This is a genomic window from Sporosarcina highlanderae, from assembly GCF_030433715.1.
GTDB lineage: Bacteria > Bacillota > Bacilli > Bacillales_A > Planococcaceae > Sporosarcina > Sporosarcina highlanderae.
Map to the genome: position 1 here is coordinate 57,672 of NZ_JAROCC010000006.1, position 115,343 is coordinate 173,014.

121 protein-coding genes, 1 tRNA gene, 1 other RNA gene and 1 pseudogene (2 of these 124 cut by a window edge) are annotated in these 115,343 nt (G+C 39.6%); 31 read left to right on the forward strand and 93 right to left on the reverse strand.

The window, feature by feature from the left end:
• The 11 genes from P5G49_RS09060 to P5G49_RS09110 all read right to left on the reverse strand — a co-directional run.
• Positions 1-519, reverse strand: partial view of a spore germination protein gene (locus P5G49_RS09060; protein ID WP_301243227.1) — the 5' portion only. 912 nt of this gene lie to the left of the window's left edge; the window shows 519 of its 1,431 coding nt (coding positions 1-519); the start codon lies at positions 517-519; the stop codon falls past the left edge of the window.
• A gap of 98 nt (positions 520-617) precedes the next feature.
• Entirely contained in the window at positions 618-1,433 is an 816-nt protein-coding gene (locus tag P5G49_RS09065) for a CAP domain-containing protein (RefSeq protein WP_301243229.1), read from the reverse strand.
• A 196-nt stretch (positions 1,434-1,629) separates the two neighbouring features.
• Positions 1,630-2,523, reverse strand: coding sequence for a CobW family GTP-binding protein (locus P5G49_RS09070; protein ID WP_301243231.1), 894 nt, complete (start codon positions 2,521-2,523; stop codon positions 1,630-1,632).
• An 82-nt stretch (positions 2,524-2,605) separates the two neighbouring features.
• Positions 2,606-4,102: a lmo1851 family serine protease gene (locus tag P5G49_RS09075; protein WP_301243233.1), complete on the reverse strand. Its 1,497-nt coding sequence runs from the start codon at positions 4,100-4,102 to the stop codon at positions 2,606-2,608.
• Between the two features lie 81 nt (positions 4,103-4,183).
• Positions 4,184-4,885: a purine-nucleoside phosphorylase gene (gene deoD / locus P5G49_RS09080; RefSeq protein WP_301243236.1), complete on the reverse strand. Its 702-nt coding sequence runs from the start codon at positions 4,883-4,885 to the stop codon at positions 4,184-4,186.
• 73 nt (positions 4,886-4,958) lie between these two features.
• Positions 4,959-5,180, reverse strand: a complete 222-nt coding sequence (locus P5G49_RS09085; RefSeq protein WP_301243238.1) for a YozE family protein — start codon at positions 5,178-5,180, stop codon at positions 4,959-4,961.
• A 14-nt stretch (positions 5,181-5,194) separates the two neighbouring features.
• Positions 5,195-5,620: a peptide-methionine (R)-S-oxide reductase MsrB gene (gene msrB / locus P5G49_RS09090; RefSeq protein WP_301243240.1), complete on the reverse strand. Its 426-nt coding sequence runs from the start codon at positions 5,618-5,620 to the stop codon at positions 5,195-5,197.
• Positions 5,617-6,147, reverse strand: coding sequence for a peptide-methionine (S)-S-oxide reductase MsrA (gene msrA / locus P5G49_RS09095; RefSeq protein WP_301243242.1), 531 nt, complete (start codon positions 6,145-6,147; stop codon positions 5,617-5,619). Before msrA ends, msrB begins: the two co-directional genes overlap by 4 nt.
• Positions 6,148-6,159: 12 nt before the next feature.
• Complete coding sequence (locus P5G49_RS09100) at positions 6,160-6,732, reverse strand: YpmS family protein (protein WP_301243244.1); 573 nt, start codon at positions 6,730-6,732, stop codon at positions 6,160-6,162.
• A 12-nt stretch (positions 6,733-6,744) separates the two neighbouring features.
• Positions 6,745-7,557, reverse strand: a complete 813-nt coding sequence (locus P5G49_RS09105; protein WP_301243246.1) for a GDSL-type esterase/lipase family protein — start codon at positions 7,555-7,557, stop codon at positions 6,745-6,747.
• A 45-nt stretch (positions 7,558-7,602) separates the two neighbouring features.
• Positions 7,603-8,442: a DegV family protein gene (locus P5G49_RS09110; RefSeq protein WP_301243526.1), complete on the reverse strand. Its 840-nt coding sequence runs from the start codon at positions 8,440-8,442 to the stop codon at positions 7,603-7,605.
• An 87-nt stretch (positions 8,443-8,529) separates the two neighbouring features.
• On the opposite strand from P5G49_RS09110, the gene trhA reads away from it, so the two are divergent.
• The gene (gene trhA, locus P5G49_RS09115; RefSeq protein ID WP_301243248.1) at positions 8,530-9,165 is read left to right on the forward strand and encodes a PAQR family membrane homeostasis protein TrhA; all 636 of its coding nucleotides are present in this window, start codon (positions 8,530-8,532) and stop codon (positions 9,163-9,165) included.
• 16 nt (positions 9,166-9,181) lie between these two features.
• Here the strand turns inward: trhA and P5G49_RS09120 are convergent, their stop codons facing one another.
• The 7 genes from P5G49_RS09120 to P5G49_RS09150 all read right to left on the reverse strand — a co-directional run bounded on the left by P5G49_RS09120 (position 9,182) and on the right by P5G49_RS09150 (position 15,975).
• Positions 9,182-9,664 (reverse strand): dihydrofolate reductase, encoded by a 483-nt coding sequence (locus tag P5G49_RS09120; protein ID WP_301243250.1) that lies wholly within the window; start codon positions 9,662-9,664, stop codon positions 9,182-9,184.
• 25 nt (positions 9,665-9,689) lie between these two features.
• The gene (locus tag P5G49_RS09125) at positions 9,690-10,634 is read right to left on the reverse strand and encodes a thymidylate synthase (protein ID WP_301243252.1); all 945 of its coding nucleotides are present in this window, start codon (positions 10,632-10,634) and stop codon (positions 9,690-9,692) included.
• Between the two features lie 57 nt (positions 10,635-10,691).
• On the reverse strand, positions 10,692-11,294 hold the full coding sequence (locus P5G49_RS09130) for a YpjP family protein (RefSeq protein WP_301243254.1): 603 nt from the start codon (positions 11,292-11,294) through the stop codon (positions 10,692-10,694).
• A 281-nt stretch (positions 11,295-11,575) separates the two neighbouring features.
• Positions 11,576-12,355 carry a class I SAM-dependent methyltransferase gene (locus P5G49_RS09135; protein WP_301243256.1) on the reverse strand — a complete coding sequence of 260 codons (780 nt, stop codon included), beginning with the start codon at positions 12,353-12,355 and terminating at the stop codon, positions 11,576-11,578.
• Positions 12,352-12,789, reverse strand: a complete 438-nt coding sequence (locus tag P5G49_RS09140; RefSeq protein WP_301243258.1) for a BrxA/BrxB family bacilliredoxin — start codon at positions 12,787-12,789, stop codon at positions 12,352-12,354. The genes P5G49_RS09135 and P5G49_RS09140 overlap by 4 nt, the downstream gene beginning before the upstream one ends.
• Positions 12,790-12,812: 23 nt before the next feature.
• Entirely contained in the window at positions 12,813-13,943 is a 1,131-nt protein-coding gene (locus tag P5G49_RS09145) for a conserved virulence factor C family protein (protein WP_301243260.1), read from the reverse strand.
• A 145-nt stretch (positions 13,944-14,088) separates the two neighbouring features.
• Positions 14,089-15,975, reverse strand: a complete 1,887-nt coding sequence (locus tag P5G49_RS09150; RefSeq protein WP_301243262.1) for an ABC-F family ATP-binding cassette domain-containing protein — start codon at positions 15,973-15,975, stop codon at positions 14,089-14,091.
• 362 nt (positions 15,976-16,337) lie between these two features.
• Between P5G49_RS09150 and P5G49_RS09155 the strand changes: the two genes are divergently transcribed.
• Both P5G49_RS09155 and P5G49_RS09160 read left to right on the forward strand, forming a co-directional pair.
• Positions 16,338-17,831 carry a peptide MFS transporter gene (locus P5G49_RS09155; RefSeq protein WP_301243264.1) on the forward strand — a complete coding sequence of 498 codons (1,494 nt, stop codon included), beginning with the start codon at positions 16,338-16,340 and terminating at the stop codon, positions 17,829-17,831.
• 142 nt (positions 17,832-17,973) lie between these two features.
• Positions 17,974-18,990 carry a DUF1646 family protein gene (locus P5G49_RS09160; RefSeq protein ID WP_301243266.1) on the forward strand — a complete coding sequence of 339 codons (1,017 nt, stop codon included), beginning with the start codon at positions 17,974-17,976 and terminating at the stop codon, positions 18,988-18,990.
• A gap of 55 nt (positions 18,991-19,045) precedes the next feature.
• Here the strand turns inward: P5G49_RS09160 and P5G49_RS09165 are convergent, their stop codons facing one another.
• Both P5G49_RS09165 and P5G49_RS09170 read right to left on the reverse strand, forming a co-directional pair.
• Positions 19,046-20,020, reverse strand: coding sequence for a proline dehydrogenase family protein (locus P5G49_RS09165; RefSeq protein ID WP_301243268.1), 975 nt, complete (start codon positions 20,018-20,020; stop codon positions 19,046-19,048).
• Positions 20,021-20,161: 141 nt separating this feature from the next.
• A complete protein-coding gene (locus P5G49_RS09170; RefSeq protein ID WP_301243271.1) occupies positions 20,162-21,607 on the reverse strand; it encodes an amidase in 1,446 nt (481 codons plus the stop codon).
• Between the two features lie 449 nt (positions 21,608-22,056).
• On the opposite strand from P5G49_RS09170, the gene ilvA reads away from it, so the two are divergent.
• Positions 22,057-23,328 carry a threonine ammonia-lyase IlvA gene (gene ilvA, locus P5G49_RS09175; RefSeq protein ID WP_301243273.1) on the forward strand — a complete coding sequence of 424 codons (1,272 nt, stop codon included), beginning with the start codon at positions 22,057-22,059 and terminating at the stop codon, positions 23,326-23,328.
• Between the two features lie 60 nt (positions 23,329-23,388).
• On the opposite strand, the gene dacB is transcribed toward ilvA, so the two are convergent.
• Together dacB and P5G49_RS09185 are read right to left on the reverse strand one after the other, a co-directional pair.
• Positions 23,389-24,870 (reverse strand): D-alanyl-D-alanine carboxypeptidase/D-alanyl-D-alanine endopeptidase, encoded by a 1,482-nt coding sequence (gene dacB / locus P5G49_RS09180; protein WP_301243275.1) that lies wholly within the window; start codon positions 24,868-24,870, stop codon positions 23,389-23,391.
• 190 nt (positions 24,871-25,060) lie between these two features.
• The gene (locus P5G49_RS09185; RefSeq protein ID WP_301243277.1) at positions 25,061-26,485 is read right to left on the reverse strand and encodes an NAD-dependent succinate-semialdehyde dehydrogenase; all 1,425 of its coding nucleotides are present in this window, start codon (positions 26,483-26,485) and stop codon (positions 25,061-25,063) included.
• 165 nt (positions 26,486-26,650) lie between these two features.
• Between P5G49_RS09185 and selD the strand changes: the two genes are divergently transcribed.
• From selD to P5G49_RS09200, 3 genes are read left to right on the forward strand one after another with little or no spacing between them, the layout of a single operon-like run.
• Positions 26,651-27,700: a selenide, water dikinase SelD gene (selD, locus tag P5G49_RS09190; RefSeq protein WP_301243279.1), complete on the forward strand. Its 1,050-nt coding sequence runs from the start codon at positions 26,651-26,653 to the stop codon at positions 27,698-27,700.
• Between the two features lie 24 nt (positions 27,701-27,724).
• Entirely contained in the window at positions 27,725-28,774 is a 1,050-nt protein-coding gene (gene mnmH / locus P5G49_RS09195; protein WP_301243280.1) for a tRNA 2-selenouridine(34) synthase MnmH, read from the forward strand.
• 60 nt (positions 28,775-28,834) lie between these two features.
• Positions 28,835-28,987, forward strand: coding sequence for a hypothetical protein (locus tag P5G49_RS09200; protein ID WP_301243281.1), 153 nt, complete (start codon positions 28,835-28,837; stop codon positions 28,985-28,987).
• Between the two features lie 36 nt (positions 28,988-29,023).
• Here P5G49_RS09200 and P5G49_RS09205 read toward each other — a convergent pair whose 3' ends face one another.
• Together P5G49_RS09205 and P5G49_RS09210 are read right to left on the reverse strand one after the other, a co-directional pair.
• Positions 29,024-30,310 (reverse strand): purine/pyrimidine permease, encoded by a 1,287-nt coding sequence (locus P5G49_RS09205; protein WP_301243282.1) that lies wholly within the window; start codon positions 30,308-30,310, stop codon positions 29,024-29,026.
• 79 nt (positions 30,311-30,389) lie between these two features.
• Positions 30,390-31,100: a DUF421 domain-containing protein gene (locus P5G49_RS09210; RefSeq protein ID WP_301243283.1), complete on the reverse strand. Its 711-nt coding sequence runs from the start codon at positions 31,098-31,100 to the stop codon at positions 30,390-30,392.
• A 154-nt stretch (positions 31,101-31,254) separates the two neighbouring features.
• On the opposite strand from P5G49_RS09210, the gene P5G49_RS09215 reads away from it, so the two are divergent.
• Positions 31,255-31,737: a general stress protein gene (locus P5G49_RS09215; protein WP_301243285.1), complete on the forward strand. Its 483-nt coding sequence runs from the start codon at positions 31,255-31,257 to the stop codon at positions 31,735-31,737.
• A 73-nt stretch (positions 31,738-31,810) separates the two neighbouring features.
• Here P5G49_RS09215 and P5G49_RS09220 read toward each other — a convergent pair whose 3' ends face one another.
• The 7 genes from P5G49_RS09220 to P5G49_RS09250 form a co-directional block, all read right to left on the reverse strand.
• Complete coding sequence (locus tag P5G49_RS09220) at positions 31,811-32,029, reverse strand: LPXTG cell wall anchor domain-containing protein (RefSeq protein WP_301243286.1); 219 nt, start codon at positions 32,027-32,029, stop codon at positions 31,811-31,813.
• A 20-nt stretch (positions 32,030-32,049) separates the two neighbouring features.
• A complete protein-coding gene (locus tag P5G49_RS09225) occupies positions 32,050-32,676 on the reverse strand; it encodes a Type 1 glutamine amidotransferase-like domain-containing protein (protein ID WP_301243287.1) in 627 nt (208 codons plus the stop codon).
• A gap of 55 nt (positions 32,677-32,731) precedes the next feature.
• Complete coding sequence (locus P5G49_RS09230; RefSeq protein ID WP_301243289.1) at positions 32,732-33,070, reverse strand: hypothetical protein; 339 nt, start codon at positions 33,068-33,070, stop codon at positions 32,732-32,734.
• A 19-nt stretch (positions 33,071-33,089) separates the two neighbouring features.
• Entirely contained in the window at positions 33,090-33,629 is a 540-nt protein-coding gene (locus P5G49_RS09235; RefSeq protein WP_301243291.1) for a hypothetical protein, read from the reverse strand.
• Positions 33,630-33,711: 82 nt separating this feature from the next.
• Positions 33,712-34,152, reverse strand: coding sequence for a hypothetical protein (locus tag P5G49_RS09240; protein ID WP_301243293.1), 441 nt, complete (start codon positions 34,150-34,152; stop codon positions 33,712-33,714).
• A gap of 160 nt (positions 34,153-34,312) precedes the next feature.
• Positions 34,313-34,678: a hypothetical protein gene (locus tag P5G49_RS09245; protein WP_301243295.1), complete on the reverse strand. Its 366-nt coding sequence runs from the start codon at positions 34,676-34,678 to the stop codon at positions 34,313-34,315.
• A gap of 40 nt (positions 34,679-34,718) precedes the next feature.
• Positions 34,719-35,228: a YfiT family bacillithiol transferase gene (locus tag P5G49_RS09250; RefSeq protein WP_301243297.1), complete on the reverse strand. Its 510-nt coding sequence runs from the start codon at positions 35,226-35,228 to the stop codon at positions 34,719-34,721.
• A 137-nt stretch (positions 35,229-35,365) separates the two neighbouring features.
• On the opposite strand from P5G49_RS09250, the gene P5G49_RS09255 reads away from it, so the two are divergent.
• On the forward strand, positions 35,366-37,909 hold the full coding sequence (locus tag P5G49_RS09255) for an ABC transporter permease subunit (protein ID WP_301243299.1): 2,544 nt from the start codon (positions 35,366-35,368) through the stop codon (positions 37,907-37,909).
• A 103-nt stretch (positions 37,910-38,012) separates the two neighbouring features.
• Here the strand turns inward: P5G49_RS09255 and P5G49_RS09260 are convergent, their stop codons facing one another.
• From P5G49_RS09260 to P5G49_RS09290, 7 genes and pseudogenes are all read right to left on the reverse strand, one after another.
• Positions 38,013-38,360 carry a hypothetical protein gene (locus P5G49_RS09260; protein WP_301243301.1) on the reverse strand — a complete coding sequence of 116 codons (348 nt, stop codon included), beginning with the start codon at positions 38,358-38,360 and terminating at the stop codon, positions 38,013-38,015.
• A 94-nt stretch (positions 38,361-38,454) separates the two neighbouring features.
• Positions 38,455-39,378, reverse strand: coding sequence for a hypothetical protein (locus P5G49_RS09265; protein WP_301243303.1), 924 nt, complete (start codon positions 39,376-39,378; stop codon positions 38,455-38,457).
• 30 nt (positions 39,379-39,408) lie between these two features.
• Positions 39,409-40,266, reverse strand: coding sequence for a hypothetical protein (locus P5G49_RS09270; protein ID WP_301243305.1), 858 nt, complete (start codon positions 40,264-40,266; stop codon positions 39,409-39,411).
• 154 nt (positions 40,267-40,420) lie between these two features.
• Entirely contained in the window at positions 40,421-40,858 is a 438-nt protein-coding gene (locus P5G49_RS09275) for a hypothetical protein (protein ID WP_301243306.1), read from the reverse strand.
• A gap of 21 nt (positions 40,859-40,879) precedes the next feature.
• Positions 40,880-41,116 (reverse strand): hypothetical protein, encoded by a 237-nt coding sequence (locus P5G49_RS09280; protein ID WP_301243307.1) that lies wholly within the window; start codon positions 41,114-41,116, stop codon positions 40,880-40,882.
• 125 nt (positions 41,117-41,241) lie between these two features.
• Positions 41,242-41,583, reverse strand: a complete 342-nt coding sequence (locus P5G49_RS09285; RefSeq protein WP_301243528.1) for an NIPSNAP family protein — start codon at positions 41,581-41,583, stop codon at positions 41,242-41,244.
• Between the two features lie 23 nt (positions 41,584-41,606).
• Positions 41,607-41,864, reverse strand: a pseudogene (locus P5G49_RS09290) (DinB family protein); the annotation flags it as partial.
• 246 nt (positions 41,865-42,110) lie between these two features.
• On the opposite strand from P5G49_RS09290, the gene P5G49_RS09295 reads away from it, so the two are divergent.
• Positions 42,111-42,284 (forward strand): hypothetical protein, encoded by a 174-nt coding sequence (locus tag P5G49_RS09295; protein ID WP_301243309.1) that lies wholly within the window; start codon positions 42,111-42,113, stop codon positions 42,282-42,284.
• A 201-nt stretch (positions 42,285-42,485) separates the two neighbouring features.
• On the opposite strand, the gene P5G49_RS09300 is transcribed toward P5G49_RS09295, so the two are convergent.
• From P5G49_RS09300 to P5G49_RS09355, 12 genes are all read right to left on the reverse strand, one after another.
• Positions 42,486-43,259, reverse strand: a complete 774-nt coding sequence (locus P5G49_RS09300; protein ID WP_301243311.1) for an APH(3') family aminoglycoside O-phosphotransferase — start codon at positions 43,257-43,259, stop codon at positions 42,486-42,488.
• Between the two features lie 29 nt (positions 43,260-43,288).
• On the reverse strand, positions 43,289-43,666 hold the full coding sequence (locus tag P5G49_RS09305; RefSeq protein ID WP_301243312.1) for a nuclear transport factor 2 family protein: 378 nt from the start codon (positions 43,664-43,666) through the stop codon (positions 43,289-43,291).
• Positions 43,667-43,718: 52 nt separating this feature from the next.
• On the reverse strand, positions 43,719-44,432 hold the full coding sequence (locus P5G49_RS09310) for an HAD family hydrolase (RefSeq protein ID WP_301243313.1): 714 nt from the start codon (positions 44,430-44,432) through the stop codon (positions 43,719-43,721).
• Positions 44,433-44,534: 102 nt separating this feature from the next.
• On the reverse strand, positions 44,535-44,726 hold the full coding sequence (locus P5G49_RS09315) for a hypothetical protein (protein ID WP_301243314.1): 192 nt from the start codon (positions 44,724-44,726) through the stop codon (positions 44,535-44,537).
• Positions 44,727-44,769: 43 nt separating this feature from the next.
• Positions 44,770-45,294, reverse strand: coding sequence for a hypothetical protein (locus P5G49_RS09320; RefSeq protein WP_301243316.1), 525 nt, complete (start codon positions 45,292-45,294; stop codon positions 44,770-44,772).
• 69 nt (positions 45,295-45,363) lie between these two features.
• Complete coding sequence (locus P5G49_RS09325; RefSeq protein ID WP_301243317.1) at positions 45,364-46,029, reverse strand: tetratricopeptide repeat protein; 666 nt, start codon at positions 46,027-46,029, stop codon at positions 45,364-45,366.
• Positions 46,030-46,362: 333 nt separating this feature from the next.
• A complete protein-coding gene (locus tag P5G49_RS09330) occupies positions 46,363-46,668 on the reverse strand; it encodes a DUF3243 domain-containing protein (protein WP_301243318.1) in 306 nt (101 codons plus the stop codon).
• Between the two features lie 15 nt (positions 46,669-46,683).
• On the reverse strand, positions 46,684-47,712 hold the full coding sequence (gene splB, locus P5G49_RS09335; RefSeq protein ID WP_301243320.1) for a spore photoproduct lyase: 1,029 nt from the start codon (positions 47,710-47,712) through the stop codon (positions 46,684-46,686).
• A complete protein-coding gene (locus P5G49_RS09340) occupies positions 47,709-47,963 on the reverse strand; it encodes a transcriptional regulator SplA domain-containing protein (protein WP_301243322.1) in 255 nt (84 codons plus the stop codon). The genes splB and P5G49_RS09340 overlap by 4 nt, the downstream gene beginning before the upstream one ends.
• Positions 47,964-48,098: 135 nt before the next feature.
• On the reverse strand, positions 48,099-49,520 hold the full coding sequence (locus P5G49_RS09345; protein WP_301243324.1) for a VWA domain-containing protein: 1,422 nt from the start codon (positions 49,518-49,520) through the stop codon (positions 48,099-48,101).
• A gap of 17 nt (positions 49,521-49,537) precedes the next feature.
• Positions 49,538-50,719, reverse strand: a complete 1,182-nt coding sequence (locus P5G49_RS09350; protein ID WP_301243326.1) for an AAA family ATPase — start codon at positions 50,717-50,719, stop codon at positions 49,538-49,540.
• Positions 50,720-50,874: 155 nt separating this feature from the next.
• Positions 50,875-51,174, reverse strand: a complete 300-nt coding sequence (locus P5G49_RS09355; protein ID WP_301243328.1) for a hypothetical protein — start codon at positions 51,172-51,174, stop codon at positions 50,875-50,877.
• 210 nt (positions 51,175-51,384) lie between these two features.
• Here P5G49_RS09355 and P5G49_RS09360 point away from each other — a divergent pair, with 210 nt between their 5' ends.
• From P5G49_RS09360 to P5G49_RS09370, 3 genes are all read left to right on the forward strand, one after another.
• Complete coding sequence (locus tag P5G49_RS09360) at positions 51,385-52,167, forward strand: amino acid ABC transporter substrate-binding protein (protein WP_301243330.1); 783 nt, start codon at positions 51,385-51,387, stop codon at positions 52,165-52,167.
• A gap of 45 nt (positions 52,168-52,212) precedes the next feature.
• Positions 52,213-52,872 (forward strand): amino acid ABC transporter permease, encoded by a 660-nt coding sequence (locus tag P5G49_RS09365; protein WP_301243332.1) that lies wholly within the window; start codon positions 52,213-52,215, stop codon positions 52,870-52,872.
• 184 nt (positions 52,873-53,056) lie between these two features.
• Positions 53,057-53,803 carry an amino acid ABC transporter ATP-binding protein gene (locus P5G49_RS09370; RefSeq protein WP_301243333.1) on the forward strand — a complete coding sequence of 249 codons (747 nt, stop codon included), beginning with the start codon at positions 53,057-53,059 and terminating at the stop codon, positions 53,801-53,803.
• A gap of 61 nt (positions 53,804-53,864) precedes the next feature.
• Here the strand turns inward: P5G49_RS09370 and P5G49_RS09375 are convergent, their stop codons facing one another.
• The 4 genes from P5G49_RS09375 to P5G49_RS09390 are packed head-to-tail and all read right to left on the reverse strand — an operon-like array spanning position 53,865 to position 56,946.
• On the reverse strand, positions 53,865-54,431 hold the full coding sequence (locus P5G49_RS09375; RefSeq protein WP_301243335.1) for an NADPH-dependent FMN reductase: 567 nt from the start codon (positions 54,429-54,431) through the stop codon (positions 53,865-53,867).
• 18 nt (positions 54,432-54,449) lie between these two features.
• A complete protein-coding gene (locus tag P5G49_RS09380) occupies positions 54,450-55,505 on the reverse strand; it encodes an LLM class flavin-dependent oxidoreductase (RefSeq protein WP_301243337.1) in 1,056 nt (351 codons plus the stop codon).
• 2 nt (positions 55,506-55,507) lie between these two features.
• On the reverse strand, positions 55,508-56,452 hold the full coding sequence (locus P5G49_RS09385) for a ring-cleaving dioxygenase (protein ID WP_301243339.1): 945 nt from the start codon (positions 56,450-56,452) through the stop codon (positions 55,508-55,510).
• 53 nt (positions 56,453-56,505) lie between these two features.
• Positions 56,506-56,946, reverse strand: coding sequence for a MarR family winged helix-turn-helix transcriptional regulator (locus P5G49_RS09390; protein WP_301243341.1), 441 nt, complete (start codon positions 56,944-56,946; stop codon positions 56,506-56,508).
• Positions 56,947-57,156: 210 nt separating this feature from the next.
• On the opposite strand from P5G49_RS09390, the gene P5G49_RS09395 reads away from it, so the two are divergent.
• Complete coding sequence (locus tag P5G49_RS09395) at positions 57,157-57,708, forward strand: DUF420 domain-containing protein (protein WP_301243529.1); 552 nt, start codon at positions 57,157-57,159, stop codon at positions 57,706-57,708.
• A gap of 39 nt (positions 57,709-57,747) precedes the next feature.
• Here P5G49_RS09395 and P5G49_RS09400 read toward each other — a convergent pair whose 3' ends face one another.
• From P5G49_RS09400 to P5G49_RS09420, 5 genes are all read right to left on the reverse strand, one after another.
• On the reverse strand, positions 57,748-59,370 hold the full coding sequence (locus P5G49_RS09400) for a sensor domain-containing protein (RefSeq protein WP_301243343.1): 1,623 nt from the start codon (positions 59,368-59,370) through the stop codon (positions 57,748-57,750).
• Positions 59,371-59,450: 80 nt separating this feature from the next.
• Positions 59,451-61,274: a FapA family protein gene (locus tag P5G49_RS09405; RefSeq protein WP_301243345.1), complete on the reverse strand. Its 1,824-nt coding sequence runs from the start codon at positions 61,272-61,274 to the stop codon at positions 59,451-59,453.
• Between the two features lie 23 nt (positions 61,275-61,297).
• Positions 61,298-62,140, reverse strand: coding sequence for a putative bifunctional diguanylate cyclase/phosphodiesterase (locus P5G49_RS09410; protein WP_301243347.1), 843 nt, complete (start codon positions 62,138-62,140; stop codon positions 61,298-61,300).
• Between the two features lie 311 nt (positions 62,141-62,451).
• The gene (locus P5G49_RS09415; protein ID WP_301243349.1) at positions 62,452-64,536 is read right to left on the reverse strand and encodes a response regulator transcription factor; all 2,085 of its coding nucleotides are present in this window, start codon (positions 64,534-64,536) and stop codon (positions 62,452-62,454) included.
• 225 nt (positions 64,537-64,761) lie between these two features.
• A tRNA-Arg gene (locus P5G49_RS09420) sits at positions 64,762-64,834 on the reverse strand.
• A 134-nt stretch (positions 64,835-64,968) separates the two neighbouring features.
• On the opposite strand from P5G49_RS09420, the gene P5G49_RS09425 reads away from it, so the two are divergent.
• Positions 64,969-65,820 (forward strand): MBL fold metallo-hydrolase, encoded by an 852-nt coding sequence (locus P5G49_RS09425; RefSeq protein WP_435877202.1) that lies wholly within the window; start codon positions 64,969-64,971, stop codon positions 65,818-65,820.
• Positions 65,821-65,848: 28 nt separating this feature from the next.
• Positions 65,849-66,022, forward strand: coding sequence for a hypothetical protein (locus P5G49_RS09430; RefSeq protein WP_301243353.1), 174 nt, complete (start codon positions 65,849-65,851; stop codon positions 66,020-66,022).
• A 53-nt stretch (positions 66,023-66,075) separates the two neighbouring features.
• Here the strand turns inward: P5G49_RS09430 and P5G49_RS09435 are convergent, their stop codons facing one another.
• The 4 genes from P5G49_RS09435 to fdhF all read right to left on the reverse strand — a co-directional run bounded on the left by P5G49_RS09435 (position 66,076) and on the right by fdhF (position 71,045).
• Entirely contained in the window at positions 66,076-66,750 is a 675-nt protein-coding gene (locus tag P5G49_RS09435) for an MOSC domain-containing protein (RefSeq protein ID WP_301243354.1), read from the reverse strand.
• Positions 66,751-66,831: 81 nt separating this feature from the next.
• The gene (locus P5G49_RS09440; RefSeq protein WP_301243356.1) at positions 66,832-67,470 is read right to left on the reverse strand and encodes a Yip1 family protein; all 639 of its coding nucleotides are present in this window, start codon (positions 67,468-67,470) and stop codon (positions 66,832-66,834) included.
• 156 nt (positions 67,471-67,626) lie between these two features.
• Positions 67,627-68,109 (reverse strand): helical membrane plugin domain-containing protein, encoded by a 483-nt coding sequence (locus P5G49_RS09445; RefSeq protein WP_301243358.1) that lies wholly within the window; start codon positions 68,107-68,109, stop codon positions 67,627-67,629.
• 5 nt (positions 68,110-68,114) lie between these two features.
• Complete coding sequence (fdhF, locus tag P5G49_RS09450) at positions 68,115-71,045, reverse strand: formate dehydrogenase subunit alpha (RefSeq protein WP_435877203.1); 2,931 nt, start codon at positions 71,043-71,045, stop codon at positions 68,115-68,117.
• 195 nt (positions 71,046-71,240) lie between these two features.
• Between fdhF and fdhD the strand changes: the two genes are divergently transcribed.
• Positions 71,241-72,032, forward strand: coding sequence for a formate dehydrogenase accessory sulfurtransferase FdhD (gene fdhD / locus P5G49_RS09455; RefSeq protein ID WP_301243361.1), 792 nt, complete (start codon positions 71,241-71,243; stop codon positions 72,030-72,032).
• A 148-nt stretch (positions 72,033-72,180) separates the two neighbouring features.
• On the opposite strand, the gene P5G49_RS09460 is transcribed toward fdhD, so the two are convergent.
• From P5G49_RS09460 to P5G49_RS09480, 5 genes are all read right to left on the reverse strand, one after another.
• Complete coding sequence (locus tag P5G49_RS09460) at positions 72,181-73,113, reverse strand: ABC transporter ATP-binding protein (protein ID WP_301243363.1); 933 nt, start codon at positions 73,111-73,113, stop codon at positions 72,181-72,183.
• A complete protein-coding gene (locus P5G49_RS09465) occupies positions 73,113-74,174 on the reverse strand; it encodes an ABC transporter ATP-binding protein (RefSeq protein ID WP_301243365.1) in 1,062 nt (353 codons plus the stop codon). Before P5G49_RS09465 ends, P5G49_RS09460 begins: the two co-directional genes overlap by 1 nt.
• A gap of 16 nt (positions 74,175-74,190) precedes the next feature.
• Positions 74,191-75,210: an oligopeptide ABC transporter permease gene (gene opp3C, locus P5G49_RS09470; RefSeq protein ID WP_301243367.1), complete on the reverse strand. Its 1,020-nt coding sequence runs from the start codon at positions 75,208-75,210 to the stop codon at positions 74,191-74,193.
• The gene (opp3b, locus tag P5G49_RS09475; protein WP_301243369.1) at positions 75,210-76,142 is read right to left on the reverse strand and encodes an oligopeptide ABC transporter permease; all 933 of its coding nucleotides are present in this window, start codon (positions 76,140-76,142) and stop codon (positions 75,210-75,212) included. The genes opp3C (P5G49_RS09470) and opp3b (P5G49_RS09475) overlap by 1 nt, the downstream gene beginning before the upstream one ends.
• 177 nt (positions 76,143-76,319) lie before the next feature.
• Positions 76,320-78,035, reverse strand: a complete 1,716-nt coding sequence (locus P5G49_RS09480; protein WP_301243371.1) for a peptide ABC transporter substrate-binding protein — start codon at positions 78,033-78,035, stop codon at positions 76,320-76,322.
• Positions 78,036-78,290: 255 nt separating this feature from the next.
• Here P5G49_RS09480 and P5G49_RS09485 point away from each other — a divergent pair, with 255 nt between their 5' ends.
• Positions 78,291-78,635 (forward strand): DUF3899 domain-containing protein, encoded by a 345-nt coding sequence (locus tag P5G49_RS09485; RefSeq protein WP_301243373.1) that lies wholly within the window; start codon positions 78,291-78,293, stop codon positions 78,633-78,635.
• A 46-nt stretch (positions 78,636-78,681) separates the two neighbouring features.
• On the opposite strand, the gene P5G49_RS09490 is transcribed toward P5G49_RS09485, so the two are convergent.
• The 6 genes from P5G49_RS09490 to cax all read right to left on the reverse strand — a co-directional run bounded on the left by P5G49_RS09490 (position 78,682) and on the right by cax (position 85,830).
• The gene (locus P5G49_RS09490) at positions 78,682-79,614 is read right to left on the reverse strand and encodes an ABC transporter ATP-binding protein (RefSeq protein ID WP_301243375.1); all 933 of its coding nucleotides are present in this window, start codon (positions 79,612-79,614) and stop codon (positions 78,682-78,684) included.
• The gene (locus tag P5G49_RS09495) at positions 79,614-80,687 is read right to left on the reverse strand and encodes an ABC transporter ATP-binding protein (protein ID WP_301243377.1); all 1,074 of its coding nucleotides are present in this window, start codon (positions 80,685-80,687) and stop codon (positions 79,614-79,616) included. The genes P5G49_RS09490 and P5G49_RS09495 overlap by 1 nt, the downstream gene beginning before the upstream one ends.
• 16 nt (positions 80,688-80,703) lie before the next feature.
• A complete protein-coding gene (gene opp3C / locus P5G49_RS09500) occupies positions 80,704-81,723 on the reverse strand; it encodes an oligopeptide ABC transporter permease (protein ID WP_301243379.1) in 1,020 nt (339 codons plus the stop codon).
• A complete protein-coding gene (gene opp3b, locus P5G49_RS09505; protein ID WP_301243381.1) occupies positions 81,723-82,655 on the reverse strand; it encodes an oligopeptide ABC transporter permease in 933 nt (310 codons plus the stop codon). Before opp3b (P5G49_RS09505) ends, opp3C (P5G49_RS09500) begins: the two co-directional genes overlap by 1 nt.
• 106 nt (positions 82,656-82,761) lie before the next feature.
• Positions 82,762-84,465, reverse strand: coding sequence for a peptide ABC transporter substrate-binding protein (locus P5G49_RS09510; RefSeq protein ID WP_301243383.1), 1,704 nt, complete (start codon positions 84,463-84,465; stop codon positions 82,762-82,764).
• A gap of 309 nt (positions 84,466-84,774) precedes the next feature.
• A complete protein-coding gene (gene cax / locus P5G49_RS09515) occupies positions 84,775-85,830 on the reverse strand; it encodes a calcium/proton exchanger (RefSeq protein ID WP_301243385.1) in 1,056 nt (351 codons plus the stop codon).
• Between the two features lie 126 nt (positions 85,831-85,956).
• Here cax and ssrS point away from each other — a divergent pair.
• Positions 85,957-86,149, forward strand: a non-coding RNA gene (ssrS, locus tag P5G49_RS09520) — 6S RNA.
• A 123-nt stretch (positions 86,150-86,272) separates the two neighbouring features.
• On the opposite strand, the gene P5G49_RS09525 is transcribed toward ssrS, so the two are convergent.
• The gene (locus P5G49_RS09525; RefSeq protein WP_301243387.1) at positions 86,273-86,518 is read right to left on the reverse strand and encodes a hypothetical protein; all 246 of its coding nucleotides are present in this window, start codon (positions 86,516-86,518) and stop codon (positions 86,273-86,275) included.
• A 33-nt stretch (positions 86,519-86,551) separates the two neighbouring features.
• Positions 86,552-86,854, reverse strand: a complete 303-nt coding sequence (locus P5G49_RS09530) for a YunC family protein (protein WP_301243389.1) — start codon at positions 86,852-86,854, stop codon at positions 86,552-86,554.
• Between the two features lie 124 nt (positions 86,855-86,978).
• On the opposite strand from P5G49_RS09530, the gene P5G49_RS09535 reads away from it, so the two are divergent.
• The 3 genes from P5G49_RS09535 (at position 86,979) to P5G49_RS09545 (ending at position 88,624) form a co-directional block, all read left to right on the forward strand.
• A complete protein-coding gene (locus P5G49_RS09535) occupies positions 86,979-87,797 on the forward strand; it encodes a S1C family serine protease (RefSeq protein ID WP_301243391.1) in 819 nt (272 codons plus the stop codon).
• Between the two features lie 93 nt (positions 87,798-87,890).
• Complete coding sequence (locus P5G49_RS09540; protein WP_301243393.1) at positions 87,891-88,343, forward strand: hypothetical protein; 453 nt, start codon at positions 87,891-87,893, stop codon at positions 88,341-88,343.
• A complete protein-coding gene (locus P5G49_RS09545; protein ID WP_301243395.1) occupies positions 88,331-88,624 on the forward strand; it encodes a DUF2653 family protein in 294 nt (97 codons plus the stop codon). The genes P5G49_RS09540 and P5G49_RS09545 overlap by 13 nt, the downstream gene beginning before the upstream one ends.
• A gap of 37 nt (positions 88,625-88,661) precedes the next feature.
• Here P5G49_RS09545 and P5G49_RS09550 read toward each other — a convergent pair whose 3' ends face one another.
• Complete coding sequence (locus tag P5G49_RS09550) at positions 88,662-89,474, reverse strand: VanW family protein (RefSeq protein ID WP_301243397.1); 813 nt, start codon at positions 89,472-89,474, stop codon at positions 88,662-88,664.
• Between the two features lie 177 nt (positions 89,475-89,651).
• Here P5G49_RS09550 and P5G49_RS09555 point away from each other — a divergent pair, with 177 nt between their 5' ends.
• Both P5G49_RS09555 and P5G49_RS09560 read left to right on the forward strand, forming a co-directional pair.
• On the forward strand, positions 89,652-90,584 hold the full coding sequence (locus P5G49_RS09555) for a hypothetical protein (RefSeq protein WP_301243399.1): 933 nt from the start codon (positions 89,652-89,654) through the stop codon (positions 90,582-90,584).
• A gap of 239 nt (positions 90,585-90,823) precedes the next feature.
• On the forward strand, positions 90,824-91,798 hold the full coding sequence (locus P5G49_RS09560) for an LCP family protein (protein ID WP_301243401.1): 975 nt from the start codon (positions 90,824-90,826) through the stop codon (positions 91,796-91,798).
• Positions 91,799-91,841: 43 nt separating this feature from the next.
• On the opposite strand, the gene P5G49_RS09565 is transcribed toward P5G49_RS09560, so the two are convergent.
• Complete coding sequence (locus P5G49_RS09565; RefSeq protein WP_301243403.1) at positions 91,842-92,699, reverse strand: YitT family protein; 858 nt, start codon at positions 92,697-92,699, stop codon at positions 91,842-91,844.
• Between the two features lie 248 nt (positions 92,700-92,947).
• On the opposite strand from P5G49_RS09565, the gene P5G49_RS09570 reads away from it, so the two are divergent.
• Positions 92,948-94,162, forward strand: coding sequence for an MFS transporter (locus P5G49_RS09570; RefSeq protein WP_301243405.1), 1,215 nt, complete (start codon positions 92,948-92,950; stop codon positions 94,160-94,162).
• A 39-nt stretch (positions 94,163-94,201) separates the two neighbouring features.
• Here P5G49_RS09570 and P5G49_RS09575 read toward each other — a convergent pair whose 3' ends face one another.
• The 3 genes from P5G49_RS09575 to P5G49_RS09585 form a co-directional block, all read right to left on the reverse strand.
• Complete coding sequence (locus tag P5G49_RS09575; protein ID WP_301243407.1) at positions 94,202-95,851, reverse strand: FAD-binding dehydrogenase; 1,650 nt, start codon at positions 95,849-95,851, stop codon at positions 94,202-94,204.
• Between the two features lie 288 nt (positions 95,852-96,139).
• On the reverse strand, positions 96,140-98,476 hold the full coding sequence (gene helD, locus P5G49_RS09580; protein WP_301243409.1) for an RNA polymerase recycling motor HelD: 2,337 nt from the start codon (positions 98,474-98,476) through the stop codon (positions 96,140-96,142).
• A gap of 224 nt (positions 98,477-98,700) precedes the next feature.
• Positions 98,701-99,024: a hypothetical protein gene (locus P5G49_RS09585; RefSeq protein WP_301243411.1), complete on the reverse strand. Its 324-nt coding sequence runs from the start codon at positions 99,022-99,024 to the stop codon at positions 98,701-98,703.
• Between the two features lie 327 nt (positions 99,025-99,351).
• Between P5G49_RS09585 and P5G49_RS09590 the strand changes: the two genes are divergently transcribed.
• Both P5G49_RS09590 and P5G49_RS09595 read left to right on the forward strand, forming a co-directional pair.
• Positions 99,352-99,792, forward strand: coding sequence for an OsmC family protein (locus P5G49_RS09590; protein WP_301243413.1), 441 nt, complete (start codon positions 99,352-99,354; stop codon positions 99,790-99,792).
• Positions 99,793-99,857: 65 nt separating this feature from the next.
• Positions 99,858-100,220: a DUF2500 domain-containing protein gene (locus P5G49_RS09595; protein WP_301243415.1), complete on the forward strand. Its 363-nt coding sequence runs from the start codon at positions 99,858-99,860 to the stop codon at positions 100,218-100,220.
• A 43-nt stretch (positions 100,221-100,263) separates the two neighbouring features.
• Here P5G49_RS09595 and hprK read toward each other — a convergent pair whose 3' ends face one another.
• The 3 genes from hprK to P5G49_RS09610 form a co-directional block, all read right to left on the reverse strand.
• Positions 100,264-101,181: an HPr(Ser) kinase/phosphatase gene (hprK, locus tag P5G49_RS09600; RefSeq protein ID WP_301243417.1), complete on the reverse strand. Its 918-nt coding sequence runs from the start codon at positions 101,179-101,181 to the stop codon at positions 100,264-100,266.
• 138 nt (positions 101,182-101,319) lie between these two features.
• On the reverse strand, positions 101,320-102,075 hold the full coding sequence (locus P5G49_RS09605; RefSeq protein ID WP_301243419.1) for an SDR family NAD(P)-dependent oxidoreductase: 756 nt from the start codon (positions 102,073-102,075) through the stop codon (positions 101,320-101,322).
• On the reverse strand, positions 102,062-103,006 hold the full coding sequence (locus P5G49_RS09610) for an MBL fold metallo-hydrolase (RefSeq protein ID WP_301243421.1): 945 nt from the start codon (positions 103,004-103,006) through the stop codon (positions 102,062-102,064). Before P5G49_RS09610 ends, P5G49_RS09605 begins: the two co-directional genes overlap by 14 nt.
• A gap of 163 nt (positions 103,007-103,169) precedes the next feature.
• On the opposite strand from P5G49_RS09610, the gene P5G49_RS09615 reads away from it, so the two are divergent.
• The 3 genes from P5G49_RS09615 (at position 103,170) to namA (ending at position 106,573) form a co-directional block, all read left to right on the forward strand.
• Positions 103,170-104,312 (forward strand): SPFH domain-containing protein, encoded by a 1,143-nt coding sequence (locus tag P5G49_RS09615; protein WP_301243423.1) that lies wholly within the window; start codon positions 103,170-103,172, stop codon positions 104,310-104,312.
• 14 nt (positions 104,313-104,326) lie between these two features.
• The gene (locus P5G49_RS09620; protein ID WP_301243425.1) at positions 104,327-105,451 is read left to right on the forward strand and encodes a hypothetical protein; all 1,125 of its coding nucleotides are present in this window, start codon (positions 104,327-104,329) and stop codon (positions 105,449-105,451) included.
• A 102-nt stretch (positions 105,452-105,553) separates the two neighbouring features.
• The gene (namA, locus tag P5G49_RS09625) at positions 105,554-106,573 is read left to right on the forward strand and encodes an NADPH dehydrogenase NamA (RefSeq protein ID WP_301243427.1); all 1,020 of its coding nucleotides are present in this window, start codon (positions 105,554-105,556) and stop codon (positions 106,571-106,573) included.
• Positions 106,574-106,625: 52 nt separating this feature from the next.
• On the opposite strand, the gene rnz is transcribed toward namA, so the two are convergent.
• Genes rnz through mce form a run of 6 tightly spaced genes read right to left on the reverse strand, consistent with a single transcriptional unit; the run spans position 106,626 to position 112,407 of the window.
• Positions 106,626-107,564 carry a ribonuclease Z gene (rnz, locus tag P5G49_RS09630; RefSeq protein WP_301243429.1) on the reverse strand — a complete coding sequence of 313 codons (939 nt, stop codon included), beginning with the start codon at positions 107,562-107,564 and terminating at the stop codon, positions 106,626-106,628.
• 16 nt (positions 107,565-107,580) lie between these two features.
• Positions 107,581-108,762, reverse strand: a complete 1,182-nt coding sequence (locus tag P5G49_RS09635; protein ID WP_301243431.1) for a DNA polymerase IV — start codon at positions 108,760-108,762, stop codon at positions 107,581-107,583.
• 57 nt (positions 108,763-108,819) lie between these two features.
• A complete protein-coding gene (locus P5G49_RS09640; RefSeq protein WP_301243433.1) occupies positions 108,820-109,296 on the reverse strand; it encodes a chemotaxis protein CheW in 477 nt (158 codons plus the stop codon).
• A gap of 2 nt (positions 109,297-109,298) precedes the next feature.
• Positions 109,299-110,426, reverse strand: coding sequence for a M20/M25/M40 family metallo-hydrolase (locus P5G49_RS09645; protein WP_301243531.1), 1,128 nt, complete (start codon positions 110,424-110,426; stop codon positions 109,299-109,301).
• A gap of 27 nt (positions 110,427-110,453) precedes the next feature.
• Entirely contained in the window at positions 110,454-112,001 is a 1,548-nt protein-coding gene (locus tag P5G49_RS09650; RefSeq protein ID WP_301243435.1) for an acyl-CoA carboxylase subunit beta, read from the reverse strand.
• Positions 111,988-112,407 (reverse strand): methylmalonyl-CoA epimerase, encoded by a 420-nt coding sequence (gene mce, locus P5G49_RS09655; RefSeq protein ID WP_301243437.1) that lies wholly within the window; start codon positions 112,405-112,407, stop codon positions 111,988-111,990. The genes P5G49_RS09650 and mce overlap by 14 nt, the downstream gene beginning before the upstream one ends.
• A 115-nt stretch (positions 112,408-112,522) precedes the next feature.
• On the opposite strand from mce, the gene prli42 reads away from it, so the two are divergent.
• A complete protein-coding gene (gene prli42, locus P5G49_RS09660; RefSeq protein WP_301243439.1) occupies positions 112,523-112,618 on the forward strand; it encodes a stressosome-associated protein Prli42 in 96 nt (31 codons plus the stop codon).
• 999 nt (positions 112,619-113,617) lie between these two features.
• Here the strand turns inward: prli42 and P5G49_RS09665 are convergent.
• The 3 genes from P5G49_RS09665 to meaB all read right to left on the reverse strand — a co-directional run.
• On the reverse strand, positions 113,618-114,100 hold the full coding sequence (locus P5G49_RS09665) for a hypothetical protein (protein WP_301243441.1): 483 nt from the start codon (positions 114,098-114,100) through the stop codon (positions 113,618-113,620).
• A gap of 518 nt (positions 114,101-114,618) precedes the next feature.
• A complete protein-coding gene (locus P5G49_RS09670) occupies positions 114,619-115,053 on the reverse strand; it encodes a BrxA/BrxB family bacilliredoxin (RefSeq protein WP_435877204.1) in 435 nt (144 codons plus the stop codon).
• 158 nt (positions 115,054-115,211) lie between these two features.
• Positions 115,212-115,343: the 3' end of a methylmalonyl Co-A mutase-associated GTPase MeaB gene (gene meaB / locus P5G49_RS09675; protein WP_301243533.1), read on the reverse strand. 909 nt of this gene lie beyond the right edge of the window; only the last 132 of its 1,041 coding nucleotides appear in the window; the start codon falls outside the window, past its right edge — the gene reads right to left on this strand; it ends in the stop codon at positions 115,212-115,214.

The window sequence follows — 115,343 nt, forward strand, 5'->3', positions numbered from 1 at the left end:
ATCGATATATAGATAGGTCATTGTTGTACTTGTATCTGCACCGATTTCCATCGATTTGACCACAAGATCCTTTCTATGAAGTTTTTGTCGGATAAGTGTAAGGTTTATTTGTGTGCTTTCAACAAAGCCATCATGCGGGCCTCTGACAACCTGTTCTGTTTCCGGTTCACTCGGCGTCCTGCCCGATGTGTTAGGTGCTGAGACAGTCAACATCAGTTGAGATTCTTCAAAAATGATTACTGTCTGTCCACTGCACACGGATTTAACTAACTCCTCTTCAGAATATGGTTTAACGTCGGATGCTGCTGTTTTCCCCCAGTTGTTCGTTTTCTCCAATGCCCGTTGCCGAATGATGTCAATCTGTTTGTTTGCTTCCGTTGGATCAGCCAGCGAAGAATAATAACAAAGGATTCCTTTCCCCATTGGCCATTCGACATCTATTATTACGAAATCCATTGAATTGTAAAAAAGCTGTTTCAAACTCTTCTTACTGATCACCGGCTTATTATCACTACCCATGTATTTCACCTCACGGCTAAAGTATCGCCGCCACTGAACGCTTTTATGCAAAAAAAAGAACATGGACGGGGACTTCCCGACCATGTTCTTTCCATCTATTATTTTTGAATGAATTGTTGTGTCCAGTAATTGCCGTTTTGAACAAAACCAATACCAATATGCGTGAACTCTGGTGTTAATATGTTTTGTCTATGACCTGGAGACTCCATCCATGCTTTTACGACTTCTTCAGCAGAACGTTGACCCATTGCGATGTTTTCAGCAGCTGAGCGATAAGAAACGCCATTCGCTTTCATTTGATCGAACGGAGAACCGTACGTTGGGCTGTTATGATCGAAATAATTGTTCTTGGACATATCTGCAGACTTTTGACGTGCAGATGCCATTAATTTCTCATCAATTTGCAATGGCTTCAAACCTGCTTTTTGTCTTTCAACATTAGTTAAGTCCAGAACTGCTTTTTCAATTGCAGAAACAGAAGTATTCTGCGTTGAATTCGAAGTTTCTGAAACAGTATTTGAAGGCTGTTGTTGTTGTGTTTCTGTTGGTCTAGCTTGTTCTACAGGATTAGCTTGTTCAGCCGGCTTTTCTACAGGTTTAGCTTCCTCTACTGGTTTGGCCTGTTCAACTGGCTTTGATTGTCCACCATTTTTAGTTACAGTGGATGGTTGTTGCCATGTGAATTGGTAACCAAACTGTTTATTGAATGCGTCCAAGTATTTATTTAATAACTCACCGCGGTTTCCTTCTTGGTTGTAAATTGAAGTTACCTGCCCTTGTACGCTATAGCATTCTATTTTTGTTTTTGCGTATTTAACTACATTATCATTATTATGATAAGAAGCTTCAACACTATTGTTGTTCGGCAGTAAGAGCGCCGAACCGAGTAAGATGACAGCTACCGATTTTTTCATCTCTTAACTCCTCCCTTCGCAATCTATCATAACGTAAGGAAGAAAATTAAGAGTTGGAGTGATTTGCCAATAAACCCAATAGAATTCTAAACACCTTACCTAAGGCGACTCATAAACAACTAAATTGGCTACTTTTGGTCGACAAGTCTATTATTTCATCTAAAAGGGGGTTGACAATTCTCAGACAAGTAGACGTCTACATGTATTCTATCTGACTGACCCCTTCACCAATTAGAACTAGCCGTGCCTCCATCTTAATGTATTCAGGCATCCAATTTACTAAACCATATGCATATTGGAATAGAAATGGATTTTTAGTTCCCTTTAGAGGTACGTATCCTTTCATCCTGTATACTGTATCCGGCAACGATTGGACCCAAGCTTCAAACTCTGCTTTGTCAACATCTTTCTCAAACGTTATTAACTTGGATGTCAAAGGAAGGTGCTTACCTGAAATGACAGTTTTCATATCCGCTTCTTTCATAGTCGACAGGGTTGCTTCGATAAATGAAAAAGATAACTTAGCATTTGTTGTCTGAATAACTTGCGCTGTACCGTTAAAATTAGAGAGCTCCATTGAAACAGTCGCCAACTCTTCCTCTGTTAATAGGTCTGTTTTATTGGCGAGTAATATATGGGCGTGTCTAATTTGTTCCAAGAATAATGAACGTATTTGAGGCGACATTTTGTCACGTTCAAGCCATCTTTTAGAGTCGGCAACTGTTACAATACCCTTCACACAAAGTTTTTCGGCAAATAAAGGAGAATAGACAGCATCTAATGCCTCCACAGGATGCGCAGCGCCTGTAGTCTCAATTAAAATAACATCCATGTCATATTCTTCCAAAAGCCCTTGCAATTGAGCTTCTGTATTTTCTGAGCCTGTGCAGCAAATACAACCGTTAAGGAGTTCCTTAAGTGGTACGTCCTGTGATTGACCGACAGTATCAGAATCTATGGAGATTGAACCAAATTCATTCATAAGAACTGCAGGCTTCCTTCCCATCTCTTTCAACTCTGCGATTAAACTCATCAATAAAGATGTTTTACCACTACCTAAAAACCCACTCAATAAATATACATCGATCATATTAACACCTCATTTTAATAAAAACATTAAAAAAGCAGAGGGGGGAAACCGAAATTCCTCCTCTGCTTCGATTGTTGAATAATTACTTAATGGTATCCATTAATATTTCCTTAGCCTTTAATAACTGAGGATCTTCATCATGCATTTTGGTCCTCAATCGATTCATTAAACCGAAAGTTGTATCTCCAATGATTATTCCATCCTCATCCAGAGACAATTCCCGTTGCAGTGATTTTACCGCTTCTTCGGTTTTTGCATCAAATAGACCGTCAACTTCTCCTGGGTCAAATCCAATCGCGCTTAACATTTCCTCGGCCGTTTTCACTGCTGGTGATATCATTCCTTCCTTCATCTCCACAGTTGGATCAAGGAACGGAAGCATTGCATATGTCGGATACTGGACTTCTATATCGGGTTCGATTCCTTTTTCATGAATCCAATTACCATCAGGCGTTAGCCATTTTGCCGTGGTTAGCTTCAAATTGGAACCATCCGATAAATTCTTAGGAGTTTGAACAGTTCCTTTACCGTAGGTTTTGATACCAATTAGTGGAACATTTGCCGATTCCTTTAATGCACCTGCTAAGATTTCGGATGCAGACGCACTTCCGTCATCTATGATCATTGCTACTGGAACTTTCACTTTACGACCATCAGACGCAACATAAACTTCAGGGTTACTGCCTTTCCCTTGATATTGGAAAAGATTCTTATTCTTTTCTACAAAGAGATCAGAAATATCGATTGCGGTATTTAGCATTCCTCCTGGGTTTTGGCGAACATCTATAATCAGTCCTTCCATACCCTTGGCTTCCATATCATCCAACGCAGTAAGCAATTCATCATACGTATGTTCAGAGAAACTAGTAATCCGGATATGCGCTATATTGTTTTCAAGCATTTCGGTATAGACGGTTTCAATCGGAATAACGTCCCGTTCTATCAATACATCGAATGGTTCACCCATCTCCCCCCGACGCACTGTTAATGTTACTGTCGTCCCTTTTTCACCGCGTATAAGTAAAACCGCTTCAGATGAAGACATACCTTGAATGCTTTTTCCATCCACTGCGATGATCAAGTCGTTTGGCAATAGACCTGCTTTTTCTGCAGGTGAATTTTTAATCGGAGAGACGATGTTTATATACCCATTCAATTCCTGAATTTCCGCTCCGATGCCTTCGAAACTTGAAGAGATGCTTTCATTTAGTTGTCTTGCTTCCTTTTCATTCAAATAATCTGAAAATGGATCTCCAAGTGCATCAATCATTCCATTGATGGCCCCATCGATGACAGCTGTTTCATCAATTTCATTAAAGTAGGTTTTCTTCAATTCATCATACGCATCGAATAACTTTTTAAATTCCTTGCGCTCAATTGTTGGATTTTGTGGACTGACCACTTCTACGACCTTATCTTCACCTGTTGTCAGTGCAAAAAATGTTACAGCGGCCGTTGTTAACACCAAGCCGAATATGAGCATGACCAAGGAGAACGGCTTTATTTGTATAAAACGTTTAGCAGGTGGTTGGTAGTTCGTTTCGTTTTCCTGTTCAACGTTTTTCTCTTTTTCGTCCATCCCATTCCCCACTTTCCTTCCGAGATTGTCCATTCAAAAAAAGGACCGCAAAGTTGCAGCAAGCGGTCCAAAGGTGCGCTATTATTGAATTGCAGCGTCTAACGCAACAATAATCATGTCATTGAAAGTTGTCTGGCGCTCTTCCGCAGTGGTAACTTCCCCAGTCAAGATATGGTCACTGACTGTTAAAACAGATAGAGCCTGTCTACCGAATTTTGCAGCTAATGTGTAAAGAGCTGCTGTTTCCATTTCAACAGCTAAGACGCCATATTGAGCAAGTTTCTCATGCTCTGCATGTTCGTTATAGAAGAAGTCTTCAGTATATACATTTCCTACTTTTAAATTCAGCCCTTTTTCTACTCCAGCATTATAAGCTTTCAATAGTAAATCGAAGTCAGCAGTTGGTGCAAAGTCAACTCCATTAAAGAATGTTCTATTGATCGGTGAGTTTGTTGTCGCTGTTTGAGCTAAGATAACATCACGTACCTTAACGTCTTTTTGAATCGCTCCGCAAGTTCCAACGCGGATTAACTTTTGTACATCATATTCCTGCATTAATTCATTAATATAGATCGATATGGAAGGGACTCCCATGCCTGTTCCTTGAACAGAGATTCGCTTCCCTTTGTAGGTTCCCGTATAACCAAACATATTCCGAACTTCATTGTACTGGGTAACATCCTCTAAAAACGTCTCTGCGATATATTTAGCTCGTAATGGATCCCCAGGAAGAAGAATCGTCTCCGCGATATCGCCTTTTTTTGCATTGATATGTATACTCATTTTTAATGCCCTCACTTTCAAATTTCTTCCTTCATCATACAGTCATTCGCTATACTTTGCAATTATGACAGTATTAGCGAACACGTTCTTGGTACAATTCAAATAATTCATCAAATACAACACTTGGCATTTCAGGATCTGCTTTTTCTTCTAAATATCTGGAGAGTGGATCAAATCCCCTCTCATCTTTTGGAAAGCTTTGATCATTGAACATTGCCTCGGCAAAGACGCTCATTGAATCGTCTTTCTTTCCTCCGCGAAAAGATAGTGCAAATTGATAAAAAGAACGATCCATCATCGTTCCTCCCTTCATTCAGTAAATAGGGATGTATATTGTCCATACCCTTCTTCTTCAAGCTTACTGACAGGTATGAAGCAGAGAGCAGCAGAATTGATGCAATACCTCAGGCCCTCTGGACCAGGTCCATCGGGAAAAACATGCCCCAAATGGGAATCGGCTGTTTTACTGCGCACTTCGGTTCTACGCATACCATGGCTTGAATCGAAATGCTCCGTCACTTCTTCACTTACAATCGGTTTAGTGAAGCTTGGCCAACCACAACCGGCATCGTATTTATCTTTCGAACTGAACAAAGGCTTACCTGAAACGATATCGACGTAGATGCCCTCTTCATAATGGTTGTCATATTCATTTTGAAAAGGCGGCTCAGTTCCATTTTCCTGTGTTACATAATACTGCATTGCAGTTAGTTCGTTTTTAAGGTCTTCTTTCATTCCTCTTCACCCCAATGATTTATTTTGAAAGCCACGCGCCCCGAGCCAATTGCGTAACGGTTATAATGGGAGGGGTTTTTCAAATAATAGTTTTGGTGTCCCTCCTCAGCCGGATAGAAAGGTTTTGCTGGTAGGATTTCGGTCTGAATCTCCTTTGAGAATTTACCGGAAGCCTCGAGGTCGTGTTTTGATTGATGCGCCTTTTCATATTGTTCCGGTGAAGTCGTATAAATAGCCGTTTGGTAGGATTCTCCGCGATCAAAAAATTGCCCTCCGGCATCAGTCGGATCGATTTGGCGCCAGAAGATGGATAGAAGTTCTTCATAAGAGATGATTTCGTCTTCAAATGTGATTTCAACCGCTTCACGATGACCCGTCGTATTTGTGCATACAAGTTCATAGCTTGGATTTTCTACATCGCCTCCAGTGTACCCGGAAACAACCGAAATCACTCCATCGTAACGGTCAAACGGTTTTACCATACACCAGAAACAACCTCCAGCAAATATAGCTTTTTGAATAGTCATTGTCATCTCTCCTTATTTATTCGGAATTGTCACTTCAAGCTCGATATTATCTTCCTTAAGATTAAACGACTTCGCTTTTATCAGTATGTCTCCTGAAACCGGTAATTCCGATAAATTGATGAAAATTTCTTCTTCTTTTGCCCTTACAACCATCCATTCGGGTAAATCAATGGTGTCACGTAATATTTCAAGTACAGTGGAAGGGGGAAAGTTAAAATCACCGATTTCTAATGATGATTGTTTGAGGAGTAAATTTCCGTCCTCTAAAACTACCGGATCAAAATGCATGATGACCGGCAATGTAAATCCAAATACCGTCAATTTGGAAACTAAAATGACATCTTCCCTTATTACCATTGTTACAGGAAGGGGCTCTCCCTTCATCGCTTTTTGGATATAAGTATTAGCCAAAGATTCAAGGTCTTTCTTGGTTGCTTTAATACTTAAAACACTTCCCCTAACAGAGCGTTCATATGAAGGAAGCGGCCCTGAGTCTTTAGGGCTATCAATATATAGCACTAACGCAATTATGCCCGTTACAATTAATCCTAACAGACTGAAAAATGCTATTTTCCATATGTTCACAATCGACCACCCCTACATATCCAATTTCCCATCCGACAGTTCACTCAAACCACAACTATCGACTTTTTCGATAAAGCGGTTTGCCATGTTTTCATATCCTTTTGCATTCGGATGAAAGAAATCGGTATGGTAAACCATGTTTTCATTGCTGATAAATAGATCACTCACTGGCACAAAACACGCTTTACCATCCATGATCGTTTGAATTTCTATTGCCTCATTCCAGTCTTCTATAATCGTATTAAATTCATTCGCTTCTGCAATGACAATTGACAAGGGATTGTAAAGTCCTGCTACTATAATCACTGCATCGCCGTTTAACCCTCGGATCATCTTGAATATTTCGTCAAGCCGATTTTCAAATTTACCTAATTCGATGTAAAAAGGTCCTGTCTTCAAATCGAAGAGATTTTCTTTGACGATTTTCATCATGTCGTTTCCGCCAATTGTCATATAAATGACATCCGCTTTCTTGATAGACGCTTGAATTTCCGGGTCTTCAAGCTGTTTGATGAGTTGATCGCTACGTCTACCTCTTTTTGCTAAGTTTTCAGCATGAAGTTCTTTTACGCCTTTCCAATAATTCATTGCAAGTGCCACCCGACCAAAATAGCCACCCCTTTTCAGCTCATCTCCAACGCCTTGGGTTAACGAATCACCAAGCCCGATGACAGTGATATTTTCAGGGATGAAATAATCAGGGACCATATATTCCTTAAACGCAATCTCTTCCCTTTCGAAAAAGGGTTCCGGTTGGGAAATGCTTTTTTCCTGACAACCTGTCAAAACGAATGAGAAGATGATCACTATGAATATTCTTCTCATAAACACAGTTCTCCTTTATTTATTTTTTGATTAATCCGTGCCCTCTTAATCTGTATAGTACATAAATCCAATTGCACCTTCACCTGTATGGGTGCTTATAATCGGAGAAGTGAATGAGAATTTAACATCCTTCCATCCGGATTCCTCAATCAATTGCAAGAGCGGTTCTGCCATCGCCATTCCGTTTGCATGTGAAATTCCGATTGACTTTATGATCTTCCCTGCCGTATCTTCTTTGAATGCTTTGTACAGATGGGAGACTACTTGTCTATGACTGCGCGCTTTGCCTACTGGTGTATATACTCCTTCTTGAAGAGTCGCGATAGGTTTAATGTTCAATAGGGAGCCTATCATCGCTTTCCCTTTTCCAACACGGCCACCTTTCACGAGATTATCAAGCATATCTACTACGACAAACAAAGTCGTGTTTTTCCTCACATCTTTCAATCGTTCTTCGATTTCCTGTACACTCTTTCCTTCACTAGCCATTTTTGCTGCTTCGACAACTTGGAATGTTAAAGCATGCGAAATATACATCGAGTCGATGACAGTAACTTTAGAATCTGTCATTTGAGCAGCGGCTTCAGCTGATTTTACTGTTCCGCTCATGCCGCCAGTCATATGAATTGAAATAATTTCACTTCCATCTTCTCCAAGGCGATCGTATAGTTCTTTGAAAACTCCAGTAGCGGGCTGAGAGCTTTTCGGAAGTTCTTTACTACTTTTCATCTTTTCCATGAACGAATCGGGTTTCAAGTCGATTTTATCTGTGTAAGTTTCCCCGTCGATGTGAATAGTAAGTGGCACGACATGGATATCGTATTTGTCTGTATAGTTTTCGATCAAGTCAGCTGTCGAATCAGTGACAATGTGTATTTTTTTTATATTCATAATAGAGCACTTCCCTAGTCATATTGGAGATTATTATCTTATTTTAGTATAGTAATGGTAACGGAAGGGAGAAATGTGTATATGACTGAAGCATTTGATTATAAAAATCCGAGAGAAGAGCTATGGAACGCAATCACTCACGGTCTTGGATTTCTGTTAAGCATTCCTGCGCTCGTTCTGCTAATTATAGATGGTATTAACCATGGAACGGCTACAGCCGTCGTCAGCTTTTCTATATTCGGTGTGTCCACGCTTCTATTATTTCTAATGAGCACATTACTCCACAGTATGCCCGTCAAAGTTAAGAAATTGTTCTCAATTTTTGACCATTCGGCAATTTACATCTTGATTGCTGGAACCTATACGCCGTTTCTATTGGTCACAATTAAAGGTGTGCTTGGCTGGACCCTTTTTGGAGTTATTTGGGGTCTTGCGATTGTCGGTGTTCTTTTTAAAGTCTTTTTTATTCATAAATACGAGGCTTTGTCTCTTGTTTTCTATATTGTAATGGGTTGGCTGATTGTGTTTGCGATTAAGCCGCTTTATGAGCAGTTGCCAATTGAAGGAATTATTCTCTTAGTTTTAGGTGGAGTATTCTACACTTTTGGTTCCATTTTTTATGCGTGGAGAAAGATTCCTTACAATCATGCTATTTGGCATATTTTCGTCATTGCTGGCAGTGCCTGTATGTTTTTCAGCGTCCTCCTTTATGTTTGATTGAGGACGCTGTTTTTTATTCTTTATCGAATATTAAATATGAATAAGGAATGCCGTCTTGTGTGAGATGGTCTTCAGATTCGGAGATGAGTTTCCAGCTGCCGTCGTCGTACTCAGGGAAGAAGGTGTCTCCTTCGTAGCTGTTTCGAATGACGGTGATGTATAGACGGTCAGCAATCGGCATTGATAATTTGAAAATTTCCGCGCCACCAATAATAACGACTTCCTCCGAATATTCTTTTCCTCGTTGAATCGCTTCATGCAGGTCATGTACAACTTCGGCGCCTTCAACTGAATAACCTTCATTTCTTGTAATGATTATATTCAATCTTCCTGGCAACAGCCTTCCGATCGATTCGTACGTTTTACGGCCCATGATAATCGCTTTTCCCATCGTCACTTTTTTAAAGTACTTCAATTCCTCAGGGATATGCCAAGGCATTTTATTATCTATGCCGATGACACGGTTCAAGTCAACGGCTACAAGTAATGAAATCATCTTATACTTCCTCTCCTGATAGACGTTATACAGCTATTGGCGCTTTAATTTTTGGATATGGATCATAACCCTCAACAGATATGTCCTCGTATGTGAGGTCGAATATTGTCGATTTGCCGTTCATATCGATGTGTAATGTCGGTAAATCCTTAGGAGTCCTCGATAACTGTTCTTTCACTTGTTCGATATGATTCAAATAGATGTGGGCGTCTCCTAGTGTGTGTACGAATTCTCCGACTTCCAAACCGCATTCGATGGCAATTAATTGAATGAGCAATGCATAAGAGGCAATGTTAAAAGGGACACCAAGGAAGACGTCTGCACTCCGTTGATACAGTTGACAAGAAAGCTTTCCGTCTGCAACATAGAACTGGAACAGTGCATGACAAGGCGGTAAGGCCATATCATTCACCTCAGAAGGATTCCACCCTGTGACGATATGTCTTCTTGAGTCAGGATTATTTTTGATTCCTTCGATTAGAGCAGCGATTTGATCGACCGAATCATTCCCTGTTGTCCATGAACGCCATTGCTTGCCGTAAATCGGCCCAAGATCACCAAACTTTTCTGCAAAGGCTTCGTCTTCTACAATGTTTTTTTTGTATAGTTCCATCTGCACTTTATATACAGCAGCGAATTGGTCATCTTGTTGACTGCGTCTGCCGAAATCCGTCATATCGGGTCCTGTGTACTCTTCGCTTTTAACCCAACGTTCGAATCCCCATTCATCCCAAATTGGATTTCGGTCTTCGATCAATGTCTTCAAATTTGTATCCCCTTTAAGGAACCAAAGAAGCTCAGATGCGATTAATCGGAACGCAGTTTTCTTTGTAGTCATAAGGGGAAAACCCTTTTGCAAGTCGTATCTCATTTGATAGCCGAAAACGCTTATTGTCCCCGTCCCCGTTCTATCTTCCTTAACAGTTCCATGTTCAATGATATGAGCACACAGCTCCAAGTATTGTATCATATTACCAATTCCTCCTTACACTTAAATGTCAGTATAACAAAAACCGCCGAAATGGTCTTATGATAACCATTTCGGCGGTGTGTTTTTCGACCAATAGATATCCCCTAATGAATGATGGACGGTGAAATCATCATCGGCTGTGTGATAGTGGAAGTTGTAGAAATACCCATCTTGTGGCCTTTTCTCTGTTCGCACATGGAATCGGATAAGGTCTTTTTTCGCCTCTGTGTCGGAAACGTGAAATATCTTTTCGGCATAGTTACCTGAAGGCGTTTCTGTAATTGATATTCTTCCGTTATCCAGGCCACCAGCGGATGCGACTGTCGATTCAATGACCTCAGACATTTTTGGGAAGATGACTTGATCGAATTCATGTTTGATGACGGGACCGATTCTTGAACCAAATTTCAAATAAACAAGCTCTTTGGCAGGATTAAACAATATCTCCTCTATGGAAGGTGTCTGTGCAAAGATCTCCCGTTCAAATATCGAATCCTCAAGTCCTAATTGAAGACCATGTTTCTGTAAGGACGGTAAATCGGTTTCTCTTGTATCATCTTTTGGTTGAAGGGTTGTCCATATTTCATGGCTTGGCGATATTACTCCAAGTGTCAGGACCGCAACAATTGCAATGAATAATTTTTGGAAGTACTTTTTCATCTTCATCACCTGCTTTTTGTTTTGTACGATTTACTTATATAGTATTTACGTAAAAGGTTTGAAAAGGTTTCTTATTTCTTAGTTTCATTGTACAATAAAACTGAACTTATTTGTGAGGTTTTATGAAGGAGGTTTTTATAAATGGATGTTCAATTACTAATGGGAATCGGAATGCTCGTTCTCGTCCTTTATTTAAGCTCGTTGAATTTTACTCATTGATCACCAAAAATGTTTTCGTAGTCAATAAAGCCGTCGACTCTAATTTGAGTCGACGGCTTTATTTATTTGGATAAATGCCCAAAATGGAATTTTGTATTTGGGCGTATTTCACGGTCAAGTTTGAATCGTTCAAAGACAGGCGAATCGTATCTTTCCTTCACAACTACGCGTCGCTTGCATACTCTGAATGCCTCTTTCATCCATTCCTCCGTTAAAGCAGTATGCACTCCTACCTGTCGAAGAGGCGTGAAATTGGAAGATTCCTCAATTGGGGCGTGAAACATCGGGTCGATATACACTACATCCCATGAACAATCTTCCTGAGTACGAAGAAATGCAATCGCTTCAGAATGAATCACTTCAATACCTTTCATAGCAACTTTTAGTGTTTCCGAGTCAGTTTGGAATTTCCCAAGTCCAATCTTTGTTAGAAAAGCTACGGACGGATCTGCTTCCAAACCAGTACACTTTCCATTTTCCCCTATTATATAGGAAGCGATTATACTATCGGACGCTAGTCCTAAGGTGCAATCTAAAAATGTATCGCCTCCTACCAATTGACTTGCGTCAATAAGCGGATCTGTTTCACCTTTAAGTATTCTTTTTAATCGAAAAGCGGCGGAATTTGGATGAAAGAAAAAAGGTTGGTCCATTCCTATTCGAAAAAGTTCATAGCGTTCTTTTCCTGCAACGAGAATATCGGCATCAAATTCACTTTGCATTCCTGAAATTGATCGCTTTTTTCTTTCCACTACGGGATACGTCAATTCATCACTTGCAGACTTTGCTAATGCATATGTCGTCTCATCGGGCCTTCCGGCTGTCGTGATGATTGTCGTCACTTCTTACAAACTTGTTCAAGTACACCTGTTAGGTGATCCTTGATCTGTTCCATATCGGTGTTCTCGATTTCTTCCCTTGGTATGAAATTCGCTAATGATCCATCTCTCCACACAGCAATGGAAGGCGAGCTCGGTGGCACTTCCGGGAAGAAATCCCTCATCATTGCAGTAGCTTCTTTGTCTTGACCAGCGAATACCGTCAATAAGTGGTCAGGTTTTTCAGCTGAAGCGCTTAAGGCTTCTCTAACGGCCGGGCGAGCAAGTCCAGCCGCACATCCACATACAGAATTTATAACAATAAGCGCAGTTCCCTTTAATGAATCCATTGTTTCTTGCACTTCTTCAGCGGTTGTCAATTCTGTAAAACCGTTTTGAACCAATTCTTCACGCATCGGTTTAACGATGCCCCTCATATATTCATCGTACGCATTCATCTAAATAATCCCCTCTCAATTTGTTATTCGACAGAACTCTCGCGTAGCTCTGTCATTTGTTTCCAGATAGATCCTTTAGCCTCTTCTCCTTCTTCAATTCGGGCTATTGCCATCCGGACTTGCAACTTCACTTCAAATTCTGGATCATCCTCGGCAGCATGGAGTGCAGGCAACGATTTTTCTGTACCCGTTTCATATAGAAACATAGCTGCACGCCAGCGCACAAGTTTATTTTTATCCTTTAACAATTCGATTGCAGCATTTTCAAAACCTACAAATCCGAGGTCACTCATACAATCTCCAGCTGTTCTTCTAACAGCCCAGCTTTTGTCTTTCAATGCTTTTTCCACATAAGGAATAACAGCCTCATCCTCGATCATACCAAGATATACAGTTGCGAGGCGGCGAATTGACATTTTTTCATCTTCCAATGCCTGCTCAAGTAATGGTAAGTCAGTAATATCTGGGTCGGACATCTGGTCGATCAACTGAAAACGCTTTTCCCATTGATCTACATTGAATTGTTCAAGAGTTACTTTTTGTCTTTCATTTACTCTGTTTTCTTCACTGTTTGTCGATTGCTGGATAATTTCCTGTAATCGTTCTTCAGGATATGCGGCTTCTACTTCAAGGACAACTGTTTCTCCAATTTTCTGCTTTTCCCCGTAACGGATACCGTAATCCGCCCATTTCCGCAATAGGATATAGTTTTCAACTTCAGCGCTATGAACTTTTTCCATCGCATTTTTAAACCGTTCACTTAAACCGAACCGTAATTCAGAGTTACTATCAAAAACTTTTACTTGCAAAGGTATGTCTTTATAGGTTTGGACATGAACATATACCTCGCCGTAATGTTCATCTGAGGCTTGTTCAGTAATGTCGGCCTCGACATCCTCTTCATTGAAGACTCGTTGCACTTCAGAAAGAATATCTTCCCAAACAACATTGCCGATCCGTTCTATAGCCATGAAGTTCATGACATGATAAATACCTTTAACCCCTTTTATGCCAAGTATCTCTGACACTGGATGTGGGGCTGTTTGGGCGTCTTCTTTCTTATAATTATGGCTCGTTCCCATTGGCAATTCTTCATCCACAATGATTTTCATGGAATTCGGACTTGGTGTTGGTTCAATTGTAACAATTTTCATCAATTCCCACTCCCTTTATTATCATCTAGCTTCGGGCGCCAGAGGCTCGGGGTCATAAGTCAAAGCTGCTCTGTGGCAAAAAACGCCACGCCGCATCTTCGCTTTATGCCTGTCGCCTCTAAGCAGGCGCCCTCCGCTTTTGTTATTATTCAGCAATTTCTTGCAAGTAGGTCCACCGTTCTATCAAGCGCTCATATTCCGTATTCAGGTTATCAAGTTTTTTAGTCAAGTCACTAACCCGATCATAATCCGCGCCCGATTTCATCATTTCAGCTTCGATTGCCCCAATTTCCTCTTCGATTTTCTCAATATCGGATTCAATGGTTTCCCATTCTCTTTTCTCGGAATACGTCATTCTCTTTTTCGCCTTTTCAGGTTCGGCAACTTTATGGATGGGTGCATTTTTCTCAACTATTGGTTCATCTATTGTTGTTAATGACTTCTCTTCCAAGTAATCGGTATAAATGCTATACAGAATTTCAATATTGCCTGATCCATCCAAGGCCCAAAGTTTCGTTGATGTCCTGTCTAAGAAAAATCGGTCATGGGAAATCGTCAGAACTACTCCGGGAAATGTATCGATGAATGACTCTAATACGGATAATGTCTCAATATCCAAATCATTCGTCGGTTCATCTAATAATAGGACGTTTGGCTGCTCCATAAGCAACTTTAAGAGGTAAAGGCGCTTCCTTTCACCACCGGACAGCTTCCCGATTGGTGTACCATGTGATGATGTTGGAAATAGAAATCGTTCTAACATCTGTGTCGCAGAGATCCGAACTCCATTGCTATCCTCAATATCATTAGATGTTTCACGTATATATTCGATAATCCGCTTATTTTCCTCCATTGCCGGAAGTTGCTGATGGAAATGAGCGATTTTTACAGTGGATCCCATCTCGATAAAACCGCTATCCGGCTCCATTTCTCTTGCAATTAATTTCATCAATGTCGTTTTCCCGGCGCCATTCGGTCCGACAATTGCAATACGGTCTCCCGATTGCAAAAGACAATTAAACCCCTCTATGACTTTTCTATCCCCATAGGACTTGGAAACTTCATGAAGCTCAATCACTTTTCGACCAAGGCGGGATGTTTTCAACGCAACATCCATATTAGCGGAAGTATTATCCTTCTTCACCTTTTCCTCAAGTTCTTCAAAACGTCCAATACGGGCCTTCTGTTTTGTTGATCTCGCCTTAGCTCCTCGTCTGATCCATTTTAATTCATTCCGGTATCGGTTTCGATTTTTCGCGTCAGTCGCTTCTGCCATTTCTTCGCGAATCGCTTTTGACTCCAAATAATCAGCGAAATTTCCAGAATGAGCGTAAAGTGTTTTGTCTGCTAACTCATAAATTTGAGTAGATACGGCGTCCAAGAAATAGCGATCATGTGTGATGAAAACGACCGCCGCTTTTTCGTTTTTCAAATAATCCTGCAACCAAGTGATTGACTGCACATCAAGATGGTTCGTCGGCTCGTCTAACAACAATAGGTCAGCCGGTTCAATAAGTACTTTAGCCAACGAAACGCGCTTCTGTTGACCTCCCGATAGCTCCCCAATCCTTTTTTCAAATGTATCGATCCCTAATTTCGTAAGCACCATTCTTGCTTTGGTGTTCAAATCCCATGCCGAGCGTGCATCCATCTCATTTTGCATTCGAGAAAACCGCTTCTGGTTCTCTTCAGATAGAGGATCTTTCTCTAATGCAGAAAGTGCATGCTCATATTCCAAATTCAGTTTAATAATTGGTGCTTCTGACATAAAGACAGTTTCCATGACGGTCTTATCTGGATTGATATTTGGAACTTGGGGTAAATAAGAAATCGTATAGCTATTCGGGTGCTCCATCTTCATCGAGTCTGATTCTTCTGTTCCAGCAATAATCGAAAGAAGTGTCGACTTTCCAGTTCCATTGATCCCGATCAAACCTACTTTCTCTCCTTGGACAATTGTAAACGAGACATCTCGGAATAACGTCTTTTCTCCTACGCTTTTTGTAAGCTTATCAACTATTAATTGGCTCATGATAACACATCCATTTCTACAAACTGCCTACTCTAATGATAGCTCATATTCGCGGATTTTTGAATTCGATCGCTCTGTACTGTCGAATTGTCGGAAAGTGGTAGATATTCATTTCGCGGAAATCATCCCATCAATCAGTATCACCTTCGTTTCGATGGAAATGATAAGAGAGTGGGTATATAAAATTTTCCGAATCAAAAGCGAATTATTAAATATATAAATATAGCTTTATTCTACTAACACTAATGTCTGAAAAAGCAGTATCATCATGCTAAATACACATTTTAAATATACTAATATTATTTTTGACAATGTAATTAATTTATTTATATAATAATGAAATATTAAGGAGGCAATCTCAAATGGCGAATTTAACTAAAGAACAAATTGTTGAAAGCGTTCCCCAAAAGGGATTTTTTGGACATCCTAAAGGATTGTTCACATTGTTTTTCACTGAATTTTGGGAACGTTTTTCTTATTACGGTATGAGGGCAATCCTTGTCTTCTATATGTACTACGAAGTTTCAAAGGGCGGCTTAGGGATAAGCGAACCGACCGCACTGGCAATCATGTCACTTTACGGCTCACTTGTCTACATGTCAGGAATTATCGGTGGATGGCTGGCAGACCGTATATTCGGCACATCGAAGGCCGTATTCTACGGTGGGATCTTTATTATGTTTGGACATATCGTTCTAGCTTTTCCTGGCAACCTTACAATGTTTTTCATGTCCATGATATTGATCGTCATAGGTACTGGACTATTAAAGCCAAACATTTCAAGTATTGTGGGAGACATCTATGCAACTGACGATACACGACGTGATTCCGGCTTTAGTATCTTCTACATGGGTATTAATATGGGTGGTTTTTTAGCTCCCTTAACTGTCGGTACAATCGGATTGGATTATAACTTCCATCTCGGATTCAGCCTTGCAGCAGTCGGTATGTTCGTTGGACTTGTCATTTTCCTTGTCACGAAGAAAAAGAATTTAGGTTTAGCTGGTACGCAAATCGCAAACCCGCTTAGCCCTGCAGAACGGAAGCGATTTGTCAAAGTTCTTATTATTGCTATTATTGTTTTAGCCGCTCTTCTGTTCATTACCATTCCCAATGGATGGTTAACATTTAACTCATTCATCGCACTCGTTGGTATTTTAGGATTTTTGATACCTTTCTCTTACTTCTTAGTCATGTATAGAAGTCCGAAGACAACGGCAGATGAGAAGTCAAGAATCATTGCTTATATTCCTTTATTTCTAGCTGCAGTCATGTTTTGGGCAATTGCGGAACAAGGGTCTACAATCCTTGCTCTTTATGCAGACAAACGGACTGATTTGGATGCATTTGGGTTTCATATATCACCTGCTTGGTTTCAATCGTTAAATCCATTATTCATCATTACAATGGCACCGGTATTTGCTTGGCTTTGGATAAAATTAGGAAAACGGCAACCTTCAATCACCCAAAAGTTTTCATTAGGGATTTTGTTCGCCGGCCTATCTTTCATCATAATTCTTTTACCAGCATATTTTGGTGGAACTGACACATTAGTCAACCCATTATGGCTTGCATTAAGTATTTTCGTTCTTGTTATAGGTGAACTATGTCTTTCTCCTGTCGGATTATCTGCTACTACTAAATTAGCGCCTGCTGCATTCTCTGCTCAGACGATGAGCCTGTGGTTTTTATCCAACGCTGCTGCTCAAGCATTAAATGCACAAATCGTAAAGTTTTATTCTGATAAAACGGAAATGATGTACTTTGGTATCATAGGTGGCGTTGCGATTTTCTTAAGTATAATCCTTTTCGCACTATCCCCTATCATACAAAAATTCATGAAAGGCGTGCATTAAGCCATCCGTTAAAAGCATGACCATTGCGGTCATGCTTTTTTCGTTTAAAGAAACGTATTTTCAGAAATAAGTATTTCTAAAAATAGTATTAGAATGGTATGATAGTTGTATTAATTCAATTAACTGAAAGAAGGAAATGGCCATGATTGTAGGGTTATCGATTATTTTGGTGATGGTCTTATTTTTACCTTTCACCATTCCTTTAATTGAACGTAATTTGGAAGCATTCCTATTCACTATGGGAATCGCTGCTGTATTAATCAGCGGTGTCTTGGACAGAGCTTTGATACTTAAAGCACTTGAAGATCCAATACATATTACCCTCGCAGTCATCATTGCGGGATTATTGTTCAAATGGCTACAAAAACCCTTCGAAAAAGGGATTAAGGGAATTAGCCGTACAATCCCTTATAGGTTATTTCTCGCCCTTGTCGTTATCATACTTGGAATTGTTTCCAGTGTAATCACAGCCATTATCGCTGCGATTGTTTTAGTAGCAATTGTAAGTGTATTGGAACTCGATCGTAAATCGGAAGTAAGGTTTGTAATCCTTGCGTGTTACTCAATCGGAATGGGTGCAGTATTGACGCCAATCGGGGAGCCACTTTCCACAATTGCGACAAGTAAATTGGAAGTAGATTTCTTTTATTTATTAAGATTGATCGGTCCCGATATTTTACCAGGAGTTATAGCATTTGGGATTTTGGCAGCTATCATGATCAAACCATCCAAAAGGAATTTCGGATTGAAGGCAAATCATGGAAAAGAATCATTTATTGACATTCTGATCCGTGGTTTCAAGATTTATTTATTCGTCATGGCTCTAACTTTATTAGGAGCAGGTTTTGAACCATTCATCGAAAGGTTTTTATTGGGACTGAGCCCATATGTCCTTTACTGGATCAATATGATTTCAGCCGTACTAGACAATGCAACTCTTGCCGCAGCGGAAATCAGCCATGAGATGGATGAGCCAACAATTAAAGCAATCCTTTTAGGTCTTCTTATCAGTGGAGGAATGCTTATTCCTGGAAACATACCTAACATCATCGCTGCAGGGAAGTTAAATATTAAAAGTGTCGAGTGGGCCAGATTCGGTGTTCCCATAGGTCTTATCGCAATGGTTATTTACTTCGTAATAATCGTGGTATTCGGTTAAAGTAAAAAAGCGGTCTGTCACGATTTTTCCGTGACGGCCGCTTTTTTGGTTATTTTTATTTTCTCTTTTTAGTTAAACGACCTAACAGGAACGCACCTGCCGCAAGACCGATCATCGTATTTGTTTCTTTAGTGAATACTTGTTTTACAACAAGGTTCATGTTTTGTGGTCTTTCAGCGAGACGGCGCATGAAATAGCCATACCAATCTTGTCCAAACGGTACATATGTACAGAAGTTATAGCCTTCCTTCGCCAATTCCAGTTGCATTTCCTTTCTAAAGCCGTAGAGCATTTGAAATTCAAATTTTTCGTTTGGTATATTATTTTCTTTAACAAATTGTTTTACATGATTGATGACATTATGATCATGCGTAGCAATTGAAGTGAATTTACCGTTCAATAAATGCCATTCAATCAACTTGATATAGTTTTTATCAATATCTTGTTTATCTTGATATGCATTTTCTGGAGACTCTTTATAAGCTCCCTTTACAATTCTTAGACGGTAATTTTTATGTTTATGCAAATCTTCTTCCGCGCGGAAAAAATATGCTTGAATGACCGTTCCAATGTTATCGTAGTTAACGGAAAGCTCATCTAACAAGTTGAATGACGGTTGGAGACGTGCGTAATCTTCCATATCGAAGTTGACGAAGATTCCATATTTATGTGCCGCGGAAACAATCTCCTCAACGTTCTCTTTGCAGAAATCATAATCAATGTCCAAGCCTAATTGAGATGGCTTTAATGAAATATGTGCATCTACACCGTTTTCATGGATTGCTTCAATGACAGCTATGATTTGATCTTTTGCAGCCGTCGCTTCCTCTCTTTCATACACAAATTCGCCTAAGTTATCAACAGTACAAGAAATGCCATGTTTGTTCAATTCTTTGATACTTTCTATTGTCTCAGCAATATTCGTTCCTGCTACTACATTTTGCGCGCCTAATTTTAATCCGTATTTTTTCGCTGCGCTATTCAAAAACTGGTTCTGAGAAAGTCCGATAAAGAAGTCTTTTAAGATCATATTCATTACTCCTCTAGAATAATTATTTTTCCAACATGAATTATAACATAGCATGCATTGTTGAACACTTATTAAGTATAATGAAAGGAAAAATTATTCACAACAAAAAAAGTGCCCAAATAATCTTGGACACTTCTTTTATCAGTCCGCTCTTTTATACCCGTCAAATTCCTTTTCAATTAAGGAGCCGAGTTTAAATATCGCATCTTCGTTACCATTTTTTCCAATGATTTGAACAGCAATAGGCATCCCGTCTTTATCCGAACCCACCGGCACTGTTAAGGCGGGAAGTCCCCATGTATTTGCATAGGCTACGAAAGGCATGTATTTCAAAAACGTTTTTCTAATTGAAAAAATCTCCTTATAGACAGCTCCGTGCAGAGGCGCAGCCGTATGATAGACTGGCATAATTACCAACCGACCTTCCAAGTATTCGTCTAAAATCGCATCACCATTTTTTATAAGATGATTAATTTCATTAATTCGCTTGGCGGATGGTTTGAAAAGGGATGCACCGATTAAAGCCCATGATAAATAGCGGTGAATAGGCGCATTTTTCATCGTTTTTTCTTTCAGATAAGCAGCGTAAGGATTTCCAGATTTTTGATCAAATGCAATCTTCCTTGTAGATTCACCACCATCTATCGACATGATTTCCTGCCAAAGTAGTGCAGATTCATTAACGAGCGGAATCGGGTTATTTTCAAAATGGAATTTATTGTTTTTCAGGTGCAAATAAATTTGGTTTAACAACATTAGTGTTTCACTGGAAATAGGCTTCTCTGTCGTCCTATATACATTAACCGAAAAATCTTCAAGATTTCGTTCTTTCGGTTTATCGTCTGCAATTATGTCGTATACCAATTTCGCATCACGAACCGATTTAGAGATTGGGCCAATTCCTAACATCCGTTGTTGCAATTCGTTTTCCACATAAGGGAAACTGCCAACTTGGGATACTTGCCCTTTTCCTGACTTGAAGCCTACAACACCATTAAAATGGCTTGGGAAACGGATCGAACCACCAATGTCCGATCCAAGTCCGACAGCCGCAGCAGCTAATGCAATAGCTGCCCCTTCACCGCCACTGGATCCTCCTACTGTACGTTTTAAATCTCGCGGGTTATTCGTCCTGCCATACAATTTATTGTCTGTCTCTTGGCAAAAGCATAGTTCTGGTGTATTTGTTTTACCAAGGATAATGGCACCTTCCGCCCTTAATCTTGCAACAACTTCTGCATCTTGATTTTGTATAAGTCCCTTTCTAAATTTCAATCCACCAGTTGTTTGCATGTTTTGTACATCAAAAGACTCTTTCATACTAATCGGAACACCAAATAGAGCTCCCTCCGCCTGCCCTTTCGCCAAGTTTTCATCCGCCTTTTCAGCTTCCTTCACAGCAAATGCAAAACGGTCTTCAGTCAGAAAATTGACGGTAGGATTTTTTTCTTTTATCCGATCAATATAGATTTGAGTAGCGGTCGAAACTGAAATTTCCTTATTTCGAATCATTTTACTTAATTGAACTGCATCAGCATTTAATACGTTATTGACGTAATTATCGACCTTATTGACAACCGCCTCCATTATCGAACTCCCCCCCATTCCGAATTATCACTCTATTCATTATAATTTAAATGGGTGAAATTAACAATAGAAGCTTCTCTCCTCCAAGGAAAGAAGCTTCTATTCAGCTACATAAGATTTATGAAGATGACAAAAAGGATGATAAGGAATGCTCCTCCCAATGCTGTCCATTGCATACGATCAGGTTTCTCTGGCCTGCTATCCCATTTTTGCATGATTTCATCTCCCTTCAGTTTACTTTCATTTATATTATAAATTCCCTACTGTAATGAGTCCTAAACGAGTACCTGCTTCCTCAGTCACCAAGCAGGCTGAAGAAAACGCTTACATATTTACTGAATAGAAATTATTTTGGGATTCATTAAAATTAATTACCAATTACGAACTATTTTATGTTATTCTCTTAATTATAACTAAATTTACAGATCGAAATTAGGAGGAAAAAGTTTATGACCAAGGCAGCTTATAGTGACTCTAAATCTGTACAGGTGGAGGATATCTTGATTGCTAACCAATTCCTCAAAGATGTCGTTGTCCATACACCCCTGCAAAGAAACGAACGACTTTCCGAGAAATATGATTGCCATGTCTATATAAAACGCGAGGATTTACAACATGTCCGTTCTTTCAAATTACGTGGTGCCTTTTATAAAATCAAACGAATTGAAAATGGGGCCAGGGAAAAAGGAATTGTTTGTGCAAGTGCTGGGAACCATGCCCAAGGCGTAGCCTATGCATGTGCCCAATTAGGCATTAGCGGGAAAATCTTTATGCCGCAAACTACGCCCAAACAGAAAGTTAACCAAGTAGAAATGTTCGGAAGAAACTTTGTTGAAATCATTCTTGTTGGAGATACATTCGATGATTCATCAGTCCATGCGAAAAATTGCGCGGAAGTTGAAAGCCGTATCTTCATCCATCCATTTGACGATTTGGATATCATCGCTGGTCAAGGTACTGTAGCTCTCGAAGTGATGAATGACATCGAGGAACCAATCGATTTTATCTTTGCAAGTATCGGTGGCGGCGGCCTTATGTCAGGAATCAGCACATATATAAAGAACCTTTCCCCTGCAACAAAGATGATTGGAGTAGAGCCTGAGGGTGCTGCAAGTATGAAGGCTTCCATTGAAAACGGCGAGGTCACGACATTAAACCATATTGACAAGTTTGTAGATGGAGCGGCTGTTCAATGTGTCGGTAGTCACAACTTTGAAATATGCAGAAAATATGTTGATGAGATTGTAAGTATTCCTGAAGGCAAGGTATGTACCGCCATTTTAACCCTTTATAACGAACATGCAATTATCGCTGAGCCTGCAGGAGCACTCCCAATCGCAGCACTCGATTTCTATAAAGATCAAATCAAAGGGAAATCTGTCGTTTGTGTCATTAGTGGAGGGAATAATGATATTGGTCGCATGCAGGAAATAAAGGAAAAATCGCTTTTGTATGAAGGCCTACTCCATTATTTCATCATTAATTTCCCGCAACGGGCGGGCGCATTGAGGCAATTTCTTGATAATGTATTGGGTCCAGATGATGATATTACAACATTTGAGTATACGAAGAAACATAATAAGGAAAATGGTCCAGGCCTTGTCGGGATTGAATTGAAGAGAAAAGAAGATCATGCCGGTCTCTTGCAGCGTATGGAGAAAAGTGGTTTCCATTTTACGGAAGTGAATAAGGATAGTACATTATTTGAACTTTTAATATAAATACAAGAAAAGAGAATCTCGCAGAAGGTGGAATTATACCTTACGCGAGATTCTATCGTTTTATGAATTCACAAGGATTGTGGCAATCCTATCAATGATTGGAATTGCAGTCTTACTTTGACCTTGTATCAATACGGTAAAAATAAGAGTTTCCCCATGTTTATTTTGAACATAACCTGCCAACGAATTCACGTTATTCAAACTACCTGTTTTTGCAGTGACTTTCCCTTTTATGGAAGCACCTGTTAATCTATTTTTCAAGGTACCCCCAACCATTCTATCAGACATGCCGGATATCGGTAGGCCTTGAACAAAGCTTCCATACCATGGGGCGAAACGTACAAGAAAAAGTAATTCAGACAATTGTTCTGATGAGACTTTATTATTATGAGAAATTCCTGAAGCATCTTCGAACAACCATTCAGAATCATTCAGACCACTCAATTGTGCATACTCACGCATAACACGTAATCCCGTATCCCAGCTACCTTCGCCGTAAACTTGTCTCCCCATCGTTTTCGCCAAGATTTCAGCATGTGTATTATTACTTAACTTCATAAATGGCTTCATGAGGTTTTTTAATGGCATTGATTGCTTAGATGCAATGACTTTAGCGTTTAATGGTACTTGTCCTCGAATCGTTTTTGAAGAAGAGGTAAATTTGATCCCTTTGGATGCGAGGGACTTCTTAAAAACGTCGAGTGTATACGCTGTCGGATTCGAGACAGTCACCCACTGCTTGCTTCCCGCGCTTCCAACAGGAACATTACCTGTAATGACAATGTTGTTAGTCCCTTGTTGACGCTTGATGGACAGGGTGTTTTTATAGCCTTTCGGGACCGTTTTTGATTTATTGACAACTGTTACAATTGAATTGTCGGGCGTTAATGTCACTTTTGCTTTATAGCCATTTTTCGCAGGCTGCGCATTCACAATGACAGTTCCTGCATCATAATCAGTATTCGGAGAGAGAGTCAAACCTGCTATTTGCGCGGCATAGTAATAGGTCTCATCATTTTTATCAATGCCTGGCGATAATTTAACTGAGTCAAACCACGTATCATCACCAATAAGATTTCCAGTAATCTGCTTAACGCCCATTTTCGCTAAGTTGGCAGCAAATTGATCCAAATCGCTTTTCAACAGGGTTGGATCACCTTGTCCACGTAAATAAATATTACCTTTTAGAACACCTTTTGAGATGGAACCATCGGTCAATAAATCTGTACGAAAGCGATATCCCTCCCCCAACGTTTCAAGTGCAGCTGCAGAAGTGAGCAGCTTCAATGTTGAGGCAGGTGTAACTTTATTCATCCCATTAGATTGATAAATGATTTCACCTGTAGAAGCTTTCCGTACTGTAATGCTGCTATTTACGGATTTCATGGACGAATCATTCATAATAGCATTCAAACTTTTTTCCATAGACTGATAGTTACGACTTGAAGCTTGTACCATGGAATCTTCAGGAATTACCGTGAACACAGCTGCAAACGACAGAACAATGGTCAAAAGGACCATAGCAGTTTTTCTGAAAATCAATCTCTTTCCTCCTGTTTCTATGTTGTCGTTTCAAGTCTACCATTTCACAATAGATAGATAAATAGTTTTTTGATTAAAATTCATATATTAATTAAAAATATTTCTTCGTAAATATGCCAAATATGTTAAGACTCTACTAAAAAAGGGACCGTAGGCAAACGTCACTGCGATTGCCTACGGTCCCGAAATATCACTTTTCTAAACCTACCGATATATACTTAACTTCAATATACTCATCCAACCCATAATGCCCGCCTTCCCTGCCAAGTCCACTCTGCTTGAAACCGCCGAACGGGGCTTGCGGGGTAGATGGTAGACCGTCATTCAAACCGACGATGCCATATTCCAATTTCTCGCTCATTCTAATTCCACGGGATAGGTTCTCCGTGAATACATACGCGGCCAATCCGTAAATCGAATCATTTGCTCGTTTTAAAACTTCTTCCTCTGTCTTAAAAGTTGTAATTGGCGTAACGGGACCAAATGTTTCCTCCTGCATGCAGATCATATCGTCCTTGACATCCACCAAAACGGTCGGTTCGTAAAAGAGTCCGGTTTGAGGTTTCCCTCCGACAAGAAGCTTTGCACCCTTTTTAACGGCATCATCAACATGACGCTGCACTTTCTCAATTGCTTTTTCATCAATTAATGGACCAATTGTCACGTTTTCATCTAACCCATTCCCTACTTTCAATCCTTTTACTCGCTCAACCAATCGCTCAGAAAAAACGTCGGCAATGGATTCATGCACGTAAATCCTATTCGCACACACACATGTCTGCCCTGCATTTCTAAATTTCGCTGCAACGACACCTTCTACCGCCTTATCAATATCACAATCATCCATAACAATAGCAGGTGCGTGTCCACCTAATTCCAAAGAAATTTTCTTCACCGTATCAGCTGCGCCTCGCATCAATAGCTTACCCACTTCCGTTGAACCGGTAAATGTTAACTTTCTGACGCGGGTATCCTGAAGCCAAGTATCGCCAATTGTCTTCGCATCACCCGTCACAACATTAATGACGCCTTCAGGTATGCCAGCTTCTTTCGCCAATTGGGCTAATTTTATAGCGGTCAATGGTGTTTGTTCGGCTGGTTTGATAACAACTGTGCAACCCGCGGCAAGTGCAGGTCCAACTTTTCTCGTAATCATCGCAGCTGGGAAGTTCCAAGGTGTTATGACTGCCGTAACACCCACAGGTTGTTTATGGATGAAAATCCGCTTGTTGGAATTGCTTGCGGGAATCGTTTCTCCGTAAATTCGCTTGGCTTCTTCCGCATACCAGGAGATGAAACCATTTGCATAATTGATTTCCCCTTGGGCTTCCGTTAGAGGCTTCCCCTGTTCTTCCGTCATTGTTTGAGCAAGGTCCTCTAAATTTTCATTGATAAGTTTATGCCATTTAAACAAGAATTGACTTCTTTCGTACGCAGAGAGCGATGACCACGTCTGAAAAGCATCAGATGCAGCATCTACCGCAATCCTCGCCTCTTCTGCACCACCATTTGGAATGGTTGCAATTGTTTTTCCTGTTGCAGGATTAATGACATTAATTGAAGGAAGGCCACCCCCGATTTCTTGTCCGTTGATCAGCATTGAAAAAGCTTTCATCTCCCTACCTCCTTAAATGTATTTTCTTTAACAATGTACCACTCTTTTATCTATTTTTCTTGAATAAAGTGTCAAAATATAAAATCTTTAAAACTTGATATCACATGATTTTCTAATTAGTGTGCTACACTATTTTTAACAAAATATATGAAAGGCGGAAAGCCGATGGATACATCTATTCCTGTCAAATTGACATCTCTTACTACAAAAGGGGGCTGCGGCTGTAAAATAGGACCTGCTGATTTATCACAGGTTTTAGAGTCACTGCCACCCGCTCCTCTTGATCCTAATCTTCTTGTCGGTCTTGATACAAGTGATGATGCAGGCGTTTATAAACTGACAGACAATCTTGCAATCGTGCAGACGCTGGACTTTTTCACTCCAATTGTTGATGATCCATACGACTTCGGTCAGATTGCAGCTACAAATGCAATTAGTGATGTTTACGCAATGGGCGGAAAGCCGATAACTGCATTAAACATCGTTGCATTCCCCATTTCAAAACTGGACAAGAACATCCTTTCTGAAATATTACGTGGAGCTGGCGATAAACTGAAGGAAGCAGGCGTTACTCTTGTCGGCGGCCATTCGATTGACGATCAGGAGCCTAAATTCGGCCTATCGGTTACCGGAACCGTCCATCCTGAAAAGGTCCGTACGAATGCAGGAGCACAATTAGGTGACAAACTTGTTTTGACGAAGCCGATCGGTGTAGGGATTTACACAACTTCATTAAAAAACGGTGCGCTTTCAAATGATGAAATAAAACAAGTTACTACAATTATGACTACATTGAACAAGACAGCTGCAGAAGCAATGGCGAGCTATGACGTTCATGCGGCAACAGATGTTACCGGGTTCGGCCTACTTGGACATGCAACTGAAATGGCAAAAGCAAGCACTGTAGGCATTAGAATTTTTGCGAATCAAGTACCCATCCTCCCTCGCACGAGGGAACTTGCAGAAGCAGGAAGAATACCAGGAGGTACGAAAAATAACCATGCACACGTCGCAGATGCTGTACGTTATTCAATTCATATTGACCAAATCGATCAATACATCTTATGTGATGCAGTAACTTCCGGCGGATTGCTCATTTCAGTTTCATCCGAACATGTCGATCAGATGGTTGCAGAGATGCAGGAGAATGGTGTCAATGCTACTATTATCGGAGAAGTCACAGATGAGCATCCTCAAATGATTTCTGTTGAATAAGTTTAATACAGAAGGTGAAGAAAAATGTTTCGTGATATCACATTAATAGACCTTTTATCATCTCAAGAAAATGGTCCACACACACTCGTCGATGTCAGGTCTCCGTCCGAATTTAGTGAAGCAACTATTCCGGGCAGCATTAATATCCCTGTATTTTCTGATGAGGAACGAGCGGAAATTGGCACCCTATATAAACAGGTTAGCAAAGAAGCGGCCAATGAACGAGGGCTTGAAATCTTTGCGGCAAAGCTTCCCGATTTCATCAGGCAATTTAAGACGATTGAAATGCCGATAACCGTATTTTGCTGGCGCGGGGGGATGCGCAGCAAGACAGCAGCTACTGTACTCGACCTAATGGGAATCCACGCAAATCGGCTAAGCGGCGGTATCCGCACATACCGCCAATGGGTTGTGAAGGAATTGGAAAAGGAGGATTTCCCTACTGAACTGATCGTGTTGAACGGTTATACGGGTTCAGGAAAAACGCTCCTACTACAAAGATTGGCAAATGAGGGGTATCCAGTAATTGATTTGGAACAACTTGCTGGACACCGTGGATCTATATTCGGCCAAATCGGCCTTGAACCAAATAACCAGAAAAAGTTTGACTCATTGCTTGTTCGTCAAATGCAAGAAGTTAAAGATGAATCCGTCGTCTTTATTGAAGGAGAAAGCAAGCGAATCGGTAAAGTATTGGTCCCCTCTTTCCTATTTGATAAAAAAGAAAATGGGATACATGTTTTCATCCATTTACCAATCGAAGAACGTGTGAAAAACATTTTATTGGATTATAATCCATGGGATTCCAAGGAGAGGTTTGTCGAGGCCTTCGGGTTAATAAAACGCCGTATCCATTTGCCAATTGCCAAAGAAATTGAAGATAGTTTGAATGTGGGGCAATTTGAGTTGGCGGTTAAATTATTACTTGAATACTATTATGACCCTCGCTACGAATATTCAACATCTAAGCGACCGCATGAATATAACTTTGTCATCCATGCAGAGACAATAGATGATGCGTATGCTCAAATAGTAAGATTGAGTAAGACATTCGGGAAATTAATTACAAAATGAAAAAGCAGGGGCTGTCCCAAATGGTCATTAACAATGACATTTTGGGACAGCCCCATTCTTATGACGATTATTTGGAAAGTCGGCTATATCGGTCACTTACCGAGAGTTATCGGTCATTTCCCAAGATTTATCGGTCAATCTGCACGAGTTATCGGTCACTTTTGGGAAGTTATCGGTCAATTTTACAAAGTTATCGTCATTTCATTACTTTAGAACTACCAAAGTTATGATATTTCTCTCAAGCAAACCTCAATGACGCCGCTCTCTCCATAGATAAAACTGTTCAACTAAAATCGAAATGACCGTCCCGGTTATCAATCCGTTTGATAGAACAGCTGAAACTGCATTCGGCAAATCGGACATGCTTTCTTGCGGGATGAACATGATGCCTACACCAATCATCAGGCCAAGGGCAGCTACTTTATAGGCGCGTCCCTGATTTGATTCCGCAGACAACTCACGAAAGGCCATTTCCACCATTTTCGAGAAGATCGCGAATGTGACTGCGTAGGCAACTGGCGCTGGCAAAGCGGCGAACACCAACATGATTGCCGGAAAAATGGTAATGACAATAACCATGATGCTTCCAAGGATGAATGGTTTAATCGATGCAATCCTTGTTGCACCGACAAACCCGGCCGCACCGGAGATTGGAACCGGACCAATTGCCGAGAACAGACCCGCAAACAAATGGTTGATACCTGAAGCGATCGAACCTTGTTTCATCCGATCCGGCGAAGTGATTGAAAACGATTGCTTTAATAAACTCTCCATCACCCGAATGGAAGCCATCATATTGGCGGTGAGTAATAGTGTGATAAATCCAGCTGTAATAAACATCCCACTATCCCAAACCGGCATCCCGTAAACGAGAATTTGTGGAAATTGAATCCATCCCTCAAATTCAGATTGAATATCATTTGCCTTCCCGATAACTAAAAAAAGAATCCAACCAATACCAATAGATAAAAGGACAGAATATCTTGTGATCCAAGGTACTTTATGATTCATTGTAATGAAAGTAATTAAGACGACCATAAGGCTACCGAAGAATAAGAGTCCATCAATTCGGTCGCCGGAACCTTCCACTCCCAACATTCCCTTAAGAAAAGTTCCGCTCAATTGTAAAATTAGGAGCATTAGATATGTAAATGTAACGGCGGGTGTAAAGAGTGTCTTCATTTTTGTGATTAAACCGGTGACAGCTAAAAGAATAAACAAGATACCGCTGACAATCATGCCACTTTGTAATGCTTGCAACGCATCCCCACTTGAGGGATAAAGAACGCCTACCATACCAGCGTATACAACGAAAATGCCCCACCAGAGTCCAGCCGGACCTTCATTGATCGGCAAACGATGGCCAACAAATGCCTGGACTAAACAAGCAATACCAAGGACAAACATTGTCCGTTGTATGAATAGCGTAGTTTCCACAGTATCCATACCAAACACATGTGCAATGGCTATTGGGGCTGCAATGGAGGACGCAAGTAAAAAAACAGCCCACTGGAAGCCCCCAATCATATGTTTCATGAAAACACCTCGAATTACGAATCGTTTTTTTGGTTTCAAGTATAACACGTACAAATATAATAACCGAGCTGTTTATAATTCAACTCGGTTTATGGCCGTTACTATCGATAGTATCCGAATAACTTCGTATGAAGAAACCTTCAGTTTTTGACCATTCACAGTATAAAATCTCTTCGACTTTAGCGAATCCCTCTTTCAAAATACCTTCTCTTAACCATTGTTCAGATTTACCGATAGCATTCAACACTTCATCTTTTACTTCGCCCTCATCAATTAAAAGCACACTCGGCACCTCTTCATCCTTCTCAAGTTCGAGGTCGCCAATAGTAACCTGCTTGTACTTCGCGAATGAATTGATGGAAATTTGTCCACCCGGTTCGATATACATGTCACGAACCTCCCTAAGTGAAAAAATGCCTTGCTGTCGAAGCATTGTCCGAACCTGTTCCATCTCCAACTGATTTTTCTTAAAGGCTTTTAGATTAACCTTACCGTCATCAATTAACTGATCGGGTTCCCCTTTAATTAGAATACGTAGAGAATTAAAACGGGTAACCAACTTTTCAATAAAGTAGATTGAAATAGCCCATACAGCAAGAGAAAAGAGAAACATCCATATAGTAATCTTATTATCATAAAGACTCTCTTCAAGTATGCCTCCAAACATAATTAAATAAATAATGTCGTACGGTGTAATCTCGGCCAAATGTTTTTTTCCTAATAACCTGATAACCACCATAAAAGCAATAAGTCCGACTATAAGTTTTGCCCCATTCATTAAATAATCCATGACAATCCCCTCCTTGTTCAATCGATAATAAAAAATACCCGTTAATCGCTAACTTCAATCAAATTTAATTCAAGAATGTTTGAGATTGAAAGGTTCGGGTAATTTAAAGTGTAGAAATCGAAAGAACAATAACTTTACTCAGGAGGCGTATTAAATGGTACAAAGACATGTAGTAGGTTACTATGACACTGAATCAGAAGCCGTGGCAGCAATTGAGGAATTGAAGAGGCAGGGTTATAGCTCGAATGACATTTCAATCATAGGTAAAGATAAAGACCACGTTGAAAACATCGAAGATCAGACAGGAACACATGCAGCAGACGGGGCAGCTACAGGGGCTGCTACTGGAGGAGTACTTGGCGGTCTTGGTGGAGTACTTGCTGGTCTCGGCGCCCTCGCCATTCCCGGCGTAGGCCCAATTATTGCAGCCGGCCCAATTGTAGCAGGTATTACAGGTGCAGCTGCAGGGGCAGGAGTTGGCGGTCTTGCTGGAGCTTTAATTGGAATGGGTATTCCGGAAGAAGAAGCGAACCGCTATAACGAGTACTTCAACGAAGGAAAGATTCTTGTTTTAGTAGACGGGGAGTACACATACCGCGATGTTCGTATGGACTACCCGGACAATCCGTTAGTATAACTTCGAAAAGGCTGTCCCTCTTGCCCAGGGGCAACCCTTTTTTCGGTACCTGTGCAACACACAATTCAGATAGTTATGCATCTGGATAGCTCTTTCGCTTATTCTTCCTTCTACGATAAACAAACAGAAATGCTCCCACTAATAAAAGTAAGAGTATCGAAATTAATTCTGTAAGGTTAATACTATAACCAAAATCCCCCTGAAAAAACGTGCTTTTCAATGGTTCTGGTTTACTTAGCCCCAACTTTTCCCTCAATTCCGCAATTCTTTCATCCGAAATATCATCTACCATGTAAATATTCCCCCTGATACTCATTCAACGATAATTACTTCTCCGTCTTTCAATGCTTTAAAAAGTATTTTATTTTCAACCATATATTCAATAGACTTATCTATATCTTCGGATTCGGGATGATCGGATTTATAATGAGGGGCAATTACATAATCTAATAGATGCAGCCCTTCCCATATAGTTTGATGCTCATCGCCATAAGGTTTCTGATCTGGGTCGTCTGCCAAGTGAATGCCTTTTAATGTGGGCCCAAGGATACAAGCACCCGCACTATATCCCCCATATAAGATTTCTTTTTTCTCTTCGTAATACTTCTTTACAATTTCATCAAATCCACTTAACTTCATAGCCTGGGCGAGAACAAAAGTATTTCCGCCCCTCACCCAAAGAACATCATAGCGATCAAGTTTTTCTTTTAGTCCTTCCTTGTTACCGAAATACTGTTTCAAATCCAGAATATCAACCGAAAAACCTAATCTATCAAGATCCAATTTATCCATTGCATCGCTTTTATTTTTCCGTTCCAAATCGGTTGCAAAGTCCAAAGCATTGTTGATATACGCGACTTTCTTGTTCCCATCTTTAGTCATTTCTATTAGTTTTTCTGCCTCGTTCCCAATCTTATAAGACGATAAGTATAATTTCATTTTCTCCTCCTACCATAAGACTTCTTAATTTATTTTAACCTCTGTTCAACTTAAATCATTTTTCACCGTATCTTCCATTACTTATTGCTTTTCTGTACTTCCCCTCTTCCTCAATCGCTATCGCTTCATCTGTATGAACACCTTTTATCGAATAGAGCTTAGTCCCTTTCTTGTACTTGTTCGAAAAGTTTCCTGAATATGTTCCTTCCTTATCCGAATACTTTGTAACCCGACCAATCTCATCATTTGTTTCGGTTACATACTCATCGCTCACCTCATACAAATAGCCGTTCCATACAACAAAAGATGAATTCCAGTCAGCACTTGAAGAACAACCCGCAACTAATAGGAATGAAAAAACACAAATACTGAATATGAATGTTTTAACCTTCATAAGTTCACTCCTTTCAAATTCAAAATGAAAAAGACCTATAGGTGACATAACACATCAAAGTTATGAAGAAAGCCAAGGTTTCAATGTTTACAATAAATATATTTGCCTTCACTTTTGACAGCAACTTTACTCGCTTCATCAAACTCATATCTAACGCAATAAATAAATAATAAAAAATAAACAATGAAAATAGGAGCATCAAACCCGCCATCAACATTTCTCCACTTTGCCAGAAAGTAATTCCTAAAAAAATGGCCCACATACTTTTAAACACACCAAGTAGACTTTCAAATGGGTTCGTCAATGTCGCCATCATATATTCCGCGTGTTTCTCCGGAATGGAATGATCCAGATCATACTTTTGTATAAATGCTATATGACCAGTTTGAAGGACCATAGAGATAACCATCATGAATAAATAAGCCAAGCCAAAAATAGTCCCTATTATTACAGTATCGGAATCGATCAAACGAAGTAGTGCCAATGGCAAAGGAAGCCACATAGCATACATGATTGCCATCAATAGATGCAGAAAAGCGTATTCATTTCTTTCTGACATAGTCCTGTATGTAAAGGCTATTATTAAAAAAAAATACGCCAATCCACCCCAAAATTAATGTAGAACTTAACATGGCTTCCCCCTATTCCCCCTGATAACTTTTCAACTTACTACTTTGCCTTACAAAAAACAGCACAATTACTAATAAAATAAGAGCCGGAAAGATATTATTAAATAAATCCATCCAATGAAAAGACGTTTTACCAGTAAATACCGCTTTTACCCACTCTCCCTCACCCGCCTGGACAGCAATGGCAGTTTTTGTGGATATACCACTAATTTCAAAATACTCTGTTCCAATTGGGAAGTAATTTGACGCATTACCATAGTGGCTACCAGTCATTTCATGCGGCTTCGTTTTGACTTCGCCTATTTTCCTGCCAATTAAACTAGTATTTACCTTCTCTTCCGTGACTTCATAAACCTTCCCCTTCCAAACAACAAACGGGTATGCCCAACTTAAAGCTTGAACAGATGAATTAGTTAAAAGGATTATTAATAAACATAATATAGATTTCTTCATAAATTCCTTCCTTTTCTTTTGCGGTTTTGTAATGGCACGAAACATCAGGTAGACCTATTAATATACTTCCATACGCAAAAAGTAGATTTAGAATAGCGGTTTGTGAAACTTCACAAACCGCAGACCATAGTTTTTCAGATAAACTAATAAATTCGTCTTATTACTGGGAATCGTCACTAATAAAAAAATGATAATCTATCTGATTCGTAGAAACATATACAGTCACTTCCCGACTTCCCTTTAATCCTTTCACTACATAATACACTTGAGTAAATTTCAATTGTTCTTCATTTAGGTTTTTCATTTCACTTTCAGTGAGTAATCTAAGGTTCATAGTTTCGATTTTTGAAAGACCATATTCATCAAGTGCCACTTTTTCCGCTTGTTCAATGGATACTTTTGGTGTTCCGGGAGCATTTTCGTGGGAAGCATTTGGTTTTGAACATGCGCTAATCGCGATTAATGTGAAAAAAATTATTAACGCTTTTATCTTCAAATGGGGAATTTCTTTCATTTTTAATTGCACAAAACAATATGACCTATTTTTCTTAAGTCAAATGAACTTATCATCTTGATAACGCCATTTTTATATGCGCTAAGTGGTGTTCTTCATGCCAGGCTAATTTCCTAAGTTTTGTCGCAACTGTTATTTCCCCATTTTTCTGATGAGTGAAAGTCCGATTTAATTGCTCTTCAGTTATATGATTTCCTAAAGATACGATACGCTCGTTTATACCTTCAAGCATTTTAATGGAACTTTCCGCAGGAAGCTCTGTATCCGGTTGGATCGCCCACTTCTCCTCATCGAAACCCGGAACTGTTGGATTATCATCCGTCAGAGCAAGCTTCAAGCGTTGATACATGTTTAACTGTGAATCCGCAATATGATGAACAAGTTGCAGAACTGTCCAAGCACCATCGCGATAAGTTTTATTTAATTCCTCGTCACTCAAATGGTCAACCGTTTCTCTTAAGCGAGTAGTATAAGTTTCGATTTCCTTTAGCCACTCTTGAACATTTTCTAAAGTTACATTTTCAGGAACTTGCAAATCCCCAATTGGATATCTTACGTCCATTTCCCATTCCCCTTTTCTCTATTAATTATTTTTTAGTTACTTTTATTTTCACCATTATTATACATTACTTTGAAAAAAAATGAATTTTAGTAATATTGTAAGTTAAGAGGACAAGTTTATAGGTAAGGGGGGTTTCAATGTTGCTAAGGTTTGAGATTCTAAAGTCTTACAGACAAAGAAAGCTGTTAGTCATTTTCATACTTCTTTTGCTTGCAGTCGGCAGCTTATTTTATCGGAATACAATGGTTCAAGATGAGATTAGTAAAAAGGCGACGGATGAGGTTCTTACTCATATAGATACTGGAATGGTGCTAAGGAAAGATTATGAGCGGAAGATTGAAGAGGTAGGCATGACTCCGAGGGTTCAGGAAGGCTACGATAATATGAAAGCTATGAATACAGCCATCCGTGAATGGGAGGATGCAATTCATTATAAAAAATGGGATGCAATCCCTTCAATTAAGAAGAGATTTTATGAAACGATTCTCCAACAAAACGGCTATGGATATCCTTATGGGGATTTGCAAGGAGTGGAGTTGGAAAAAGAAGTGGCGTTAACAAATCGATTGGTAGAGCTTCAACTTCCGTACGGTGAAGAAATCTTTCCATTATCCACTTCCAACTTCATGTACTCAGCAAATAGCTCTTTTTTAGCGTTATTTGGGATTCTATTGCTCCTTGTGTTATTCGGGGATAGCGTTACTTCTGAATATCAGCAAAATACGATTCGGACTTTGAATACGCAGCCTCTGACCCAACTCCGGATTTTAAGTTCAAAAATAGAACTACTGATAACCGTTTCAATCATTGTATGGTTTGGGATGGCAAAGATTTCTTTTGTAACAGCATTTTTGTTCGGAATGAAAGGAAGTTTCCACTATCCGATACTAACGTTAACTGAAGAATCCTTTACAATCATCCCGATCTATCAGGCGATTATTCAGCATGGCATCCTCTTCTTTGTTGTATCGCTATTTATGTACTGCTTATTGTTATTCGTTAGTGTGCTTATGAGAAAACTGTTTAGTACGCTTGTTGTTCTCCTGCTTGTCATGATCACTGGTCTTGTAACAGCAGCACAGTTTTCTATTCTGCAGTCAAAATGGAATCCTTTCTTCTACTTTCAAATTGAAGAAATCATCGAGCGACCGTACATGATAGGTGGATTCACTTCCCTTTGGATCCTTGTTGCCTATTCATTCCTATTGTTCATGTTAAGTTGGTATTTCACAAGGAAAAATGTTTCGTTCGCGAAGGAAAAACCAGTGATCAAGCCATATGCACGTGGTGAAATATATGGAACCGATAGAAGAGCTAATCTTATTTTCGAATGGCGGAAGTTGAAAAGGCAGAATACAATTATCCCTCTTCTGTTTATGTTAACTTTGTTTGCTGGTGGAGGTTTCTTATACTTCAACCATACAAAAGTGTTGAATGAAAAATTTGAAGTCTCTCGGTTGAATGATTATGAGATTTCCTCATTTTTTGCACTAATAGAGGAAGACATTAAAAACTCAGAGCAGTTAGTTTCATTCTTGGTTAACAAAAAAGATTCGCTTAGTGATGAAGAAATGCTACAAATGGAAATTGCAAAAGCTACTATTCGTGACCAAAGACCTCACTTGGAAGCACACAAGGTAGAATTGAAGGAAAAAAGAAAAACGAAGCAAGCATGGGATGAGGAAAACTGGACGAACTTTTACAATGAATATATCAAGAACATTAAGTGGAAAAGCGGCGATACTTCCCTCTATCCAGGCATTTTTATCGATAATGCACCGACTGAACGAGGAGGGTATGCTAACCTAAGCTACAAAGCAACGATAAGTGAAATGGAGTTACTATCTGAGAGGAATTTACGTCCGATTTTTCCTTTAGTCTTCGCTAATTTAACGATGTACGATCGATTTCCAAACCCTATCGACCGATTGGAATTTATCAAGCGAGAGAAAAAGGTCGATAGTTCCGGTCTTTATTATCTTTACTTATTCTTTTCAGATAACCTTTATGCAATCCTGATGTTACTCCTTGTCTTTTTGTTCAGTGCTGGGTTCGCTGCTGAAAGAGGCAAGAAAAATACGTTTTCCTTCTTGCTCACGCAACCAGTCAAGAAAGGAACGATCTACTTCAGCAAATTTGCTATACCCGCAGGTGTAACTTCAGCTATTACGATATTCGCTGTTCTTTTGATTGTACTCATCGGGACGATCGGAAACCGCTTAGGTGACTGGAATTATCCTATCCTGTTCTACGACTCGGAGGTAGTGACAGCTCAGGAAGGTTATGCAGGAATCATGGCGCAAGAAGGTGGATTTCATTTCATCGACCTGGGAACTTATGTAACAGAAGCCACGTATATCCTGATTGGAGCCCTTTTATTCAGTATGGCACTTGTTATATTCATTTCTCTATTTTTTAATCACCAAGCTATTGCAATGATGACCGGAGGCATTTTTGTAATTTTAGGTGTTTCACTAAAAGGATTTGATTCTTTCTCGTCCTTCGCACATCTTTCACCGTTTACGTACTTGGAAGTGCCCAAAGTCACTAACGGCGAACTTGCAACAATTCTTAATAATCCGCTCATATCTACTACAACTGGCATCGTGGTATTGCTTACATGGACGTTCCTATTGTATGTAGTAGGATTGATTATTTTTAAACGAAAAGCTTGGATTTAGATGGAGAAATTCTTTCAAGAAAATCCGTGAAAAATCGCCAGGTAAGCACACTTCTATGGGAAGCGTGCATTTCTGGCGATTTTCGACTCGAAGGACAACAATGCTATGACAATTTCCAAGCTGGAATTAAAGAATGGAATTGGAAAAAGTAACTTATGATAATATGAAAAACAGAATAAAGCGCTAATATGGTTAGGTAGGTCAAAAACCAAATATGAAGTGGTTTGTTTAAAAACAGATAAAGTAATATCATCCCGACCGGAAATGGCACTAGGACTATTAACCAGATAGGTGCATTAAATACCTCAGTAAGAGCGCCAAGTGAAACTACTGAAATCCCAATAACAAATCCTTGCCAGATAGCAATATTATTCTTAATTAACGCACTTCCTAAAATATAGGACATAGAAGTAAGGACAATTGATAGTACGAAACTAAAGAAATAGTTCATTACTTCCCTCCTGTATAAATAAACTGGACAAAAAAAATTAAAGCTCTTAAAAGATAAATCATTTGGCTGCCATTCTGTATGATAGCTGCTTTCGTCACTCTTTAGATTTCACTTCATACAAATAAAGTTCGTCACCATCTAAAAACAGCAACATGTTCTCCCGGTTATTCACCAATTGCGCTTCGAGAGACATACCATCTGGTTTCACCAGCGCGATTTCATGGACAATCTTATATTCATCGCCTTCACGCTGAAGCTCCAAAAGTGACCTGCTCCATCTATCCTCATACGCAACGACCGTATCCCCGGCAATCGCAAACGACCGGAAACCCATTCCTTCGGGAGAATAATAAATGGTGCGCATCTGTTCTCGCACGCCAATCTTCGATTCAATGCTAAAGAAGAACCAGATCGCCCCACTAACATCACCATTCAGAGCCAAACACTCAAAAATCGAACATGTCCTGTCCTCTTCAAGGGAATCTATCTTGCGACCAGCAGCATCCCAACCGACGAGCCCGCTACTGCCGACCGGCTTCTCCCAACCATAATTACCGTAAACCCCTTCATCAAAGTATCCTGTCCAAATCTCTTGGTTCCTTGTAACATACACATGCTCAATTCCATCGCCTAAACAAAACGATCGGATAAAACGCCCATTCTTATCGTAAACCCTTGCATTTTCTTCAATATTCTGCGCATCGTGATAATAAGAACGAGCACAGACAAGCATGAAATGCTCCTCATCAATCGGCTGTATATAGTGATAATTCCACGTCTCTTCTAACAAATGAATCACAGTCGTCTTTCCATTCTGAAGATGCTCGACATGATAACTGTAGCTTTTCTCCGTAACCGTGGCAGGGAAACTGCCTTTAATTAGAGGAGGACGATCTTCCGTTAGTAGGATAAATATATCGTTATGATGTCCGATAGCGATTGAAACTGGAATCATATGTTTTAACTCCTCCTGCAGCTTGGCAATTGGAGTTACGGGAATTTTTACTGTTGGTTGCATTTTTTATTCTCCGCCTTCCAAAGCTTCTTGTTATCCAGCAGTCAAAACCATAAGAATGCTATTAATATCTTCTTTCGTTGCTTTATACCATAAATTAAAAGTAGATTCCTTATCACTCACATGAATGTATTCATCATACAAGGTCATTTCATATATATCCCCAAAATAGTAGAAAGAAAATTTCTCAGTATAGTCGCTTGCTGCTGGACGGGTATCCATTTCTTCCTTTTTTATTGCAATAAAGGATGATGCTATCCCTTTTATTCGAAGACTGTCTAATACTGGAAACGGAAATTCTTTTTCCCCGAAAACCATTCCACTATTGTATAACTTACTAAACAAGTGTTCATCAAGATCACCAATCGGATTTGACAAATAAGCCTTTGCTAACTGAGTAAAATCTCGCTCACTCCGATAAAACGTATCCATTTCAGTGTTCATAAAGAAACCATTTTCCAGGGAGTAAAAGGAATATTTCTGATCACCTGAGAATGCGTGAAAAGTAAATTCTATTGGAAATCCTGCCGGATACGGATTCTCAGTTTGTACAATACCAACAAATCGATTTTGGAACGCCTCAATGATCAATTTGGAATCTATCACTATTTCCTGATCATACGTTTCCAAAATCACCTTATCCCAATCGACTTGTAAAAAATCCGGTTTAATATATGGATGTTCTTGTGGGGAATCACTTCGCTGACCCATTTTAAGTTTATTATTTAATTCTTGATTATCCTTATTTAGGTCTTCTATTTTCACAATTAGTTCTTCATTTTGAGTCACTAAGTTTTCAACCTTCGAAGCCTGATTTGCATTTTGATTTGACATAACTACGAGAAGAATAATTAAAATTGCAATCAATAAAGCGTTTATAACCTTTGGCATGCTTGCACAACTTCCCTCCCAAATTATCCATTAATGTCCGGAGCTATGATATTTGAGTAATTGATAATAGCATTGCAATGTGAAATGAACTTTATCAAATCGCATATTAGTTAGTGAGGTCTTGTCTATACAAAAATTCTTCCTCCGTTCCTTGTTATCCTTCACTAATACCGTCTAATGCCTCCTGTATTTCTTTTTCGAATGGCACATTGCCTGAATTAAAATCTTGTTCATGAACATAAAAAATTAGTATATTCCTCTTTATGAATGTACTGGAGGATACAAGATCCATTGTCGCAGTCTTTTCATCAAATTCTTTTTCACCATTTTCACGTTCGATTTCTGTTTTAAATTCAAAGATAAAAAACGGTTTTCCACTTAACTCATACGTCTTAGGTTTAACATTTCCAAGTTTCTGGCCAAATACATTATTAGGAAATTCTGCTTCTGCCAACTTAACGCCATTTTCTTGTAATGCTGTGACTACTTCTTCCTCTTTAATATGGGAGCTGTCGCTTACTTGAACAGATTGACACGCAGCTAAAAACAACAGCAAACATAAACATAAATATTTTCTTATTTCGTTCCCCACCTTTGAATCTATTCAGTCCAATTAGTCACTGAACTCATTGAAAAGCACCTCTAATTCCCTTTCGTCGTACAAATCGCCGCCAGCACTTATAAACTTTTCAATCTCAATTGACCCATCTTCCATGAACTCAATTTCCCACCGCTGTCCCGGCACCGCAACTTCCACCATAATGGCCTCCGGTCTTACTTTCGAAAGTCTATAAAAAATCTTATTGTCATCAAGCTTATTAAGAAGGTCATTTAAATTATTTGTTATCATGATAATCACTTCCCGGTAAAATTTTCAATAATGCATGGAAGCTCGCACAGATCATCGACTATGAAATCCGCATCAACATCTTCCCATTGGGAATTCTTTTTCCAAATCCCTACCATCCCGCCACCTTATTTAATCAACGTTGTCTTTATCTCTTCGTTCCGCACTTCCAATAAATAATTATTAAAGACATAGTCTCTACCGCCGTGTTTTTCATACCATTCTTGAACTCGCTGTACATGGGCTTTATCATTTCGTACACTTTTTTCAATTTCAACGTAATCTTCATAACTCTCATATTCCCAAATTGCTAAAACTTCAGTAGTATCTTCGTTATGTGGTATCATCCATCTCCCAATCAATTTCGCCCCATGTTTTAGTTGATTGGGTAAGTTAGTCTCATTGAAATGAGTATTAAAAATATCAACAAATCCATTCTTTACAATGTAATGCTTCCTTCTAAAAAACAAATCTTCCACTCTCTCTTTCAGATTTATTTAATCGTTTGAGAGGCAAGACCGCGCCCTATAAAGTTTGCAGAAACAGGCTTTTTCCCTATTTCTCTTGCCCAAATTGATAATTGTCCGATATGGTGAATTTCATGTGCAATGATATGTCGGATGACCTCTCCCCATGTACCAGTCACCATTCTACCGTCTGGCATGGTATCAGAAAATAGTTGCTTTTCCATACTGTCATCCCAGTTTTTCACAAAGCTCTCCACTTCCGAACGAAAATCCGCGTCCAATTTTCCACCTAGACCACTCTTCTAACCATCCAGTTATATTGAAAAAATGTTTGCATTGAATTTGTCGTCTTCAATGTTATACACCCCCTTATAATTCCTTTTAAGTAATTATATCATGGATGCATTAGCAGTTTTCGAAAAATTCATTCATCAGTAAATTTATTTCAATCTATAGTTAATATTGGTATTTATTCACATGAATCAAAAAGGAATATCTAATCCATCATAACGCCATGGAGGTGATTAATTATGCCAAAAAACAACAATAGAAACCAAAACCGTAATCAAAACAAAGATCGCAATAACAATGAAAATCAAAAAGATATGCGCACTGAATTTGGCAATGAGTTTGATTTTGAAAAGGACAATGATCGTAAACAAGATGCAAAGAATCAAAATGACGACGATTGTATCGACTGTTAAATCATAAAAACAAAAAACGACAGGAATATCCTGTCGTTTTTTGTTTAGGTACCTGTGCAAGAAACATTCGTGTTAATTCAATCAATTTGAATAAAAATACACTTTTTAGATTCAAAGGTTGCAATCTCAGCTTGCATTTTTCATCTATATTCAATTGTATTGTATAATTTGAATAGTTTGCTGCACAGGTACCAAAAAAACTCAATAAAACTCATCCAATAGTTGATAGAAATCAACCTTTGTTTCGTCCAAATCGGTCATTCCATATCCCGTTAGAAAGAATGGTACATATTCCTTTCCAAAATTACTTGTAATACTTCGTATCGCTAAAGCCAAATCTTGATATTTGTCTGCGATCCCTGCCCTGCCCCAATCAATAAAACCGCTCACTTTTTGTTTTTCAATAATTACATTTGGCAAACAATAGTCACCATGAGTAAAAACAAGCTCCTCATCTAACGGCCTTTTTAAGACGAGCTCCTCAAAAAGCTCGATTGCTTTCCTTCCTCTTCGTACTTCATCAAAATCATCTTCATCAACCAGGCCTTGTCCTACTCTGTTCTTTGCCTCTTCTATTTTCACTTCCAAACTTTGATTAAAAGGACAACTATCTATCCGCACACTATGTATCGTCTTAAGGCCGGCTCCTAATGACTCTAACATGGCAGACAAATTGCCCCGATGTGATTGATCCGAAGCAATTACGCCTTTTAGTTCAGACATCAACAGGTATTCATTTGCTTCGTCCTTCTCGTAATATAGAACACGTGGCACTGGCAGCTTGCCTTCCAACCAATCCAATTTCTCCTTTTCATCAAAGAGACGTTCAACCGAATGCACCGGCTGCACTTTAAGAAATTGATTCGCAAGTGAGCCTTTTAACAAGAACGTCATCGCCTCCGAATGGCCAATTGTAATCTGTTCCCAATCGAAACCGTTTGTCAATTTTGCTAAGCTTGAAGGGATTTCTATCAACTGAACCACCGCCATTTCACAGTTCTTTACTATCTTTCCAACTCAATATACTCCCTTAATAACTTCCACTGCTGTTCCTCTTTTCTCCATACAAACATGCACTGGGCATGATAAGGCTCGCCGCCTATAACATTAGTTTCCCTACCTATTACAACTACTTCATTACCATCATTACGTTCAGCAATTGAAAGGATTCGTAAACTTTTTTCTGCATGGTCCATTTCTTTTAGGACCCCGTTAAGGTCATAGTCATAATAATAAGGGTCCGGTTGAATGATAGTTGAATGCGCCCAATATCCTACAAAGTTTTCTGACATTAACTGCCTAATCCCATCCCCATTTTTGCTTATAAACCCTGCGTTCCAGGCTTTAAAATATTCATCTAACACTTCCTGTATTTTCTCCATTTTCCCAAACCCCCGCTTCTTCCACATATTGCGGAACTCGCTGTCGAATTCACTATGTATTCATCCCATTCGTCACTTTAGGATGGATTTTTTTATTGTTAAGCGATGATAGAGTTGACTTGGATAATATTGCTTTAATCTCAATCAAGTCATCAATAACCAAATCAGCGTGAGCAAGTTCATCTTCCCTTGCAAAATCGAAGTTGCACCCTACGGCAATTAAACCGTTTTCTTTAGCCGCATTTATATCCGATAGGCGATCACCTACTACTGCTCCATTAGTGATTCCATATTTCTTTATAATACTATGAACTAATTCGGATTTATTCAATGAGTCAATTTGTTGAATACTGAACATTTCCGTAACCCAATTATCCAAATTATAATAACTGGCGATAGCTCGTAGATATTCGGTTAAACCATTACTTGCGATGTAGATTGAATAATTATTTCCCTTTAAGTAACTGAATACTTCCTTTACATTAGGATATAAAGCGCCTCTTCCAATGCTTATATTTTCTAATAATCTTTTCAGGAAAAACGCATCTGTGTAGTCTCTTTCTTCATTGGAATGGTTTGGCAACAAAGTTTCCCATACTTTCGGTAAAGGTACGCCCATAATTTCACGGTATTTTTCAATAGGTGTCATAGTGTTCCATTTATCCATTGAACGTAGATGCTCAAAAGTATCTTCAAGTGCTAATTCTAAAATTGTATCTGTTTGAAAGAGTGTTCCATCCATATCAAAAATTATTGCTTGCGACATTGCTTCCTCCCTCTTGATTTATTCTTAGCATAAAGATAATTACAATTGAATTATAGACGGTTTCTCCCATTCTCCTACCTCCAATCTCGCTAACTAAAGAAATTAATTAATAAAAAAGACGTACAAAAAAGGAGTAGACAAAGCTATTCCAAAACAAATAGGAGCTGCTGTTTTGGATTGTTTTGCAATACGCTCATCGGCCTTATGCAGACTCTCAAAAAATGAAAGAGTAAAGTAAAAACTAAAGAAAATAAATACTATCGAAACAAATAAAATTCCAATCCATCCCATCAACGCTTCCAACTCCCTAAATTTACAATCTGATTTTTACTTGATGTCATTTAAATCCTATTTTATAAAAAACCTTTCCATTCTTTAATAAATATACGCCAAGCAATAACTGAATAACTGTTATGACAAGGTTATGAATAATGAAGTCCATTTGAACACTAGTATCCACTAATTTTGCGGATGAAACAAACATTACATTAGCTACTAACTGAAACGCTTTCGGTATAGAATAAATGATCAGAACTAAACCTGACAACTTCATAAACAGCATGAACAACTCTCCGGCCATGGCTCCGTATTTCTCATCTGCCCCCCGAAAAGCAAATTGAATGATTGACTCACCACTCTTTAATAAGTAAATCCCAAATGCCATAAGTAACACAGGATAGGCTGCCTGAAAGATAAGGGAAAGACGATAATTCGTAAGGTCTACATTTGTCATCAAATCTGATAGATTGTAGATTGAGTAGAAAGAATAAACAACAGAAACAACGTGAGTTAAGCTCCAAATGATCGTTAGAACACCGATAATCTTTAAACCTGCTTGAAAAAATACTGTAGGTTGAAACATATCAACACTCCTCTATTCCGTCAGTTTTTTATTTCACAGAGAATTTGTGTTTACCACCGACTTCAGCGACTAATTGTGAAACAAGCAAATTTCGTCAAGCATTCTTTTAACCTCATCTACCGCAACAAGTTCATTAGCCTCTTTAAATGATAATATTGATTGTTCAAAATACCCCTTTGCCCTTTCAATCTCACCTTTAGCGTAGAAAATTTCTCCAAGCCCCCGTAAAGAACATCCCAAAGCAATGGGATCGTTTGACTGCTTGGAATATTGAAGGGATTGATTCATAAGTTTTTCAGCCTCAAGTAAACTATCTTTCTTAAATAATATATATCCTTGTTCGAAATAATTGGCCGCAAAACCCACGTAAAAATCCGGAAAATTGTTCATCAATAAATTAAATTCTTCATTAAACAATTCGATTGCAACATCATAGTTTTCTGCCATGCGTTCAACCATGCCCAATTGATGTATTGCGACAAGTTCATCTTGAAGATTCGAATTCAATTTTGCTATTTCTCTAAGTTCACTATAAATTGACCTTGCTTCATCATATTTCTTCAGTTCACTTTTTACATACCCGAGCCAATGCAACGCCACTTCGTAGTTATGAGAGGTTTTTTCAATTGTACTAAGACATTCATGATAGATTTCTTCCGCTTCAGAAAGCCGTTTACTCTCAAATAGTTCAAATGCCATTTCTAACATACCATCAATAGATTCAGCGCTCCCCATTGCTTCCCCCCCGCCCTTTCCTTCAAGCCAATTATATCATGAATTGAGGTATTAATTTCTAAATATTTATTCAAAACAATAAACATCTTACTTGTCTTTTGGAATATGTAAGCCATCATTACTTTACATAATATTATTATCATTATGGAGGTACCTGTGCAACAAACATTCATGATAATTCAATCGAATTGAATATATATACATTCGTTTTAAATAAATGTAACTAAATGGCATTTCGTTTTTATTTTTATGCAATTGTAGTGTATTATTTGAATTGTCTGCTGCACAGGCACCAAAAAAAATCCCAAGGAATCCTTGGGATTTTTGGTGTCATTAAGCTTTCTTTACCATTTTAAGTAGCATATGCGAAAGTGTATGCTGTTCTTCTTTGGTTCCTGAGTTCCAAAGTTCCATTAAAATTTTCTCTTCCCTGTTACGAGGGTTTTCATGTTTGGCAAGATAACCAGCAACTATCTCCGTGGTCTTAGCAAGTTTTTCTTCACTCAGTCCCATGTTCTCACCTAACTCAACTTTTTCAGCAAGATACTGCTTAAATTTATTGAAGTTTTCCAAAATCTCGTCTTTTGTTTCATCGTTAACCTTTGCCAATTCTTTTTGTACCTTATCTTTCATATCCATTGAAATCATTCCTTTCTATGTGAAATACTCTAATTTCGCTTCGGGGAAAAACTTCTCCATATAGGCATAGAGATGGGTCTTGATATCCTCTTCCTCTTCTTTTTGATAAATGTACTTACCAATTCCATATTTACCCCATTTATATCTTCTCTTATCCTCATCTAACTCTAATTTTGTCATGGGGTAATTCTTTTCAATTACCCTTTTTGCGGGCTTTGTAAATCGATGTTGGATAAATTCAAAAGTTAAATCCTTTTTTGCTTCGGGAGGCAATTCAGCCTCGAGGCGTTCGAACATATGATAATATCCATCCTGCCAACCTTCATGAAGATAAATCGGAGCAACAATAAACCCTAAAGGATAGCCAGCTCTCGCTACTTTTCCAGCTGCCTCAATCCTCTTTGCTAAAGGCGAGGTCCCAGGTTCAAAATACTTGATAACATAGTCAGCATTAACGCTGAATCGAAAGCGTGTTTTCCCATTATGCTTAGCATCCAGTAAATGATCGACATGATGGAATTTTGTTACAAACCTTAGTTTTCCATACTCCGATTCACCAAAATGTTCAATGGCTCTTTTCAACGTATGTGTTAAATGATCAATTCCTACAATGTCGGATGTACAGGATGCTTCAAACCTTGTGAAATCCGGAGCACGTTCTGCCATATATTTATCCGCAGCATCTAATATTTCATCAACATTCACATACGTTCTGATATATGGTTTGCTTCCCATAGTCGTTTGTAAATAACAATAATGGCAATGCCCCATACAACCCGTTGCAAAAGGGATTGCATATTCCGCAGAAGGTTTCGAGGTGTCAAACTTAAGTGTCTTTCTAATTCCAACAACTAATGTGGATTTGGCAACCCGATATTTCTGGAAATCGTTATCACCTGGGAGATTTCTAACCTGGTTATGGGAAGTTGTATATCTAATTTCAACATTCGTCTTTTCAAACTTATCATGAAGCACTTTCCCTAAGGGGTAGTTAAGGGCATCTGGTTCAAAATAAATCAGCTTAGGTGTAAATGGCTTATTCATTCAATTCGACCCTTTGAGCTGTCTCCATAATAGTAATTATAAGCTTGGTTCGCCTCCCTCTCAGATGGATAAACAGCCACTTCGCTTGAAAGGGGGTAATAGTCTTCATAAAGAAATAAAGCAAGTTCATCGGGGTTTTCAGGACTATTGACAACAGCTGCACTCTGTACATTGGCCACATCCTGAGTATGTGGGTTCCGATAGAAAACATACACAATATCGCCGGCACGATAAGAGTCGTTTCCGTTCATTTCCTCACTCCTTGTCATTGTTGTACATTCGTTTCCTTAACCTGATTTCTACTTTACTTTGACACAAATTCCTTATAATAACCCTTCCAATTAATGGACATTATAATATGGATTGATTTTAACCTAACTAATTCCCTATACCTCAAATGCGGTATAACTTCCTTCGTCATCAAAATCCTCAACTTCAATAACTCTATCGGCAAACCGTCGCACCGTAGTACTATTTGTTCCTACAAGTAGAGAAAGGACATTAAATTCTTTTGATTGCTTTGTTTTATTAAATGATTCAAGAAATGAATCGCTTACTCGACCTTCACCATCCGTGATAAAAATAATATCAGCTTGTTGAAAACGACTTTTGTTGATTACTTGTAATGCTTCGTTAAGCGCAAGTTCATAATTTGTGCCACCTCTTAAATAAGTTTGTGCAAGCTTGATCATTTCAGACGTTTTAATCTTTCCTTTTTCATACGTGTACGTTTTACAATGCGTTGAAAAGAATATCACGCATAAATTTCTTCTCTGCCTTCTTGCGATTGATATAAGGGCAAGGGTAAATCCTTTCGCCTGCTTGTCAAGACCACTCATACTGTCCGATTGGTCGAGACAAAGTACAATCGGCCCCTTTTTAAGCACTTCAGGTCCCCTTTGTTCAAATTGCATAGTTTGCCCTTCTGCAAAACGACGTAGAAAATCCATCCTTGTTTGCGGATGTGTATATAAGCTAAACTCAATCGTCAGTAAGTTTTCAATGTCTTTCCCAATAGAAATGCCTCTTCTTTGTATGTACCGGCTTTTTTTCACCTTCTGCTTTTCCCAAGCAATTTGCTTGAACCGACCTGCCCAATCAGCTATTTCTTTTATCATTTTACTATAAGCAATCTTCTCTGATAGTAAAATTTTGTCGCGTAAAGGTACCTTGAGAAATTCTGCATCTGTATTACCTGCACGTACTCCTCCTAAAAAAGAGTTCAGTCCATTCTTTAATTGTTCGACCTCTCGACTAACCTGTATTAGGACTTCACTGAAGCTTTCGCTTTTGTTCCCTATTACTTCTTGTAATTTAGCATTCAACTTATTCATTTCATCGACGAGGTTATTTCGAGGATTTTCTTGGAACTTTTGCTTTTGAAGTTGTCTATACAGAAGAGTAATCCTAATTGCCTGTTCTTGGAGTTCCACTTCTTTCTCCAGTTGCTGAATGATCCATTGGTTTGTCTTTTCTCCAAGCTTAATTGTCCCTATTGTTGACACCAGTTCATTTAAGCGTGTGAAATTCCGAAGATATGAAAATTGTTCATTCTCCATAAGGTTCTCCATAAGGAATTTATTAACCGATAGAAAACCTTCTGCATCTGTAGTTGTTATTACTGGTTTCATTTTAAATAAAGAAGCCCAAATATCTCCAAGGAGTGGTTCAATTGAAGGTAGCCAAGCTTCATGAATAATCTTTCGGAGACCTTCCGACATTTCTAAAATCTCTTTGAAGCGCCTTTTGTCGAATGAATCTGTATTCAACACCGAAAAATTTTCGGTGTCGACTTCGAATTTTCTCACCACACCTTCACTCCATTTCACATTCGATAATAGATGCCGTAAGAATCCTCAACTTCATTTTTCTCGTTAAACGCATTAAAATACAAGGGTTCTAAAGCGGAATTTAAGATTTCTTGCTCGTGTGATTTTACTTTAACAAGTAAGGCTTCAATTTCCACATATCGGTCTTCGTGATTCGTTTTTAGAATTTGGAGATCAGACTCCAATGCCCTCATTTTTTGAATAGCTTCCATTCCAGCTTCTATTGAATTATCTTGCCTAATTGAATTGGCGACTTCATTTGCTTCTTTTCGAATTGAGTCGAGTACTCTTATCACATTGTCCTGCGCATGTCTACGAATAATGACTGAAACTGTCTCTTTTTGATCAGCCGTTTCCCAAAGAGCATTTTCAAGGATAATAATATCCTCTATCAATACGACTCGTCGTTTTCGAATCAAAGCTCTTGCCTTTAATATGCTTAATGACTGCTTGAACCGCCGATCAGACGGACGTATCCCTTCATCCTTTAACTCATTACGGATTTTTGAAATTGCAGTGTAAACTTCATTTTCGATAACAACACGATCTGTCATGTTTTGTAAACCTAACAATTGTTCCATTGTCATAGTCGGCATTTGCTCCAATTGTCCAGCATCTTTCATCATTGAGATAAAATTATTATCATCAGCTAAATAATTAAATTCAAAACGAAGGAGAAAACGGTCAAATAACGCCTCTAATCCCTCCCCTTCCTCCGGATATTCATTTGACGCTCCAATTACAGTCATGAGAGGGACTTTCTTGGGTGTACCGTTGTTATAAAAAACCCTCTCATTAATTAGTGTGAGTAAACTATTTAATATAGCGCTGTTAGCTTTGAAAATCTCATCTAAAAACACTAAATTTGCTTCGGGCATTTTTTTGTGAGTATTTCGTTTATATTCTCCATGCTCTAATTCCTTCAACGACAATGGGCCAAATAACTCCTCCGGTGTACTAAACCTTGTTAGCAGCCATTGAAAATAATTTGTATCTTGTATTGTTTTCGCAAGTTCTACGGCCAATGCCGATTTTGCTGTACCTGAAGGACCTATCAGGAGAATATGTTGTCGTGATAATAGCGCTACAAGAATCGCTTCTACCTCAGCTTCCCGCTCATAAAACTTAGCATTAAAAGCTTTTATTATTTCATCCAATTTGGATAGATTACTCTCCATTCACCACTACTCCCGTCCCGCAACGTGTTTTCAACAAGCTTTTCCAACTCGATCATTTGCTATTCCAAATCCACTACAAATTGAAAAAGGCCTGCACAGAGAATCAGTTTCAATGACTTTCTATACAGTCCCTTATTTCAATTTCATCTAAAAATCTAATCATTTTCTTTTTTATTAGCATTAACGCCATTTGGTTCAATTCCGAACTGCGCTACCCCTTGCGAACGGAATTCACTTGGTTCTTCTTGAAAAGAAAACCCTTTTTCAAGTTTACCCACCGGGTCGATTCCATTTGGTTCCGGTCCAAGCTCACTGTCTTTTGTATTGTCAGAAAGAGCTTGAAGATGTTTTGTCGATTTTTTTCCATTTTCAACAAATTCATTTTTGAATTCGTCCCCTCTTCTTTCATTCCCAAGTTCTTCCTCTGAATACAATCCTCTGAACTTTTTATCCATTGGGGAAACCTCCTTTTTCCATACCTTAATTAACTTACAATAACCGTTTATTTTAGAATGCAAACATTTAGGGCATACATGACCGTAGAATACAAAGTATTCCGGATATTCATAAGGGGGTTCTATTGTTCTCATATTCATGATATATTATTTACTACTTTAATACGCTAAAGCGGTGAAGTAATTTACATTGACAAAGGGGATAGAAAAATGAAGAAATTTATGATGGTATTAATAGTTTCGTTAGGGTCTTTACTTTTTATATCAGGTTGCGGAAGTTCAAATTCCAATTCTTCTTCAAAAGAAAATACTCTCGTCATAGGTGTAGATGATAAATTTGCACCCATGGGGTTCCGAGATGAAAATAATGAACTTACCGGCTTTGATATCGAATACGCTCAAGCGGTAGCTGAAAATATGGGTATGAATGTTAAATTTCAGCCGATTGATTGGAAAACGAAAGAAACTGAATTAAGTAGTGGACGGATCGATTTAATATGGAATGGTTATACAATTACGGATGAAAGAAAAAAGAAGGTTCTATTTACAAAGCCCTATTTGAAAAACGCACAAGTCATTGCAACACTAAAAAACTCGGATATCGCTAACTTGAATGACCTTTCAGGAAAGAATGTAGGATTACAGGCACTTTCTTCAGCTGCCGATGCATTAAATGCCAATCCGATCAGCTCAGAAATCAAGTCAATTTCCGAGTACTCGGATAACGTACTTGCCTTATCTGATTTGAAAGCAGGCCGGGTGGAAGCCGTAGTCATTGACGAAGTCGTCATCGATTATTATATGGCGAAAGAAGAAGGCACTTTTAAAGTGATTGAAGAGTCATTGGCACCAGAACTGTATGGAATTGGCGTCAAAAAAGGAAATGAGGCATTGCTTGAAAAACTGCAAGCTGCTTTGGACAAAGTGAATACTGACGGCACAGCTACTGCAATCTCTGAAAAATGGTTCGGGGAAGATAAAGTTTTAAAATAAGGATTATTGTTCGCTTGCAACGCAGATTCAAGGGAGTGTATGACCATGACGATTGACTATTTAATATCAATATTAATACCTATGCTTGAAGGGGCCCGCGCGACAATCTTTCTCTTTCTTATTGCCATCGTTGTTTCGATTCCTTTAGGGTTCTTGTTGACGTTGGCAGTCAGAAGTAACATCAAGCCCCTTTCATGGCTTGCTAGTTCATATATTTACGTGATGAGGGGAACTCCTCTTTTACTGCAGCTTCTGTTCTTGGTCTTTGGACTTCCTCATATTCCAGGTATCGGTCAATATTTGGTTATCGATCGATTTGTCGCCGCTTGCTTAGGTTTCATCCTAAATTATGCCGCTTATTTTGCAGAAATTTTTAGAGGTGGTCTGCTTGCTATCGATAAAGGACAATACGAGGCATCTAAAGTGTTGGGTTTAAACAAGTTTCAGACGTTGACCTATATCGTGTTGCCTCAAATGTTCCGTATTGCCTTGCCAGCGGTAGCAAATGAGTCAGTTACACTAGTGAAGGATACGGCCTTGTTATATGCAGTGGCCGTCCCAGAATTATTGCATTTTGCGCAAACAGCAGTAAATCGGGATTTTACAATTATTCCATTTTTGCTCGCCGGCATCATTTATCTCCTCATAACAATATGTTTAACATTTATCTTTAAATGGTTGGAACGCCGCTTGCAATACGATTGATTGTGAAGGTCCCTGTGCAAGAAACATTCATGTTAATTCAACCAATTTGTATAAATATACACAAACTTAATATAAATGCACGAACAACAGCTTTTCGTTTTTATTTTCATGCAATTGTAGTGTATTTTTTGAATAGTCCGGCACACAGGTACCAACAAAAGGTACCAACAAAAGGAGTGATATCATGTCTATCTTACAAGTCAATAAGCTAAAAAAATCATTTGAGCAACTAGAAGTTCTTAAACAAATCAGCTTTGATGTGGAGAAAAATGATGTTGTCGCTGTTATTGGACCTTCTGGTTCTGGGAAAAGCACAATGCTTAGAAGCCTCATTCATCTCGAAGAAATCGATGGTGGAAGTATTACCGTAAACGGCGATTATCTTGTAAACGAAGGAACCTATACATCACCAAAACAAATTAAACAAATCACGTCCCGAATGGGAATGGTGTTTCAGCATTTCAATCTGTTCCCCCATTTAACAGTAGTGGAAAACTTAGAGCTTGCGCCAAAACTAGTAAAGGAAGGAAATGCACATCAGAATCGGAAGGACAGCATGGAGTTGCTTGAAAAAGTCGGTTTATCAGACAAAGCAAATGCCCTACCTGGCAAACTTTCCGGTGGCCAAAAACAACGTGTAGCCATTGCGCGAGCTTTGATGAGAAAACCTGATATTCTTTTATTTGATGAACCGACTTCTGCACTTGATCCTGAATTGACTGGTGAAGTCCTTACGGTGATTAAAGATCTTGCAAAAGAGCAAATGACGATGGTGATCGTGACGCATGAAATGGAATTTGCGAGAGATGTCGCAAATAAAGTTCTTTTCATGGATAATGGTGAGATTGTTGAATCCGGACCTCCTGTGGATGTTCTCATAAATCCCAAAATGGAGCGCACAAAAAAATTCTTATATCGCACTAAACTCTGATATTCAATTTTTTCCCCAATAAGAAAGAGCCATTCTAAAAATGGCTCTTTCATCAAGTGTGCTAAAAATCATATTCCTCGTCTTTTTTCATACGAATTGCCTTGAAAGCATCTACGATTACTACTGTATCCTCTACCAAACGTTCCAAGCGGAAAAGTATATCGTCATTGACAATTTCTTTACGTAAAAAATCCTTTTCTTCAATAAAGACATATGTTGGAACGATGTGGGCTTTCATATACGCTAAAACCGGTTTTAATTGCTGCTCTACCATCAAATAATGCTTTGCTGTACCAGCAGTTACTACAATGCTGACGACTTTATCGCGGAACGCGTTTACTGGCAGCAGGTCAAAGATATTTTTCAATGTTGCCGGAATGGATGCCTGAAATACTGGCGTCCCAATGATAATGGCATCTGCTGCCATTATTGTCTCTGTGACGTATTTTGTATCCCCTTCATATTCGAAATAATTACGCCCATCACTAAATTCAACTTTGTATTCGGCTAAATCAAGAAGCGTGACTTCATGTTCAGGATACTTTTGCTTAAACATTTCCACTGTTTTCAGCATTGCAGTTTTAGTCTTCGAACCGACAATTGAACCTGATAACGCTACAATCTTCATTTTATTCCCCCCTATTCTTTATTCGGCAGTGTATTTCTTTATCGCCGGAATGACATCGTTCCCGATGATTTCGATATTCTTCATGATTTTCTCAAATGGCACGCCGCCAAAGTCAATTTGGGCCATAAAGCGTTGCATGCCGTAAAGCTCGTATTGGTAAAGCAATTTTTCGATAATCTGCTGTGTACTGCCCACCATCAACGCATCGCGTGTATCAGGCGCTTGAGCGAATTGCTGTTTTGGGTAGCCACTGCCACGAATTGCCTGGAAACCGCCATTAATATGCGGATACATACCTTGTAATGCCTCTTTTGTTGTATCGGCAACATAGAATAAACTTGTCGTTGCAATAGGCAGGTCTTTTGGCTCGAACCCACTACGCTGCGCTGCTTCACGATAAGCATCAACTGAAGGTTTGAAATTAACGGCGGGGCCTCCAAGGGTCGTCAACATCATCGGGATTCCCATGTACCCTGCCTTAATGGCACTCGCAGGCGGACCACCAACCGCACGCCAAATTGGAAGTGATCCGTTTTTCGGCTGAGGCAAGATTTGCGCATTTTGTAACGGGGCACGGTATTCACCTTGCCATGTCACATATTCTTCTTCATTTAGTTTTTTCAGCAGTTCCAGTTTCTCCTCGAAAATCTCTTCATAATCTTGTAGATTAACACCTAATAACTGATACGCACCTACACGGGACCCACGGCCAGCAACAATTTCTGCACGACCATCTGAAATCAAGTCGATCGTAGCAAAGTCCTCATACACTCTTACAGGATCTGAAACACTTAACACTGTTGCCGAACTTGTAATTTTGATCGTTTTTGTCGCTTGAGCAATTGCACCTAAAACTACGGTATGTGCCTGTGTAGTAAAGTAGCTTTGATGACTTTCGCCGACACCAAAGACATCTATTCCCGCTTGTTCCGCAAGTTTACTCGCTTCGATCAATTCATTTATCCTTGCTTGAGCTGATAATGTTTCACCTGTTAGGGGATTTGGAATTAGATCGCCCAATGAATAAAGCCCAAATTCCATCCCTTTAGATGGATCAATACGATATTGTTCCATTATTAATCCTCCTCGATTGGTTGCAGTATATTTTCGATTTCGGCACGACGGCCTTCTAAAAATGGAGGCAGATCCAACTGTTCACCGAGGTTTTCAATCTCCCCATCGATTGTAAAACCTGGTCCGTCTGTTGCAATTTCGAATAGTATTCCGTTTGATTCACGGAAGTATAAGCTCTTGAAGTAGTAGCGGTCCACAATACCAGAGGAATGGAAGCCACGTGCCCTCACCTGTTTATCATAGTATTCAAGCTCTTCATCATCTTTAACACGGATGGCTAAATGATGTATGCTACCTCGACCCGGTCTTTCAGTAGGACCATCCAAAAATTTTACAACGATTTCTCCAAACACTTCACCTTGGACTGATTGTAAAATTGCCTCTTCCTCTGTACGTGATACTTCGGTATACCCAAAAAGATCCGTCAATGTTTTCACTAATTTTTCAAGTCTACGCACTGTAATTTCCACGGAACCCATCCCCTGAATCTGATGCTCTACCGGAACAGATGATTTTTCCCATGTTTCCCAATGGTCAACCTTTTCCCCATTCGACACAAGAAGTACCATTCGGAGCCCTTCAGCATCTTCAAAAAAAAGGGCAGGTTTATTGGCATAAGTTGTAATGTCACCATGTTTCACACCCAATTCCTCAAATCGCGCTTTCCAATACTTCAGGCTTTCTTCCGAAGGTACAAGTAAACCGATTTTGGTGATTGCATTTGTTCCTCTATACGTGCGTCCAGAAGCTGGTATTTCAAAAAACGATAACTCTGTCCCCGGACTTCCTGTACGGTCTCCGTAAAACAAATGATACATTGTCGGGGAATCTTGATTTACCGTCATTTTTACACGACGTAACCCAAGGATGTCTCTATAAAATCTGTTAGTAGGCTTTGCCTCTTTTGTAATCATGGAAATATGATGATGACCCGGAATTGTATACATGTGAACTTCCTCCTTTTTATTCATTTGACTAATCAAGTGATAAATTAAAAAAATTACCTGTTTGACATTTTTGCTTCGCTATTTTTTTGTACACGTGATATGAGTGAATACAACATTTTCTGTTCCTCTTCTGACAAAGATTCATCGAAGAATGAAGATTGAAATGCAAGTTGTGCGTCAAATGCATTTTTCAGCTTTTCTCGTCCTTTACTCGTTAAGGATATCGTTTTTGTTTTCCATTCTTGTTTGCGTTCAACGAGTCCATCCTTCTCAAGGCGTGCAAGCATACGGGAAATGCCCCCCTGCGTGACCGTGACTTTCTCAGCCAAATCACATTGTGTTAAGGGTTCATAAGTTGAGATTTGCATCAATACATCAAATTGCGCAGTCGTAAGATCGAATTGCTTCAAAAATTCATTGGATAGCAAGTTGCTTTGATGTGTAAAACGAGTGAGTCGCAACCAAATCAACGAACCACGTGTGTTTTTCTTCATAACACCGGTCACTCCCTTTCATCACTATAACTTTACCACTCAAGTGAAAAGAAAACAATAATAATGTCTCGAATTCAAGATATAATAAGACTTCCCTGTAAAGGCACCGACACAATTTTGTAAATTCCAATTCTGAGATTAAAAGGAGTAAACGACTTCCTACTTATGGTACACTATGGAGGGAAACAAGCAGTGGAAAGGAAGATTATTATGAATCACTCTGTAGAATCGAACGAGCCATTCAAAAAACGTAATTATAAACCCGCCATTATTATTCTTTCAGTCATTTTAATAGGCGTGATTGGTTTATTATCCGGTAAACGGACTGCAGAAGACTTCGATGCTTTTGATGTAACTATCCTGCCAATGATGAATGCCATTTTCAATAGCTTCACTTTCATTTTCTTAGTTGCCGCATTAATTGCCATTAAGAAAAAGAATATCAATGCACATCGCAAATTCATCTACGCCGCATTTATCACCACAGCATTATTTCTTGTGACATATGTTACCTATCATTATTTGGCCGTCTCCACGCCATTCGGAGGAGAAGGATTATTGGCTGGAATTTATTATTTCGTTCTTATCACCCATATAATTTTGGCGGCAGCCATCGTTCCTCTCGCACTTACAAGTGTAGCAAGGGCTTGGAACAGGGAATATGAACGCCATCGTAAAATCGTTCGATGGACAATGCCGATATGGTTGTATGTAAGCTTTACCGGTGTTCTTGTTTATATATTAATTTCGCCGTATTATTAAGCGTAAAGGCTGTCCCGCCAGAAATGGGACAGCCTTCCCTTATGAATACATCATATAATTATTCCTACCATTTTCTTTCGCCCGATACAATGCTGAATCCGCATTCGTTAATAATTCATCAATGCTTGTCCCATCTTTCGGAAAAACCGCAATTCCAATACTGGAGGTTGCTGTGAATTCCTCATCTCCAACTCTCCATTTCTCCTGCAAACAATCCAGTATTCTCTTAGCCATCCCGATTGCATTTTCTTCACTTTCAATATCAGGTAAAAGGACAAGAAATTCATCCCCCCCTTGACGAGCAAAAATGTCATTCTCTCGAAGAATGCCGTTGTTGACCCTGTTGGCAAACTGTTTCAATAGCATATCGCCGACAGAATGGCCAAGGTGGTCATTCACCCATTTGAACTTATCGATATCCATAAATAACACTGCACATTTCGAATAGTTCCGTTTGGCCTCTTCCAATGTCTCGCTCATTCTTTCCCGGAATAATCTACGATTTGGCAATCCCGTCAACTCATCATGAAATGCCATCGATGTCAACTTTTCCCGAATGCTTTTTTTCTCCTCAATTACTCGGGAAACAAACAAAAGATAACCTTTTCCCTTTTCTTCAAAATATGTTCCTATCGCTTCCACCCAAATCCAATCATTTGTTCGATGCATATATCGGAACTCCATCTCGCAACTATGCTTCAATTGGAATAAATTTCTTGCCTGCTCTTGAACACTTGGATAATCATCAGGATGCACTTTACACGATACCGGTGTTCCTTCATAATCGTCAGGTGAATAGCCTAAAACAGGATATGACGAAGGGGATGCGTAGGTGATTATCCCCTGTTCATCTATTACAGTGACAAAATCTGTCATATGTTCTGTGATTAAACGGTACTTCTCCTCGCTATTTCTTAATGCTTCTTCAATGATTTTTTTCTCTGTAATATCTCTAAAGATCACATGTACCGCCGGTTTATTTTCATATTCAATCCCTAAAAGTATCGATTCCGTTATGAATGATGTTCCATCTTTACGCTTCATTTTCTGATCTACTGTTTGTTCAGGAATCGTTAAATCCAGCTCAGACCGTTGAATGATATCCGCTATGAATTCCAATGAATCAGAAGGGATTAACTTCAATATATGCATCCCAAGAAGTTCGGCTGGTTCTTGGTAGCCAAACGTCTTTACCGCGGCTTTATTGATATACCGTATAACTCCTTCATTTAAAACAAAATTCGGTTCAGGAGAAGCATTCAGCAATTTCTTAAATTGCTCTAACCTTGCTTTAGTCTCCATAAGATCCGTCACATCTTTTGTAATCAATAACATATTTACAAGTTTACCATTCTCTTCAAGAGGAATCGTTTTAACTTCAAGATGAATCGTTCGACCCGTTTTACTGAAACTACTCACTTGATAGGAACTATATGCTCCTTCGGACACTTTACAAACCAGACCAAAGTCAATCGTTATCGGTAATACATCCCTAAAATTTCTCCCTGTCATCTCAGCAATAGAATAGCCAAATACATCCATAATAGCCCAATTTGCCGAAACTATATTTCCATTAGGATCCAATATAAAAATAGGATCCTGATTATTGACGATCAACGAAATATATACATTGCTTGGAATGCTTTCCAAACCAGTTTCCACTACCATCCCTCTCTCTATCTGTCTACAATTACCCGTATTAAAAAGCTAAAAGCCCTAAGGTTTTCAGCTCCATTTAGAATCTATTTAAATAATCCACGGCTAAACTCAACGACTAACTCGCCATTTCTGTCCATATATGCCCTCACATTGTAAACCGTTTCCGTAAATTGATATGAGAACTTACCAATTCTCAAGACGACTCCTTCCATCGCTCGTCTAATTCGTATTGTTTGATTTTCGGGAACGGATAAGAGGGTTAATGAGGAATTGAGTGAACCAGCTATCCCGACCGATATTCCCTTCTCCCCAACAATTTTACCTCCTCTAAAATTGTTATTAATGTGTACTTGCCCACCAGACTGGATATTGGTATTGATACAGCCTTTATCAGTTATGAAAACATCACCATTACAGTAAAGATTGCAGTTCATCGCTTTCGGAATATTAATAAATGACTCGGTAGAGATCGTTTCAAGTCTTTCCTGAGCGATATTTTTCATATCAACTTGTAACCCTAACAGGCACTCTAAATAATTTGGAACGACAATCAATGATAAGAAATAACGTTCCAATGAATTGCAAATCTGTATCCATTCGTCATTCAATAAGCTATGTTCTTTATTTTTGATGGAAGAACAGAATTCCTGTACTTGGTCAAGAAAGTCCGGGAACTTATTATGGATTAATGAATTTGTAATAGCTTGAATATTATTTCTAAACGAACTATTTTGGAATGCCGGAGAATTCATCACAATGGATAGCAATGCCATAATTTTTTCAGTTGTTGAAACGATGCCAGAAAACTGATCGATAAGGTCCTTTTCCATAAAATCTTTTTCGCCAGCAGTTATTATAGTGCCGTTACAGTTGCTATGCGTAGTCACACAACCTGTCGTTGTAATCGTTGCATTATTCATCGACTTATGAATAACAACATCTCCGAAAGCTTCGACTACCATATTGTCGGTTACTTCCCCAACCACTTCCACATCGCCTCTAAACCGAATGTTACCAGATGACAAGTCCACGTTCCCATGATGTGTTAACTTCCGAATAAGTGCGGCACGAACAAGTTGCCCTGTTTGTTCGATAAATGGTCTTCCACATTGTGTCGATATGATTTTATCCCCATTGATAATAACCCCGTTACCCAAATGTACTTTAACAGGATAGGTTGGATCGCAAGGGATTGGTTCATTTCGAACTGAACAACCTACCTCCCCACTTGTAGGGGGATGGATAATTGCAAGGATATCGCCTTCTTCTACATAAGGAATTGATTTGATTTCCCTGAAGTCGACACGGCCATCTTCGTTCACTTTTATTCCTTTTTCTATTTTTGTATTTACCAGTACTTCTAACCAACCATTTTCCCCGTTTTTCGCCGGTGTCCCCCTCGCAATGATAAAGGTTTGGGGTTTGAGTTCATTTGTTTGTGTCGCTTTCACCATTTCATCATGGTGAAAACCAATTTTGACTCCTTGTAACCCCATTTCCACAACGATATCCGAAAGTTCTAATGAGTTTTGAAACTCTTTCGTTTCCACAACAGATGGAACAAGATGCTGCTTTGGTTCCGAATCCAAAACTGAAAACTTCGCCCGGTATCCCGGTTTTACGGTTAACTTTGCTTCCAACATATCCGATGTCAACGAAACTTTCCACTGCGTTTCCTTTACTGTGATTTCAGACTTTAACTCGTAATCATTTTCTTCGGATAGAGAAATTGTGGTATCCTTCGTTTCTTCTCCATTAATAAATAAAGTAAAATTAGGTGGAATTGTAAGCTTAGGCTGTGCTCCCTCTGCTGTCTTACAATATATTTTACCGTCTTTAATCCAGGCTTTTCCTACCTTCGTATCAATCGATCTTTCTTTCGCAGGAGCTGTGATCATGAATTGCATTTCCAACACCCCTTTAAATACTTTTACGCCAAATATTTTCCAGATTCGATAAAGTGAATTTTTTCTATTAAAAAACGACTTTCCACTGGTTTACTGAATAAATATCCTTGTCCAACCAAACAGTTATGGTCTTTAAGGAACCGAAAATGGTCAGCAGTCTCAATTCCTTCTGCGACAACCTCCAATTTCAAATCGTCAGCAAGGTGGATAATTGTTCTTACAATTGCTTGGTCAATTGGATTTTCAGTTAAATCCCTTATGAATGATTGGTCTATCTTTAATACGTCTACAGGAAAATTCTTGAGATGGGTCAGATTACTATATCCAGTCCCAAAATCATCGATACTGATTCGTACACCAAGTGATTTTAAACGTTTAAGCGTTTGAATTGTTTCTGGTATATTTGCCGTCATCGTTTCTGTGATTTCTAATTCCAAATACCGAGGTAATAATTGTACTTCGTTCAAGGTTCCTTCAATCGTAGCAACAAGATCACCACTAGTAAATTGCTGCATAGAGAGATTTACTGACATTATCATTGGGGGATACCCATTATCCTGCCATTCCTTGCTTTGTCGGCAAGCTTGAGAAAGCACCCAATTACCAATCGTAGTTATTTCAGCAAGCTCCTCCGCAACCGGAATGATTTCATTAGGAAAGATTAAACCCAATTCCGGATGCTCCCATCGAATAAGGGCTTCCAATCCTACAACCTTCCCAGTTACGAGGTCCACCTTCGGCTGGTAATGCAATCGTAATTCTTCTCTTTCAATCGCCTTTGGTAGATCGTTGGATATGGTTGAGATTCTGCTAGTTGTTTTCTCGATTAGATGCCAGTGTGTTTTAGTAGAAAAACTATTCTTCATTTTACACACCTTTTCCTTTGTTTAATTTGAGTAAATTATTCTTACTATTATTATCAGTTGTTTTACAGGATTCGACAATCACACATCGTTCCTATTATTCACACCCGATGGTCCTATTAGGGTAATTCGGCATAGGAACAGATTACTAATTAAGCCTTTTTTCTTATATTTTAATTTAATTTAACAGAATACTCGCTTTCCTTTACCCAATTTCAATTTTTCGGCATATATAAACTGACAATTAATTTATTAACAAAAAAAGTCAAGAGGTACGAAATACCTCCTGACTTTTGCTATTAGATAAACGTTTTCTAATTCCCATCAAATCCCAATTGATATACTTTGGCAATCGCTTGGGATCGGTCAGTTACACCTAACTTACTTAAAATATTTGTGACATGATTCTTTACAGTATGCTCACTGATGAAAAGTGCAACACCGATTTCTTTATTACTTAATCCTTTCATCATTTCGCTCAATACTTCCTCTTCCCTTTTGGATAATCCAAGGTACGTTGGAACAGAATAATCAGTAGTCAAGTCCTCGGTCATTACAATTGTGTGATCACTTTGAGTTTGGCGTTTAATGACCGAATTGAATATTGTTTTAATTTCGTTATTAACTAACTTTAAATCCCTAACAGATTCAATAGATTCATCATTCGTAAAGTATGTCCAAACGGCAGCCGAAGCTTCAATCATTTTATTTCCGCTACTATTTTTATCCAACACATTATAAAACTCAGTCATTTGCTCGGCAAGGTCCTTATCTTTCAATACATTTTTCACAAGATCGCGGCCACAAACGGAAAGAATTGCTATTTTATCGATATCAGCTGATTCTTCCACTCCCATGTCCATAAGAAGCTTGGAAATTGTCATTTTTATTTGTTGGGCAATTTTATATTGTTCTGGTCTAAAATGTAATAAGATCTCTTCAACCCAATTCACAAAAAGCTCCGTACGATTATAGCTCGACGCATTATCATTTTGGTTTTCAATAAATACAATACGTGCGGCCCGTGCTAAATTCCCTATAATGTTATTAAATTTCGCTTTACTTGCATCTGATTTATAACCAATTGAAAAAACTCCATGGACTTTGTCGTCAAATATTATAGGAAATTCCATCACATCGACATTCCAGGACGTCTTTTTCATTCTCCATTCATCAGCTTGTGTCAAGAAGTCCGAATTCGTCAGTTCCTTTGCAAGTGAATGACAATAAATCTGGATTTCCTTATCGGACATCCCTCTCGTTAATATCTCAATTTGATTGGTTGGGGTATTGGTTAAATAAACAAATGAAGTGAATTCGAAGTCTATGAAATTCATACTTAAATCAATTAAATGATATAAAGACTTTTTAATATCCTTTGTAGAGTCAAGGACTTTAAGAATATCCTCAAATAATTGTGCTTCAACTTGTAAATCATTATTTTTCTTTTCCAATCTTATCTTTAGTAAATAATTGTTCAAGAGTGATGCACAAATTGCAAATTTATCGTAGATAAAATCTTTGTTTTTGATAACCTTTCGAGTGCTGCCACCAAATAGAAGACCTATCACTTCATTCTTTTCGAGTAATGGAAAACAGAACAGACTAACGACATGCATTTTATTTTTAGCGAATATTTTATTTCTTGCATCTATGGACATATTCTCAACAAAAAGATTTTCTTCTATTGCTGCAGCGTAGCCCATTACCCCTTCGCCGATACTAAATTCATATCCAATCATATTCGGATTATAGTCCCCAATAATTGTATCAATCGTAAATAAATAATTCGCTGTTTTAAGGGCAGCACCCATAAAGTTGATTTCTTTTAAAAACATACATGCGCTTAAGATTGATTGAATTGATGCCGCCCCTTTATTTAAGTTGTTGAGTTTAGTTGCTATGAGATTAGAAAAATCTTTCCGGATCTTATTTTCATCCAACATCTCAACATACGAGGCGATTGCTTCTGTCATCGTTTTGATGTGGTCAATTTTTTTCTCTAACTCCCCACATTTATTGGAATTCTCTACCCATGGCCATACATTAATCGTATCAGCAATCATTTCATCAGTTTTCTGTTCATCGATATATCCAGCAATAACAAAATAGATTGAATGATTATTATTCTTTTTAACTGGTGAAAAAATGAACTTTATGCCATATGCCGTATCAAAGAAAAGTGTGTCTTTAACATTTTCAAACTTTCTTATGAAATTGACCATGTCTTTTGGAACGACATACTTTTCGAATTGTTCTTTAGCCGCTTCATGTTCCCATGAAACTTCGGTCTGCAATTCCCCATCCTTATCGGCTATCATAATTGTCAGTCTCGTCAAATCTGCAAATGTATTCTGTAGGTTTTGCAGAAACAATTTATACTGAGCCTGCGTATCCACTTTATCCCTCCCTGGACAATCTGTTGTTGGCACTTGTTTCCAAGCAGTTCCTTGGACATTTAAGCAGAAATTATTAAGATTTTCAAATTGTATATTAACCAATATAGACCGGATACCCTGTATTCGTCAATGAACAATATAATCCTATATAACCTAATTGCTTCAAAAGAATAGAAAAAGTCGGGAATAGAATAATTCTATTACCCGACTTTTCATCATGAAAAACGTCCCAGGCAGGAATCGAACCTGCGACCTACAGCTTAGGAGGCTGCCGCTCTATCCCCTGAGCTACTGAGACAACAATAAAGTACCTTTCTATTATAAAGAAAGAGAACCTTAAGGGCAATATAAATGTTTGAAACAAATAGGTATGGATATAGGTAAAGAAACCATATTATCGAATAATAGTGTACTGGAGGAATTCAAATGGAAATGGAAAGAAGTGCATCAACGGAAAGATTCCAGCCCTTAACATCAGTCGGTAGCGGCGTCGGACTTGAAGTGACACCTGATCTATACTGCTATACGGTTCAAATCGTCAATGTTGTATTTTACGGTTTGGCCGGTAAAGGAAATGACTGGGTACTCATTGATGCGGGTATGGCAAAATCTGCTTCGATGATAATAGAGGAAGCAGAAAAACGGTTTGGAAAAGGGAACCCTCCAAAAGCAATCATATTAACGCATGCCCACTTTGACCATATTGGGGCATTGGTCGATTTGCTTGAAGTTTGGGATGTCCCTGTCTATGCCCATTCTTTGGAACTTCCTTATATAACTGGACAAAAAAATTACCCGAAACCCGATACAACCGTGGAAGGTGGCATGGTAGCGAAAATGTCGTTCATGTTCCCTAATGAAAGTATAGACATCGGAAACAAAGCGTATCCACTGCCGGATGATCATACTATCCCATTTATGCCTGATTGGAAATGGATTCATACACCTGGCCATTCTGAAGGGCATATATCAATGTTCCGGAATGAAGATCATGCCATGATAGTCGGGGATGCATTTGTGACAGTGAAACAAGACGAGCTATACAAAGTGTTCACGCAAGAAATGGAAATAAACGGACCACCACGATATTTCACCCCAAACTGGGACACTTCGGAACGGTCTGTAAATATTTTAAAAGCGCTGAATCCAAATATAGCAATTACAGGACATGGTGTACCTGCGAAAGGTCAGTGGCTATCGGATAACTTAGAAAAATTGTCAGCCGAATTTAAGTCAATCGCAGTACCTGAGTATGGAAAGTTTGTGGACGACCAGCTTAACTAACCAAGAAGCGTTGGAGGGGAGAAAAAATATGGACCATGTTGAAAAGGATATCACAAAACGAAATGAAATCTCTAAAAGAAATGAAAAATACTTAGAGGATTTCCATGAATTCGCATCACTTGGTGAATACAGGAATGCGATATTGAATTCCTATAAAGAAACAAAGCGAAAACAGAACGAGGATGATAAACCATTGTTATAAAAAACATCCAGCGTATTTGCGCTGGATGTTTTTCACTCGTTAGCACCATATAATCATTTTCCTGTGCTAAGTTTCTTGTCTTCTACACGTTTAATAAATGTGTTCTTCCAGCTTATCGCAAGCCATTCGCACGCGGCTAAAGCTGCCGCTCTTTCTATATTTTCTTTATCAAAATGCATCACATGATTACAGTTTTCAATTGTCCATTCTGGAGCTAACCGATCCACTAATTTTAAATTCTCACCTGCGGAAATAAAACCTTCTTGAAGAACTCGGAAATACCAACCGGTCTTTCCTGAATCTTGAATTAGTAATGCAAGATCCTTCCTCTTATGGCGTCGAGCAGGTTTCCAACAAGGTTGCCTCGGTTGAGAAACTTGGATAACCGCTTCACCTATTTCATATATATCCCCGATGCAAACATCCTTTTCCAACATATTCGAAAGAGATAAGTTCTCCCCCATGCCACCCGCTTTCATAGCAGTCAAGCCATATTCGTTGTGGAAATATGTGTAATGTTCACTCGGATAAGTAAATATTGCTTTTTCCGGTCCACCATGGTTTTTTAGATCGGCTTGGCCGTCCCCGTCCAAGCCAGTTTCCCCAACCCAAACTTTCCCCGTTACTGGCTCTTTGAAAATAGCACTTTCCCATTCCTTATCCAATGGATTTGTGGCATTTTTATCTCCGACTGTTTTTGGTTTGCCGACAAAAACTTCATTAATCACGAGAATCTCCCTCTCTATAATGTGACTGCTATTTTGAGAATAGGAAAACTTGCATTGCAATGAAAAGCAATGCAAGTCTCATTAAAAGAATGGTAAAGTCAATGCAAGAAATATAATTAAGACAACAACTAAGATGATTATTGGCAACAAAACAACTATGACGGCCTTCCATACAGAAAATCTATGAACTTCTGACAGTGCGGCAATTAGGGCGACTAACGACCAAACCCCGACAGTCAGATTACCAATCGTTGAAATGAAAAGCCAAGCAAATTGACCAATCGAAAAATCGTAGTCACTCATAAAATTGCCTTGCCCTAAAATTAATAGATCCGGAACCCATATAACTCCGCCAACAACCAAAATTATGGCAGAAACTGCGTAGGCAGTTCTTGTCTCTGAAAAAGTACCCGTTCCTCCGAACATCATTGAAAACATATAATGTATGCCGGATCCGACGTATAAACCAATTAGTCCTAAGAGCGGCCCAGCGATCAATGACACCAAAAGGATAGTACCTAAACCCCATATATCTCCAAGATCATTGCTCATTGCCTGATCAAGGATATGGACAAGCCCAGCTAACATGGCAATCACTAAAATAAAACTATTCGGTTTGTTTTCAATAACATATCGGACTGTCTTTCTTGGATGAACCCAAACGGAAGTCCAAGGATTTAGTTTCGGCTCAACATTTCTTTCCTCTTCAATATTCACCATAATATCCCTCTCTCTATCTCCTACTTCGTTTCTATAGTATAGATACGTATCGGCACTAAGATAGTTTCAACTATTTAGAGAGATTAATAACTTGTAAATGAGCGTATGTGAGAATAACGAGCGGTTTCATAGATAAACGAGCGTTCGCCTCTCCACTCATGACCCATCCAATCCCTTGCCCATCCCCTTAAGAAAATCCATTCCATATTTCACTGCACGATTAATATGAGGATCATTTAAAGCGGTCATCACTTGAAGGATGGATACTTTATTTCCATTCCCTTTGTATAACTCTGCCTCTGAAATCCCCTTTGCGATACTATTTTTCAAACTCTCGGTAACTTCCGGGTTGATTGACGTCAGAAGCCCCGCCCCATTCAATAGATTATTGATCAGATTCGTCATCGGTTCTCGGGATGCTTGATTCACAGCGATTCCCATCAAATCATCCTTCGCTTTCACCATCGCATTCACTGCATCAAGTACTCCTGCTTTATCCAATTCAGCAGTAAGTTCAAGGATTTTATTCAACGATTGCTGCTGTTCAGCAATCAACGTTTGTAGTTCAATCAATTTTTCTTGCTGTTGTTCTTCCGGCGTCAGTTGCTTTCTTTGAATGGATGTAATTGGTGCCGCCATTTTAGTCACCCTTTCTCCGGTTGATCTGTCAGATGCACATAGCCAAAGCGCGCCCATTTCCGTTCAACTTCCACACCGTCTTGAGGATACCTCTTTTTATTCCGGTGATTGTTGGCTGGCAATGGATTTTCGCCGTCCCTCCGCAAAACTTCCATGCGCACTTTCGTTTGCTTATAAGCAGGTGTATTCGTCCTTTGATCGACCGCTGGACCTGTTAGGAAGTTGATGGCGGATTCTTTTTTAACAGAGTTCATCGGTAGGAACAACTCATTTCCTTTTACTCGGTCTGTTACTAAAACAGGCAATCTTAATGCTCCATGCGGGGATACGAGTCGAACAAGCGAGCCACTTACGACCCCTCTTTCTCTAGCCAGTTCCGGAGATACTTCTACAAATATTTCCGGTACTTTCGACTGGATACCATCGGATTTATTCGTCATATTTCCTTCATGGAAGTGTTCAAGGATTCGGCCATTATTTATATGCAAATCGAACTCTGCAGGGTATTCAACAGGTTCCACCCAATCCGATAGCGCAAATCTTGCTTTGCCATCCGGGAAATTGAATCCGTTCACGTATAGTAATGGCGTGCTGGACCCATCGTGACTGCCCCATAAGAAGCTATCCCAGTTTTCCATATTGCTGTAATCAGCTTGACTGAACAAAGGCGATAAGCTTGCCATTTCCGCGAAGATTTCTCTTGGTCCGGCAAAGTTCCAATTCGACCCCAATCGTGTTGCGATTTCCTGGACAATCCACCAATCCGCCTTCGAATCACCCAATTCGGGTAATGCTTTGTACAGGCGTTGCACACGTCTTTCCGTGTTCGTAAAAGTTCCTTCTTTCTCTAATGAAGGTACAGCCGGCAGTATGACATCCGCATAGCGCGCAGTCCGTGAAAAGAAAATATCTTGGACGACTAGAAAATCGAGTTTCGACAGGACATCATGCACGTAGTTTGAGTTGGAATCAACCAAGGCCATATCTTCCCCAACAATATACATCGCTTTCATGATGCCATCATCAACTGCATGAAGCATTTGAATATTATCCATTCCTGGCTTGTCGTCAATTTGAACTCCATAAGCCTGTTCGAATTTTTCACGGGCCGTATTATCCGTAACATGCTGATATCCTGGCAACCAGCCGGGAAGCGTTCCCATATCACAGGCCCCTTGGACGTTGTTATGACCCCTTAATGGATATGCCCCCGCACCCGGTCTACGGTAATTGCCAGTTGCCAGAAGCAGATTTGAAATCGCTGCGGAAGTATCTGATCCGCCCGTATTTTGGGTAACGCCCATCCCCCATAAAATACATGTTCCGTCTGCATCCCGAATCATTTCAGCTGTCCGGATTAGTTTCTCTTTCGAAACACCAGTTACATGTTGAGCGTACTCAAGCGTATATTTTTTCAAAACTTCTTTAAAATCATCAAAATGATGGACATTTTCTTTAATGAACGCAGCATCATGCCAACCTTGGTCAATCATATATTTTGTTACTGCCATTAGCCACACTTGGTCTGTCCCCTGCTTCGGACTAATGAATATATCCGAGCGTTCCGCCATTTCATGCTTACGCAAATCAGCAACGATCAGTTTTTGACCATGCAATTTGTGAGCACGTTTCACTCGTGTCGCAAGAACTGGATGGCCCTCAGCTGGATTCGCGCCGATGATGATAACAAGGCCAGCTTTCGCAATATCCTTAATAGTTCCCGCATCACCGCCCATACCAACAGTCCTGAACAAACCGTCAGTCGCTGGTGATTGACAATAGCGAGAGCAGTTATCGACGTTATTAGTCTTGAAGACTTGCCTTGCGAGCTTTTGTATCAAGTAATTCTCTTCGTTCGTAATTTTCGATGAAGAAATGACACCGACACTGTCTTTTCCATGTTGCTTATGGATTGATCCCAAACGATCAGCGACCAAATCCAATGCCTCTTTCCACGTCGCTTCTACGAATGTTTCCCCTTTTCGGATAAGCGGTTTTGTTAACCGTTCTTCGCTATTTACAAAATCCCACCCGAACTTCCCTTTTACGCATGTCGAGATTGCGTTGACTGGCGCATCGGACACCGGTTGGATTTTCAGGATTTTACGATCCTTCGTCCATACTTCGAAAGAACAGCCTACTCCGCAGAACGTACAAACCGTTTTCGTCTTTTTCGTCCGTGTATCCCGCATTGCGGCTTCCGCGTCTGAAATCGCCATGATGCCGCTATAGCCCGGCTCTATATTTTTCACAAGGTCGATCATCGGTTCTAAAACTTCCTCTTTCATGTCCGTCATAAATCCAGCTTCACCTAACATCGATTTTTCCATCAATGCATTACAAGGGCAAACGGTTACGCAATGACCGCAGCCAACACACGAAGATTCATTGATTTTAGCTCCGCCATCCCATAGTACAATTGGCCGGTCTCGTTCCCAATCGATACTCAGCGTTTCATTTACCTGTAAATTTTGACAGGCTTCCACACATTGTCCGCATGCGATGCATTGGTTTGGATCATATCGATAAAATGGATGTGTGAAATCCACACTGTCTTTTGTGCATTTCGGCTCGTATGGGTACTTCTGTTCCTCGATCCCCATCATGTCGACAGTGTTATGTATTTTGCAGTTTCCATTGTTGTTATCACAAACTGTGCAATATAATAGATGGTTTTCAAGGATTCTATCCATCGCTTCTGTTTGCGCTTCTTTGGCACGTGTTGAAGATAACTGTACGTCCATCCCATATTCTGCTTTTGTTGAGCAAGCACGTACGAGACGGCCGTTTATTTCTACGATACAGGTATCACAAGTCTCGATTGGATCCACTTCGGGTAAATAACAAATTTGCGGATGGTCGATTTTCAATTCATTGATCACTTGCAGTACGGTCATGCCATCCGTGTATGGATATGCTATCCCATTAATCTTAATTGACAATGTAAGCGCCTCCTTTTTCGCACAAAAAAATTTCTCCAAGTCTATTAGTTATAGTATAGATTAAAGAAAATTATTATACAACGTGTCCTAATCTGTCATTTATCATTATTCGGTTAACTTTTTGTCCATATTAATAGTATTATAGATGTATACATTTTAATTTAGTACAGTTTCAGGGAGGCTTGTTAGGTGAAACAACTTCATAAACGGAAGGTTATCCGTTTTTCGAAAGGACAAATAGAAGAAAAAATAGATTCTATAGCAGTTGAACGTCCGATAACAATCCGTATCAATGGAAAAGAATTTATGACAATCGTCTGCACACCAGAATACGTTGAGGATATGGTAGTTGGATTCCTTGTATCTGAAGGCGTCATCCCGAGATTCGAATCTGTCCAAGAGATTTGGATGCAAGAAGAGACAGGCATTGTTCATATAAGAACTGAGCAACACTTTCCTTTTTACGAAAAAATGTTGAACAAAAGGTATATCACTTCTTGTTGCGGAATGAGCAGACAAGCCTTTGTCTTTGCACATGATGCACTGACAGCTAAAGAAATGACGTCTGTAAATGTACAAATCACACCGGAACAATGCTTTTCTTTAATGGAAGAAATGGAGCTTGCTGCCGATATGTTCCGACACACAGGTGGCGTTCATAATGCTGCCCTTTGTGATCCTAATGGGATAATACTTTCAAGGATGGACATCGGAAGACATAATGCGCTCGATAAAATTTTTGGCCACTGTCTAAGAAATAATATCCCTGTTGAAGGAAAGGTGATTGCATTCAGCGGTCGAATTTCTTCGGAGATCCTATTAAAAGTAGCTAAAATCGGCTGTGAAATCGTCTTATCAAAATCAGCACCTACCGAACTCGCCTTGGAACTTGCCGAAGAATTAGGAATTACAACAGTAGGCTTTATCCGGGGAGAATCATTTAATCTCTACACCCATCCAGAACGGATAATTTTCGTATAGAAAAGCTGTCCCGTGAATAGTTCACATGGACGAATACGCCTGTTGCAAAGAATGCGAAATTCGGAATAGGTTTACGCCATAAAAAAGCCATATTGCTGTATAACAAAACAAAAAGCCGCCTTCGTCAATTGACAAGGGCGGCTTTGTTTTACTTTATTTCTTTCTTCATTTGTGCGAACTCTTTATCTGAACATAATACGAAATGATCAGGTGTGACTTCGCGGAATTCCACTTTCTCATCCGGTCCATATTTATGGTCATTCGGATTATATGGTGTCCGTACACGTGAGCGTTCATAGATTGGATCCGGAAGTGGAATTGCGGAAAGTAGTGATTTTGTATATGGGTGCATTGGATTTTTATATAATTCTTCCGCAGTCGCCATTTCAACAAGCTTCCCGAAATACATTACCCCGATCCGGTCCGAAATATATTTAACCATCGATAAATCATGGGCGATGAATAAATATGTAAGACCTTTCTCCTTCTGTAAATCCCTCAAGAGGTTGACGACCTGCGCTTGAATAGAAACGTCCAATGCTGAAATAGGCTCGTCAGCAATGATGAATTCAGGATTTACAGCCAATGCGCGGGCAATACCAATCCGCTGACGTTGACCGCCTGAGAATTCATGTGGATATCGCTCGGCATGTTCCTTATTCAATCCTACTGTTTCAAGCAGTTCGATAACCTTTTGTTTCCGCTCTTTCGCATTTTTAACGAGGCCGTGTATATCAAGACCTTCAGCGATGATGTCAAGAACTTTCATCCTTGGATTCAAAGAAGCGTATGGATCTTGGAAAATCATTTGCATTTTCTGATTGAGTGATTTTACTTCGGCTTTTGACTTATTGCCGTGGACGCTTACCCCGTCATAGAGTACTTCTCCATCAGTCGCATCGTAAAGCCGGATAATCGTACGGCCGGTTGTCGATTTCCCACAACCTGATTCACCAACTAAACCGAATGTTTCACCGCGGTAAATATCAAAACTGATATTATCAATTGCCTTAACTTCCGAAGGTTTTCCGGCATTAAAGTATTGTTTCAAGTTTTTCACTTCAAGCAATTTCTCTGCCATCACACATTACCTCCTTTAGTTTCATAATATCTGCTTCCCGGGAAAGTTTTCATTCGTTCAATGATCGATGCTGGCGGCTCCACTTTTGGGGCATTCGGATGAAGCAACCATGTTGCCGCGTAATGCGTATCACTCACTTGGAACATTGGCGGTGCCTGCTCCAAGTCAATCTTCAATGCATATTCACTTCGAAGCGCAAATGCATCTCCAACGGGTGGATTTAATAGATCTGGAGGTGTACCAGGAATCGCATATAACCTTTCTTCTTCCAGATCCAACGATGGCATGGAGCTCAACAGTCCCCATGTGTAAGGATGTTGAGGATTATAGAAGATTTCATCGACTGTACCGACTTCTACAATACGTCCTCCATACATGACAGCTACGCGATCCGCAACATTTGCGACAACTCCAAGGTCATGCGTAATGAAAATGATTGAAGTATCAACCTTCTTCTGAATATCCTTCATTAACTCTAAGATTTGAGCTTGTATCGTAACATCAAGTGCAGTTGTTGGTTCGTCTGCGATTAATACTTTTGGATTACATGCAAGAGCAATCGCAATGACGATCCGCTGTCTTTGCCCGCCAGAAAACTGGTGTGGGTACATTTTATAACGTACTTCCGCGTTCGGAATGCCGACCATTTTCAATAGTTCAATTGTGACTTCCTTCGCTTTCGCTTTACTCACTTTTTGGTGTTTTAAAATTGGTTCCATTACTTGCTTTCCAATTGGCATCGTCGGGTTTAACGATGTCATCGGATCTTGGAAAATCATTGAAATTTCTTTCCCTCTGATTTTCTGCATGTCTCTTTCAGGAAGCTTTGTTAAATCCTTATTATCGAATAAAATTTGTCCATTTTTAAACTCTGAGCTTGATTCGGGAAGTAATCTCATGATTGACTTTGTTGTTACGGATTTACCGGAACCCGACTCACCAACAATCGCCAATGTCTCTCCTTTTTTCAGGTCAAAGCTTACACCACGGATTGCTTTCACTTCACCGGCGAACGTGTGGAAGGAAAGCTCCAAGTCTTTTACTTGCAATATTTTTTCCATCTCGGCTTTCCTCCTATCAATCTTTCATTTTCGGATCGAGTGCATCCCGCAAACCGTCACCGATCAAGTTGAACGCAATCATCAATATGCTTATGACCAACGCCGGGAATAAAAGTACGTATGGTTGGAATTCCATAACTTTGTATCCATCGTTGATTAATGTACCAAGCGAAGCTGCTGGCGGTTGAAGTCCAATCCCGATAAAGCTTAGGAAAGCCTCAAAGAAAATCGCACTTGGAATTGTGAACATCGTATTAATGATGACGATACCTAATATGTTTGGCAATAGATGTTTTGTGATAATACGATTATGGCTTGCCCCTAAGGTCCTTGATGCAAGAACGAATTCTTGACCTTTGAATTTCAAAATTTGCGCACGTACGATACGGGACATCCCTATCCAACCTGTAATGGATATGGCGATGATGATCGCTGTTATCCCTGGCTCCATAATAAGTATCATAAGTATTACGACAATTAATGTTGGAATACCGATAAGGATTTCGACTACCCGTTGCATGACGTCATCTGTACGTCCTCCGAAATAGCCGGAAATACCTCCGTAGGCAACCCCGATTACAACATCGATCAAAGCCGCAATGAAAGCGATCAATAATGAGATTTGAGTACCTTCCCAAAGACGAGTAAATAGATCTCGTCCTAGTCCGTCAGTACCGAACCAATAATATTCGTCAACTTTCTTCACTTCATAAAGATCAAGTTTTTGTCCACCAAGTTCGCCAACACCATTAAAAATACCCAACTTCTCGATACCAGGAATTTTAGGTGGCAAGTTAGCGTGACGAAGATTTTGAACATCTCCCGAACGACCATTTAAATGCGGTCCTACAAGTGCCATCAAAACTAATAAAACAAGGACAACCATACTGACGATAGCAGCTTTGTTTTTACGCAAACGCAACCAAGCATCTTGCCAAAAACTTAAACTTGGTTTCGTAATACGTTCAGCTGAATCGTTATCGATCACCACTCGTTCAAATTTTTCCGGCGGTAATTGTTGTTTATCAAGTTGCATTAGTTTTTACCTCCAGACAGACGGATTCTTGGATCAATGATTCCGTAAAGAATATCAACGATGAAAATAACGACAATCAGGAATGCAGAGAAGAATAAAGTTGTTCCCATAATTGTCGCGTGATCATTCGACATAATAGAAGAAACGAATTGCTCACCGATACCTGGGATTGCGAAAATTTGCTCCACAACAAGCGATCCTGTAACAAGACCCGCTGCAACCGGTCCCAATACTGTAACTAAAGGAATCAATGCATTACGAAGCGCATGTTTGAATGCAATTTCGAACCCATTTGCACCTTTAGCTTTTGCTAAAGTAATATAGTCCGAGCTTAATACTTCAATCATTTCTGTACGGATAAATCTTGCAGACAATGCAAGTGGTCCCATAGCTAACGCGATGGAAGGTAAGATACTGGATTTCCATCCATCATTCCACAATCCTACAGGGAGTAAGTGCCATTCTGAAGCAACCCAATATTGCAGTAAAGATGCAAATACGAAGGACGGGATCGATATCCCCAATATCGCAAAGAATGTACTTCCGTAATCCCAGAATGTGTTCTGCCGGAGGGCAGCAATTATCCCTAACAAGATACCAATAATTGTACCGAACACCATCGCCTGCGCTCCAAGTATAAATGAAGGTTTAAAACGACTTGCAAGAAGATCGTTTACACTTTTCCCTTTAAAGACGAATGATGTACCTAAATCCCCTTGTGCCAAGTTCTTCATATAGATTGCATATTGAACCGGCTTCGGTTTGTCGATGCCATATTTCTTCTCTACTATTGCTCTTTGTGATTCATTTAGCTTGTTATATGAAGCAATTGGTGAACCTGGTAGCGTTTGCATAAGGAAAAAAGTAGCTGTCGCAATGAGGAACATCGTAAGGAACATATATATTAGACGCTTACCAACATATTTAACCATATCGCACCTCCAAATTAGGGTCTTTCATTTATGTCAAATTGAATTTATTCAATGCTTTTTCGAGTTGAAAATACAATAAATTTTCGAATTATTGCCTACAACTAAAAAGAGAGAGAGTATATGAACAAACTTGAATTCACATACTCTCTTCCATATTAAATTGTCTTATCTAATTTCTTACTCTTTACCAGAAATGTAAGCCCACTTGTAGCTATAGTCAGCTCCGAATGGATGTACTGCAAGACCTTTAAAGTATGGTTTTTGCAATTGTAGCAAACCACGTTGGTAAATTGGCGCGATTGCTGCGTCATCTTCTATAAGAATTTTCTCAGCTTTTGCAAGTGCTTCATAACGAGCAGCAGGATCCAAAGCTAGTTCATCTTTTGAAGATGCGATCAATGCATCATATTCAGGGTTAGAATAAGACATCAAGTTGTTAGTACCGTCAGTGACGAACAGATCCAAGAATGTAATCGGGTCTTGGAAGTCTGGGCCCCATCCAGAAATTTGGATGTCATATTGTTGGTTTGTATCTAGTTCCAAACGAACTGAGAATGGAACTTCTTTCAATTTGATTTTCAAACCTTCAAGGTTACCTTCAAGTTGAGATTTGAAGTACTCATTCATTTTTTTGGAAAGTTCAGTGTCTCCACCAAGGATTTCAAGTTCCAAGTTAGTTACACCAAGCTCGTCCAAACCTTTTTGCCAGAAATCTTTAGCTTCTTCTGCATTATAAACCAAGTGATCTCCAGCGATATCACGGAAGTCTTTTCCGTTCTCGTCAAATGCGAAATCTTTTGGTACAAGGAAGTTTGCAGGAATTGATCCATTTGCAAGGATTACATCAGCTAAATCTTGTTTTTCAAAAGACTTAGCAATTGCTCTACGAATATTTTCATTCGCAAGTGGTGTTTCTTTACCGTCTTTTTCTTGGTTAAACTTCATGTAGAATACAGAAGTTTCAGGTTGTACGATTGCCTCTGCATGTGAACTGTATTGTAATGCCAGATCACCAGAAACACCTGCACGGTCTTTCTTACCGTCATTGTAAAGCTTGATAGCAGTTGCAGAGTCTTTTACAACGTCAACGTTGATTGTTTCAAGTTTAACGTTTTCTGCATCCCAGTAATGTTCGTTTTTCTTGTAAACCCAGCTATCACCAGTTCCGTCCCATTCAGTTAGAACAAATGGACCGTTGTAAAGAAGGTTATCAGAGTTAGTTGCATATGCATCGCCTTTAGCTGTAACAAACTCTTCTTTTTGCGGGTAGAATGTTCCGAAAGACATAAGTGATAGGAAGTATGGCACTGGACGTTCCAATGTAACAACCAATGTCTTGTCGTCTTCAGCAACAATGCCTAATTCCGACTTGTCCATTTCACCTTCACTAATTGCTGTTGCGTTTTTAATAACACCTGACATCATGAATGGACCATAAGGTGATCCAGTATCAGGGTCGATTGCACGTTGCCATGCAAATACGAAGTCATGCGCAGTAACTTCAGATCCATCAGACCATTTTGCGTCGCGAAGTTTGAATTTATAAGTCAATCCATCTTCGCTAACTTCTGCTTCTTCAGCAGCCATAGCAGGTTCAGCAACGTTTTCCAAGTTCAAACGGTACAAACCTTCGTTAACGTTATTCAATACGTTGAATCCTACTGCGTCTTCTACGATAGCAGAGTCTACAGAAGGAATAGCAGCAGATTCGATCAAGTTAAGTACTTGTTCTGCATCAGGCTCCCCTGCTTCTTCTTGTTCTGTTGCTTTGTCGTTCTCTTTGTTAGGTGCGGCGTTTTTATCTTCTGTCTTGTCTTTACCGCCACAAGCAGCAAGAATGACGCTCAAAACTAAAGAAAGTGCGAAAAGCAATAACATTTTGTTTCTCTTCATGTTGTTGACCTCCTTTTGTAATTGTCTGAAGAATTAACACTTTTTATTATACCGTGAAAACGTATTCTGTCAAAGTCTTTTTTACGATTTTTTCAGAAACAATGTTATGTTAAAGTAATTAGAAGTTTTTATATTATCAATATTTTATTCAAGAACGTTGATTTAATAAGGTTTATATCTAATTGCTTTATTATCTTATTTACTATAAAATACAAGAATAAACAGTTATGTAAAAAACAAAAAAGAGGTTAGAATATGAAGAGAATTTCAATTAATGTTATTGTAAGCCAATTATTAATTTTATTATTATTATTTATATTGTATAGAAAGCTGACACTTATTGATTATATTAATGTATCATTCAATATTGGATCAACTTTACTTTTCATAGGCCTTGCTGTACTTGTTTTTCAATCGGGGTTCTTCGATTTTTTTTCGACAAGCATGAAAAAAGTCTTCTATAGAAAAAACGTCCAGGAAGAAATTATGACAATGAGGCCGCCGTCTGAAGTAATTACAGTAAAATCATCCTTTTTCTTCCGTTTAGGCATTCCAATCATTTTGCTCATGTTGGTCGCTTTACTCATCTATTCAATATAAATAAAAACCGCCTGCATCGAATCGATGGCATGGCGGTTTTTCTTTTTTATTTCAACTGCGTCTTCATTTCCTCAAATTCTTTATCCGAACATAACACGAAGTGCTTAGGAGCGACTTCGCGGAACTCCACTTTCTCATCCGGTCCGTATTTATGGTCATCCGGATTATATGGCGTTCGGACACGTGAGCGCTCGTAGATTGGATCTGGAAGTGGAATTGCGGAAAGCAAAGATTTTGTATATGGGTGCATTGGATTTTTATATAATTCCTCCGCAGTTGCCATTTCGACAAGCTTACCAAAATACATTACACCAATTCGGTCAGAAATATATTTAACCATCGATAAATCATGGGCGATGAATAAATATGTAAGACCTTTCTCCTTCTGTAAATCTCTCAAGAGGTTGACGACCTGTGCCTGGATTGATACGTCCAATGCTGAAATCGGCTCGTCAGCAATGATGAATTCAGGGTTTACAGCCAACGCGCGGGCAATACCAATCCGCTGACGTTGACCGCCTGAGAATTCATGTGGATATCGCTCGGCATGTTCCTTATTCAATCCTACTGTTTCAAGCAGTTCGATAACCTTTTGTTTCCGCTCTTTCGCATTTTTAACGAGGCCGTGTATATCAAGACCTTCAGCGATGATGTCGAGAACTTTCATCCTTGGATTCAAAGAAGCGTATGGATCTTGGAAAATCATTTGCATTTTTTGGTTAAGGGACTTTACATCAGCCTTCGACTTATTCCCATGAACACTAACACCATCATATAAAACCTCTCCATCTGTTGCATCATAAAGTCTTATGATCGTACGGCCGGTTGTCGATTTTCCACAACCCGATTCACCGACTAAACCGAACGTCTCTCCACGATAGATGTCAAAGCTGATATCATCAATAGCCTTGACTTCTGAAGGTTTTCCGGCATTAAAGTATTGTTTCAAGTTTTTCACTTCAAGCAATTTCTCTGCCATTACGCTTCACCTCCTAAGTTTCCATCAGTACCTTCATAATACCTACTTCCACGGAATGTCTTCATCCGTTCAATGATAGTTGCTGGTGGTTCCACTTTTGGAGCATTCGGATGTAGCAACCATGTTGCCGCATAATGTGTATCACTCACTTGGAACATTGGAGGTGCCTGCTCCAAGTCAATCTTCAATGCATACTCACTTCGAAGTGCGAATGCATCTCCAACTGGTGGATTTAATAGATCTGGAGGTGTACCAGGAATCGCATATAACCTTTCTTCTTCCAGATCTAACGATGGCATGGAGCTCAACAGTCCCCATGTGTAAGGATGTTGAGGATTATAGAAGATTTCATCGACTGTACCGACTTCTACAATACGGCCACCGTACATGACTGCTACGCGGTCCGCAACGTTTGCGACAACACCAAGATCATGAGTGATGAATATAATCGAAGTATCGACTTTCTTTTGAATATCCTTCATTAATTCAAGGATTTGAGCTTGAATTGTAACGTCAAGTGCAGTTGTCGGTTCATCTGCAATCAGTATTTTCGGATTGCATGCAAGTGCAATTGCAATGACGATCCGCTGTCTTTGTCCGCCAGAAAACTGGTGCGGGTACATTTTATACCGTACTTCCGCGTTCGGAATGCCGACCATTTTTAATAGTTCGATTGCAACTTCCTTTGCTTTCGCTTTACTCACTTTTTGGTGTTTTAAGATTGGTTCCATTACCTGCTTCCCGATTGGCATTGTAGGATTCAGGGAAGTCATCGGATCCTGGAAAATCATAGAGATATCTTTCCCTCTGATTTTTTGCATTCCACTTTCAGGTAGGCTTGTCAAATCCTTCCCGTCAAAAAGGATTTCGCCGTTTTTAAATTCAGAGCTTGTTTCTGGCAATAAACGCATGATCGACTTTGTCGTTACCGATTTACCGGAACCCGATTCACCAACAATTGCCAACGTCTCCCCTTTGTGCAAATCAAAGCTTACTCCTCGGATTGCTTTCACTTCACCGGCAAACGTGTGGAAAGAAAGCTCCAAGTCTATTACTTGTAATATTTTTTCCATCTTCGCTTTCCTCCAATCAATCTTTCATTTTCGGATCAAGCGCATCACGTAAACCGTCACCGATTAAGTTGAACGCAATCATCAATATGCTTATGACCAACGCCGGGAATAAAAGTACGTATGGCTGGAATTCCATAACTTTATAGCCATCATTTATTAATGTACCGAGCGAAGCCGCTGGCGGTTGTAGTCCAATCCCGATAAAGCTTAGGAACGCTTCAAAGAAGATTGCACTTGGTATTGTGAACATCGTATTGATGATGACGATACCTAATATATTTGGCAATAAATGTTTTGTGATAATACGATTATGGCTTGCCCCTAGAGTTCTCGATGCAAGAACGAATTCTTGGCCTTTGAATTTCAAAATTTGCGCTCGCACGATACGGGACATCCCTATCCAACCTGTAATGGATATAGCAATGATGATCGCTGTTATCCCTGGCTCCATAATAAGTATCATAAGTATTACGACAATTAATGTTGGAATACCGATAAGGATTTCGACTACCCGTTGCATGACGTCATCTGTCCGGCCACCGAAATAGCCGGAAATCCCTCCGTACGCAACCCCGATTACAACATCAATCAAAGCCGCAATGAAAGCGATCAATAATGAGATTTGAGTACCTTCCCAAAGACGAGTAAATAGATCTCGTCCTAGTCCGTCAGTACCGAACCAATAATATTCGTCAACTTTCTTCACTTCATAAAGATCAAGTTTTTGTCCACCAAGTTCGCCAACACCATTAAAAATACCCAACTTCTCGATACCAGGAATTTTAGGTGGCAAGTTAGCGTGACGAAGATTTTGAACATCTCCCGAGCGACCATTTAAATGCGGTCCTACAAGTGCCATCAAAACTAATAAAACAAGGACAACCATACTGACGATAGCCGCTTTGTTTTTACGCAAACGCAACCAAGCATCTTGCCAAAAACTCAAACTTGGCTTGGAAATACGTTCAGCCGAATCGGTGTCGATCACCACTCGTTCAAATTTTTCCGGCGGTAATTGTTGTTTATCAAGTTGCATTAGCTTTTACCTCCAGACAGACGGATTCGTGGATCGATGATTCCGTATAAAATATCAACAATGAAAATAACGACAATCAGGAATGCCGAGAAGAATAAAGTAGTTCCCATAATCGTAGCATGATCATTCGTCATAATAGAAGAAACGAATTGTTCACCGATACCAGGTATTGCAAAAATTTGTTCGACAACAAGTGATCCTGTTATTAGGCCAGCTGCAACCGGTCCCAATACTGTCACTAAAGGAATTAAAGCATTACGGAGTGCATGCTTGAAGGCTATTTCGTATCCGTTTGCCCCCTTCGCTTTCGCCAATGTAATATAGTCCGAGTTCAACACTTCGATCATTTCAGTACGGATGAATCTTGCAGACAACGCAAGTGGACCCATTGCTAATGCAATGGAGGGCAAAATACTTGATTTCCACCCATCATTCCATAAACCAACCGGCAGTAGATGCCATTCGGAGGCGATCCAGTATTGAAGTAATGATGCGAAGACAAAGGAAGGGATTGAAATCCCCAAAATCGCAAAGAATGTACTTCCGTAATCCCAAAATGTATTTTGACGAAGCGCTGCAAGCATTCCTAACAAGATCCCTACAACAGTACCGAACACCATTGCTTGTGCCCCAAGAATGAATGAAGGTTTAAAACGATTCACAAGAAGGTCGTTGACACTTTTCCCTTTAAAGACGAATGATGTTCCAAGGTCTCCTTTAGCAAGGTTCTTCATATAAATTGCATACTGTACCGGCTTCGGTTTGTCGATGCCGTATTTTTTCTCCACGATTGCCCTTTGTGATTCATTTAGCTTGTTATATGAAGCAATTGGTGAACCTGGTAGCGTTTGCATAAGGAAAAATGTTGCTGTCGCAATGAGGAACATCGTGAGGAACATATATATTAAACGCTTACCGATGTATTTAACCATTTTGCACCTCCAAATTATGGTAGTTGGTGTTTCACATTAAAAAGAGAGAGTATATGAACCCGCAATCGTCCATATACTCTCCGACATATCAAATTGTATTACTTCATTACTTGTTTTTCCCAGAGATATATGCCCATTTATAACTATAATCCGCTCCAAATGGATGCACACCAAGATCTTTGAAATACGGCTTTTGTAATTGGATAAGTCCTTTTTGATAAATTGGTGCTATAGCAGCATCTTCTTCTAAAAGGAGTTTCTCCGCTTTTGCAAATGCTTCGTAACGAGCAGCAGGATCCAAAGCAAGTTCAGCTTTTGAAGCCGCAATCAACGCATCGTATTCAGGGTTTGAATAAGACATCAAGTTGTTTGTACCATTAGTGACGAATAGATCCAAGAAAGAAATCGGATCCTGGAAGTCAGGTCCCCATCCAGAAACTTCAATATCATAATCTTGTCTTCCTTCAAGTTCCAACCGAACTGCAAACGGCACTTCTTTCAATTTGATTTTCAATCCTTTAAGGTTTCCTTCTAGTTGAGCTTTGAAATATTCATCCATTTTCTTGGAAAGTTCACTATCCCCACCAAGGATTTCAAGTTCCAATTCTGTAACACCAAGCTCATCCAAACCTTTTTGCCAATAGTCTTTCGCTTCATCAGCATCGTACACTAAAAGGTCACCGTTAATATCACGGAAATCGTTTCCATTTTCGTCAAAAGCAAAATCTTTTGGAACGATGAAGTTTGCAGCGGATGATCCATTTGCAAGAACTACATCAGCCAAATCTTCTTTTTGGAAGGATTTAGCAATTGCTTTCCGGATATTGATGTTTGCAAGTGGTGTTTGCTTACCATCTTTTTCTTGATTAAACTTCATAAAGAAAATTGAAGTTTGGGGTTGATGTACAGCTTCTGCATGTCCTGCATATTGAAGTGCCAAATCTCCGGATACACCGGCGCGGTCTTTTTTACCATCGTTGTACAATTTCACTGCTGTTGCAGCGTCCTTAACAACATCAACATTGATTGTTTCAAGTTTAACGGTATCCGCATCCCAATAATGTTCATTTTTCTTGTAAACCCAGCTGTCTCCTGTACCATCCCACTCAGTTAAGATGAACGGACCGTTGTAAAGAAGATTATCGGAATTCGTTGCATACGCATCGCCTTTAGCTTTTACAAATTCTTCTTTTTGCGGATAAAATGTTCCAAATGACATTAGTGATAAGAAATAAGGTACTGGACGTTCGAGTGTAACAACCAGTGTTTTGTCATCTTCAGCAACGACGCCAAGTTCCGACTTGTCCATTTTCCCTTCACTGATTGCAGTTGCATTTTTCAAAACACCTGACATCATGAACGGACCATATGGCGATCCAGTATCAGGATCGATAGCACGTTGCCAAGCGAATACAAAGTCATGAGCCGTTACTGGTGTACCATCAGACCAGTTTGCATCTCGAAGTGTGAATGTGTAAGTAAGACCGTCTTCACTTACTTCTGCTTCTTCCGCTGCCATAGCAGGTTCAGCAACATTATCCAAATTCAATCGGTATAGGCCTTCATTTACGTTATTCAATACGTTGAATCCAACTTGATCTTCAACAATCGCGGAGTCTACGGAAGGAATTGCCGCCCCTTCTATCAAGTTAAGTACTTGTTCCGCATCAGGCTCGCCGTTTCCTTCATTTTGCCCAGTTGCATTATTGCCTCTGTTGGTATTGTTTGTGTCTTTGCCACCACAAGCCGCAAGAACGGCACTGAGGATTAAAGAAAGGGCCAACAGTAATAGCAGTTTGTTTCTCTTCAAGATGATGACCTCCTTTTGTAATTGTCTGAAGAATTAACACCTAATTATTATACAACAAAAGCAAATTAAGTAAAACTGTTTTTAACCTTAGTATTTTCCTAAAATACAATACAAAGATCAATCCACATACTAAATCCACCTTTTAAACATTGCTATAACAATGCTAAGTGAGGTTAATTCATTTTACCTACAAAGATAACAAAAGGTAATAAACAGTAATATTTAAAATAAAAAATACTTCAAAAATGAAAATCAATCCAAAAATATACTATTGCAGTAAAATTAATTTTCTTTGACGAATTAGAAATATCATAAGAAATAAAATCCAATTCCAATAATTAAATATGCCGCTAATAAGGTTAACCCTTCAAACCAATTCGATTCACCATCGTTACATAAATTAATTACGAGGAAAGTAGCCGTCACCATAGCAACCAATTCCGGGATGGTGAACACAAGTGGCATCGTTACTGGCATTAGTAAAGAAACAAGGACAAGTATAGGTGCCACGAACATAGCAACCTGCAATGTAGAGCCAACAGCTATTTCTACTGCAACGTCCATCCTGTTCTTCATTGCCATCGTAATCGCAGAGAAGTGTTCCGCTGCATTTCCTACTATTGCGACGATGATTACCCCAATGAATAACTCTGTCCAACCGAACATTGTACCAAGTGTTTCGAATGTATGCACTAATTTTTCCGATACAAACGCAACCGCAACGGTAGACAAAAGAAGAACTATAATTGACTTTTTCTTTGACCATTCGGGAGCCTCATCTTCCTCTTCCGTCAATTTATCGGACGATGCGAAAACCCCTCTATGTGTCACAAGTTTAAAAAACAGCCCTGAAAGATACAATGCGATTAAGATGATCGACACGCCTACGCTTAATGTGACCGTGTTTTGAAGAGTCATCTTCTGTGAGAAGATTTCCGGGATAACAAACGCTACAATAACTGCAAATATCAACAACCCCGAATTATATCGGGCGTCATGTATGCTGAAATTTTGCGTTTTAAATTTAATCCCTCCTGCAAAAAATGAAAAACCTAAGACAAGCAAAAGGTTTCCAAGTACAGATCCTGTCAGCGATGCAAGAACAATTCCGATTAGACCCGCTTTCAAAGTGAAAATGGAAATGATCAATTCGACTGCATTTCCAAAAGTCGCATTCAGTAAACCACCTACTCTTGGACCACTCACGATTGCAAGACTTTCCGTTGCCCTGCCAATAAATCCTGAGAGTGCAATGATGCTAACACAGCTCAATAAAAAAATTGGAATTGCAGGCCAATTCACGGATGAACCTATTAACACCAATGGGACTCCTATAAATGCAAGTAATAAAAATACACGATTCATAGTTCACACTTCCCTTCGCTAACATTTATCTTTCCCTATAGAGGAAAATGCAAACGGCGGTATTTCCATTTTGAAACTAAAAGTTATTTTCATTGCCCTGTTTCAAAAAGTCATGTAAGATGATTTCACAGGCTGCGTTGTGCGTATTCACATTAAGTTTTAACCTTTAAGCTGTAAAAGGGAGTTTTACATTGAAACAGGAATGGTATGCCCGATTCATCATTAATCGGGACGGACAGGATAGTTTCTGCGAACACCCACTTTGAGGAGTGGTGGTTTAAAACTTTCTATGACCCAATACGGCAAAAGCGGCTTGTCCTTTACATATGACGGAATCACCATCCAGATAGGATGGTGATTTTTTTCATATTTAACAAAGCGGATATATTATCAGAATTTGGACATCATACATTTTGTAGGTGAACATTTCACTTAACAAAAATTAAAGGAGATGTCTCATATGCCAGACAATCGACAAAACAGAAACAATAATAACAACAGGAATAACCAAAACGACCGAAATCAAAATAACAGGAACAACAACACTGAATTCGGTCAAGATTTCTTCGATGTAAACAATCAAGACAACAACAGAAACAACAATGACAGAAATCAGAACAACCGCAATAACAGAAACAACAACAACAACAACAATAATAACCGTTAATAAATAATGTTGAAAAAGCATCGAAGCGGGAACTCCCGATTCGATGCTTTTTCTTTACAACATTTTCAGTAATGCTTCTTCACCAATCATTCCTACGTGTATTCCTAATGTTTCCGCTTCTTTTGTAACTGATTCAAGTGGAGCTTTTAATAATTGCTCAATTGTTTTAACGCCGACAGCCCTTCCCGCGATTATTTTACGATCAACCAAGACGTTATTAAGTAAAGCAACATCGAGAGCGCCACACATGATGTATCCCTTATCGTTTGAAACAGTTAATAATGTTGTCTTAGGTAATCGTACAGTCACCGCTGTAAATTGATGACCGCCGATTATTATAGGTGTCATAGAAACCAAACTACTCTCCCCTTTCCCCTTTATACATATGGAATATTGAAGCAAAATGTGACCGGATCGTGATAGTAACGATTCCTTGTTATAATAATAGAAAGATCCAAACTAACAGGGAAGTGATTGCTAATTGACTAAAAAGGAAGATATTATTGATTACCATGAAACGGATGAGCAGTTTGAACAAATGAGTGAAGAGGAGATAAATGAACTTGTATTAGAAGCTCAACAGGAAGCTTTGCTGAAGTCATCCGAAGATGTTCCATCCCCAAAAAAACGTATACCAAAATGGTTTATTTGGTTGATGGCCATTACGTTAGCGCTTAGTACGTTCGTTGGTCTATTTCAAATGTTTTCGATTCCAGCGATTGATTTCCTATTGACATCTGCAAAGCTTTCACAACAGAAAAATATTGCTGCCTATAAAAAGTCGGTAGTTGTCGTTTCGACTGAGAGCGGCAAAGGGACAGGGTTCTCGATATCAGAGAACGGGACAATAGTAACTAATTATCATGTTATTGAAAACGATAGTTATATTACAGTTGTTTTTCCTGAGGATGGTCGCTACAATGCAACTGTTTTGGAGGCTTACCCAGAGATTGATTTAGCCGTACTTGAAATTAATGGCAATGACCTCCCTTCACTTTCGGTCGCAAAGGATGTTGTAATGGAAGAAAATGATCCAATCACTTTTATTGGGAATCCTCTTAGCTTTAAAGGAATCGCAAATCAAGGGATAATCTTAACCCCAATTTTATTAAAGAATTGGACGGAAGAAGTTAGTATAATTAAAGCGCCAGTTTATCGCGGAAATAGTGGTAGTCCGGTTATTAATGATGACGGTGAAGTGATTGGAGTTGTTTTCGCAACTCTGGATCATCAAGTGCATGGCAAGGTCGGATTATTCATTCCAATCGACTTGTTTCATAAATATCGCCGAAACCAGTAACGATAAGGCAAATTATTATAGTTTATTATTGATTTCAATTATACTATTTTAGGAACATCTTAGTTTTTTACAGCTTACTGGAGGGAAATGGAAATGAAGAAAATCTTATCTGCACTGATTGCCTTGACGATTGTTATGTCACCTATCGGCAGCCTTGTGTTAAATGATCATGCAACGACTGTTGAAGCGAAAAGGTATAAGTCAGGAAAAAAGAACTTTAACACAAATCCACAAAACAACATTAACAATCAACCAAAAGTGGAGAAGAAAAAACAAGAAGATAACACATCATTTACAAAATCCTCACAAAACACAACTCCGAAAGGTGGTTTCTTCTCGGGTGGACTTATGCGAGGATTGTTCATCGGTGGCCTTGCAGGTCTACTTTTCGGTAGCCTATTCGCCAATATGGGAATGTTGGGTTCAATTTTAGGGTTAATGATCAATATGTTAGCAATCGTATTTATCATTAGTCTAATACGGAAGATATTTGTACTGCTTAAAGCGAAGAAAGAAAAAGAGGATGTAAATCCATGGCGGAATTAATGATGTCCGAACAAGATATTGTTAATGCGATCTGTATTGACCAAGCATGGAAACATGAAAATGTCTTACCGGAAAATGTTGAGGTTGAACTGATATACGATGATGATGAAGGCTTCTCCGCCGAAGTAGAATTTTTTGACCGAAAATACGAAATCGGCTCATTCGACATAATTCAATCGATCCGCTTCTATATTAAAGAAGTTTTAAATGAAGATCCTTATGCAGCAAGCATTAAGTTATTATTGGATCGTGAAGAAGGAATCATTGCTTCAATTCAATGATTAGTCAGCACAAAAGTTAGGCGGTATCGCCTAACTTTTAACTATTTGTCACTAACTCCCTTTCATTTACCTCGTACTTCACTTCCGAATTATTTTTTATAAGAAGCTCTTCACATATACAATCTCCGGTTCGTTTATCTATGGTCCGCCGCCATATCTCATTCTTCCTGAATTTTTTTCCTTTTTGCTGATAAAATTGATGATCTCTTTCTTCTAAATGGTAACTATGCATCATTTCTTCATTAACGAAAATTGCGCCTTTAAGATGTCGATCTGTAAGCCATACACGTATTTGAAATGTGTATGGAGTAGTATTTATAAAACGTAAATCTACATAATTATAAAAAACGCTTGCACCGCTCCCAAATGGAAGGACCCTACCCTCATCGGGAAATGGATCAAAGCTATGATGATGCCGCTCGCTTACAGTCATCGGCGTATGTAGCACCATCCAATAGAGAAGGTTCGCCAACTGACAAATACCTCCGCCAATTCCGGTTTTCACTTCCCCTCTTGAAAGTTGCATGCCTTCGATATAGCCCCTTTTCTTAGTAGCTCTTCCGACCAATCCCCAAAATGAAAATACTTCGTCAGGTTGAATAAGCACGCCATCAATTTTACTTGCAGCAATTCCTAAGTTGACGATTTTATTCTCCTGTAGAATTGGATCACTATCCCCTAACCTTCTTCTTAAGAGTGATTGATGTTTTTTGCATGTGAATAAAAAATTAGTGTCTTCTTTCCTCCTTGAAAACTGTTTCCTATCCCTCCAATTTGTAATGAAACGAAAAAACCTCTTTTGCTCAATCCGAGCATGATAAAAAAACGGATGAATTTCTGACAATCTCATTTCATTCTCCCCTTGTAAGCATCGTAGCGCCTCTCTACTATATTCATCTTGCAAATCATCTTATCCTTCCATAGTTAAAAATATATTTTAATTATACGCTCTATTTTTCTTGGTTGAATGATAGGATATAGATAACAACGAATTCGGAAAATTGAACTAAAAAAGAGGAGGAAATAAATGAAAAAGAAAAAAAGTAATGAAAGCTTTCCTTTTATTACTTGGCTATTGGCAACTATCATTCTATTCATTGCGGCAGTTAATACAATTCCAAGCTTTGCTTCTAGCATATCGGATACTCCTGTTTTGGGACATATAGTAAAAGCTGTTGATTTTGGGGGTGAAACATCGTCCTTGGAACTAAATAGTAAGGCTAATTTTATCGCCAGTAGCGCCAAAAGCGACGTCACTTCAGTTACTGGAAATCCGGTTAAGACGTTTTCATTTGAGTATGGATTGGCATCCGGCGGAACGATTACAGATAACGTTAATGTCAAAACGATTTCAGTTGAAAAAGAAAATGGTATGGAGCATATTGGCATCCATTTCACGCAGAGAGGGGAAGAAGAAGAATTTCAACTTTTAGCCCCCGTATATAAAATTAAATATCAAGAAAGTCCATATACGATGACCTTTACGATACACGGCGCAAGAGCTTTCGATGCTAATGAATTTATTAATTTAAAGAATAGTGATTTGGTTGAAGATGCCTATTGGCTTGTCACACATGATGATTCTGCAATTCGATTTACAATTGTTTTTAAAGGGCCAGTAATAATCTTGGGTGAGGAATATGCAAATCCCGCACAACTTGTAGTCAGCGTTTCTGCAGAAGAGGAACCAACAGCAACAAAACTATACACCGTACGGACTACTTCACATTTATTCGGCGGTGATATTCCTTATTACGAGGAATATTTGTTTAATGAAAAAGGGCTTCGCGTACTTCGTGAAAGCGGAATTTTATTTTCCACATGGGAAAGCGAGTTTTATCTGGAAGTAGGATTATACAAGAACAAGGAAGATGCGGAGGAAAAGGCTTCTGAAATCAATGAAAAGTACGGGCATGATATACATGTGTTTGTTGAGGAGCGGGATGTACCCGGAAGATAAATTGTGACATAGAAAATTCAATTAAAGAGTGAATGGGGAAGTCTCTCACATTCACTCTTTTTTCACATCTAATTATTGTAATACTCTTTTTAAGTAAACTATGCAAACTTTTTACGTCCTAATACGTCTATATGTAGTGAAAATAACACTTGCCCATAAGTTTATTTGGTGTTATGATACGCGTGCTAATCAACCACGTTAATAAATATTGATTTTATATAGTTAAGGCGGTGATCTACTTGAATAGGAACGAAATAAGAAAACATAAAAAAAGAAAAAAAGCGGGAATCGGCATAGGTATAGTTTTAGTATTACTTGCATTCGGAGTTTATTATTGGATAGATCAATACAATAAAGGGTTATCCCTTTCTGGAGATGGGACATTAAAAGGACAAAATGAGGATTTTGGAATTTTTGACGGTCCAGAACCACAATTCGGTGAGCTCAATGTATTGCTATTAGGATCTGACGCTCGTAAAAACGAGGACGGACATTCAGACACTTTAATGATAGCCAATTACAATCAAAAAACGAAAAAAGTAAAACTTATTTCCCTGATGCGTGATATTTACGTGGATATACCGGGACATAGAAAGCAAAAGATTAACGCTGCCTATCCTTTTGGAGGTCCCGAACTAGTCCGTCAAACGATAAAAGAAAACTTCGGCTTAGATATACATTATTACGCAATGGTTGATTTCAAAGGCTTTCCAAAGATTGCCGATATAATTGCGCCAGACGGTATAGAAGTTGATATTCCCTACACGATGGAACATGGGATTTATATGACTCTAAAACCCGGCAAGCAAGTACTTCACGGAGATCAACTTTTAGGATATGTACGTTTCAGACATGATTATAAAAATGACTTTGGCCGAGTGGAACGTCAACAGGAAGTACTCTCAAAATTGAAAGACGAAGCTGTTAGCATTCATAGCATTTTGAGCTTACCTAAGCTTTTAGGCGCTGCAGATGCCTATGTTGATACGAATCTTGATAAGATGACGATCCTTTCAATCGGTAAAGGCATTATGGACAATAAATCCGAAAAAATCGAGACTTTGCGACTTCCGGTAGATGGCTCGTACTCTGATAAACGAGTAGACTATGTAGGTGCAGTTCTTGATATCGATATGGAAAAAAACATTGAAGCGTTGAATAACTTCCTTAGCGATACGAAAGATATCGCAGATACGGAGAATGTAACAGAGTAATATTAAAAGAGGCAACCCAATTTCAGCGGGATGCCTCTTTTTGTTATTTTACAGCCTCTCCTTCTCTTCTAAAGAAGCCGAAAATACCTACAGTTTGAACGACATTAGTAAAGGCTTGCGAATCAACATCGTTAATGATTTTTTCTAAATCATATAACTCATATCTGGTAATTACTAAATAAAGCATGCTTTTCTCTTCCCCGGAATACGCGCCTTTCGCCGGTACAATCGTAATTCCACGAACCATTTTCTCATGAATTGCTTGTTGAAGCTTATCCGCTTTATGAGTAATGATCATTGCCGTCACCTTTTCATGTCTCGTATGCAGCATATCAATGACTGACGTAGTGACATACAGTGCAACCATCGTATAGAGCGCATTCTCCGGTTCATATAAAAATCCCGCAAGAACGATGATGATTCCATTCAACAATAAGAAATAGGTTCCTATCGGCTTATCTTGCAAGCGAGATAGTACCATAGCAACAATATCCATTCCGCCAGTGGACGCACCAAGCTTTAAAGATAAACCAACCCCTACTCCCGCTATTACCCCACCAAAAACCGCATTTAGAATAATATCATTGGATAATGAAAGAACAGGCAAGACCTCAAGAAACAGGGTTGTAAAAGCAACAGAGATAATACTATAAATAGTAAAACCCCTACCAACCTTAAACCAGCCTAAAATGAATACAGGAATATTGAATAATAATAGTAAAATCCCTGTACTTAGAGAAACTCCAAATTGATCATTCAAAATACTGGAAACAAGCTGAGCTGCTCCAGAAAACCCACTTGCGTATACATTGGCGTTTATGAGGAAGAAGTTCAATGAAATCGCCATCAATAGAGCCCCGAATATTACCACAATAATTCGTTTCGCTTCAATAAAAAACATAAGTTCCTCCTTTTCCACCCATTAACTTATCGATTATACTTCATTTCTATAAAATAATCTTCCTTTAACTATTCCACGTTTCCCTCTAAAAAAACACTGTAGGAAATTGATGATTAACAATTACCAAACCATTCTCAATGGTTTTGCGACTATAATTTTAAGATATATTTCTAATTGGACTTGTTTTCTGCGAATCTAAGTATATAATTCTGTTTACGAGGGTTTTTACTAGAAATGTGGAGTGACTAATGCGTACATACAATGAAAAAATAAGCATCTATCATGGCATGGCTTCAACTATAGCAGTAAACTTTTCGGGTAACTTTTTCCCGATTTTTGCAATCACTATTTTAGGAGCAACGAATTACCAAGTTGGGTTAATAAGTTCACTCCCCCCGTTAATGGCACTACTAATGACAATCCCGGCGGCAATTCTTTTAAACCGTGCACAAACACAGAAGAAACTTGTTGCTGTTTCGGTTTTGCTCGCGCGAATGATGTTTCTGTTAATAATCGCGCTCGTCTTTATTCCGTCTAAGCCTACACAAGCGTGGATGTTTTTAGTCATTATTGCACTTATGAACTTGCCGAATACTGTTGCAAACGTCGGATGGCAGACATTTATAAGTGGCCTTGTTCCAGAGTCCAACCGAGGAACCTTTTTTAGTGATCGGAACCGTTTATTAACGGTTGTGGGGCTTTTTTCAACACTGTTGATCGGTATTCTGATGAAGGATGCTTCTGAAAATGTAATTGCCTACCAAGTCTTATTCGGAATCGCCTTTTTCTTCGGCTTACTTGAAGTTTTCCTATTGATGAAGCATGATGAGCAACCCGCAAAAATGGATGAAACATCGCTTAGGAAGAAAACTATGGATTGGTCCATTTTTAAATATAAAAATTACGTATCCTTTTTAGTGGCGGCCTTATTCTTTAATTTTGCATGGCAGATGGCGTGGGGTATATTCAATATCTATCATGTTAGGGTTGTCGGTGTCACCATCTTTTGGATTAGTATGTTTTCTGTAGGAAGCATGTTAGCACAAATCATTTCATTTCCACTATGGAAAAAGTGGGCGGAGAAAAAGTCGAACACATTGGTTTTTGTCTGGGCAGCGGTCGGGATGGCAACAACCCCTTTTCTCACCGTATTGTCTACGAATCTATTTTATATCACAATAATCCAGACCTCCTCAGGATTTTTCCTTGCCGGGGTTGTGTTGCTATTATTTAATCTGCTATTGGAACAATCTCCAGCCGAAGTTAGAACGTATTGTATTACTACTTACAATGTGTTGTTGTCTGTTGTTGCGTTCATTGCACCTCAAATTGGAATTTGGTTGTTGAATAGTCATGGTGTCGAATCAGCGATGTACATTAATTCGATATTACGTTTCCTCAGCGCTTGTTTGTTCTTTGTAGTCTATCTAAAGTATGCAAGGAAACCTGGTATAACAATTTGATAGAGAGCATTTCCCACTTCATGGGAGATGCTCTTCTTTTTAATTCCCGCTAAGCTTGCGTCCGACTTGTCTACCTGAAAATAGGCAACCACCTAAAAAGGTCCCTTCCAACGCACGGTACCCATGCACCCCGCCACCACCAAATCCTGCAACTTCACCAGCTGCATATAATCCAGGTACCGCTTTTCCGAATTCATTCATAACGCGCCCATCAAGATCCGTTTGAAGCCCACCTAATGTTTTTCTTGTTAAAATGTTAAGTCGAACTGCAATAAGTGGCCCGTTTTTAGGGTCAAGGATTTTGTGAGGTTTTGCGACCCGTATTAATTTATCCCCAATATAATTCCTTGCACCTCGTAAAGCTGTTATTTGGAGATCTTTCGTGAAGTTGTTTTCCATTTCCCGATCCCTTGCAAGCAATTGACGCTCGATAGCATTGACATCCAATAAATCATTGCCTGCAACGAGATTCATTCCCTCAACTAACTTTTTAAGTGTATTTGCGACAATGAAATCCTCGCCATTATCCATAAATGCTTTAACAGGTTTTGGTGGACCTGGTAATATCCTTGACAGAACTTGCTTGATGCTTTTTCCAGTCAAATCAGGGTTCTGTTCAGACCCCGACAATGCAAATTCTTTTTCAATAATTTTCGCGGTAAGGATGAACCATGAATAATCATATCCCGATGCCTGAATCGCCTGTAACGTTCCAAGTGTATCAAACCCTGGAAAATTCGGGGCAGCAAACCGTTTTCCTTCTGCATCCAACCATATGGATGAGGGACCGGGAAGAATGCGTATGCCGTGGGATGGCCATATCGGGCTCCAATTCTTGATACCTTCCGTATAATGCCACATCCGATCTTCGTTTACGATTCGTCCACCAGCTTTTTCAGATATCGAAAGCATCCTTCCGTCGACATGGGCAGGCACACCTGAAATCATCCTTTGTGGGGGATTTCCAAGTCGTTTCGGCCAATTTTCTCTGACCATATCAAGGTTCGCACCTATCCCGCCGCTGCACACAATAACAGCAGGCGCTTTGTAAGTAAACTCACCGATGACAATCCGTGAACTTGATTCTCCTCTTTTGACATCGCTTGGTTCAAGAATTGACCCCTGAACACCAATGACTGCTCCGTTTTCCGTCAGTAGTTCATCAACTTGATGACGAGGTTGATAATCGACAAGCCCCTTTTCCTTTCCTTCTCGCACAGCCTTTTCGAATGGCTGAACTATCCCTGGTCCCGTTCCCCAAACAATATGAAAGCGGGGGACTGAATTACCGTGACCTTCTGCTAAATATCCCCCACGCTCAGCCCAACCGACTATCGGGAAGAAACGGATACCAAGCGAATGCAACCATTCCCTTTTTTCACCAGCCGCAAATTCGAGGTAAGCTTCAGCCCACTGTTTCGCCCAAACATCCTCATCTTCTTCCCTATCAAACGTAGCACTTCCCATCCAATCCTGCCTTGCAAGTTCGAAGGAGTCCTTAATGCCAAGCCGCCTTTGTTCAGGTGAATTGATAAGAAATAGTCCACCGAAAGACCACCATGCCTGCCCCCCTAAAAACTCTTCGGATTCCTGATCGACTAATAAAACCTTCTTACCGGCTTTGACCAATTCGGTGGTGGCGACAAGGCCAGCCAGACCAGCTCCTACAACGATGACGTCGTATTTCATATGTATTCCCCCTAATACCTGTTAGTTATCTATTCGATAGATAAGGTGCAATATCCTTTATTAGCGGGGCGGCTTTGGACGCGCGAAAAATTATCACGAATTTGCGGGCACACTTTCACGATTTGCGGGGACACCTGTCGGAAATGCGGGCACACTTGCCGGTTTTACGGGGAGACCTCCTGCTTGTGGGCACACTTTCACGATTTGCGGGGACACCTGCCGGGAATGCGGGCACACTAAAACAGTAGGAATGAAGGATTAATTCATTCCTACCACCTTTTTCTCAGATTAATCTTGAATATAACAATCCCCCGGAACGTCTCTCAGCAACAGGGTCGGCTCACCGACACAATACAATTGCAAAAAATGCATAGCCCTTGTACAAGCCGTATAAAAAATTCTGCGCAGGCTCTCATCGCCGTAAACCTCCTCCGAGGCATCGTAAATAATGACAGCATCGAATTCTATGCCCTTAGCTAAATAAGAAGGAATAACAACGACTCCTTGTTTATATTCCATCGATCCACTTTTCACATGCTTACTATCCGCAATCCCAGCCAACGCTTCATAAGCACGCGTACTTTCCTCCACCGACTTACAAATGATTGCAATCGTATTGTAGCCAAGATTTTGTAACTCACCAATTTTAAAAGTGATATGGCTATGCAATTCATCGAAATTCACCAGTTTTGTTAGTATAGGATGCTCCCCATCACGTTCGAATGGAATAATTTCTTTACTATTCGGCACAAGATAACGTGTGAATTCGATAATCGGTTTTGTTGAACGATAGCTTCGAGCCAAGTTGACTACATCCGTATTATCCGGTCCATATAATCCCGTTAGTGCTTGGAAATCAACCCGCCCACTTGCATGAGCAAAAATCGCTTGATTGAAATCGCCTAATACGGTCATCTTCGCTGCAGGAAATAGTCGACGCAAGTATTCGAATTGGAACGGAGAATAGTCCTGCGCCTCATCGACAACGATATGTTTAATCGTCCTGTTTGTCTGAAAGCCTTGAATCAGCTCATTTAATAGTAAAAACGGGGTGGCATCTTCATAAAGCAACTTCCCTTTATCTATCGAATCAAGCGTTATTTGACAAATTGACGGCCAATCTGTCGGCCAATCTTTTTCAAGCCATTCCTTAATATAATTTGGGCTTATAAATAACTGCTTATAGATTTCTTTCATATCTATGAAATTATATTCCTGAATTTGTTTCCGCAACGATTTAAATCTTTGCTGAACAATCAATCGGGAAAGATCTTCAATTTCCATTTCATAGTCAGCGGTAGCTGCCCCCTTAAACCCTTTCTTCATTGCCAAGTGCTTATGCGCCTTATGATAGGCCTCGTCACTAAGCAATTCGATTTCCTCTTCAACCCACGGCTTATTTCGTTCATTCTTTTGAACTTCACTTATTTTCTTCATTAGCCAATCCTTTAACTTTTCAAGGCGATTATGGAATCGTAGTGTAGTATCGCTGTTATAAAATCTTTCTTCGATTTCCCGTCTTGAAATGAGAGGTTTCCCCTTAAAGAGCAAATCCTTAAATACCATTCCGGCTGTCTCTAACCCTCTTCTATACGATTCAATCGCTTCAAAAAAAGGAGTAGAAGCTTTGAAACGAATTCCGGCAACTCTCGACTGATAGAAAGACGTGTTCTCACCAGTCAAAACGTATTCCAATTGCTCATACGGGTTCTCCACTTTGAATTCATTGCTTAGACGAAAGTTCAGATACTCTTGAAATGTGACTTGCTGCATGTTTTCTTCACCAAGCTCCGGAAGGACATTGGACACATAATTATTGAATAATGAATTCGGTGAAAACAATATAATCTGGTCGGCACTCATACTGTCCCGATATTTGTACAGTAAATATGCGATTCGTTGCAGTGCTGCAGATGTTTTACCACTTCCAGCTGCACCGTGAACAATGAGAAGTTTACCGGAATCGTGACGGATAATCCGATTTTGCTCCTGCTGAATAGTCGCCACAATATTATGCATATGCTTGTCGGTGCCTTTGCCTAATACAATTTGTAAAATCTCATCCCCGATTGTGAGACTTGTATCGAACATGGATTGGAGCACCCCACCACCGATTAAATACTGCCATTTTTTCTCCAACGTGCCACGGATCACGCCGCCCGGAGTACTATATGATGCCTCGCCAGGTTGATGATCATAGTAAACACTTGAAATAGGAGCTCTCCAGTCATAAATCAGAAAATCTTCCCCACTGTCGTCTGTTAAAGTGGCTATTCCGATATAAATTTCTTCCTCACTAAGAACCCCTTCTTCAATGAAATCAATCCGGCCAAAATAAGGTGATTCCTTCATTCGCTTTAGCGTGGATAATCTCTTAGATGAAAGCCGATGTGTACTTTGACTGACTGCAAGGGCTTGCGCTTCTTGTCTTAAACCGATAATCGTTTCAAGATAATCATCAAACGAATCCGTGTTGACTTTAACTTCATCCCAAAAATGTTTTCGGATCTTCACAACTTCATCCCGTTGCCGCGCCGTATCTTCTCCCAATTTGTGAATTCGTTCTTGAATGACTCCCATTACATGATCCACCCGCTGTTGCTCCTGCTGAAAAGTTGATTTCATAGAAAACACTCCTTTTTTATGAGTAAAAGAGTTGACTTATGAACGGATTATGTTGTACAATTAAAATAGGGATAATATATTAATATTAATTGAACAATGTCCATCTTTATAAATTTACCATACTCATTCATTTCGTTCAATAGGCGAAGTGGATTTTTTCACATTTATTCGAAAAGATGAAAAGGCAGTAGGAATGTTGTAATTCATTCCCACTGCCTTTTTTTCTATTTGGAATTATTGCTCTGGTTTAGTAAAGTAAATACTTCACTGCTTCCATTCCATTCTATTTTCATTTCTAACTTATCATTTTTATTTGTTGAACGGCTGTTGGAAATTGGAAAGTCCCTAAAAAATGCACCTTCTTTGTTTAAAGTTAAATCATCCCCACCAAAACTAATTACACCGTTATTTTTCGATTGAACATAGAAACCAAATGTTTTGATATCCTGTAGATTATCTCCTATGTATTCAAAATGAACTCGATAGGTTTCTTGCCCATCATTCTGATTAACAGTTACTTTTGAGAACCAATTTTTATCCTCGCCCACAAAATGTAAATCCTTATCCATATTATTTGACTGACACGCAAACAATAACAGGATTGGCAAAAAGATAAATGGTACAATTAACTTTTTGATTGAGTTCCCCTCCTTAATTGCACTCTTATTTGATCAATGTATTTTCCAATTCTATCAACTTGTTTACTTCATCAGGAATTATATAATCTCCATATTCGATTTTCATCGCGCCAACTCCCACTCTCCTAAAATAGCTATTTCTCTTAACTTTACTATTTTGCGATTAAACCGACAACTACAAAATAGAAGAATTATGAATTATACTATAACTAATTCATTTAAAGGGTGGTTGGAATTATGGCAGAACATTTATTTCACTTAAAAGCAGACTGGCCAGGATTACGTAATGATGTAGGGACGATAGAAACGTTGAATTTGAAGACAGAGGTTTCGATACCTGTTGAAATGGATGGGCCCGGAGTTGGGACAAATCCAGATGAGATGTTGCTTGGTGCGGCCGCAACCTGTTATATCATCACACTTGCAGCCATACTTGAAAGAAGCGACATTGAAAAGACAAGTTTGACAATGGAATCTGTCGGGGTTGTTGACTACACAAACGGCGTAGTAACCTATAAAAAAATTATACATAAGCCAGAGCTCGTTTTGGCTGAAGATACGACAGAAGATAAGAAACGAATAGCGGAGAGACTGATTATGAAAGCGGAAGATTCATGTATGATAAGCAGGGCGTTAAAAGGAAATGTCGAAGTTATGGTTGAAGCGATTATTCAATAGCCACTATTTGAAACTATGTTCCCTATCATACGTAAAGTAGAGTAGATTGGTATGGAGGTGCCGCGATGGGATTTAACGCATTCGATAATTTCATGTTTTCCTTTGGACCTATTTTCATCACTGCAATTTCCGCATTAGTTTTCGGATTTTTCATTTTCATGATCATTAAAGGAATCGGACAGTGGTCCAAGAACAATAATTCACCTCGGCTGACAATACCCGCGCATGTTGTGACGAAGCGGGCACACACTTCAGGTGGAAGCGGCGATTCGTCTGCCTCCACATGGTACTATGCAACATTCCAAGTTGAAAGCGGAGATCGGATGGAATTGGCTGTTGGAGCCAAGGAGTACGGAATGCTTGCAGAAGGTGACATTGGAATGCTGACATTCCAAGGGACCCGATATTTAAGATTTGAAAGAAAATAAATAAAATTAGCCTGCTAATCCCCAATAGGGTTGCAGGCTAATTTTATTCTTCAAATTCGGGTTCAAGCCGCTTCATGAATTCCTCCACAGCGCTATACCCTTGCTGTTTCAAATACCAATTATTCGCCGCTGCTTCAATCAACCCCGCCACATCTCTTCCTGGTTGCAATTGAATTTGAATATGTGGAACTGGGACATCCATATACGTCTTGAATTTTTCGTCCAGTTCAAGTTCATTATTCAGCGTATTTTCCTGCCACTCCGTCAACTCAATATCGAGGGCAATCCGGCTCTCTTCTTGAAATGCCGCCCGGCCGTAAAGCCGTACTACGTTAAGAAGCCCGATGCTTCGTAAGGCAAGGAATTCTTTATTCTTCTCATCATGTGTACCTAAAAGTGTCTGTGGACTCAGTTTTTTTAGAACGACGATATCATCCGCAATCAGCCGATGTCCCCGCCCAATTAATGTATGTGCCGTTTCACTTTTTCCGACTCCCGATTTTCCACGCAATAAAATTCCGATTCCAGCTACATTCACACATACCCCATGAACTGCAATCTCAGGAGCCATTTCTTTCGTAACATATGCATCTAACTTGGCACTCATCTCTGTCATCGAGTCGGGTGTCCGTAGAACGGGTATGTGCTTTTCTGTACAGTATCGCTGAAGCCCAAGCGGCTCTTCCTGATTGGAGGTAATAATAATACAAGGAGGGTCATACTCGACTATATTGGCAATTCGCAACTTGCATTCCTCGTCCGATAAGGTGTGCAAATAATTGATTTCATTTTTCCCAAGGATTTGTACATGTTCCTTAGCGATGAAGTCGAACTTATCCATGAACTCTAACCCTGGCCTTCTCACTTTTGTCTTTTTCAATACTCTATCTAATCGGTTATGCCCGATGAGCACTTCCAGTTTGAACCGCTTCACGATGTCTTCAATCGTAACCGTTTTCATTCCCACACTTCCCTGCTAGTGTAATTTGATATTAGTATAACATGGAAAGGAATATTTTAGCTTATCCCGCATGGTTTTTTATATGTTTCCACGCTCGCTTGCATGATCTCAATGAAAATAGCTGTCCACAATGGACAGCTATTTCTTCGTGAAATATTTCCGACCCAACTTTTCTACCAATTTAGGTGCGATTAAATAAAGTTTACTTGTCAGACCCATAATTTTAGGGAGATTAACCTCCCGAACCGGATTATCAATCGTTTTCAACACTGCATCAGCAACCGTATCTACTTGCAATAAATGTTTTCCTAAGGATGCCCGGTACTTCCCTGTCCGATCCGCTCCATCAATGAATGGCGTGTCGATTGGACCTGGATGAATGACGCTGACGTCAATGCCGAATTCAGCAACTTCCATACGCAATGCGTTCGTATAGCCGATTAAGGCATGCTTCGTCGCCGCGTAGACTGACGCTTTAGGCGTCGCTACTTTCCCAGCCTGTGATCCGATGTAAATAAGGTGACCTTTTTGACGGTCCATCATATGCGGCAAGATGCGCTTGGTCAGTTCAATCGGAGCAATAACATTCGTTTCCATCATAGAGCGAATCGACTCATTAGGCATTAAGTGAGCTGACTCGAAAAGACCGACGCCCGCGGAAAATATGACAATATCCGGCTCCCCGGTATTATCCAAAACCCTCTCTATTTCATCCATGTTTGTTACATCTGCCGGAAAAGCTTCTGCCCCCTCATTATGTAGTTCCCATAACTTATCCGGCGCTCTTCCAGTTCCAATGACCGTATAGTTATCCGTATCCGCCAACAAGCGCATTGCCACTGCAAAACCGACGCCACTCGTCGCACCGGTTATCAATACTTTACGCTTGGTCATAATACAAGACGCCACCTTCTCCGACATTCTCCCGTACGAGCCCTTTTGATAATAAATAATCAACTTGCCCAATCGTTTCGGACAAAGTGAGTCCTAATTCCTTTTCGTAAACCGCAGGGAATAGTTGCTGAGTGAGCTCATAAATTGTCTTGCTTCCTTCCTTCAGCATGCCATGTACTTTCATTGCGCGGTCCTGTTGTTTCTGTAATCTTGTTTTGATTAACGCATGGACATCACGCACTTCATTCCCATGACCTCCGTATACGATTTCTAACGGTAGGTCCAATAGTCTTGTTAATGATGCATTGTATTGCAATAAAGACTTCGGACGATCTGCTTTTGGATCTGCAGGGGGTTCAATCAATGGATTGGACGACACTTTTTCAAGAACAAGATCTCCTCCAATCATTTCACCCGTCTTCTCATTGAATAGAGCAATATGACTTTGAGCATGTCCAAGTGTTTCCAAGACAATCCAATTAGGATGCCCTGTCCACTCGTCGCCTTCCCCGATTGTCCTGTCCAACGTTCGATTTCCCATCAAGCTGATTGGACGTTTCATCTTTTCAATCCAATGGAATTCAGACTTAGGGACCCCTTCCTCCTTCAAACGTTCCAAGTAAAATCTATCGTGATAACTCATAAATTCGGAATCTCTTTTCAACCAAAGATCATTGTATGGATGACCGATCACTTCCGCTCTATCAAAAGCGTCCATCCAACCTGCATGATCTGGATGATGGTGAGTTAAGATAACTTGCTCGATATCATTGAATGTATAACCTATCTCTTTTAAACCTTGTTTTAGCGCTTCGTATGCTTCTGGTGTTTTCGGACCTGCGTCAACAAGTGACAATGCATCCCCTTTTACGACAAACGCATTAACGTCACCAACCGCGAAAGGTGTAGGAATAGCAATTTTATGTATCATATAATAAACTCCTTCAAAATTGAAACAGATTTACTGAATAAGTATTCATTTCATTGTACCTCTTTTGCAAACCTACGTCACCCTTGAAAAACTCCTTGAAACTTTCAAGCTCCTTGTACGTAGTATGATATAATGACCATAACTTTTTTCAAGGGGGATCGATATGGGATTTTTTAATTTTTTCAAGAGCCAATTTATCGAAGTCATTGAATGGACAGATCAGAGCTCTACTACTATGGTATATCGTTTTCCAGTGCAAAATAATGAAATCAAAATGGGTGCAAGCCTGATTGTCAGGGAGTCACAAGTGGCGATTTTTGTGAATGAAGGCGAAATCGCTGATGTATTCACCCCTGGCCACCATGTTTTATATACCCAAAACATGCCGATTTTAACGAAGCTGAAATCTTGGAAAACAGGATTCAATTCCCCTTTCAAGGCGGAAGTCTATTTTGTAAATACAAAGCAGTTTATTGACCAAAAATGGGGAACTTCAAACCCTATTATGATGCGTGATCCCGATTTCGGTATGATCCGTTTGCGCGGCTACGGGATTTATTCCTATAAAGTGTCGGATCCAGTTGTGTTTTTGAAGGAGTTATTCGGAACAAATGCATCTTATGATACAAGCAATATTGAAAGTCATTTAAAAAAGATGGTCTTATCAGGATTGACAGATCTTTTTGCCGAATCACAAATTCCGGCGCTTGACCTTGCGATGCATTATGACGAGCTTAGTACAGAAGGTAAAGAAAAGATGCAGGAACGATTCGCCAAATTCGGCTTTGAAATCACTTCCCTATATATTGAGAATCTGTCGTTGCCAAAAGAAGTCGAGCAAGCAATGGACAAGCGGACGACAATTGGCGTACTTGGAAACATGAATACGTACACGCAATACCAAGCGGCTGAAGCACTCCGCGATGCTGCCCGCAATGAAGGTGGGGGGATGGCAGCGACAGGTGCAGGCATCGGCGCGGGAGCCGCAATCGGAAATGTGATGGCTTCTGCTTTAATACAAAATCAGCAACAAGCTGCCCCTTCGGCTGAACCTACAAAAATGGCTTGTCCTCATTGCCAGTCACAAATTAGGGCTACTGCAAAATTCTGTCCGGATTGCGGCAAATCAGTCCAACAGGAGACCGTGCCATGCATTAATTGTAAAGCGGAAATTAAAGAAGGCTCGAAGTTTTGCGGAGAATGCGGAACAAAACAAGTAACCGAGAAAAATTGCGGAGCTTGTGGAGCAGTTAATGGTCCAACAGCCAAGTTTTGTGGTGATTGTGGAGAGGGACTTGAAGTGTGAAGAGGTGAAGTTAGATGACTAAATTGGATAATACAGATGACTTCATGGATGAAAACAAAATTGAGGTTACTGAAGTGAACCAGTGCGCCTCTTGTGGGGGTAATGCGGTATATGATCCTACTACAAAGGGATTGAAATGCCCGTTTTGCGGAACAGAAATTGAAATTGAGGCAACTAGGGAAAATACGACCGAGCATGACTATTTGGATGCACTTGATAAAGCCGATCATAGCTGGGGAGACGAAAAAAGGGTTTTCAAATGTGACGGCTGCGGAGCGGAAACTTTATTGGATAAAGACAAAATTGCCGATTTTTGTGCATTCTGCGGTTCTTCACATATTACGGTTACTGAAAATGATGCCGGCATCAAACCAGCGTTAGTCATCCCTTTTCAGATTTCAAAAGATGAAGCTGTTAAAAAATTCAAGAAATGGATTGCAAAACGATATTTTGCCCCTTCAAAATTGAAACATAATTATGAGCTTCAAAAGATCAACGGTGCTTATATTCCGTATTGGACTTTCGATTCGGACACAACATCCGCCTATACCGTGAAGATCGGTACCTATTATTATGTCATGGAGACCCGGACAGTTCATCGTGACGGGAAGACCGAACAGATTACTGAACAAGTCCGGAAGATTAGATGGCGTACAAAACGCGGAACATACAAGAAATTTTACGATGATATCCTTGTTAAGGCTTCAAAAAATGTAGCTTCCGGTTTGATTGATAGAGTTGAGCCTTTCCAGCTTTCAAGTCTGCTTGATTATCGCACGGAATATCTTTCCGGATTCCTTGCTGAGCGTTACTCGATTTCACTGAAAAATGGATGGTATTCGGCAAGGGATATTATTGACTCCCGCATTCGAAACGGCATTCTCAGGAAGGAAACCGGTGATGAAGTTCGGATTGTTAACGTTAATACAATGTATGACGGCATTACTTTTAAGCATATTTTACTGCCACTTTGGATTTCTTCATTTAATTATAATAATAAGGTTTACCGCTTTTTAGTAAATGGTCAAACAGGTAAAGTAAGCGGCCATGCACCTGTCAGTGTATGGAAAATATCTATTATAGTGATGGCGTTAGCTCTTGTAGTAGGCGTCGTCTATTTCTTCCAAGATTATATGTGAGCCTTTACATTTGAAGATGCACCGCGATATTGAAGCAAACAAAACACTTTTTGTCAGGCAGTTTGATATACTTTGGTTATTGTAACCGAAGGGGGTAAGAAAATGGCAAAATTATTTTCACCATATTCAATACGCGGTGTAGAGTTTAAAAATCGGATTGTTATGGCACCGATGTGCATGTACTCTTCTCACAATCTGGACGGAAAAGTGGAAGATTGGCATAAAACCCATTATGCAACTCGTGCTGTCGGACAAGTCGGATTGATAATCGTCGAAGCGACAGCGGTTTTACCGGAAGGTCGTATTTCAGCCCAAGATCTCGGGATTTGGAGCGATGAGCACCTTGTAGGACTTTCTGAAATTGTACGTCTTATGAAACAGCATGGTGCAAAGACAGGCATTCAACTTGCTCATGCCGGTCGGAAAGCGACTGTAGACGGTGACATTTATGCGCCAAGTGCTATTCGATTCAATGAACAGTATAAGACACCTGTTGAGATGACAGTGGAAGATATTAAGACAGTGGTCAATGCATTCAAGGATGGTGCAATCCGAGCTAAGCAGGCGGGTTTTGATGTAATTGAATTGCATGGTGCACATGGCTATCTTATCAATGAATTCCTATCTCCATTATCAAATAAGCGAGAAGATGCTTATGGTGGATCATCCGAGAATCGATATCGAATTTTACGAGAAATTATCGATGCCGTTCGTTCAGTATGGGATGGCCCACTATTTGTCCGGATTTCTGCAGAGGATTATGTGGACGGTGGCATGACTCCTCACCTTTACGTTGAGATGGTGAAGTGGATGAAGACACAGGGTGTTGATTTGATAGATGTGAGTTCAGGAGCTGTTGTTCCTGCGAAAATAGATGCTTATCCGGGTTATCAAGTACCTTACGCCGAGTTAATTAAAAAAGATGCAGGAATTGCAACAGGCGCAGTCGGATTAATAACATCTGGCCTTCAAGCAGAAGAAATTTTGAAGAATGACCGAGCCGATTTAGTTTTACTCGCGCGCGTTTTGTTGAGGAATCCCTATTGGGCATATTCAGCAGCCAAGGAATTGGGCGTCGAAATTGAGCCGCCAGTTCAATACGCAAGAGGATGGAATTTTTAAGGGATTTATATTAATAAAAAGCTGTCGCAGTCATTATTGACAGTGCGACAGCTTATTTTTTCACTAATTGTTCATCTTTCCATTCAAATTGGCTAAAATCCTCGGCGATGTGGAGATTCGGGAAGATAGCGGTGCCTTGCTCCTTTAATGTTGCGATATCACTTGGCATAAAACGCGCACTAATATGATTTGCAATTAAAGCTTTCACATTCGCTTCTTTGGCAACTCGTGCAGCATCCGCAATTGTAGAATGACCGTAATCCTTTGCCAAATCACCTGTATCACTATCAAAAGTAGCTTCATGGACTAAGATATCAGCATCAGTTGCCAACTCAAGCGCTGCGGCACAATATCGCGTATCCCCAAGTATTGTGATTGTAAACCCTTTTTGCGGAAGGCCAGTAACGTCCTTGCTATAAACGTATTGTCCATTTTCTAACTGAACGTCTTCCCCGTCTTTCAACTTTTTCAGTAGTGGTCCTTTCGGTACTCCAGCTTCATTCGCTTTTTCAATCAGCAATTTTCCAGGCAGTGGCTTTTGCTCAATTTTAAAACCAAAGCACTCAATAACATGTTCAAGTTCTTTTGTTGTAATTTTAAAATGATCATTCTCGAATAGAACACTTTCTTCAATCTCTTTTATCGTCAACGGATATGTTAAATGGGTTTTCGTAATTCTAAGCGAAGTGATGATCCATTCTTTTATTCCGACTGGACCGTAAATGGTCAGCTCCTCATCCCCACCCAAAAATGAACGTGAACCAAGGAAGCCAGGCAAACCAAAAATATGATCTCCGTGTAAATGGGTAATGAAAATCTTATTGATTTTCCTTGGTTTGATGGATGTTCTAAGCAATTGATGTTGGGTTGCTTCGCCGCAATCAAACATCCAATATCCCCCCTGCTCAGCTGAAAGGTTTAGGACTAATGAGGAAGTGTTGCGTAATTTTGAGGGCATGCCTGCACCTGTACCTAAAAATACGATTTCCATCTAATTCGTTCCTTTCTTACAGTCCTCGCTTAACCGAATTAGGACCGAATTTCTTCTCAAGTTTTGCAACAAGTTCATCCACTGTTGCTTCTTTCGCATGCATTTCATAATTATCAATAGATAGTTGTTCATACAACTCATTCATTGGAATGGTGTTGGAAACAGTAATTCCTAATAATCTTACAGGTTCGCCGTCCCAATGTCGTTTGAATAAGTCTGCCGCTTCTTTGAAAATGTCAGTTGGTTTATATAAAGGATTCAATACTGTACGGCTCCGGGTTTGGTTACGCCAATCAGAAGTACGGATTTGAATCATAACGACAGTACCTGCCAACCCATTTCGATCTAACCGTCTGGATACGTTCGATGCCAATTTCTTTAATATTTCAAGACAAGAATCCAATTCGGTTTCGTCTATTGGTAATGTTGTAGAGCTACCAACACTCTTTCGCTCTTCCGCCGCTTCAGGGTCAACAATTCGATGATCATTACCGTTTGCACGGTTACGGAGGCGTACTCCATTTTTACCTAAAGTGGTTTTAATAAGCGCTTCTTCAACTTTGGCAAGATCCCCGATTGTTTTAACACCGATTTCGTTCAACCGCTTTTCTGTACTCTGCCCAATGCCATGCATTTCAATAACAGGAAGTGGCCATAGAATTTCCGGTACCTGCCTTTTCCGTAAAATTGTGATACCCATCGGTTTTTTCATATCGGATGCAGTCTTGGCAAGAAACTTATTCGGGGCAATTCCTATTGAGCAAGGCAAATCCAATTCATTCAAAATCCGTTGTTGCATATGCGTTGCAATCTGTATAGCATCCGTCAAACCGCCTATATCTGTAATATCAATGAAAGCCTCGTCAATTGACACTGGTTCGACAAGATCGGTATAGGTCCTTAAAATTGAAAATACCGCATCGGAAGCGATTCGGTATTTCTCGTGATCGGGCGGGACTGTGACCAGTTCAGGGCAAATTCGTTTAGCTTCACCTACAGACATGGTTGTATAGATACCAAGTGCCCTTGCCTCATATGAGCAAGTGACAAGAATACCACGCCTTTCCTTCGGATTCCCAGCTACCGCCATTGGTATTCCTTTCAATTTCGGGTCATGTGCCTGTTCAACCGAAGCAAAAAAACTATTCATATCAAGATGTAGGATGACTCTAGGGTGTGACGACCTGATAGCTGTCATTTGCCTCACTCCATTTTTAATGAGTAAACCGGATGGATGCATCCATCCGGTTGTCTTTTACATTTCCTTTGCTTTTAGGGCGCGAATATAGTCGCCAATTACTTCCATTCCAGTAAGCCTCTCTGAAAGAATTTGCGGATCAACAACTGTGATCATACGTTCCTCCAAATTAGCGATTGTTGTAAAATAAGGTGTCTTTGAATGGGCTAATAATTCGGATGATGAAAATTGGTCTTTGGAAATATCAAGAATTTCCTTTGCATCAAGGACGAGTAAACCGATATCCAGACCTTCTGTTTTAACGACAACAACTTTTGCATTTTTATGTTCCTTGGCCGAATTGTCGTATAAAATCCATTGAAAATCCAAAATAGGAACTAGCTCTCCCCGTATTTTCATCAAACCAAGCATATATTCAGGGAGATGAGGAATCGGGTTCACATGCTGCAACTTTTCAACGGAAATGACAATATTTAGGGGCAAGGCGTATTCTTCTTGACCGCATTGAACGATAACCGCTTTCAAATTGCCCATGCTCAGGATCCTTTCGTGGCTGCAATACGAACAATTTCGATCAATAACTCGGTAAGCTTATTCAATTCTTCAACCGGCATGCGCTCATTCTTCGTATGGATCTCCTCATAGCCGACAGATAAAGTGACAGTTGGGACACCTGCGCCATTAAATACGTTTCCGTCACTGCCACCACCGCTTGTCATCAATTCCGGTGTCCTGCCAATATTGCGGATTGCCTCCATCGCCGTTTGAACAACTTCTGCCTCTTCCCCAAAACTAAAACCAGGATACGCTAACTTCACTTCAGTGTCAGCTTTCCCTCCCATCGCAGCCGCAGTTTTTTCAAATGTTTCGACCATATGCTTAGTCTGTTTATCCAGTTTTTCCGGATTAATAGAACGGGCTTCCGCTAAAATCCGAACTTCATCACATACAATATTGGTTGCCTGTCCACCTTCGAATCGACCGATGTTTGCGGTAGTTTCAAGGTCAATCCGTCCGAGCGTCATTGCAGCAACTGATTTTGCAGCAATATTAATGGCGGAAACACCCTTTTCAGGTGCCACTCCTGCATGTGCAGTCTTTCCATAGATAGTCGTCTGAAGCTTTGCCTGGTATGGTGCAGCTGTCACAATGCCGCCTACCTTCCCGTCGCTGTCAACTGCGTAGCCATATTTAGCTTTAATTAATGAAGGATTCATCGCCTTAGCACCAACAAGCCCACTTTCTTCACCCGCTGTAATAATAAATTGAATATCACCATGAGGCTGGCCGCTTTCCTTCAAAACCCTTACCATTTCAAATAAAGCTGCAAGGCCCGCTTTATCATCCGCCCCTAAAATCGTCGTTCCATCGGAGTAAATGTAGCCATCTTCCCGCAACTCAGGTTTAATGCCTTTTCCAGGCACTACTGTATCCATATGACAAGTGAAATAAATCGGATCCGCTTTTTCTACTGTGCCCTTTAATGTAGCTATTAGATTTCCAGCTCCGTGACCTGTGACTTCTTTTGTATCATCTTCAAAAACTGAAAAGCCAAGTGCTTCCAGTTTCTCTTTTAACACAGTGACAATGACTTCTTCGTGTTTTGTTTCTGAATCGATTTGTACAAGTTCGAAAAACTCTTCCAATAATCTTTGAGCATTCATCATTTATCTCTCCTTCGAAATTCTCGATTATAACGGGATATTCCCATGTTTTTTCCAAGGCCTATTTTCCTGTTTATTTCGCATCATTTCAAGGGCTTGCAATAATTTAATACGAGTTTCCCTTGGATCGATGACATCATCAACCATACCGTGCGATGCCGCAACATATGGATTTGCAAATTTCATGCGATATTCTTCAATCTTTTCAGCCCTAGTTGCTTCCGGATTATCGCTGTTCATGATATCACGTGCAAAAATGATGTTCGCTGCCCCTTCCGCTCCCATTACCGCAATTTCTGCATTTGGCCATGCATAGACAACATCCGCGCCGATCGCTTTTGAATTCAAGGCTACATATGCCCCTCCAAATGCTTTACGTAAGATGACCGTAATCTTAGGAACGGTAGCTTCAGAATAGGCATAAAGAATTTTAGCGCCGTGACGAATGATTCCTCCATGCTCTTGTTTGACACCCGGGAAAAATCCGGTAACATCTTCAAAAGTGATTACCGGGATATTGAACGAATCACAAGTTCGTATGAACCTGGCAATTTTGTCGGAAGAATTGATATCAAGCCCGCCAGCCATCACTTTAGGCTGATTACAAACCAAACCAACCGATTCACCTTTCATCCTCGCAAATCCAACAACTGCATTTTTCGCAAATTCCGCCTGCACTTCAAGGAAAGATCCTTCATCGACAACTTGCTCAATAACTTTTCGAACATCATATGGACGGGTCGTTTCAAACGGCACAACGTCCGCCAAATCTTTACGATAATCGTCGCTTGGATCCGCTTTCAAAATTGGAGCCTTTTCGTTATTATTTTGCGGTAGATAGGAAAGTAGATGACGAACTTGTTCCAATACCGTCTTTTCATCCTTACCTCTGAAGTGCGCATTACCGCTAATTGAGTTATGTACTTTTGAACCACCTAAGTCTTCAGATGTTATTTTTTCACCTGTTACAGTCTCTATCACCTTGGGTCCTGTAATAAACATCTGGCTCGTTTCATCTGTCATGAGGACAAAATCAGTGATTGCTGGCGAATAAACAGCACCGCCCGCACATGGGCCCAAAATGACGGAAATTTGCGGGATAACGCCAGAGTAGATAGCATTTCGATAAAATATCTCTCCATAGCCATCCAATGAAACGACACCTTCTTGAATACGTGCTCCGCCTGAATCATTCAATCCGATGAAGGGAGCACCATTTTTTGCAGCAAGATCCATGACGTTAGCAATTTTCATCGCATGCATTTCACCAAGGGCTCCACCGAATACAGTGAAATCTTGAGAAAACAGGTAAACTGGACGTCCATCAATCTTTCCATAACCAGTGACAACTCCGTCTCCAGGACCCGTCTGTCTGTCCATTCCGAAGTCGCGTGTTCGATGAACGACAAATGGATTCAATTCAACAAATGATCCTTCATCTAATAAAAGATTGATACGTTCACGAGCTGTCAGCTTCCCTTTTTCATGCTGTTTTGCAATTCGCTCGTCACCCCCACCTAACTCGATTTCTCTTTTCTTATCGTATAATTCATTGATTTTATCATAAATGTCCATTTTCCTTGTCCCCTTTGTCACATAGTTCATAAAGCACACCGAACGAAGATTTTGGATGCATGAAAGCCACCTCTGCCCCCCCAGCGCCTAAATTAGGCTCATCCTGAAGCAGGTTGACACCCTTTTCCTTCAATTCAAGCATTCGACTTCGAATGTCGGTTACCCCGAAAGCGATATGATGGATTCCTTCTCCACGTTTTTCGATGAACTTCGCAATCGCACCATCTTCACCGATTGGCTCTAGCAATTCAAGCTTCACGTTTCCGGCATCTAAGAATGCCACTTTCACTTTCTGGTTTTCAACTTCTTCAATTCCAAGCAAGGTAAGTCCCAACGTATCTATGTAATATGGAAGTGCTTTCGTTAAATCTTTTACGGCTATCCCGATATGATCTACTTTTTTCATCTCGAATCCCCTCCCTATTTCATTGTAACGTTTTGTGAATAATTCCGCTACACCTTGAGAATTTCTGTAGTTCTGTTAAAATGTATGTATATCGAATGGTAAGGAGAATTGCCTTATGAGCAATAAAAAAGTTCAAAAGTTTGTTGTATATATGATGGTTGCGGCGATGGTCGCTTCTAGTATTTTATTCGGATTAAGCGTATTTCTATAAGAAAAAAATGCCCAGGTTATTATGCCTGTGCATTTTTTTGTCTATCCTTTAATTCGAAAGCGCGCCCTTAAATGGAATAGCTATAATAACCGTTGATTTGCGTTCCAGCCGGACGCTTTCCTGGGGGCGTGCGGTGAGCCAAGCGAACAGCGCAGGGTTCGCTTTGCCGTATTTCTGCGCCCTTTGCAGAAATTAAGGCATCCGTTTTGGCATTCTTGCTCACTTAGGGTGGCAATAAACATTGCTCGTAACGCTACGCTTTTACTCGCAAAAGCCGTTCTTCGTTACGGCTTTCGCTAATCCCCAAGGAGTCGCCGGCTTCCACTCCAATCAACTAAGGGTCTATTTCTATACGTCAATCGTGTCCGATCATTGTTTTATTAAATTGTAAATACTATTATACGATTGTAGGCCCTCATTTTCCTTAACCGTTTACAAATAACCACTGGGTGAATTTAGGTCGCCTTCCATAGTGTAATTCAAACTCTCTTCCGGTTTCGTATGTTGGTTAATGGTTTCCTGATGGATGTTCCTATTTCTTTTGCTTTTCCAATCAACTAACAGACCAAAAGTTATAAGCACTAAAATAGGCATTAGGAATATCCACATTATATATTTCACCTCCTTCTTACATTATATTTATGATTATTAGAACATTCTTAGTGAATGGTAAATTTCATTTTCGCTAAATCTGAGTAGATTGAGTATGTTGTTATCGCGCCCGTTGATTGAAAAATTACATAAACAACTGATCTAACATCCCCATTTGAGTATAAGTATATTCCTCACAGTATTCCATTAATATCCAAAACTCCGTAACCACAAAATGGTTAATTACGCAATTCGCTTCAGTAAGGATTCAATTATCCTTATAAATCATCTTCTCTTACCATCATTCCGTCGAGATTGTAGCACTACTTTGTACGATAATCTGGCCTTGATTGCAGAACGGACGCAGATTGCTTTATCGTAAACGCGCCCATATTGTTGAAGAAAGATTTATTTACTTTCATCTTCAACCTTTTCAGTTAATTGATCTTTATCGTACTTCCCCTCAATGCCAGGTATACTAACTTGATACATTTTGTCGTTTTCAGGAATCAATGAATTACCGTCAGTTAAGTAATAATAATCTCCTTTTTTATTTAAAAACAAAAGATATGATTTACCTGGTTCAACGACACTATCGATGGTGTGGTCAAGTATTATTGATTCTGGAGCAGAGCCATATAAAAGATCGGTTACTTTTAGAGTTGATAAAGTCGCTGACGGGCCCTTACCCTGTTTTTTTTCGGTTTTATCTCTCTCTACAAAAGCGACTACATCACTTTTCTCGATAAGTGTTTCAATGTCATAAACTGGCCAGTCCGCCTGTGCCTGGCTATTGCTTGTATTTTTAGGGATTGAGTTACTTGAATTGTTACACCCAATCAATAAAACGCTAACCGATAAAGCGATTAAAAACACATAAATTTTTTTCATCGTAATAACCTCCTTTACACTGTTAGACGGTTAAAATTACTGCAAGTTACAGACAGAATTATTACGTAAAATGACCCGTTTGTTGAATGTACTTTATGTAATATACGTTCCGTTGCTTGGAGTGCAGGCGCCGACTCCGGGAGGATCAGCGTGAGCCTTGAGACCCCGCAGGGCGCACGCCTTTCGCGACCGAGGAGGCTCAAGCCACGCCCTCCGGAAAGCGTGCGCCGGAATGGAAAGCAACAGTTTGTATATATTTACTTAATTAAAGTATTTAGGAAATGAACCGTGATTTTTAGAGGTTTTGATATTATTCTGAGAGAAGATTTTAGTGGATTGGAGTGGAAGGCAGCGACTCTAAGGGGACAGTGCGAGCTGAAAGCGTCTGCCCGGAACGGAAATCCACGGCTTCCAAGATAAAAAAGCGAAAATGGAAATCGACAAGTCGTTTCCATTCTCGCGATAATCTGCCTTAGAGGACTTTATAAGTGCCCTCACCAGCATCGACTGTTTTTTTATTAGACCTCTTCGCAGTATTCTTCGAAGTAACCTTGTAGGTTTGTAACAACCGACATAGGATCATGACCTTCGATTTCATAACGGCCCACTTCCGCTACAAGTTTGCCATCTTTTAATAATGCAAATGATGGTGATGAAGGAAGGTGGTCTTCGCCGAAAATCATACGTGCATATGCGGTTGCTTCTTTATCTTGTCCTGCAAAAACAGTGACTAAGTGGTCAGGGCGTTTATCGTAATGAACGGCGTGGGCTGCTGCTGGACGTGCGATACCTCCAGCACAACCGCATACGGAGTTTACCATTACTAAGGTTGTTCCAGGGCGTTTAAATGCCGCGTCTACTTCTTCAGGTGTTGTTAGTTGTTCATATCCGCTTGTTTCCATTTCTGTGCGTGCAGTTTTTGTTATTTCATCCATATAAAAATTGAAGTCCATAGTCAATTTGAGTCGTCCCCTTTCTGTGTATGGTTTTATCATAGCAGTAGTAACATTTAGTTGCAAAAAAGATATATTGTAAATGAATAATTTCAGAAAAACGGATTTCCGCTTCGGGCGGACGCTTTCCGCCGGCATGGCTTCAATCCTAATAGCCTCTAATGACTATTAAAAATCTTATCAACTGCATTTGCCACTGTAATTCCACCAGATAATAGCTGCTTCTCCAATTCATTTACAAGTTCTTTTTTTCCATCTGCAGAGTAGAAATTATCTACCAATCTGTCCCG

What these genes read in the sequence shown, in the direction of transcription:
- P5G49_RS09065 (WP_301243229.1), bottom strand. Translation starts at nt 1,433, where the DNA reads ATGAAAAAATCGGTAGCTGTCATCTTACTCGGTTCGGCGCTCTTACTG.
- P5G49_RS09070 (WP_301243231.1), bottom strand. Translation starts at nt 2,523, where the DNA reads ATGATCGATGTATATTTATTGAGTGGGTTTTTAGGTAGTGGTAAAACA.
- P5G49_RS09075 (WP_301243233.1), bottom strand. Translation starts at nt 4,102, where the DNA reads ATGGACGAAAAAGAGAAAAACGTTGAACAGGAAAACGAAACGAACTAC.
- deoD (WP_301243236.1), bottom strand. Translation starts at nt 4,885, where the DNA reads ATGAGTATACATATCAATGCAAAAAAAGGCGATATCGCGGAGACGATT.
- P5G49_RS09085 (WP_301243238.1), bottom strand. Translation starts at nt 5,180, where the DNA reads ATGGATCGTTCTTTTTATCAATTTGCACTATCTTTTCGCGGAGGAAAG.
- msrB (WP_301243240.1), bottom strand. Translation starts at nt 5,620, where the DNA reads ATGAAAGAAGACCTTAAAAACGAACTAACTGCAATGCAGTATTATGTA.
- msrA (WP_301243242.1), bottom strand. Translation starts at nt 6,147, where the DNA reads ATGACTATTCAAAAAGCTATATTTGCTGGAGGTTGTTTCTGGTGTATG.
- P5G49_RS09105 (WP_301243246.1), bottom strand. Translation starts at nt 7,557, where the DNA reads ATGAGAAGAATATTCATAGTGATCATCTTCTCATTCGTTTTGACAGGT.
- trhA (WP_301243248.1), top strand. Translation starts at nt 8,530, where the DNA reads ATGACTGAAGCATTTGATTATAAAAATCCGAGAGAAGAGCTATGGAAC.
- P5G49_RS09120 (WP_301243250.1), bottom strand. Translation starts at nt 9,664, where the DNA reads ATGATTTCATTACTTGTAGCCGTTGACTTGAACCGTGTCATCGGCATA.
- P5G49_RS09125 (WP_301243252.1), bottom strand. Translation starts at nt 10,634, where the DNA reads ATGATACAATACTTGGAGCTGTGTGCTCATATCATTGAACATGGAACT.
- P5G49_RS09130 (WP_301243254.1), bottom strand. Translation starts at nt 11,294, where the DNA reads ATGAAAAAGTACTTCCAAAAATTATTCATTGCAATTGTTGCGGTCCTG.
- P5G49_RS09140 (WP_301243258.1), bottom strand. Translation starts at nt 12,789, where the DNA reads ATGAATGCGTACGATGAATATATGAGGGGCATCGTTAAACCGATGCGT.
- P5G49_RS09145 (WP_301243260.1), bottom strand. Translation starts at nt 13,943, where the DNA reads ATGAAAATTGTTACAATTGAACCAACACCAAGTCCGAATTCCATGAAA.
- P5G49_RS09150 (WP_301243262.1), bottom strand. Translation starts at nt 15,975, where the DNA reads ATGAGCCAATTAATAGTTGATAAGCTTACAAAAAGCGTAGGAGAAAAG.
- P5G49_RS09155 (WP_301243264.1), top strand. Translation starts at nt 16,338, where the DNA reads ATGGCGAATTTAACTAAAGAACAAATTGTTGAAAGCGTTCCCCAAAAG.
- P5G49_RS09160 (WP_301243266.1), top strand. Translation starts at nt 17,974, where the DNA reads ATGATTGTAGGGTTATCGATTATTTTGGTGATGGTCTTATTTTTACCT.
- P5G49_RS09165 (WP_301243268.1), bottom strand. Translation starts at nt 20,020, where the DNA reads ATGATCTTAAAAGACTTCTTTATCGGACTTTCTCAGAACCAGTTTTTG.
- P5G49_RS09170 (WP_301243271.1), bottom strand. Translation starts at nt 21,607, where the DNA reads ATGGAGGCGGTTGTCAATAAGGTCGATAATTACGTCAATAACGTATTA.
- ilvA (WP_301243273.1), top strand. Translation starts at nt 22,057, where the DNA reads ATGACCAAGGCAGCTTATAGTGACTCTAAATCTGTACAGGTGGAGGAT.
- P5G49_RS09185 (WP_301243277.1), bottom strand. Translation starts at nt 26,485, where the DNA reads ATGAAAGCTTTTTCAATGCTGATCAACGGACAAGAAATCGGGGGTGGC.
- selD (WP_301243279.1), top strand. Translation starts at nt 26,651, where the DNA reads ATGGATACATCTATTCCTGTCAAATTGACATCTCTTACTACAAAAGGG.
- mnmH (WP_301243280.1), top strand. Translation starts at nt 27,725, where the DNA reads ATGTTTCGTGATATCACATTAATAGACCTTTTATCATCTCAAGAAAAT.
- P5G49_RS09200 (WP_301243281.1), top strand. Translation starts at nt 28,835, where the DNA reads ATGACGATTATTTGGAAAGTCGGCTATATCGGTCACTTACCGAGAGTT.
- P5G49_RS09205 (WP_301243282.1), bottom strand. Translation starts at nt 30,310, where the DNA reads ATGAAACATATGATTGGGGGCTTCCAGTGGGCTGTTTTTTTACTTGCG.
- P5G49_RS09210 (WP_301243283.1), bottom strand. Translation starts at nt 31,100, where the DNA reads ATGGATTATTTAATGAATGGGGCAAAACTTATAGTCGGACTTATTGCT.
- P5G49_RS09215 (WP_301243285.1), top strand. Translation starts at nt 31,255, where the DNA reads ATGGTACAAAGACATGTAGTAGGTTACTATGACACTGAATCAGAAGCC.
- P5G49_RS09220 (WP_301243286.1), bottom strand. Translation starts at nt 32,029, where the DNA reads ATGGTAGATGATATTTCGGATGAAAGAATTGCGGAATTGAGGGAAAAG.
- P5G49_RS09225 (WP_301243287.1), bottom strand. Translation starts at nt 32,676, where the DNA reads ATGAAATTATACTTATCGTCTTATAAGATTGGGAACGAGGCAGAAAAA.
- P5G49_RS09230 (WP_301243289.1), bottom strand. Translation starts at nt 33,070, where the DNA reads ATGAAGGTTAAAACATTCATATTCAGTATTTGTGTTTTTTCATTCCTA.
- P5G49_RS09235 (WP_301243291.1), bottom strand. Translation starts at nt 33,629, where the DNA reads ATGTCAGAAAGAAATGAATACGCTTTTCTGCATCTATTGATGGCAATC.
- P5G49_RS09240 (WP_301243293.1), bottom strand. Translation starts at nt 34,152, where the DNA reads ATGAAGAAATCTATATTATGTTTATTAATAATCCTTTTAACTAATTCA.
- P5G49_RS09250 (WP_301243297.1), bottom strand. Translation starts at nt 35,228, where the DNA reads ATGGACGTAAGATATCCAATTGGGGATTTGCAAGTTCCTGAAAATGTA.
- P5G49_RS09255 (WP_301243299.1), top strand. Translation starts at nt 35,366, where the DNA reads ATGTTGCTAAGGTTTGAGATTCTAAAGTCTTACAGACAAAGAAAGCTG.
- P5G49_RS09260 (WP_301243301.1), bottom strand. Translation starts at nt 38,360, where the DNA reads ATGAACTATTTCTTTAGTTTCGTACTATCAATTGTCCTTACTTCTATG.
- P5G49_RS09265 (WP_301243303.1), bottom strand. Translation starts at nt 39,378, where the DNA reads ATGCAACCAACAGTAAAAATTCCCGTAACTCCAATTGCCAAGCTGCAG.
- P5G49_RS09270 (WP_301243305.1), bottom strand. Translation starts at nt 40,266, where the DNA reads ATGCCAAAGGTTATAAACGCTTTATTGATTGCAATTTTAATTATTCTT.
- P5G49_RS09280 (WP_301243307.1), bottom strand. Translation starts at nt 41,116, where the DNA reads ATGATAACAAATAATTTAAATGACCTTCTTAATAAGCTTGATGACAAT.
- P5G49_RS09295 (WP_301243309.1), top strand. Translation starts at nt 42,111, where the DNA reads ATGCCAAAAAACAACAATAGAAACCAAAACCGTAATCAAAACAAAGAT.
- P5G49_RS09305 (WP_301243312.1), bottom strand. Translation starts at nt 43,666, where the DNA reads ATGGAGAAAATACAGGAAGTGTTAGATGAATATTTTAAAGCCTGGAAC.
- P5G49_RS09310 (WP_301243313.1), bottom strand. Translation starts at nt 44,432, where the DNA reads ATGTCGCAAGCAATAATTTTTGATATGGATGGAACACTCTTTCAAACA.
- P5G49_RS09320 (WP_301243316.1), bottom strand. Translation starts at nt 45,294, where the DNA reads ATGTTTCAACCTACAGTATTTTTTCAAGCAGGTTTAAAGATTATCGGT.
- P5G49_RS09325 (WP_301243317.1), bottom strand. Translation starts at nt 46,029, where the DNA reads ATGGGGAGCGCTGAATCTATTGATGGTATGTTAGAAATGGCATTTGAA.
- P5G49_RS09330 (WP_301243318.1), bottom strand. Translation starts at nt 46,668, where the DNA reads ATGGATATGAAAGATAAGGTACAAAAAGAATTGGCAAAGGTTAACGAT.
- splB (WP_301243320.1), bottom strand. Translation starts at nt 47,712, where the DNA reads ATGAATAAGCCATTTACACCTAAGCTGATTTATTTTGAACCAGATGCC.
- P5G49_RS09340 (WP_301243322.1), bottom strand. Translation starts at nt 47,963, where the DNA reads ATGAACGGAAACGACTCTTATCGTGCCGGCGATATTGTGTATGTTTTC.
- P5G49_RS09350 (WP_301243326.1), bottom strand. Translation starts at nt 50,719, where the DNA reads ATGGAGAGTAATCTATCCAAATTGGATGAAATAATAAAAGCTTTTAAT.
- P5G49_RS09355 (WP_301243328.1), bottom strand. Translation starts at nt 51,174, where the DNA reads ATGGATAAAAAGTTCAGAGGATTGTATTCAGAGGAAGAACTTGGGAAT.
- P5G49_RS09360 (WP_301243330.1), top strand. Translation starts at nt 51,385, where the DNA reads ATGAAGAAATTTATGATGGTATTAATAGTTTCGTTAGGGTCTTTACTT.
- P5G49_RS09365 (WP_301243332.1), top strand. Translation starts at nt 52,213, where the DNA reads ATGACGATTGACTATTTAATATCAATATTAATACCTATGCTTGAAGGG.
- P5G49_RS09370 (WP_301243333.1), top strand. Translation starts at nt 53,057, where the DNA reads ATGTCTATCTTACAAGTCAATAAGCTAAAAAAATCATTTGAGCAACTA.
- P5G49_RS09375 (WP_301243335.1), bottom strand. Translation starts at nt 54,431, where the DNA reads ATGAAGATTGTAGCGTTATCAGGTTCAATTGTCGGTTCGAAGACTAAA.
- P5G49_RS09380 (WP_301243337.1), bottom strand. Translation starts at nt 55,505, where the DNA reads ATGGAACAATATCGTATTGATCCATCTAAAGGGATGGAATTTGGGCTT.
- P5G49_RS09385 (WP_301243339.1), bottom strand. Translation starts at nt 56,452, where the DNA reads ATGTATACAATTCCGGGTCATCATCATATTTCCATGATTACAAAAGAG.
- P5G49_RS09390 (WP_301243341.1), bottom strand. Translation starts at nt 56,946, where the DNA reads ATGAAGAAAAACACACGTGGTTCGTTGATTTGGTTGCGACTCACTCGT.
- P5G49_RS09395 (WP_301243529.1), top strand. Translation starts at nt 57,157, where the DNA reads ATGAATCACTCTGTAGAATCGAACGAGCCATTCAAAAAACGTAATTAT.
- P5G49_RS09405 (WP_301243345.1), bottom strand. Translation starts at nt 61,274, where the DNA reads ATGCAATTCATGATCACAGCTCCTGCGAAAGAAAGATCGATTGATACG.
- P5G49_RS09410 (WP_301243347.1), bottom strand. Translation starts at nt 62,140, where the DNA reads ATGAAGAATAGTTTTTCTACTAAAACACACTGGCATCTAATCGAGAAA.
- P5G49_RS09425 (WP_435877202.1), top strand. Translation starts at nt 64,969, where the DNA reads ATGGAAAGAAGTGCATCAACGGAAAGATTCCAGCCCTTAACATCAGTC.
- P5G49_RS09430 (WP_301243353.1), top strand. Translation starts at nt 65,849, where the DNA reads ATGGACCATGTTGAAAAGGATATCACAAAACGAAATGAAATCTCTAAA.
- P5G49_RS09440 (WP_301243356.1), bottom strand. Translation starts at nt 67,470, where the DNA reads ATGGTGAATATTGAAGAGGAAAGAAATGTTGAGCCGAAACTAAATCCT.
- P5G49_RS09445 (WP_301243358.1), bottom strand. Translation starts at nt 68,109, where the DNA reads ATGGCGGCACCAATTACATCCATTCAAAGAAAGCAACTGACGCCGGAA.
- P5G49_RS09460 (WP_301243363.1), bottom strand. Translation starts at nt 73,113, where the DNA reads ATGGCAGAGAAATTGCTTGAAGTGAAAAACTTGAAACAATACTTTAAT.
- P5G49_RS09465 (WP_301243365.1), bottom strand. Translation starts at nt 74,174, where the DNA reads ATGGAAAAAATATTGCAAGTAAAAGACTTGGAGCTTTCCTTCCACACG.
- opp3C (WP_301243367.1), bottom strand. Translation starts at nt 75,210, where the DNA reads ATGCAACTTGATAAACAACAATTACCGCCGGAAAAATTTGAACGAGTG.
- opp3b (WP_301243369.1), bottom strand. Translation starts at nt 76,142, where the DNA reads ATGGTTAAATATGTTGGTAAGCGTCTAATATATATGTTCCTTACGATG.
- P5G49_RS09480 (WP_301243371.1), bottom strand. Translation starts at nt 78,035, where the DNA reads ATGAAGAGAAACAAAATGTTATTGCTTTTCGCACTTTCTTTAGTTTTG.
- P5G49_RS09485 (WP_301243373.1), top strand. Translation starts at nt 78,291, where the DNA reads ATGAAGAGAATTTCAATTAATGTTATTGTAAGCCAATTATTAATTTTA.
- P5G49_RS09490 (WP_301243375.1), bottom strand. Translation starts at nt 79,614, where the DNA reads ATGGCAGAGAAATTGCTTGAAGTGAAAAACTTGAAACAATACTTTAAT.
- P5G49_RS09495 (WP_301243377.1), bottom strand. Translation starts at nt 80,687, where the DNA reads ATGGAAAAAATATTACAAGTAATAGACTTGGAGCTTTCTTTCCACACG.
- opp3C (WP_301243379.1), bottom strand. Translation starts at nt 81,723, where the DNA reads ATGCAACTTGATAAACAACAATTACCGCCGGAAAAATTTGAACGAGTG.
- opp3b (WP_301243381.1), bottom strand. Translation starts at nt 82,655, where the DNA reads ATGGTTAAATACATCGGTAAGCGTTTAATATATATGTTCCTCACGATG.
- cax (WP_301243385.1), bottom strand. Translation starts at nt 85,830, where the DNA reads ATGAATCGTGTATTTTTATTACTTGCATTTATAGGAGTCCCATTGGTG.
- P5G49_RS09525 (WP_301243387.1), bottom strand. Translation starts at nt 86,518, where the DNA reads ATGCTTTTTCAACATTATTTATTAACGGTTATTATTGTTGTTGTTGTT.
- P5G49_RS09540 (WP_301243393.1), top strand. Translation starts at nt 87,891, where the DNA reads ATGAAGAAAATCTTATCTGCACTGATTGCCTTGACGATTGTTATGTCA.
- P5G49_RS09545 (WP_301243395.1), top strand. Translation starts at nt 88,331, where the DNA reads ATGGCGGAATTAATGATGTCCGAACAAGATATTGTTAATGCGATCTGT.
- P5G49_RS09550 (WP_301243397.1), bottom strand. Translation starts at nt 89,474, where the DNA reads ATGAGATTGTCAGAAATTCATCCGTTTTTTTATCATGCTCGGATTGAG.
- P5G49_RS09555 (WP_301243399.1), top strand. Translation starts at nt 89,652, where the DNA reads ATGAAAAAGAAAAAAAGTAATGAAAGCTTTCCTTTTATTACTTGGCTA.
- P5G49_RS09565 (WP_301243403.1), bottom strand. Translation starts at nt 92,699, where the DNA reads ATGTTTTTTATTGAAGCGAAACGAATTATTGTGGTAATATTCGGGGCT.
- P5G49_RS09570 (WP_301243405.1), top strand. Translation starts at nt 92,948, where the DNA reads ATGCGTACATACAATGAAAAAATAAGCATCTATCATGGCATGGCTTCA.
- P5G49_RS09575 (WP_301243407.1), bottom strand. Translation starts at nt 95,851, where the DNA reads ATGAAATACGACGTCATCGTTGTAGGAGCTGGTCTGGCTGGCCTTGTC.
- helD (WP_301243409.1), bottom strand. Translation starts at nt 98,476, where the DNA reads ATGAAATCAACTTTTCAGCAGGAGCAACAGCGGGTGGATCATGTAATG.
- P5G49_RS09590 (WP_301243413.1), top strand. Translation starts at nt 99,352, where the DNA reads ATGGCAGAACATTTATTTCACTTAAAAGCAGACTGGCCAGGATTACGT.
- P5G49_RS09595 (WP_301243415.1), top strand. Translation starts at nt 99,858, where the DNA reads ATGGGATTTAACGCATTCGATAATTTCATGTTTTCCTTTGGACCTATT.
- hprK (WP_301243417.1), bottom strand. Translation starts at nt 101,181, where the DNA reads ATGAAAACGGTTACGATTGAAGACATCGTGAAGCGGTTCAAACTGGAA.
- P5G49_RS09605 (WP_301243419.1), bottom strand. Translation starts at nt 102,075, where the DNA reads ATGACCAAGCGTAAAGTATTGATAACCGGTGCGACGAGTGGCGTCGGT.
- P5G49_RS09610 (WP_301243421.1), bottom strand. Translation starts at nt 103,006, where the DNA reads ATGATACATAAAATTGCTATTCCTACACCTTTCGCGGTTGGTGACGTT.
- P5G49_RS09615 (WP_301243423.1), top strand. Translation starts at nt 103,170, where the DNA reads ATGGGATTTTTTAATTTTTTCAAGAGCCAATTTATCGAAGTCATTGAA.
- P5G49_RS09620 (WP_301243425.1), top strand. Translation starts at nt 104,327, where the DNA reads ATGACTAAATTGGATAATACAGATGACTTCATGGATGAAAACAAAATT.
- namA (WP_301243427.1), top strand. Translation starts at nt 105,554, where the DNA reads ATGGCAAAATTATTTTCACCATATTCAATACGCGGTGTAGAGTTTAAA.
- rnz (WP_301243429.1), bottom strand. Translation starts at nt 107,564, where the DNA reads ATGGAAATCGTATTTTTAGGTACAGGTGCAGGCATGCCCTCAAAATTA.
- P5G49_RS09635 (WP_301243431.1), bottom strand. Translation starts at nt 108,762, where the DNA reads ATGACAGCTATCAGGTCGTCACACCCTAGAGTCATCCTACATCTTGAT.
- P5G49_RS09640 (WP_301243433.1), bottom strand. Translation starts at nt 109,296, where the DNA reads ATGGGCAATTTGAAAGCGGTTATCGTTCAATGCGGTCAAGAAGAATAC.
- P5G49_RS09645 (WP_301243531.1), bottom strand. Translation starts at nt 110,426, where the DNA reads ATGAATGCTCAAAGATTATTGGAAGAGTTTTTCGAACTTGTACAAATC.
- P5G49_RS09650 (WP_301243435.1), bottom strand. Translation starts at nt 112,001, where the DNA reads ATGGACATTTATGATAAAATCAATGAATTATACGATAAGAAAAGAGAA.
- mce (WP_301243437.1), bottom strand. Translation starts at nt 112,407, where the DNA reads ATGAAAAAAGTAGATCATATCGGGATAGCCGTAAAAGATTTAACGAAA.
- prli42 (WP_301243439.1), top strand. Translation starts at nt 112,523, where the DNA reads ATGAGCAATAAAAAAGTTCAAAAGTTTGTTGTATATATGATGGTTGCG.
- P5G49_RS09665 (WP_301243441.1), bottom strand. Translation starts at nt 114,100, where the DNA reads ATGAAAAAAATTTATGTGTTTTTAATCGCTTTATCGGTTAGCGTTTTA.
- P5G49_RS09670 (WP_435877204.1), bottom strand. Translation starts at nt 115,053, where the DNA reads ATGGACTTCAATTTTTATATGGATGAAATAACAAAAACTGCACGCACA.